Annotated in this window: 98 protein-coding genes, 3 tRNA genes and 1 riboswitch (1 of these 102 only partly in view); of the genes, 28 read left to right on the forward strand and 73 right to left on the reverse strand. The window is 37.8% G+C overall.

The genetic code is table 11. The features are described 5' to 3' along the window. Positions 1-25: 25 nt before the first annotated feature. The 3 genes from AC6IWN_RS15565 to AC6IWN_RS15575 all read right to left on the reverse strand — a co-directional run bounded on the left by AC6IWN_RS15565 (position 26) and on the right by AC6IWN_RS15575 (position 2,535). A complete protein-coding gene (locus AC6IWN_RS15565) occupies positions 26-352 on the reverse strand; it encodes a P-II family nitrogen regulator (RefSeq protein WP_497988528.1) in 327 nt (108 codons plus the stop codon). Between the two features lie 38 nt (positions 353-390). Further along, on the reverse strand, positions 391-1,212 hold the full coding sequence (nifH, locus tag AC6IWN_RS15570; RefSeq protein WP_497988530.1) for a nitrogenase iron protein: 822 nt from the start codon (positions 1,210-1,212) through the stop codon (positions 391-393). 261 nt (positions 1,213-1,473) lie between these two features. After that, a complete protein-coding gene (locus AC6IWN_RS15575; RefSeq protein WP_497988532.1) occupies positions 1,474-2,535 on the reverse strand; it encodes a sulfate/molybdate ABC transporter ATP-binding protein in 1,062 nt (353 codons plus the stop codon). 377 nt (positions 2,536-2,912) lie between these two features. Between AC6IWN_RS15575 and AC6IWN_RS15580 the strand changes: the two genes are divergently transcribed. Then, the gene (locus AC6IWN_RS15580; RefSeq protein ID WP_497988533.1) at positions 2,913-3,383 is read left to right on the forward strand and encodes a hypothetical protein; all 471 of its coding nucleotides are present in this window, start codon (positions 2,913-2,915) and stop codon (positions 3,381-3,383) included. A 43-nt stretch (positions 3,384-3,426) separates the two neighbouring features. Here the strand turns inward: AC6IWN_RS15580 and AC6IWN_RS15585 are convergent, their stop codons facing one another. Then, the gene (locus tag AC6IWN_RS15585; protein ID WP_497988535.1) at positions 3,427-3,903 is read right to left on the reverse strand and encodes a DUF1648 domain-containing protein; all 477 of its coding nucleotides are present in this window, start codon (positions 3,901-3,903) and stop codon (positions 3,427-3,429) included. A 169-nt stretch (positions 3,904-4,072) separates the two neighbouring features. After that, positions 4,073-4,237, reverse strand: coding sequence for a hypothetical protein (locus tag AC6IWN_RS15590; protein ID WP_497988537.1), 165 nt, complete (start codon positions 4,235-4,237; stop codon positions 4,073-4,075). A gap of 79 nt (positions 4,238-4,316) precedes the next feature. On the opposite strand from AC6IWN_RS15590, the gene AC6IWN_RS15595 reads away from it, so the two are divergent. The 5 genes from AC6IWN_RS15595 to AC6IWN_RS15615 all read left to right on the forward strand — a co-directional run bounded on the left by AC6IWN_RS15595 (position 4,317) and on the right by AC6IWN_RS15615 (position 8,059). Next, positions 4,317-4,550 carry a hypothetical protein gene (locus AC6IWN_RS15595; protein WP_497988539.1) on the forward strand — a complete coding sequence of 78 codons (234 nt, stop codon included), beginning with the start codon at positions 4,317-4,319 and terminating at the stop codon, positions 4,548-4,550. Positions 4,551-4,833: 283 nt separating this feature from the next. After that, the gene (locus AC6IWN_RS15600) at positions 4,834-5,442 is read left to right on the forward strand and encodes a TetR/AcrR family transcriptional regulator (RefSeq protein WP_497988540.1); all 609 of its coding nucleotides are present in this window, start codon (positions 4,834-4,836) and stop codon (positions 5,440-5,442) included. A 28-nt stretch (positions 5,443-5,470) separates the two neighbouring features. Further along, on the forward strand, positions 5,471-6,352 hold the full coding sequence (locus AC6IWN_RS15605) for an ABC transporter ATP-binding protein (RefSeq protein WP_497988542.1): 882 nt from the start codon (positions 5,471-5,473) through the stop codon (positions 6,350-6,352). 5 nt (positions 6,353-6,357) lie between these two features. Further along, a complete protein-coding gene (locus AC6IWN_RS15610; RefSeq protein WP_497988544.1) occupies positions 6,358-7,158 on the forward strand; it encodes an ABC transporter permease subunit in 801 nt (266 codons plus the stop codon). 109 nt (positions 7,159-7,267) lie between these two features. Next, positions 7,268-8,059, forward strand: coding sequence for an ABC transporter permease subunit (locus AC6IWN_RS15615; RefSeq protein WP_497988546.1), 792 nt, complete (start codon positions 7,268-7,270; stop codon positions 8,057-8,059). Between the two features lie 174 nt (positions 8,060-8,233). Here the strand turns inward: AC6IWN_RS15615 and AC6IWN_RS15620 are convergent, their stop codons facing one another. The 12 genes from AC6IWN_RS15620 to AC6IWN_RS15675 all read right to left on the reverse strand — a co-directional run bounded on the left by AC6IWN_RS15620 (position 8,234) and on the right by AC6IWN_RS15675 (position 22,994). After that, positions 8,234-9,340, reverse strand: a complete 1,107-nt coding sequence (locus AC6IWN_RS15620; RefSeq protein WP_497988548.1) for a response regulator — start codon at positions 9,338-9,340, stop codon at positions 8,234-8,236. 3 nt (positions 9,341-9,343) lie between these two features. Beyond that, positions 9,344-11,035, reverse strand: coding sequence for a histidine kinase N-terminal 7TM domain-containing protein (locus AC6IWN_RS15625; protein WP_497988550.1), 1,692 nt, complete (start codon positions 11,033-11,035; stop codon positions 9,344-9,346). A gap of 260 nt (positions 11,036-11,295) precedes the next feature. Next, positions 11,296-13,209: an FtsX-like permease family protein gene (locus AC6IWN_RS15630; RefSeq protein WP_497988552.1), complete on the reverse strand. Its 1,914-nt coding sequence runs from the start codon at positions 13,207-13,209 to the stop codon at positions 11,296-11,298. Further along, a complete protein-coding gene (locus AC6IWN_RS15635; protein WP_497988554.1) occupies positions 13,199-13,963 on the reverse strand; it encodes an ABC transporter ATP-binding protein in 765 nt (254 codons plus the stop codon). Before AC6IWN_RS15635 ends, AC6IWN_RS15630 begins: the two co-directional genes overlap by 11 nt. Positions 13,964-14,092: 129 nt before the next feature. Continuing rightward, entirely contained in the window at positions 14,093-15,112 is a 1,020-nt protein-coding gene (locus AC6IWN_RS15640) for a sensor histidine kinase (RefSeq protein WP_497988556.1), read from the reverse strand. A 4-nt stretch (positions 15,113-15,116) separates the two neighbouring features. Continuing rightward, entirely contained in the window at positions 15,117-15,815 is a 699-nt protein-coding gene (locus AC6IWN_RS15645) for a response regulator transcription factor (protein WP_497988558.1), read from the reverse strand. Positions 15,816-15,907: 92 nt separating this feature from the next. Then, positions 15,908-18,262 carry an ABC transporter permease gene (locus tag AC6IWN_RS15650; protein ID WP_497988560.1) on the reverse strand — a complete coding sequence of 785 codons (2,355 nt, stop codon included), beginning with the start codon at positions 18,260-18,262 and terminating at the stop codon, positions 15,908-15,910. 61 nt (positions 18,263-18,323) lie between these two features. After that, a complete protein-coding gene (locus AC6IWN_RS15655) occupies positions 18,324-19,079 on the reverse strand; it encodes an ABC transporter ATP-binding protein (RefSeq protein WP_497988562.1) in 756 nt (251 codons plus the stop codon). Positions 19,080-19,207: 128 nt separating this feature from the next. Then, the gene (locus tag AC6IWN_RS15660) at positions 19,208-20,428 is read right to left on the reverse strand and encodes a HAMP domain-containing sensor histidine kinase (RefSeq protein ID WP_497988564.1); all 1,221 of its coding nucleotides are present in this window, start codon (positions 20,426-20,428) and stop codon (positions 19,208-19,210) included. An 8-nt stretch (positions 20,429-20,436) separates the two neighbouring features. Further along, on the reverse strand, positions 20,437-21,111 hold the full coding sequence (locus AC6IWN_RS15665) for a response regulator transcription factor (RefSeq protein WP_497988565.1): 675 nt from the start codon (positions 21,109-21,111) through the stop codon (positions 20,437-20,439). Between the two features lie 441 nt (positions 21,112-21,552). Further along, positions 21,553-22,164, reverse strand: a complete 612-nt coding sequence (locus AC6IWN_RS15670) for a LysE/ArgO family amino acid transporter (protein WP_497988566.1) — start codon at positions 22,162-22,164, stop codon at positions 21,553-21,555. Positions 22,165-22,178: 14 nt separating this feature from the next. After that, on the reverse strand, positions 22,179-22,994 hold the full coding sequence (locus tag AC6IWN_RS15675; protein ID WP_497988568.1) for a Cof-type HAD-IIB family hydrolase: 816 nt from the start codon (positions 22,992-22,994) through the stop codon (positions 22,179-22,181). Between the two features lie 260 nt (positions 22,995-23,254). Here AC6IWN_RS15675 and AC6IWN_RS15680 point away from each other — a divergent pair, with 260 nt between their 5' ends. Further along, positions 23,255-25,750, forward strand: a complete 2,496-nt coding sequence (locus tag AC6IWN_RS15680; RefSeq protein ID WP_497988570.1) for an FtsX-like permease family protein — start codon at positions 23,255-23,257, stop codon at positions 25,748-25,750. 36 nt (positions 25,751-25,786) lie between these two features. Further along, entirely contained in the window at positions 25,787-26,461 is a 675-nt protein-coding gene (locus AC6IWN_RS15685; protein ID WP_497988572.1) for an ABC transporter ATP-binding protein, read from the forward strand. Positions 26,462-26,884: 423 nt separating this feature from the next. Here the strand turns inward: AC6IWN_RS15685 and AC6IWN_RS15690 are convergent, their stop codons facing one another. Then, positions 26,885-27,076 (reverse strand): type II toxin-antitoxin system antitoxin, encoded by a 192-nt coding sequence (locus AC6IWN_RS15690; RefSeq protein ID WP_497992216.1) that lies wholly within the window; start codon positions 27,074-27,076, stop codon positions 26,885-26,887. Between the two features lie 87 nt (positions 27,077-27,163). Further along, the gene (locus AC6IWN_RS15695; RefSeq protein ID WP_497988574.1) at positions 27,164-28,177 is read right to left on the reverse strand and encodes an SPFH domain-containing protein; all 1,014 of its coding nucleotides are present in this window, start codon (positions 28,175-28,177) and stop codon (positions 27,164-27,166) included. Positions 28,178-28,489: 312 nt separating this feature from the next. On the opposite strand from AC6IWN_RS15695, the gene AC6IWN_RS15700 reads away from it, so the two are divergent. From AC6IWN_RS15700 to ade, 3 genes are all read left to right on the forward strand, one after another. Next, on the forward strand, positions 28,490-29,155 hold the full coding sequence (locus tag AC6IWN_RS15700; RefSeq protein ID WP_497988576.1) for a hypothetical protein: 666 nt from the start codon (positions 28,490-28,492) through the stop codon (positions 29,153-29,155). A gap of 19 nt (positions 29,156-29,174) precedes the next feature. Next, positions 29,175-29,609, forward strand: a complete 435-nt coding sequence (locus tag AC6IWN_RS15705) for a 2-thiouracil desulfurase family protein (RefSeq protein ID WP_497988578.1) — start codon at positions 29,175-29,177, stop codon at positions 29,607-29,609. A 73-nt stretch (positions 29,610-29,682) separates the two neighbouring features. After that, on the forward strand, positions 29,683-31,419 hold the full coding sequence (gene ade / locus AC6IWN_RS15710) for an adenine deaminase (RefSeq protein WP_497988580.1): 1,737 nt from the start codon (positions 29,683-29,685) through the stop codon (positions 31,417-31,419). Between the two features lie 346 nt (positions 31,420-31,765). On the opposite strand, the gene AC6IWN_RS15715 is transcribed toward ade, so the two are convergent. The 10 genes from AC6IWN_RS15715 to AC6IWN_RS15760 all read right to left on the reverse strand — a co-directional run bounded on the left by AC6IWN_RS15715 (position 31,766) and on the right by AC6IWN_RS15760 (position 44,592). Continuing rightward, positions 31,766-31,930 (reverse strand): hypothetical protein, encoded by a 165-nt coding sequence (locus AC6IWN_RS15715; RefSeq protein ID WP_497988582.1) that lies wholly within the window; start codon positions 31,928-31,930, stop codon positions 31,766-31,768. Positions 31,931-32,004: 74 nt separating this feature from the next. Next, positions 32,005-32,469, reverse strand: a complete 465-nt coding sequence (locus tag AC6IWN_RS15720) for a GNAT family N-acetyltransferase (RefSeq protein WP_497988584.1) — start codon at positions 32,467-32,469, stop codon at positions 32,005-32,007. A 451-nt stretch (positions 32,470-32,920) separates the two neighbouring features. Next, positions 32,921-35,008, reverse strand: coding sequence for a methyl-accepting chemotaxis protein (locus AC6IWN_RS15725; RefSeq protein ID WP_497988586.1), 2,088 nt, complete (start codon positions 35,006-35,008; stop codon positions 32,921-32,923). Between the two features lie 31 nt (positions 35,009-35,039). Further along, positions 35,040-37,034, reverse strand: coding sequence for a glycoside hydrolase family 31 protein (locus AC6IWN_RS15730; RefSeq protein ID WP_497988587.1), 1,995 nt, complete (start codon positions 37,032-37,034; stop codon positions 35,040-35,042). 7 nt (positions 37,035-37,041) lie between these two features. Next, positions 37,042-37,887 carry a carbohydrate ABC transporter permease gene (locus AC6IWN_RS15735; RefSeq protein WP_497988589.1) on the reverse strand — a complete coding sequence of 282 codons (846 nt, stop codon included), beginning with the start codon at positions 37,885-37,887 and terminating at the stop codon, positions 37,042-37,044. Beyond that, positions 37,887-38,789, reverse strand: coding sequence for a carbohydrate ABC transporter permease (locus AC6IWN_RS15740; RefSeq protein WP_497988591.1), 903 nt, complete (start codon positions 38,787-38,789; stop codon positions 37,887-37,889). Before AC6IWN_RS15740 ends, AC6IWN_RS15735 begins: the two co-directional genes overlap by 1 nt. A gap of 148 nt (positions 38,790-38,937) precedes the next feature. Beyond that, entirely contained in the window at positions 38,938-40,188 is a 1,251-nt protein-coding gene (locus AC6IWN_RS15745) for an ABC transporter substrate-binding protein (RefSeq protein WP_497988593.1), read from the reverse strand. A gap of 128 nt (positions 40,189-40,316) precedes the next feature. Beyond that, positions 40,317-41,858: a response regulator gene (locus AC6IWN_RS15750; RefSeq protein ID WP_497988594.1), complete on the reverse strand. Its 1,542-nt coding sequence runs from the start codon at positions 41,856-41,858 to the stop codon at positions 40,317-40,319. 21 nt (positions 41,859-41,879) lie between these two features. Continuing rightward, positions 41,880-43,685 (reverse strand): sensor histidine kinase, encoded by a 1,806-nt coding sequence (locus AC6IWN_RS15755; protein WP_497988596.1) that lies wholly within the window; start codon positions 43,683-43,685, stop codon positions 41,880-41,882. A 34-nt stretch (positions 43,686-43,719) separates the two neighbouring features. Next, positions 43,720-44,592: a helix-turn-helix domain-containing protein gene (locus AC6IWN_RS15760; protein ID WP_497988597.1), complete on the reverse strand. Its 873-nt coding sequence runs from the start codon at positions 44,590-44,592 to the stop codon at positions 43,720-43,722. A gap of 132 nt (positions 44,593-44,724) precedes the next feature. On the opposite strand from AC6IWN_RS15760, the gene AC6IWN_RS15765 reads away from it, so the two are divergent. Further along, positions 44,725-46,680, forward strand: a complete 1,956-nt coding sequence (locus AC6IWN_RS15765) for a glycoside hydrolase family 127 protein (RefSeq protein WP_497988599.1) — start codon at positions 44,725-44,727, stop codon at positions 46,678-46,680. 176 nt (positions 46,681-46,856) lie between these two features. On the opposite strand, the gene AC6IWN_RS15770 is transcribed toward AC6IWN_RS15765, so the two are convergent. The 4 genes from AC6IWN_RS15770 to AC6IWN_RS15785 form a co-directional block, all read right to left on the reverse strand. After that, positions 46,857-48,263 carry a hypothetical protein gene (locus tag AC6IWN_RS15770; protein ID WP_497988601.1) on the reverse strand — a complete coding sequence of 469 codons (1,407 nt, stop codon included), beginning with the start codon at positions 48,261-48,263 and terminating at the stop codon, positions 46,857-46,859. A 72-nt stretch (positions 48,264-48,335) separates the two neighbouring features. Further along, on the reverse strand, positions 48,336-49,784 hold the full coding sequence (locus tag AC6IWN_RS15775) for a hypothetical protein (protein WP_497988603.1): 1,449 nt from the start codon (positions 49,782-49,784) through the stop codon (positions 48,336-48,338). Beyond that, positions 49,781-50,308, reverse strand: coding sequence for an RNA polymerase sigma factor (locus AC6IWN_RS15780; protein WP_497988605.1), 528 nt, complete (start codon positions 50,306-50,308; stop codon positions 49,781-49,783). Before AC6IWN_RS15780 ends, AC6IWN_RS15775 begins: the two co-directional genes overlap by 4 nt. A 231-nt stretch (positions 50,309-50,539) precedes the next feature. After that, positions 50,540-50,980, reverse strand: coding sequence for an immunoglobulin-like domain-containing protein (locus tag AC6IWN_RS15785; protein WP_497988606.1), 441 nt, complete (start codon positions 50,978-50,980; stop codon positions 50,540-50,542). A gap of 196 nt (positions 50,981-51,176) precedes the next feature. Here AC6IWN_RS15785 and AC6IWN_RS15790 point away from each other — a divergent pair, with 196 nt between their 5' ends. Further along, entirely contained in the window at positions 51,177-52,487 is a 1,311-nt protein-coding gene (locus tag AC6IWN_RS15790; RefSeq protein WP_497988608.1) for a hypothetical protein, read from the forward strand. Positions 52,488-52,667: 180 nt separating this feature from the next. Here the strand turns inward: AC6IWN_RS15790 and AC6IWN_RS15795 are convergent. Next, positions 52,668-52,751: transfer RNA gene (locus tag AC6IWN_RS15795), tRNA-Leu, on the reverse strand. A 95-nt stretch (positions 52,752-52,846) separates the two neighbouring features. Beyond that, positions 52,847-54,403, reverse strand: coding sequence for an FAD-dependent oxidoreductase (locus tag AC6IWN_RS15800; protein ID WP_497988610.1), 1,557 nt, complete (start codon positions 54,401-54,403; stop codon positions 52,847-52,849). A gap of 171 nt (positions 54,404-54,574) precedes the next feature. On the opposite strand from AC6IWN_RS15800, the gene AC6IWN_RS15805 reads away from it, so the two are divergent. Beyond that, entirely contained in the window at positions 54,575-54,922 is a 348-nt protein-coding gene (locus AC6IWN_RS15805; protein ID WP_497988612.1) for a hypothetical protein, read from the forward strand. 24 nt (positions 54,923-54,946) lie between these two features. Here AC6IWN_RS15805 and AC6IWN_RS15810 read toward each other — a convergent pair. Then, a tRNA-Asn gene (locus tag AC6IWN_RS15810) sits at positions 54,947-55,018 on the reverse strand. 190 nt (positions 55,019-55,208) lie between these two features. Between AC6IWN_RS15810 and AC6IWN_RS15815 the strand changes: the two genes are divergently transcribed. From AC6IWN_RS15815 to AC6IWN_RS15825, 3 genes are all read left to right on the forward strand, one after another. Next, positions 55,209-55,292: transfer RNA gene (locus AC6IWN_RS15815), tRNA-Leu, on the forward strand. Between the two features lie 177 nt (positions 55,293-55,469). Next, positions 55,470-56,213 carry a class I SAM-dependent methyltransferase gene (locus AC6IWN_RS15820; RefSeq protein ID WP_497988614.1) on the forward strand — a complete coding sequence of 248 codons (744 nt, stop codon included), beginning with the start codon at positions 55,470-55,472 and terminating at the stop codon, positions 56,211-56,213. A gap of 194 nt (positions 56,214-56,407) precedes the next feature. Next, the gene (locus AC6IWN_RS15825; protein WP_497988616.1) at positions 56,408-57,556 is read left to right on the forward strand and encodes an MFS transporter; all 1,149 of its coding nucleotides are present in this window, start codon (positions 56,408-56,410) and stop codon (positions 57,554-57,556) included. Between the two features lie 152 nt (positions 57,557-57,708). Here AC6IWN_RS15825 and AC6IWN_RS15830 read toward each other — a convergent pair whose 3' ends face one another. The 6 genes from AC6IWN_RS15830 to AC6IWN_RS15855 form a co-directional block, all read right to left on the reverse strand. Beyond that, a complete protein-coding gene (locus AC6IWN_RS15830) occupies positions 57,709-58,590 on the reverse strand; it encodes an Eco47II family restriction endonuclease (RefSeq protein WP_497988618.1) in 882 nt (293 codons plus the stop codon). Continuing rightward, on the reverse strand, positions 58,587-59,600 hold the full coding sequence (locus tag AC6IWN_RS15835) for a DNA cytosine methyltransferase (protein ID WP_497988620.1): 1,014 nt from the start codon (positions 59,598-59,600) through the stop codon (positions 58,587-58,589). The genes AC6IWN_RS15830 and AC6IWN_RS15835 overlap by 4 nt, the downstream gene beginning before the upstream one ends. Before the next feature lie 59 nt (positions 59,601-59,659). Next, positions 59,660-59,866: a helix-turn-helix domain-containing protein gene (locus AC6IWN_RS15840; protein ID WP_497988622.1), complete on the reverse strand. Its 207-nt coding sequence runs from the start codon at positions 59,864-59,866 to the stop codon at positions 59,660-59,662. A gap of 355 nt (positions 59,867-60,221) precedes the next feature. After that, positions 60,222-61,394 (reverse strand): Rho termination factor N-terminal domain-containing protein, encoded by a 1,173-nt coding sequence (locus tag AC6IWN_RS15845; RefSeq protein ID WP_497988624.1) that lies wholly within the window; start codon positions 61,392-61,394, stop codon positions 60,222-60,224. A gap of 46 nt (positions 61,395-61,440) precedes the next feature. After that, positions 61,441-62,469 carry a PfkB family carbohydrate kinase gene (locus AC6IWN_RS15850; protein WP_497988626.1) on the reverse strand — a complete coding sequence of 343 codons (1,029 nt, stop codon included), beginning with the start codon at positions 62,467-62,469 and terminating at the stop codon, positions 61,441-61,443. A 10-nt stretch (positions 62,470-62,479) separates the two neighbouring features. Further along, positions 62,480-63,115 carry a bifunctional 4-hydroxy-2-oxoglutarate aldolase/2-dehydro-3-deoxy-phosphogluconate aldolase gene (locus AC6IWN_RS15855; protein WP_497988627.1) on the reverse strand — a complete coding sequence of 212 codons (636 nt, stop codon included), beginning with the start codon at positions 63,113-63,115 and terminating at the stop codon, positions 62,480-62,482. 252 nt (positions 63,116-63,367) lie between these two features. On the opposite strand from AC6IWN_RS15855, the gene AC6IWN_RS15860 reads away from it, so the two are divergent. Both AC6IWN_RS15860 and AC6IWN_RS15865 read left to right on the forward strand, forming a co-directional pair. Beyond that, positions 63,368-63,973, forward strand: coding sequence for an FMN-dependent NADH-azoreductase (locus tag AC6IWN_RS15860; protein ID WP_497988629.1), 606 nt, complete (start codon positions 63,368-63,370; stop codon positions 63,971-63,973). Positions 63,974-64,161: 188 nt separating this feature from the next. Next, positions 64,162-66,678: an HD domain-containing phosphohydrolase gene (locus tag AC6IWN_RS15865; protein ID WP_497988631.1), complete on the forward strand. Its 2,517-nt coding sequence runs from the start codon at positions 64,162-64,164 to the stop codon at positions 66,676-66,678. Between the two features lie 138 nt (positions 66,679-66,816). On the opposite strand, the gene AC6IWN_RS15870 is transcribed toward AC6IWN_RS15865, so the two are convergent. Together AC6IWN_RS15870 and AC6IWN_RS15875 are read right to left on the reverse strand one after the other, a co-directional pair. Beyond that, a complete protein-coding gene (locus AC6IWN_RS15870) occupies positions 66,817-68,730 on the reverse strand; it encodes a substrate-binding and GGDEF domain-containing protein (RefSeq protein WP_497988633.1) in 1,914 nt (637 codons plus the stop codon). A gap of 172 nt (positions 68,731-68,902) precedes the next feature. Beyond that, positions 68,903-69,592 carry a Crp/Fnr family transcriptional regulator gene (locus AC6IWN_RS15875; RefSeq protein ID WP_497988635.1) on the reverse strand — a complete coding sequence of 230 codons (690 nt, stop codon included), beginning with the start codon at positions 69,590-69,592 and terminating at the stop codon, positions 68,903-68,905. A gap of 246 nt (positions 69,593-69,838) precedes the next feature. Here AC6IWN_RS15875 and hcp point away from each other — a divergent pair, with 246 nt between their 5' ends. Beyond that, entirely contained in the window at positions 69,839-71,476 is a 1,638-nt protein-coding gene (gene hcp, locus AC6IWN_RS15880; protein ID WP_497988637.1) for a hydroxylamine reductase, read from the forward strand. A 250-nt stretch (positions 71,477-71,726) separates the two neighbouring features. On the opposite strand, the gene AC6IWN_RS15885 is transcribed toward hcp, so the two are convergent. From AC6IWN_RS15885 to AC6IWN_RS15905, 5 genes are all read right to left on the reverse strand, one after another. Continuing rightward, a complete protein-coding gene (locus tag AC6IWN_RS15885) occupies positions 71,727-72,326 on the reverse strand; it encodes a nitroreductase family protein (protein ID WP_497988639.1) in 600 nt (199 codons plus the stop codon). A gap of 94 nt (positions 72,327-72,420) precedes the next feature. Beyond that, positions 72,421-73,119, reverse strand: a complete 699-nt coding sequence (locus AC6IWN_RS15890) for a pirin family protein (RefSeq protein ID WP_497988641.1) — start codon at positions 73,117-73,119, stop codon at positions 72,421-72,423. 255 nt (positions 73,120-73,374) lie between these two features. Then, positions 73,375-73,686: a winged helix-turn-helix transcriptional regulator gene (locus AC6IWN_RS15895; RefSeq protein WP_497988643.1), complete on the reverse strand. Its 312-nt coding sequence runs from the start codon at positions 73,684-73,686 to the stop codon at positions 73,375-73,377. 111 nt (positions 73,687-73,797) lie between these two features. Next, the gene (locus AC6IWN_RS15900) at positions 73,798-74,637 is read right to left on the reverse strand and encodes an alpha/beta fold hydrolase (protein ID WP_497988645.1); all 840 of its coding nucleotides are present in this window, start codon (positions 74,635-74,637) and stop codon (positions 73,798-73,800) included. Between the two features lie 22 nt (positions 74,638-74,659). Next, positions 74,660-75,613: a PadR family transcriptional regulator gene (locus tag AC6IWN_RS15905; protein WP_497988647.1), complete on the reverse strand. Its 954-nt coding sequence runs from the start codon at positions 75,611-75,613 to the stop codon at positions 74,660-74,662. Positions 75,614-76,223: 610 nt separating this feature from the next. Here AC6IWN_RS15905 and AC6IWN_RS15910 point away from each other — a divergent pair. Beyond that, positions 76,224-76,979, forward strand: a complete 756-nt coding sequence (locus AC6IWN_RS15910) for a DNA-methyltransferase (RefSeq protein WP_497988648.1) — start codon at positions 76,224-76,226, stop codon at positions 76,977-76,979. Here AC6IWN_RS15910 and AC6IWN_RS15915 read toward each other — a convergent pair. The 3 genes from AC6IWN_RS15915 to AC6IWN_RS15925 form a co-directional block, all read right to left on the reverse strand. Continuing rightward, positions 76,928-77,212: a hypothetical protein gene (locus tag AC6IWN_RS15915; RefSeq protein WP_497988650.1), complete on the reverse strand. Its 285-nt coding sequence runs from the start codon at positions 77,210-77,212 to the stop codon at positions 76,928-76,930. The two genes, AC6IWN_RS15910 and AC6IWN_RS15915, sit on opposite strands and share 52 nt — an antisense overlap. Before the next feature lie 105 nt (positions 77,213-77,317). Continuing rightward, complete coding sequence (locus AC6IWN_RS15920; RefSeq protein ID WP_497988652.1) at positions 77,318-78,583, reverse strand: DNA polymerase Y family protein; 1,266 nt, start codon at positions 78,581-78,583, stop codon at positions 77,318-77,320. Between the two features lie 90 nt (positions 78,584-78,673). Then, entirely contained in the window at positions 78,674-79,228 is a 555-nt protein-coding gene (locus AC6IWN_RS15925) for a TetR/AcrR family transcriptional regulator (protein ID WP_497988654.1), read from the reverse strand. Between the two features lie 157 nt (positions 79,229-79,385). On the opposite strand from AC6IWN_RS15925, the gene AC6IWN_RS15930 reads away from it, so the two are divergent. Next, the gene (locus AC6IWN_RS15930; RefSeq protein ID WP_497988655.1) at positions 79,386-80,318 is read left to right on the forward strand and encodes a ketopantoate reductase family protein; all 933 of its coding nucleotides are present in this window, start codon (positions 79,386-79,388) and stop codon (positions 80,316-80,318) included. Between the two features lie 172 nt (positions 80,319-80,490). On the opposite strand, the gene AC6IWN_RS15935 is transcribed toward AC6IWN_RS15930, so the two are convergent. The 13 genes from AC6IWN_RS15935 to AC6IWN_RS15995 form a co-directional block, all read right to left on the reverse strand. Then, positions 80,491-83,016: a cation-translocating P-type ATPase gene (locus AC6IWN_RS15935; protein ID WP_497988657.1), complete on the reverse strand. Its 2,526-nt coding sequence runs from the start codon at positions 83,014-83,016 to the stop codon at positions 80,491-80,493. A gap of 109 nt (positions 83,017-83,125) precedes the next feature. After that, positions 83,126-83,227, reverse strand: a riboswitch (NiCo riboswitch). A 354-nt stretch (positions 83,228-83,581) separates the two neighbouring features. Continuing rightward, the gene (locus tag AC6IWN_RS15940; RefSeq protein WP_497988659.1) at positions 83,582-84,802 is read right to left on the reverse strand and encodes an RCC1 domain-containing protein; all 1,221 of its coding nucleotides are present in this window, start codon (positions 84,800-84,802) and stop codon (positions 83,582-83,584) included. A 16-nt stretch (positions 84,803-84,818) separates the two neighbouring features. Next, positions 84,819-86,342: a hypothetical protein gene (locus AC6IWN_RS15945; protein ID WP_497988661.1), complete on the reverse strand. Its 1,524-nt coding sequence runs from the start codon at positions 86,340-86,342 to the stop codon at positions 84,819-84,821. Positions 86,343-86,579: 237 nt separating this feature from the next. After that, entirely contained in the window at positions 86,580-88,577 is a 1,998-nt protein-coding gene (locus AC6IWN_RS15950) for a M56 family metallopeptidase (RefSeq protein WP_497988663.1), read from the reverse strand. Positions 88,578-88,581: 4 nt separating this feature from the next. Further along, positions 88,582-88,959, reverse strand: a complete 378-nt coding sequence (locus tag AC6IWN_RS15955) for a BlaI/MecI/CopY family transcriptional regulator (protein WP_497988665.1) — start codon at positions 88,957-88,959, stop codon at positions 88,582-88,584. Between the two features lie 180 nt (positions 88,960-89,139). Continuing rightward, positions 89,140-90,438, reverse strand: a complete 1,299-nt coding sequence (locus AC6IWN_RS15960; RefSeq protein ID WP_497988667.1) for an ABC transporter substrate-binding protein — start codon at positions 90,436-90,438, stop codon at positions 89,140-89,142. A 39-nt stretch (positions 90,439-90,477) separates the two neighbouring features. Then, positions 90,478-91,773, reverse strand: coding sequence for an ABC transporter substrate-binding protein (locus AC6IWN_RS15965; protein WP_497988669.1), 1,296 nt, complete (start codon positions 91,771-91,773; stop codon positions 90,478-90,480). A gap of 39 nt (positions 91,774-91,812) precedes the next feature. Next, positions 91,813-93,111, reverse strand: coding sequence for an ABC transporter substrate-binding protein (locus AC6IWN_RS15970; RefSeq protein ID WP_497988671.1), 1,299 nt, complete (start codon positions 93,109-93,111; stop codon positions 91,813-91,815). A gap of 5 nt (positions 93,112-93,116) precedes the next feature. Then, positions 93,117-94,139 (reverse strand): efflux RND transporter periplasmic adaptor subunit, encoded by a 1,023-nt coding sequence (locus AC6IWN_RS15975; protein ID WP_497988673.1) that lies wholly within the window; start codon positions 94,137-94,139, stop codon positions 93,117-93,119. Next, positions 94,126-94,959, reverse strand: coding sequence for a carbohydrate ABC transporter permease (locus AC6IWN_RS15980; protein ID WP_497988674.1), 834 nt, complete (start codon positions 94,957-94,959; stop codon positions 94,126-94,128). The genes AC6IWN_RS15975 and AC6IWN_RS15980 overlap by 14 nt, the downstream gene beginning before the upstream one ends. 5 nt (positions 94,960-94,964) lie before the next feature. Then, entirely contained in the window at positions 94,965-95,804 is an 840-nt protein-coding gene (locus tag AC6IWN_RS15985) for a carbohydrate ABC transporter permease (protein ID WP_497988676.1), read from the reverse strand. A gap of 64 nt (positions 95,805-95,868) precedes the next feature. Next, positions 95,869-97,146 carry a M56 family metallopeptidase gene (locus AC6IWN_RS15990; RefSeq protein ID WP_497988678.1) on the reverse strand — a complete coding sequence of 426 codons (1,278 nt, stop codon included), beginning with the start codon at positions 97,144-97,146 and terminating at the stop codon, positions 95,869-95,871. Between the two features lie 4 nt (positions 97,147-97,150). Continuing rightward, a complete protein-coding gene (locus tag AC6IWN_RS15995) occupies positions 97,151-97,528 on the reverse strand; it encodes a BlaI/MecI/CopY family transcriptional regulator (protein WP_497988680.1) in 378 nt (125 codons plus the stop codon). Positions 97,529-97,874: 346 nt separating this feature from the next. Between AC6IWN_RS15995 and AC6IWN_RS16000 the strand changes: the two genes are divergently transcribed. Both AC6IWN_RS16000 and AC6IWN_RS16005 read left to right on the forward strand, forming a co-directional pair. Beyond that, entirely contained in the window at positions 97,875-98,441 is a 567-nt protein-coding gene (locus AC6IWN_RS16000; RefSeq protein ID WP_497988681.1) for a hypothetical protein, read from the forward strand. 330 nt (positions 98,442-98,771) lie between these two features. After that, positions 98,772-99,755 carry a hypothetical protein gene (locus AC6IWN_RS16005; protein ID WP_497988683.1) on the forward strand — a complete coding sequence of 328 codons (984 nt, stop codon included), beginning with the start codon at positions 98,772-98,774 and terminating at the stop codon, positions 99,753-99,755. Positions 99,756-99,801: 46 nt separating this feature from the next. Here AC6IWN_RS16005 and AC6IWN_RS16010 read toward each other — a convergent pair whose 3' ends face one another. The 7 genes from AC6IWN_RS16010 to spoVG form a co-directional block, all read right to left on the reverse strand. Then, positions 99,802-100,629: a transglutaminase domain-containing protein gene (locus AC6IWN_RS16010; protein WP_497988685.1), complete on the reverse strand. Its 828-nt coding sequence runs from the start codon at positions 100,627-100,629 to the stop codon at positions 99,802-99,804. 318 nt (positions 100,630-100,947) lie between these two features. Beyond that, entirely contained in the window at positions 100,948-101,514 is a 567-nt protein-coding gene (locus AC6IWN_RS16015) for an SOS response-associated peptidase (RefSeq protein ID WP_497988687.1), read from the reverse strand. Positions 101,515-101,542: 28 nt separating this feature from the next. Beyond that, positions 101,543-102,949, reverse strand: a complete 1,407-nt coding sequence (locus tag AC6IWN_RS16020; RefSeq protein WP_497988688.1) for a peptidylprolyl isomerase — start codon at positions 102,947-102,949, stop codon at positions 101,543-101,545. Positions 102,950-102,971: 22 nt separating this feature from the next. Beyond that, positions 102,972-106,511, reverse strand: a complete 3,540-nt coding sequence (gene mfd, locus AC6IWN_RS16025) for a transcription-repair coupling factor (RefSeq protein ID WP_497988690.1) — start codon at positions 106,509-106,511, stop codon at positions 102,972-102,974. A 38-nt stretch (positions 106,512-106,549) separates the two neighbouring features. Continuing rightward, on the reverse strand, positions 106,550-107,116 hold the full coding sequence (pth, locus tag AC6IWN_RS16030) for an aminoacyl-tRNA hydrolase (RefSeq protein WP_497988692.1): 567 nt from the start codon (positions 107,114-107,116) through the stop codon (positions 106,550-106,552). A 13-nt stretch (positions 107,117-107,129) separates the two neighbouring features. Further along, positions 107,130-107,435: an MJ0042-type zinc finger domain-containing protein gene (locus AC6IWN_RS16035; RefSeq protein ID WP_497988694.1), complete on the reverse strand. Its 306-nt coding sequence runs from the start codon at positions 107,433-107,435 to the stop codon at positions 107,130-107,132. Between the two features lie 224 nt (positions 107,436-107,659). Beyond that, complete coding sequence (gene spoVG, locus AC6IWN_RS16040) at positions 107,660-107,938, reverse strand: septation regulator SpoVG (protein ID WP_497988696.1); 279 nt, start codon at positions 107,936-107,938, stop codon at positions 107,660-107,662. 492 nt (positions 107,939-108,430) lie between these two features. On the opposite strand from spoVG, the gene murC reads away from it, so the two are divergent. From murC to AC6IWN_RS16060, 4 genes are all read left to right on the forward strand, one after another. Beyond that, complete coding sequence (murC, locus tag AC6IWN_RS16045) at positions 108,431-109,834, forward strand: UDP-N-acetylmuramate--L-alanine ligase (protein ID WP_497988698.1); 1,404 nt, start codon at positions 108,431-108,433, stop codon at positions 109,832-109,834. Between the two features lie 311 nt (positions 109,835-110,145). Next, on the forward strand, positions 110,146-111,225 hold the full coding sequence (locus tag AC6IWN_RS16050; protein ID WP_497988700.1) for a DnaD domain protein: 1,080 nt from the start codon (positions 110,146-110,148) through the stop codon (positions 111,223-111,225). A gap of 68 nt (positions 111,226-111,293) precedes the next feature. Then, entirely contained in the window at positions 111,294-112,301 is a 1,008-nt protein-coding gene (locus AC6IWN_RS16055; protein WP_497988702.1) for an ATP-binding protein, read from the forward strand. A gap of 103 nt (positions 112,302-112,404) precedes the next feature. Next, entirely contained in the window at positions 112,405-113,598 is a 1,194-nt protein-coding gene (locus AC6IWN_RS16060) for a ribose-phosphate pyrophosphokinase (RefSeq protein ID WP_497988704.1), read from the forward strand. A gap of 240 nt (positions 113,599-113,838) precedes the next feature. On the opposite strand, the gene AC6IWN_RS16065 is transcribed toward AC6IWN_RS16060, so the two are convergent. Continuing rightward, positions 113,839-115,343 carry the 3' portion of a transglycosylase domain-containing protein gene (locus tag AC6IWN_RS16065; protein WP_497988706.1) on the reverse strand. Its footprint extends 745 nt past the window's final position, so the window shows 1,505 of its 2,250 coding nt (coding positions 746-2,250); its start codon lies off the right edge, out of view — the gene reads right to left on this strand; it ends in the stop codon at positions 113,839-113,841.

The raw sequence follows: 115,343 nt of genomic DNA on the forward strand, positions 1-115,343 counted from the left end.
TCTCGAATTTGCTTTGGAATTATTATTATAATCCCTTCTTCTTGGTACTGATGGTGTATGCTTCTTCTACAGGACTGACAAATATTCTACCATCACCAAAGTTACCGTTTTCCCCGGTTCTTGAATATTTCATGATGATCTTTACAACATCATCTTTTTCGCTTTCTTCTACTACGATAAGAAGCATCTCTTTCGGTATCTCATCGTAAAATACTTCACCAACCTTAACACCCTTTTGTTTACCACGTCCAAATACGTCCATTTTTGTTACAGCAGGAAAACCTGCAGATAATAATTCTGATAATACGATACCAACCTTCTCAGGACGGATAATTGCTCTTACTAATAACATATGTGCACCTCCACACTCAATATTTTGATTGACGATCCTTAAATATCCAAAATACCATGTTCCATAAGTAATTCTTCAAGTCTCTCCTGCTTCATTGGCTTTGGAATAACAAACATATCATTTCCATCGATCTTTTGCGCCAACTGACGATACTCTTCTGCCTGACCTACGCTTGAATCAAAGTCAATTACTGTCTTCTTATTAATTTCAGCTCTTTGTACCATGTTATCTCTAGGTACAAAGTGTATCATCTGAGAACCTAACTCCTTCGCAAATGCGGAAACCAATTCAGCCTCACCATCAACCTTTCTGGAGTTACAAATGATACCACCAAGTCTAACACCACCAGTATTTGCGTATTTTTGAATACCTTTTGAGATATTATTCGCAGCATAGAGTGCCATCATCTCACCGGATGCTACGATATAGATTTCCTGTGCCTTACCTTCACGGATTGGCATTGCAAATCCACCACATACAACATCACCAAGTACATCGTAAAATACATAATCAAGATCATCTGTGTAAGCACCTAACTGCTCCAGCAAGTTAATGGAAGTGATGATACCACGACCTGCACATCCAACACCTGGCTCAGGACCGCCGGACTCAACGCAACGGATATCTGCAAAACCTTGTTTCAATATGAAATCAAGATCGATATCTTCCCCTTCCTCTCGAAGTGTATCAAGAACGGTTTTTTGTGCAAGACCACCTAATATCAATCGAGTTGAATCCGCTTTCGGATCACAACCAACGATCATGATCTTCTTACCCATCTCTCCTAAACCTGCAGTCAAATTCTGAGTTGTGGTGGATTTACCGATACCACCTTTACCATAAATTGCAACCTGTCTCATAATAACTACCTCCTTAATTATCTGATTGATCGAAAAAGAGCGCCACTACAATGTAATATTGTAACGACGCCTGTGTCCTTAGACTTTGTCTGCTACCGCTAGCAACCCTCAGCCTATCTTTTTACCGGTATGAAATTGATTGTTGCTGTGACAATTTCTATGATGCAATTCTATCATCAGATAATTAAAGCTTCAATGCATCAATTTGTTAAATATCAACTGTGATTTACAAATGTTTTTGCACAATTTACACTAGTAAATTTATTTCTGCAGGCTATCCTTTAATAAAAGAAGATGCTCCTTCGGAAGGGATAAACGCTCCGGAAGCCTTTCATTTAGGCTGTTTTTCCATTCCTGCTTCGATATAATCCACCAAATTTTTAAATCTCCTTCTTCGGCGGGGTTATTTAGGATTATATTATTTTCAAACGGACCTTCCGAAAATCCGGTCATTTTTACCGGGATTGAATTTACCTCTTTTTTAATACAAGGTTTAAGATTATGCGCCCGTATTCCAACATAACTTATATCATCTTCTACATATCGATTTGTCTCTAGATTTACATTCCAATCCAAAGCCCTTACCTCATAATCAGATATTTTTTGTGCCCGTGATATATTCTTGCATCCGGTAAGCTTTGCCGTTGCAATATCACAAGGTGCACTAAATACTTTTTCCTTTTTTCCTTTTTCTATTGTATGACCTTGACTGATAACAACAATATCATTACAGAAGCGGTACAATTCCTCTCTGCTGTGAGAAACCATCAATGTTTCTCCACAAAACCCCTTCAACACCTCTAAAATTTCCTGTTGAAGTTGATCCTTCAGGAATAAGTCTAACGCTGAGAACGGTTCATCAAACATCATCAGCTCCGGTTCATATGCCATCATTCTGGCAAGTGCCACTCTTTGCTGTTCTCCCCCTGAGATTTGATTGGGGTAACTCTTCTGCAGATGGTCAATACGTAACATAGATAACATATTATCTGCAACAACATGCTTATTCTTCTTATCTTTCACTGCTATCTCAATATTTTCTCTTACTGTCATATTCGGAAATAAAGCATAACTTTGAAATAAAAGTCCGATATTTCTATCCTGTGGTTTCAAGTTGATTTTCTTTTCCGAATCAAAGAGAACCCTGTCATTTAATACAATTCTTCCGCTGTCAGGAGTTTCTATTCCTGCAATACATTTTAAAGTCAGACTTTTACCGCATCCCGAAGCACCTAGAATACCGGTTGATTTTCCCTCTGTATCAAGGTTTATATTCAATACTAGACTTTTCAGTTGTTTTTGAATGCTAACTATCAAACTCATATCTGCCCTCCGAATATTGCAGTGTTAGTGTGTGAAATGTTTATATTATCCGGAACATAAGCTTACCTGCTTTCGATCAATGAATAAGGAACGTGCCTTGGCATGTTTTTATGGAATAAAAAAAGACCTCTTAATAGAACTAAGACGTCTTTGTCAATATTCAGACATTTGATAAAACATTACCCAATTGGATAAATACTATGCCTAACCTTTAATTAGTGGATATTATACCCATATACTAGCTTATTTGTCAATACAAATTCTGCTACATATTATACAAATTTTTGTTCCTATAAAAGACTACTCCTGATTTCAGTAACATAAGTGCTCTGTTTTGCATATATAATTAGTGAAGAATTTGTAAAGAAGTATTATACATGGAGAGTGTTACAGCCATAATAACACCAATCCTATTAACCGGGATTGTCAATACAACCAGCTTCCTGGTAGTATTTATTGCGCTGGTTGTAGTATTCTTTCTGATTGGATTGGTCTTAGGTTTATCTGTGAATATCAGAAACCATATAGCAAATGAAAGAAAAGTACCATCCACCATACAAACAGATGATGTATCTCCTACTTTCGTTAATACGAATCCGGGTCAAACTGCTAATCCCATGAATCGTATAGACACTGAAAAGGTAGTTGCTCCTAATAATATTGTTAAAAACACCACCCCTGTTAATACCAATATTAATAATAATCTTAATTTGAATCAATTACAGCAAACACCAAGCGTTGGTCAACCAAAAAAAAGAAGTAGTCGAAGATATAACACATATACCAATTACAACCAATGGCCCTATTCTGCGACGAATTTTACAAAGCATAATTATAGAAGAAAATAATATTAGTAGCCGGAGAATACAATCCCATGGGTTCTCCGGTTTTCTATGCCTTTATTTTGGATACCTGATACATTCTAACTATAAAGTATGTAATTGTCACAGTAATTCCACCAAGGGAGATAAAGGTAAAATAAGGCGACAATTGATTTGCTTTTATACTTTCATAGGATATATATAAAAAGGTTAGAACCATCTCTAGCTTTAATACACAGATCATATCTCTCATACAATGATATACCTTAATGCGATTTTGCTCAGTGATTGACATCGGTACATTCCATAACGACGGGAAAAATCCGATTACCGTTACTAATACATATAACACTGCTGACATAATCGGTACAAATAAGAGCTCCGATTTTTTCCCCCATCGATCCACTTGACCGGCCGCATTATAATGACCGGGTATCTTATCTGCGACGGTTTCCCAGGATAATTTAAGATTTACGAACATCCCAATCACTAATAATATTGTGACTATCTCCAATACTATTTGAACTTTTGTATACTTTATATTCATAACCTGCTCTCCTCGTGTATCATAGACTTATCCAATTAACTTATTCTATTATCCCACAATGCTTCTATGATAGTCAATTCATTTTACCATTATATGTATATATATCTGCAACTTTGTTAAAATAGATGAAATTCCTATACCAAAGGGGATGTGGCTACATCCCCTTTTGCTAACTATCCGTCTTACTTGAAGAAGCACCAAACTCGTGATTTATTTTATTTTTATTCTGCTCTCCTGCTTCTCCGGCACTGTTTAATGTGCTGTTTACTCCCGCTTTTTTTGAATTTACCTTTTCAACTTCTTTTCGGTATCTCTGATTCGATTGTTTGCTCATAATTACACATCCTTTCTCATGGTAACTATATTATCTCTATTCACTTCCATCTCTATTCAAGCACATAGTTAAGTTATAAATGATAGATACTATTGTTTGGAGATTAGAGCTTGCGAAAGGACAATTTATGGAACAAACAAGTGAAAAAAATTATAAAAATAGGATGTTGATTTTATTCAATATCGTCCTTATGACCTTTATGGCTACACTCGATAGCAGCATTATTAATGTTGCTCTGCCAAAAATATGGGAGACATTATCCGTTTCCAATCAATCCATCGCATGGGTGGTATCTTCTTATATAACCGTATGAGTAGTAAGATTGGCTATGAGGTATCCGCCTTTATCAAAGGACGCGAAGTTGTTTTTATCTATGGTATGAGATGGGTTTATTTATTTTCCTTTGCCATCTGCATCCTAGGCTCAATTTTAACCGCCTTCCGCTTAATAAACCGTAGACGTACGCAAAACAACTTAGAAAAATAGATGATTTATGGCGATAAATAACATATAAATATTATTGACCGAATCGGTTTATGGTGGTAAACTAACTTCATAAACCGATTCGGTCAATTTACTTATAAGGAGGTGGTTCAATGGATAAGTTCAATAATCTGACGGAAGAGAAAAAGGACGTCATCATAGATGCTGCTTTGGTTTCCTTCGGCACTAACGGCTATAAAAAAACTTCCATAAGTGACATTGCTACTGCTGCCGGTATATCGAAAGCTATGGTCTTCCATTATTTCGGAACCAAAAAAGCTCTATATTTATTTTTAATTGAGTACTGCGGTGATTTGATTATGAATGAAATAGATGAGAATTTCGATAATAATATTACAGATTTTTTTGAACGTATTATTCAAGCCAGTACAATTAAGATATCTGCTATTAAAAGACACCCAGCAAGCATGGCATTTTTAAATAGTATGTATTTTGAACAGGACAAAGAGGTAAGAGATAATATCAATGCACTACTAGTACAAAGCGAGTCATTTCGAAAAAAAGTTGCTCTAGACGGAATGGATACCTCAAAGTTTCGTGATGGTATTGATCCCAATTTGGTACTTAAGATGCTTGTTTGGATGGCAGAAGGCTTTGTGAGTAACTTTAAGTTATTATCGAATGATAACCTAGATGACTTTTGCAAGGAATACTACGAATGTATGGATTTACTTAAGAAGAATTTTTATAAAGAGGACTGATTACAAATAATGTGGAGGGTAAAATGCTATGAATGTAATTGAAATGACCAATTTAACAAAATACTACAACAAATCAAGAGGTATTATTGATGTAAATCTTAATGTGGAACAGGGTGAGGTCTTTGGTTTCATCGGTCCAAACGGTGCAGGAAAGTCCACTGCAATCCGTACTTTATTAGGATTAATTCATCCAACAAAGGGTTCTGCCACAATATTCGGCAAGAGCTGTATTGAAGCACCCGAGGTAAGAGCCGAGATTGGATATCTACCATCAGAAGTATTTTACTACGATAACATGAGAGTAATTGATCTATTGAAGTATTCTGCAAGTTTTTATAAGAAGGATTGTACCAAACGTATGATGGAATTATCTGAAATCATGGATTTGGATTTAAAGAAAAAAATAGATGACCTCTCTTTTGGTAATAAGAAAAAGGTGGGAATCGTACAGGGTCTTTTGCATGAACCCAAATTAATCATCCTTGATGAGCCTACTAGTGGTCTTGATCCACTGATGCAGCAAAAGTTCTTCGACTTAATTATTGAAGAGAACCAAAAAGGCGCAACTGTATTCTTCTCTTCTCATATTCTCGGCGAAGTACAAAAGCTATGTAGTAAAGTTGCATTTATTAAAGAAGGTAAGATTATTAAGCAAGAAAAAATAAGCACACTGCAGGAAAACAGCTACAAGAAATTCTCTCTTGAAGGAAAAAACCCAATTCCGAAAGAATTGATACAGATGGAAGGGGTAAATAATATCGAGTTAAAAGGAAATACTGCCAACTTTATCTATAAGGGTAATATCAACCGTATATTATCCAAAGTAAGCTCGGTAGAACTACGCAATATTTCAATTGAAGAACCTGATCTGGAAGAAATCTTTATGCATTATTATGCCAAGGAGGACTAAGGGGTATGAATATCTATCAACAGGAAATTAAAACCTTAAGAAAATCAGCCATTATATGGGCATGTTCGATGGCTGCACTGGCCGTATTATTTTTATCCCTATATCCGGCAGTGGCAAGCGATGCTATAGACTATAAGCAAATTTTATCAAACTACCCTGCCACCATTCGTGAGATGTTGGGCATTAACCTCGAATTTATTACTTCACTAATCGGCTTATATACCATGTCATTCAGTTTTATACTGTTATGTGCAGCAATTCAAGCCATGATTTTGGGCGTGTCTATATTAAGCAGAGAATCTAGAGAAAGAACCGCGGATTTTCTCCTGGTTAAACCGGTCAAACGTACCACCATTGTAAATGCAAAGTTAGGAGCTGCATTTACAATACTAATACTCACTGACATAATCTATTTCCTAATTTCATACGCGGCCGCCAACCTGTTTAAGACAGAGGATTTTAACCATAAAACCTTTCTTTTGATTAATCTGACGATGCTATTTTTGCAAATCATCTTTCTTGCGATAGGAATGTTTGTGTCTGTATTTTTTCAAAAGATTAAGAATGTTCTTCCGATTTCACTTGGTTTTGTTTTAGGATTTTATATTATTGGTGCTATCCTCACAACCGGTACGGATAAGGAATCAAAGCGTTTTCTTTCTCCGTTCCACTACTTTGATCTTACTTATATCATTAAGCATAATGCTTATGAAATCCCCTATCTGATACTTAGTGTAGCTATTGTCTTAATTTGTATCGTGACCGGATATATTGTATATAACAAGCGTGATATCCATGCTGTATAAGTGCGATCAATATTTAATAAGTACTATAAGCATAATTGTAAGTATCCGTTAGCATGGAAGACATTCGTTTCATATTAATAATTAGGCTGCCTAGCAGCATGGAGGTCTTATGAATATATTTTTCAGAGAATTAAAAGCCAATCGGAAAGCACTTATTATATGGTGTGCCTGTATGGCTCTACTGGTTTTAAGTGGTATGAGTAAATACACTGCTTATTCTTCCGGCGGTGTTAATAGTGATATATTTGATAAACTGCCCTTAACCCTAAAAGCACTCATGGGCATGGGTTCCTTCAAGGTGACAGAAATGGCTGGTTTCTTCGCATTCCTCTTCTCCTATATTGAAATTACAGCAGCTATTCACGCTGCATTACTTGGAAACGGGATCATCGCAAAAGAAGAAAGAGATAAGACGACTGAATTCATAATCGTAAAACCAGTATCCAGGGCAAACATCTTAACTCAAAAATATTTTGCAGCAGTATTAAATGTCCTTATACTCAATGTTGTGACTTTTCTCTCATCTATCATGTCAGTATCCGCATTTAACAAAGGAAAACCTATTACCTCAGAACTTATTCAATTTTATATAAGCATGCTTTTTGTACAGCTTATCTTCCTTTTTCTTGGTGCAGTTCTTGCCACCTTCTCGAAGAGATCTAAGAGTTCGGGCTCTGTAACCATTGGAATACTTCTAGCAAGCTTTATGATAGCCAAATTCACAAGCATGACCGATAAAGTAAACTTCTTAAACATTCTATCTCCTTTCAAATATTTCAGCTATGAGAAGATCGTTAACGAAGATGGACTAAATGTTTTAATCATTATATTATCTCTAATTCTTGCAGGAGTATTTGCATTTTTCTCCTACGTATTTTATCTCAAAAAAGACCTAGTATAAATAAATGAAAAGTAAAAGCCGGCAGAATGGAGCACTCATTCTACCGGCTTTTACTAACAACATTTCCCCATTAAGCAATTCTTTGGTTAACAACGTTACTATACCATGTAACGCTGACAGGATTCTTACAAATTCCGTCCTTTATTGTCTGATACTAGTATTATTTTAACCTTTCTAGCTCTTTTTACCATAATCGAATAATTTTTTTATCCTTTGAGAGGGTTCTATGTCGTATTGTTCTTTTAAGGTCTTAACCAACCATTTATAATATTGACGTGCAACTGATTCATATCCTATATTGATATATATTTGCAGGAGCTGATAATTTATGGAATCTTCATATGGAAGCAATTCTGCCAAACATCGCAGATACTTTAACCTACCCTTCCCTAGCTGTGAGGTCTTAGGCTCAATCAGAGTCTTCAATATGAGTACTAGTTGCTGCTTAATCTCTTCATCCTTTTCAAAGCTCCATAGATAACCATGCTCTGATAAAAACCCCTTTCTGCAAAGCTCTATTGCATTATCCAATTTTTTTAGATCCTTTTCATCGGTATATTTAAAGGATTGAAGGGTTTCTTGTATCTCAAACAAATCGCACTTTGCTTCCGTTATCGATAAGCAATACGCGCTCTGATGATAACAAATAACTACTTGTGTTTCAAGTTCAGAAAATATATTTCGTATTCTGCTAACTGCTGTTTGCAATATTTGTAACGCCTTCTGTGTTTCATATTCCGACCAAAGGTATTCAATAATAACTTCTTTGCTAACATATTTGTTATGATGCATTAATAAGAATGCAAAAAGTTCCTCCGACTTTGCTCTTTCCCATTTAATCGGCACATGGTCAATCTGTACCTGTAGATTACCAAAACATAATATTCTTAAATTTCTTACCATCTTCGATCTTTTACTGAATATTTCATACTTCACTCTATCTATCATTTTTTTAAATCGTACTTGATTAATTGGTTTTAAGATATAGTCTAACGCATTTACATCAAATGCATCAACTGCATATTGATTCCAGGCAGTAACAAAAACAACTACAATCTCTGGATTAATCAAATAGAGCTTCTTCGCAAAGTTGATACCATTAATCACCGGCATTTCAATATCCACAAAAGCCACTTCTGGTTTATTAATCTCTGCCTCCTTTAAAGCTATCACAGGATTAAGATATTTTCTTGGTTCACTAAAAGCACCTGTAGCTATGAGCAGATCCGATATCTCCTCTAAATTATACCATTCGTCATCAACAACAATTGCTCGTATCATTGATTATACCTCCTGATAGGATTCTTCATAATCATCAAGCGGTATCCGAAAAGATACCGAAGTCCCATTCTCCGTCCTCCGTATTGTTAACCCCTCATGATAATACTTTATTAGACGCCTATGTATATTCGTCAATCCGATCCCTTTTTTATCGTAAGTAATTGAATCCAAGTTATGAATATACTCATCTGTAATTCCGACCCCATTGTCCCTTATATCAAAAAACACCTTGTCCTTCCATCGCTGAATAACCAAATAAACCTTGCCGCCTTCTGCCTTCTTTAAAATCCCATGGCGTATTGCATTCTCCACCAACGGTTGAAGGATAAGTCTTGGAACCTTTAACTCAGGAATATCATCCGTTATCAATTCATATTTTGCCCTTTTCCCAAAACGTGCCTGCTCTATATTTACATAGGTCTGGACTGTATCAAGCTCCTCCATCAGTGTGGACATCGGTGATTCACTGTCAAAATAGCAGCAATTTGATAAATACTCTCCTAACTCCGTAATTAATCTTTTTGCATCATCAGGCGCCCTGGATATCATAGAAGCAATTACACTAAGTGTATTATTAATAAAATGTGGGTTGATCTGAGCCTGAAGAAATGAGATTTCAATCAACTCCGCCCTATCTATTGCGACAAGTGCAACCTGCTGAAGAAGTTTTTTTTGTTCCATAATTTCTGTAATATCAACTATCTTAACACTCTTCCCAATTTTTCTCCCATCCACTGTGATGTCCTTTACGTCACCTCTAAAATAAAAGCATCCTGCTTCACCCTCATATTGAAATTCAAACCTGATCTGCTGATTGAATGCTTTTATATACTCGGGATGGGTTTTGATGAAGCTTTTAAACGGAATCCCTCTTTTTATCTTTTTACATTCGGGATAAAGCTGCATCATTACGTTATTTGCATCGATAATATAATTGTTCATATCGATAATCATAATCCCTGCACTGGATTGTCGGTAAACCATCTCTGTTGCGATTGGCATGGTCTCAAAAAAACCATATCGAAAAACAACAAAGACTAAAAGAATACATGATGCAAACGTAAATATCGGAAAATAATCAATCCCAAGTGTGTTATAAGAACTTACCGTATAGAATGCTGATATCCATGGAAGCAAAGAAGTCACCAACATAAGTACATACCCCTTACTCTGCGGTTTCGGAGACATAAGCATCCCCCATATATATACAACGGTTGTTGTAAAAGTAACATTGGAACCTAACAGAAGCATTGGGTAATAATAAGTTCTCTTTTCCATAAATAATGCATTTAATCCATTACCTGTATAATTTTCATATACCATATACATATGAAAATAATCGTGTGCAAAGAAAACCATATAAAAAACAATAGGTAACAATATAATCAGTAACTTGCTTATCATCATGTATTTTCTCTTAAGATGCACATACTCCAAACATATGATTAACCAGAGATATGCCTGTATGCAACTACCGATATGCTCTATTCTATACCAAATAACTGAAAGTGAGATAGAACTCGTGTTTAATTCCATGATATAGGCGGTGTTATAAATAATCATAGTAATAAGTAGTAATATATATTGATTGGCGCCGGGCATTCGGCGTCTCTGATACGCATAAATTATCAGAATCGTTGCAAACCCCACTGATGTTACCAGTATTAAGGATAATAAAAATAATAATGGATTCATATTCGTTCTCCATTCTAATGATATCTACGATTTTGTGCAATAGCACAAACGAAGTGGTAATCTCCTGGGATTTTATGTATTTTTATGTATTTATAGTGTAGATTTATTTGTTACATTATATCATACTATGTAAATATTTCCATAATATTTTACTATAATCGCACTATCTTTTTTATAAATTTTGTACTTTGAAATCATATCTAAACAAAATAAATCCGGGAGTATTATCGACTCCCGAATTTACTTTGTTTATCACTCTTTTAAGCTTTAACAATCTCAGCGATATATTTATTTCTTGTAATCAGATAAAAGATTCCCTGAGAAGCAAAGTAGATTCCGATTACAATGAATGCATTTCGGATAAACTCCTTGATGATAGCTTCCCCACCCACGATATAGGTCATGAGATAGATTAGCGAAGTACCAAAAAAGGTTCCAAAGAGTAACGGAAGGAAGAATACTATAAATAATTCCTTACCGATTACACTCTTCATCTCCTTATCCGTAATACCTATTTTAAAAAGCTTATTGAAAGCGACTTTTGCCTCCGGAAGCTCAGTAAACTGCTTAAAATAAAGAACACTTCCACCTGCGACAAAGAACATGATGCCCATCACTGTTGATGCAAACAAGAATACAGAATAGCCGCTTCGTAAATCTTTATATTTATCTAGGATGGAGATTACTTTTAACTCATTCTTACCTAACGCTGCCTTAAGCTCCTTAGTCAACTCTGCACTCTTCTTCCAGTTCTTAAAGTTAATCAGGTGATAGTACCCAATATTATTCTTTGACACCTTTGATGATAACAATTGATAATCTCCGTCATTCAATACAATTACAGAATTACTTGTAAAACTCTCCCGCGATGCAATCCAAATCCCTCTTCTAGAATCTTGAATGCGGTATTGGTAGGAGTTATTACCCTCATATAAACTAAAATTCTTTCCAGGTATTACACCGTGATGCCCCGGTATCCAATCCATCACAATATTAACTGCTTCTCCTCTGTTAACCACTACATTAGAAGTTGTCAATCGATTATACTCGGTGGCTGAGATTACCGGCTTACTGTCAGTGAGCTGATTGGAACCTTTCTTTGTATTCAGATAGATAAACTTAACTTCCTTATCATTGGCAATATTCTTGTCTGATAAGACCCGGTTCAACTTTCCCTCCTCGATATGGTTCACCGTCCCTGTCTCCACATATTCCAAATGATGAATTGCCATCTCCGCAATTGATTCACTTAAGGAGAATAAGGAGAACGGTGATGCCACAAGAAAGATTGTCATGGTGCTTAATACACTCAGTATAAAGATGATTTTCTTATTCTGATTAAATTTATGATGCAACTGGGTCGCTGATAGCAGATTCTTATAATAATACCTGCTCCTTCTGAATAGCTGCATAACCATATTCCCGCCGCAGGATAATGTCAGGTATATTCCTAAAAAGGACACACCCATGTAACTCATCAGTACGATTGGATTAGAATTTAGTTTGTCATGATTTGCAATTACTACTAGCATTACAGCAGAACTAACCATAATCAATAATCCCAAACCGCCAAAGATCGGATCAGTTTTGCGAAACTCCCTGCCTTCACTTTTTCTAGCCTCCTGTAATAAGCTGTTGATATCAAGCTTTCTCATACGAAGCATCATTCTGATCATAACCGAACCGAAGATGAGAAAGAACACAAGGAATGTCACGAAAAACGGGCGATAATCCATCGAGAATTTAATGTCTTTAATCTCCAGTAAACTAAGTATTACCATTTGAAATAATCTTGAAAATAACGCTCCAACTAGAACACCTGTCACAAAGGACGCAATGTTAATTAACAGACTCTCTAGGTTAATTAGAGTTCTAAGCTCTTTCTCATTCAAACCAAGTGTTACATAGATTCCAAATTCCTTATTCCTTCCCTTTACAAAAGCTGAATGCGCATAGTTAATAAAGAAAACAGAGAATACTGCAATCGCAACCATCGTAACCGGAAATACATAGGATAATACATCAGCATCCTCTCTTCCTTTAAGATTTTTGTTAAAGATTAACGTTGCATACATAAAGAAGAGCATAATGGAAAAGCTACTGGATAAAAAATAGGCATAATATTTTTTGATATTTCCTAGAAAATTTTTTAACACCACATCTTTAAAGGTCATTTATCTCACCTCCAACGATTGCCTGACAGTCTAAAATCTGCTCAAAGAATTCCTTTCTGGTTCCCTTTTTCACGATATCCATAAAGATCTTGCCGTCCTTGATGAAGATTACCTTCTTGCAGAAACTGGCTGCGAACACATCATGGGTAACCATCAGAATGGTTACATCACGATTATTGTTAATCTGTTCAAAGCAGTTCATTACCACGTTCGCTGACTTGGAATCCAGATTTCCAGTGGGTTCATCTGCAAATAAAATCATCGGATCGTTAACCAAAGCTCTACTGACAGCGGCTCTCTGCTGTTGTCCACCTGATATCTGATATGGACGTTTATCTGCTATCTCATCAATTCCAAAGAGCGTCATAATATCAGTTGCTTTCTCTTCCATGTACTTCGATTCCTTCTTATCAAGAACCATCGGGAGCATAACATTCTCCTTCAATGTCAGGTTATCCAGAAGGTTGAATTCCTGGAATACAAATCCCAGCTTTCTACGTCTGAATAATGCCATTTCAAACGGATTCATCTTATCAATTCTGGTTCCTCCGATTTCAACACTGCCACCACTCGGAGTCATAATTCCACTCAAAATAGATATCAGTGTTGATTTACCACTACCGGATGGTCCCATAATCGCGATAAAATCCCCTTCCTCCACTGAAAGATCAACCCCATCCAGTGCCTTCGTTGTATAATTCCCTTTCTTCTCACCATAAATCTTTGTTAAATAGTTTGCTGTTAATACCGACATCGTAAATCCTCCTATTCATTCGCCCCAGTGCAGCTTTTTATCTATCGCCTGCTTCAGGTGCTCACTTATTCTATAGGTCTATCATAATCGGTTTCTCCTAGTGCTTCCATTGATTACGCTAATGTAACCTTACAGTTTTGAAAGGTAAGTAATTTTTACTGTAGTGCCTTCCCCTACTTTCGAGGTGATTGCAAGAGCATGACCTAATTGCTTGCATACTTCCTTACAAAAGTACAGCCCGATTCCACTGGAATGATAACCTTTTCTCCCATTATCTCCTGTAAAGAACGCCTCATAAACTTTGCTTAGATCATGTTCCGGAATGCCGATTCCCTCATCCCTGATTGCAAGTACATAGTTATGTCCTTCCCGTTCAATCGTGAAGTAGATATTTTGCGCTACCTCCTGATCTTTTTTCGAATATTTTACTGCATTAGAGATTATTTGAGCGATAAGCAACTCATTCCATTTGCGATCGGATAAAATCATTGGGTCATTAACTTCTGACTCTATCTTAGGGTATACATGATTATATATAAATTGATTTTTATTCTTATTAATAATCCCTTTTATCTCTTCCATTAGATTGATTGGTTCGGGGATATAGTCCTTTGCAAAATCTTCCAGACGAATCATGTTCAGTATTGTATCCAGATTATATAAGAGCTTTTTATTCTCCTCCTTCAATCCCTGTACCGCGATGTCAGTATCAATATCTCCCTGTTCCATTCTCTGAAGCAGCACATCTGTAACGGTGACAGGTGTCTTCATGTTATGCACCCATAACGATAGAAATCTTCTCTCCTTATTCGCCGCATTTTGTGTGATTGCAAGCTTGTCCTGATAATCATGATGAAGGTTATTCATGGCTATGATTATTCTCTTGCTTATCCTACGGTGATAGCCGGTCTCATCCTCCGTATTACTCTCAATTTCCTCCATAGCAAGATAGAGCTTGCGGTAGTGTACGAAGCTGATACCCATCCAGACTAGGTACACAAACAGCACGATAAAAAAAGGGTAGAGAATTTCCAGCCTTCTTTCAGAAATAACAGAATAGAAAGTGCATATTAAAAGATTTGCACTAAAAAATGCAATCGTCCCTGCTATATGATCTATGAAAAAACTTTTCATAAGATTTCGCTTCATAAAATCATGCCTCCAACGAAGTTGTATCAAACAGATATCCGGCTCCACGCTTTGTTTTGATCACATCGTCCAGTTCTAGGTTCGATAATTTATTCTTTACCCTGGTGACGTTTACTGTTAATGTGTTATCATCCACAAAGCTACTCTCATCCCATAATTCCTCCAATAATACCTCTCTGGAGATCACCTTATTGGGTAATTGTACAAACTTTTTTATCAGCTTAAATTCATTCTTACTAAGTTCTTCTGTTTTATTTTTATAAGTTATTTTAAAACTGGCGCTATCCAGTACGATTCCATATAGTGAAATTTCCTCCGACCCCATTTGATGTGAATAATCTCCGTATAAACGTCTGACCAAAGCATTCACCTTAGCCAGAAGCACCTGAATATGAAAGGGCTTAACGATATATTCATCCGCTCCCAGCTCCATACTTAGTATTTGATCCGTGTCACTGTTTCGTGCCGATGTTACGATGATCGGTATCTTGGAACGCTTACGAAACATTCTGCAGTAATAGTTTCCATCATAATACGGTAGGTTAATATCAAGTAGAACCAAATCGGGCGCATAAACATCAAACTGCTTTTCAACATCTAGAAACGATTCCACGGAAAACACATCATAGCGATCCCGTAACAGCAGCTCCTTCACTTGATTTCTCAGCTGTATGTCATCTTCAATAATCATGATTTTTGGCATGTTAACCCCCACTCCGCCCTAAGGCCAATCAATTATGGTTTCATTATAATATCCCGTTCCATAATCTGCAAGCTATACACATAACATGAATTCTATACAAATAATTCCCTGGGCGTAATCTTACGTATACTTGTAGAAACCAGCGAAGTTATTAGCACCGAGAATAATGAAATTGATAAAAATGTTGCAAGCGTATACCATGGATTTACAACAAAGTGGCAATTTTGAATTCCGGATACACTTAGCATAAATGCAAAAGCCGGATTAATCAGGTAAGTAGCCAGTATTGTGCCGATCAAAGCGCCGATGATACAGATCGGACAAAAACTGATAATCATCTGAATAATCAATTGACCGGTGGTATAACCCAATGCCTTTGCTACACCAAGCCTTATTCTCTCCTTCATAATCTTAATCTTTATTAACAGATATAAAATTAATGTGATAATACTTAAAGTAATGATAATACATGCAATACACAGAATTACGATCACGCTGTTAAACGATCCTACCATGGTTGAAAAGGAATCCTCTCGATTCGTCAATTCAATAGGGAGATTTGAAAACTTCTTCGTAATATGATCGGTGACTGTGGGAATATTTTCTTTCTTGTCCAGATAGATGAACAATCCGGTAGGAGTAAACTGAGGATTAATTCTCCGCATTCCCTCTTCCGTCATATTTGCACCCTTGCCTAGATTACTGATATGCTGAGTTAAACCGACGATAATATACTCTTTCTCATATCCCTCAGGACCAACACGAACTACATCACCCAGCTTCACACCCAGACTCTTTAGTACCAAACCTGTCATGGCTATCTCATTGTCGTGCTTTGGATATCTTCCTTTAATAATAGTATTAATTTCTACATTCTTATAATCATTGCTTATAGAGACATTCGGACTTACTTCTCTATTGTTAAATCGTATCGGCATATTGATAAATGTTCTATTGATACTCTTCTTTACATGTTCATACTTTGCAACTTCGTCAAATATCTTTTGAGCATCTTTTCCATAATAATTTAGTACAAGATGGCACTTTTCAATTCCGACCAATCTTAAGAATGCTGTATTCTCAACATTAAAATTATAATTTGTAGTAAATGTAAATACACATACAAAGGACATAAGTGATACGATAATCAACATTATTACATTCTGTGTCATATTATGAACGAGTGTTTTTAACCCGATTGTAACATTCAGATGAAATGGACTTTTATGCATAGGGAAATGGTTTTTCCTAAAATTATGTGTGTGAAGTCCATCCCTTAAAGCAATTAGCGGTGTGACTTTTTTTAGCTTCCTCGCAGCAAGATATGCAATTGCAACAACCATAAAGAGGATTACACCTAGGTTTATCAGAAATGCCCATCCGTTTACACCCATCTCCCAAGTAAGCCCGACGGAGGTAGATACAAAATTAGTCATAATTCCAAGTCCGAATATAGAGAAGATGAAGCCTAATATTATACCTATGAGAGAGATTAGAATAAACTGCAGAATCGTACCCAGTATCAACTCATTCGAAGTATAGCCAAGAGCTTCCATTGCTCCGATATTCTTCATATTCCCTTCGATATAAGTAACAATAGCAAACCTTATCACGGTCAATGCAATCATCAAGATAATAAACGAGAATACAATCACGACTGCCATGATCAGATTTAAGAAGATGCTATCGCCTTTTTTCATAAGATTATAATCACTTGCGATGGTATTACTCATAACTTCTTGCATCTCGGTATTTGCCTTCTTAACGAACTGATCACAATACAGCGTATTGTCCGTTCCAGGGGTTAATTTTGCTTTTATAAATGACGCTCTATTTGCTTTATATTGATTATATAACTCATTAAACTCATCGGAATATACATAACATTTATAAAAGGATATATTACTCGGAGTAGCGAACATAATATCTTCTGCAAAGCCATAGATAATATAGGTTCGCGCATGAACTCCATTCTTTATCGTTATCTCATCACCCGTGCGATAACCTTTTGCAACCTTCAGATAGCACGGAAGAATGATCGAGTTTGCCCGTTTTTCCTTCCCTTGATTAATGATTTTTAGCTTTGATATCTTCTCGTTTGCATCTGCATTCAGCATAAAACAACCGATCGATTGACTTTTACTGTTTTGTGTTGTATTTTGAAACGTTGATGAAAACTGCAGCGCTTTCACATCTTCATATTGTTCGCATCTTCCTAGGTCATTAACAATGTTCTGAACCTTATTCTCATAACCATAAGGTGACATTACGATAAAATCAGCTCCATTCAGTTCTTCGTTCTTCTTATCCAAGAATGCATTGATCCCCATAAGTACACTGGTACTGATATACAGCAGGATTGTTGTAAATAGAATTAAAGAGATTAACGTAAATGTTATACTTCTATTTTTCTTAATATTGCTTTTTGCAATCATAAATAATTTCATTACTATCCTCCAAACTAGGCACCGAACCGAGCTACTCAAACTTAATTCATACAGTTGATATCTACCATCCCATACGCTCCAAAAACTCTTTTAATCGATTATGACGTTCCTGATCCCCTTTACAATAAAACCCGAGATTTAGTTCATCGATTATCACTCCATCCTTAAGATATAAGATGCGATTCGCTCTTCGAGCTGTTTTCATATCATGAGTTACCATCACTATACTTTGGCCTTCGTCATTCACCTCTGACAAAACATCCAGTACACTATTTGCATTCTGAGAATTTAAAGCACCGGTGGGTTCATCCGCAAACACGATTTCCGGAGAATTTATCAACGCTCTGATAATTGCTACTCTCTGGGCTTCCCCTCCGGATAACTGGTTCGGAAACTTTGAATAACATTCCTTGTTCAAACCAACGGCTAGTAATAATTCTTCCGTCTTTACCTTTAACGCCTTCTTATTCTTACTACCCAATAGACCACTGATTAGAATATTATCCATAACACTCATCGTATCGTTCAGATACATCTGCTGAAAGATAAAACCACAGTGCTTTCTTCTGAAAATGGCCAGTTGGTCGTTGTTATATCCACTAATCTGTGTCCCCCGAAAACTGATTTCACCGATTGTGGGCTTATCCATACCCGATAGGGCATACAACAGTGTCGATTTCCCTGATCCTGAATTGCCCATTATTACAGTAAAATCACCCTCATATATCTTTATATTTAAATTACGAAGTACATGCTGAATCACACTCCCGTTTGAATATGACTTGCATAGATTTTTTGCTTCTAAGATTTGTTTCATATCAATACCCAACCCTTCTTCGTTTATGAGAAAAGACCAACCGATGTCATTCGGATGGTCTAATTATAATCTATCATTGCTTAAGAAGTCTTTTTCTAAAGATTATGAAATCCTTATCAAATTCTTAATTATACTTTTTTTATTGTTAACTTCACTACAAATCCGCGATCAAGAATACATTCTATCTCGCCATCCATCCCTTCCATAAACTGCTTCGCTAGATATAAGCCTAAGCCGGCACCGGATTGATGCGACGCATTTTCCCCCCGATAATATTTCTCAAAGACTAAGGGGAGCTCCTTTGATGGAAAATCCATGCCAAAATCTCTGATCTCTAATTCGATTGAATAATCCCCATCGTGATAAGTAACCTCAATGTCTGTGTTAGCGTATTTATAGGAGTTATTAATAATATTATCAATCACCTGATTAAGACGCAATCGGTCACAATAGATTAAACATCCGGGAAGCTCATTCTTTATATAAATCTTACCATAGTGGTTCAGATCACTAAACATATCATCAAGAACGGTACTAAGCTCCTCCTTAGGCTCTATTTTAAGAGCCATTAACTCCTCTAAGGTAGCGTGGAACATATTACTGATCAGCTTATCAATCACATCTGCCTTCTGATTAATTGTTCGTATCTTCAAAACAATATCTTCTTCTATTACCTTAACTTCCAGCAGCTCACATAGTGCCTTAATTGTTGACACCGGAGTTTTAATATCATGGGATAATTGAGCCACTAATTCTTTCTTACTGATGTTCGCCTGATATTCCCCTTGTCTGGCGCGCTTTAATTCCTCTCTCATCATATCAAAGCTTTCCGTGAAAGCTCCAAAATAGTTCGCTCGATCCATTAATAGCGGCATCTCCAATTCACCCATCGATATATTATCCGCAAATCGTTCCAAGCGCCTGAACGGTAATAATATTCTCCGGTATAGGTAATATGCAATTACATAGATGGTGAAAAGAAGTACAAGAAGCGATCCCACTAAGGCCATTTTTATGTTCTGTTTCATTATTACTAAAGAGTTCAAGTTGTCAGTAAAGATTATTTTACCGATTAATTTTTCACCCTCCATATAATCGAAGATAACATCCGATCTTTGGATGGCTTGATAAAGCTGATTGGTATAATCCTGCTGACTTCTTATTATTATTCTGCAACGGTATTTCTTCTCAAGCTCAGGTATACTTAAGCTCTTACTGTCTTCTAATATATTTTTATATTGATCATTTATTTCAATAATATCACAGGCATTATACTGGAGTTTATCTATATAATTTATGATAAATAAAAATGACAAACCCAGCAGTATTGTAGAGATGATAAGCAGCATCCTCAGCTTCATAATTCAAACATATACCCGATTCCCCAAATAGTTTTAATATATTTTGGCTCATTCGGATTCCTCTCTATCTTTTCTCTGATTTTTCGGATATGTACGTTTAAGGTTCCATCACTGAAGAACTCATCACCCCATACGTTCGTAAATAATTCTTCCTTCGCTACCACCTTATCACGATTTTGATATAAATATGTAAACAGATTATACTCCTTATTCTTTAATATAATTTCCTTCCCCTCGACATAGATCTTCCTTGTATTTTGATCGACCATTATTGCTTCACTTGAGGAAGAATTGGAGGTAACACCTTCGAACCTTTTTAAAACCACCTTAACTTTAGCTAATAATACACTCAGCGAATATGGCTTTTTAATATAATCATCCCCACCAATATTTAGCCCGATTAAGATATCATCGTCGCTCTGTCTGGCACTGATAAAAAGAATAGGAATTGTTAGCTGTTCTCTAAGTTTTTGACAAAGTGTGAATCCACTTTCATTCTGGAGATTAATATCCAACAACAAAATTTTTACTGAATGCTCCTGTAAAAATGTCATACATTCAGCGGAATCCTTAACATAGGTGGAATTTACACCAAACATATTAAAATATTCACAGGTTGCTGCAGCCAACTCTATCTCATCATCTACAATCAGGCAGTCATAATTCATCATGAGCTTCCTCCACTCTAGGATATATTTATTATAAATTGGAATTTTCTACAAAAATGATAACAGAGATAATAGAGGAAAGCAAGAAAGGCTTCGCATGTGTTTCACTCTCATAAAGCAATAATATATTCCCTTAGGTAGCAGCATCTCCTACAATCCATTATTTTCTACGGTTTTCTTTCACCATTTTTCTATTCAAAGAATATAATATTATGTAACAATTCATCAAGTATTAGAAGAAACAAGTGGCTTTTTGTCGGTAATCGGTCCATTTATCCAATAGTATCCCTATTAAAAACGTATGAGTTTATTCATTGTCAGTCACTAATTTTAAACCCTGCTCTAATCCTATGAATTGTGCAACCTAACAGAATGCAATATCCCCTGCTTCAAGGCCAATCCCTCCTTGAAGCAGGGGATAATTCTTTTTTATTTGATTATTCTCTATCTTATCAACATGAAAAAGGAATAAGCGAGCTTTAATCCATAAAAAATAAGTATTAATCCACATATAACGTTTATAAAATTAATCGCCTTAACAAATTTGGTGCGGAATACCAACACCAGGGTTGCCAGTACATTGAACCATAAAAACGATGCAATACATACTCCAACAATAAAGTAGTGAGACATACTATAATCAAGCGATGCACGAAAACTTCCTAGCAGAAGTGAACCATCGATAATCGCCTGTGGATTTAACCAGGTAACTGCAAAGCAGGCTGCTACTGTTTTTATTAGGGACGTTTCTGTCTTTTCACTCTCAGTTGGATTGGAACTTTTGCGAATAAGCCCGATACCAATATAAGTCACGATAATACTTCCGAGCAGAATTATAATTACCTTTAACAGCATAAAACGCTCTATTAATAATCCCACTCCGAGAAAGCAAGATAGCGCCAGTGTAATATCAAAAAACACTGTTATTAGTGCAACTTGATAGGTATGCAACTTACTTCTGGATGTAGCAGCATTGATAACATATAAATTTTGAGTGCCAATCGGGGCCACATATGCAAGTCCGAACAATAAACCCTGCAACAAATAATTTATCATTTGTTTCCTCCGTTTTACACAGCGATATCAAAATATTTACTTATGGTATGAGCAATTCCGTCTTCATTATTGGAGAGTGTAATCTCATCTGCAATCTCCTTTAACGGTTCACAGGCATTTCCCATCGCAACTCCTAATCCGGCAAATTCTAGCATCGAGATATCATTTTGTGCATCACCAAACGCCATCACTTCCTCCGGTCTGATGGATAGAAGATCGCAGATAGTCTGCAACGAACTTGCCTTATTGATTCCCTTTACCGTTGCTTCCAAGAAGTAAGGAGAAGACTGGATAAAGGATAGCTCCTCATCAAATGGTTCTATGATTTTCTCCGATGCAGGTACCAATGTTTCATTTGGTGCAGCAATTAATACCTTAACCGGTGAAAAGTCAATCATATCAACTACGTTAGTCACAATCTTTACGCCCATATTATTGAGCTTGCTTTCCTCTTCAATCATAAATTCTTTTTCATGTCTGGCAAAATAGTGTTTTCCGTTATCTACAATCGGCGTTACCGGGAAATCCTCCAGATGCTTTAATAATCTAATTGCTATGTCCTGAGACATACTTTTCTCATATAACACTTCCTTAGTGGAAGCATGTACCACCTTGCCCCCATTGTAGGATAATAATAAGCCCTTATATTTCTCCAGCTCCAACTCGTCACTCTCTCTTTTTAACCCTGGGGTCGGTCTGCCGGAAGCAAGAACTACGACTACGCCCATCTTCTGAGCTTCTATTAATGCTGCTCTCGTCTTTGGCGTAATCTTCTTCTCATCATTGTTAAGAGTTCCGTCCAGATCAAGTGCTATCATCTTGTATTTCATTGTTGTTCCTCCCTAAGCCATAGACTATATGGCCATGCGCGTATGTTATTCCTCTTTAAAGTATACAAAAATCTGACCCCTTTTGCTATAGGCAGAATCTTCAATTTTATAGCTGTATTTTTAGGTGTGCTATGTGGAAATAGATAAATCACTCAATATTTAGTAAAATATGTTAAACTATGCGTTGACGAATAATATTATATAGTGTATAGTATAACACAACAAATAATATTATATATCTATTAGAAAGAGAGAACGTGATGAGTACTATATTCAAAATTACATTCCAAAACATCGGACGGAAAAAATTTAGAACAATACTGATTACTTTATCCATCGTATTGTCTGTTGCACTGCTATATACCGTTATGTCCATGTCAGGAACCATAACGAAGATTATGGAGCAAAAGATAAAAAAAGAAACGGGAAATTCAGAACTAATTATCTCGCCGGACGAAAAATCGTCCTCCCCTTATGTTGATGAATTAGATTTTAGCAATATAAAAGGGCTATCCTATCATATTCCCAAGATTTCCGCCTTTGGATTCACTAAACTCAATAAGGACCGAATCTCTGTAATATTAAATGGAATGGATTACTCAGACTTCAAGAAGATTTATCCTGTAGAAATAACTCAGGGTAATGTATCAGCCTTCAATGATAATGAAGTTATGATTGGTCTCCAATCAGCGAAGGAATATGATCTGTCCATAGGGGATAATGTCAAAGTTACTTTAGTTGGCAAGGACTATTCCTTTAAAATCAGAGCGATCCTAGAAGATCAAAACAATAATATGGGTTATAATCTAGGCTCACTATCCCTGCTTCTCCCTAAGCAAGCGTTAAGTGATATCCTACAGTTAAATCATCAGACAAGTAACTATTTTATAAAAACAGACCCATCCTTTGACATTAAAAATGTTCAGGATAAGCTTGAAAAGGCATATCCTACGCTAAAAGTTCAAAATTTGAATGAGATACTAGATTACAAACAGATGATAAACTCCATCACCGGCTGCCTCTTTCTCATGGTCTTGGCAGTGATCATGATAAGTACATTTATCATATATTCTTCCTTTAAGATAATCGTGATTGAGCGCATGCCATTGATTGGAACGCTAAGAAGTATTGGCGCAACAAAGCGTAAAACTATTGCTATTTTACTTATGGAGGCAGTTTTTTATGGTTTAATCGGTGGAATTTTAGGAAGCTTATTGGGAATCCTTCTGTTAACTGGAACAATTACCATCTTCTTAAAGAATTTTGGAGTAACACTGGAAGATGTATCCTATGTGAATGGTCAATATCTTCTTATCTCCTTCCTAATTGGATTACTGCTTATGCTGTTCAGTGCGATAATACCAATTATAAAGACCAGTAAGAAATCTATAAGAAGCATCATATTTGCAGAAATTCATAACGAAAAGCACCTATCCCTAATTAAGACTGTGATCGGCTTACTTATGATTGCTACTGCATTTATTATTTTCCATACCGCTCCGGTTGACCTGCGCGTTCCACTAGACGGAATTGGAATTTTACTAGTGTCCATCGGCTCAGCGCTAATGATTCCGATGGTATCCATCCTCTTAACCTATATACTTAGCCTTTTATTTCGACCGATCTTTAAGGATTCACTAGGCGTGACTACCGCTAATATTAAGAACGATCGAACGATTATGAATAATATCTCCCTATTAGCAATGGGTCTCGGTGTTATCCTTATGATCAATAATTTCAGTTCAGCAGTAAGTGTTACCGTTAGTGATGTTTATGCAAAAGGCAAATGCGATATGTTATCCTTTTATCCGGTGGAGAAGGACTTTGTTGACAAAGTAAAGCAAGTAGATGGTGTGGAACATGTTTACTCAACAAAGGTTTTAGATAAAATTTCCGCCAATGATGGTGATATCACCCTGCCCTATCTGGTAGGTATTGACGGAAAGAACTACAGCAAATATGCCTGGGATGAATTCGGATCCTACTTCACTGATAAGATTAATAAAGAATTTGCTAACTCAAGAAGCATCCTCTTAACAAAGTTTTTAGCAAGAAAGTACGATCTCAAGAAGGGTGATACCTTAAAGCTTGATTTAAACGGCAAAGAAAAAAGTTATAAAGTCATCGCCATTGTCCCATCAATCATGAATAACGGCGCTATGTCATTTATAAACGAAAAATACTTGACTGAGGATGGAGAGGTACAAAACTATACAGAGCTTTATGTTAATGTAAAAGATAATGCTGATATGGAAAAGGTTAAGGATCGGATTACCGGGCTTATGCCAAATGCCATCCTTCCCCTCCAAACACTCAAGGATATGCAGGAGCAGAATGTAAAATCCAATGATTCAATCTTCTTTTTGATGAAGGCTATATCGTTGATGGCGATGTTTATCGGTATCATAGGAATACTAAACAACTTTACCATCAGTTTTTTAAGTCGTAAGAAAGTAATCGCCACGCTGCGTTCATTAGGACTAAGCAAAAGTAAAACAATTCGAAACCTGCTCTTTGAAGCATTCCTGTGTGGATGTCTGGGAACACTCTCCGGATTGGCCTTCGGTACTGTACTGCTACAAGCTATGTCTTACATGATAGAAGCCATCGGTATTCCATCGGATGTGCTGTTCTTAAGTATAAAAGACTTTATGTTCGTACTTTTTTCAGGTATCCTGCTATCCATCATATCAGCAGTATTACCATCCATTAGTATCACCAAGGAAAATATCGTTGACGGACTTCGTTATGAATAAAGTAAGTAAATAGATAGAATGAAAGGAATGAAAGTTATGGAGAAAATCATTGAATTATCTAACCTGAACAAAACCTATCGAAACGAGGATGTTTTGGTTGATGTAATAAAAGATGTAAATTTAGATATTTACAAAGGAGAATTTGTCTCAATCATGGGTCCCAGCGGCTCAGGCAAAAGTACATTATTGTACTTAATAGGTGGACTTGAAAAACCCACCTCCGGTAATATCAACATCGATCAAAAGTGCCTACAGAAATTAAATGATGCACAAGAAAGTGCATTAAGACTCAATACACTCGGCTTTGTCTTTCAATTTTATAACCTGGTACCTCACCTAAGCGTGGAGGATAACATCCTCCTTCCGGTTCTCTTAAACGGTGGAAAGAAAAAGGACTATAAGGATCGTTTAAAACATCTTCTTGAGGTAGTAAGCCTTACCGACAAGAGAAAATCTTATCCTACAAAGCTATCCGGTGGTCAACAGCAACGTGTTGCCATTGCGAGAGCCTTAATCAACGATCCAAACATCCTTCTAGCCGATGAACCAATCGGTAACCTGGATTCAAAAACCGGTACCGAGATCATGGAATTATTCCGCAAAATCAACCAGGAGGAAGGCACAACAATCATTCAGGTTACCCACTCCAAGGATTCCGCAGAATACGGCAACCGCATCATCTACGTAAAGGATGGGGAGCTTGCGGTGTAGATGAGCGCTGTAGGTTTTCATTCTAGGGACGGGGATGGAGAAGGGCGTTATCTATTTTACTTTCCGGTTATAACTTTCCGGTAATTCTATGCGATTTGATTACTGCTTGTATCATTCTGTCGGAGCAAAGCGACCTCCATGTCGCTCGCTCCTGAATCGTTCCTCCTTGAACGATTCCCAGAATTGATCGCAGTAATCAAATCGCATGAATTACCAGGAAAGTTATAAAGTCAGTTAAATAGATAACGCCCTTCCCCATCCCCTGTTCTTCTAGAATAGATAGTATAACGAATAGGTTCTCATCTACTTACAAGCTCCCTTTTACGAATCAAACAGAAAGTGTTTATAAACCAAATCAAGGTACTACCCACTATACATAGAAGGGATTCTTTTAACCCCCTCAACAACTCATTCTATAACATCTTACTTAGCCTTCCGCTTACGGACACAATCCGCAAGCAGATATTCAATTTGCCCGTTGATGGAGCGAAAATCATCCTCCGCCCAAACTGCAAGCTCATTCCAAAGGCTTGGCGAAAGCCTCAGAAGAATCTGTTTTTTTGCTTTATCCTTATCCTTTAATGCAGACTCACGGTTTAAAACTTCCTGCTCCAACGCTTTAATATGTTCCAGTCTAGCCCTCAGCTTTTCTTCCTTCGCATCCAATTTATCTTCCATATCACACAACCTTTGTTTTGTACATTAATAAATAGTTCCCGTGTTAACGATTGGTTGAGCATCCTTATTACCGCACAGAACCACCATCAAATTGCTTACCATCGTTGCTTTTCTCTCATCATCAAGGACTACTACATTCTCTTCGCTTAATTGATCGATAGCCATCTTCACCATACTAACTGCACCTTCTACGATCTTTTGGCGGGCTGCAATAATTGCTGTTGCCTGCTGTCTCTGAAGCATCGCAGCCGCTATCTCTTCCGCGTAGGATAAATGAGTGATACGAACCTCTTTAATCTCAAGACCTGCATCGTCTACTCTCTGTTGAAGTTCTTGTCTCATGCTATCTGCAATTTCCTGACTGCTTCCACGAAGTGTTTTCTCGTCTGCATCATCCTCCATCGTATCATAAGGATATAATCTTGATATATTTCTGATTGTAGAGTCACATTGTGTAGTTAAAAATGATTTATAATTTTCTACATTAAATACTGCTTTTGTCGGGTCAGCTACTCGCCAGATAACAATTGCACCGATAATAATCGGATTGCCTAAAACATCATTTACCTTTTGTTTTTCATTATTTAAAGTTAATGTCTTGGTAGATATCTTCTTACCGGAAGTTGCCGGTATACTTGCCTGAGCCGAAGTTCCCGTTACACCAACGCTGATATTCGTAGTATTAGAAGTGGTTGCATTATTAAATCCACCTGCAAATGGATTGGTATAATAGAATCCTTCCTTCTTAATGGTTCCATAATATTTACCGAACAGAGTCATTACCAAAGCTTCGTTCGGGTTGATGATATGCAAACCACCTAAGAGGATGGAAAATACGATAATCATTATTATTCCAACGGTTAATAATACTGCACCCAATGCGTATTTTTCCTGATCTAGATTGATAGCACCGAATACTATGCCAAGTACTGATACTACCATACCAACCAGTATAAGTAATAAAGCTACTCCTCCGCTAAATGGTACTATTTCTTTTTCATCAATTAAATTTATTCCGATGCTCTTCTCTTCATTCATTCCATTATCCTCCACTTATTTTCAATTATTTAAGTATGAGCAGTAATCCCTCTCATCTTACTGTGTAACTACTTTTTATATTGTATTGATATCATTATGATATCATAATACATTCAGTAAAGTAATCTGTCAACTACTACTGGTAATTTTTATATGAATCTTATCAATAAAAACCCTCGAAAGCTGTTTTAGTAATAATCGGAAAAGAATCGTAGAAATAAAGCGCAAAATAAGTTATAATAAACACACCAACCATACAAGATACATACTACACGGGTCTATTACAACATTATAAGGGGGAGGGGAACTGGTTTGAAAAAAATATTTATGTCAATCATAATAATATCAATATTCACTTCACTGGCAGGGTGTGCGCTTGTACAAAAAGATGCAGCAAGTAACAAGGATCTGCCCATTCAGGCTGCCTCTTTTCATATGGTCATTCGACCATCCAGAGAAGGAGTAGATGAATTTCTAAAAGTATTAGGAGAGTATAAATCCACATATAATAATGATACCTGCTATAATATTACACCGTATTTTTTATCGGAAAGTACCGATTTTCAAATATTCAAGTTTGATCAATCCTGTGCTTCATATTTATTGTACAAGAAAAATGTATATCAACTAGGCGCTTCTGTCGGCGGTTTTGGTGTAACCAGTATGGCTATCGCAGATATGAATGAGGACGGCCATTATGAATTGTATTTCACCAGCTCCTTCGGTTCCGGCGTTCACAAAGCACAGGTAGGTTATTTTGATCCGACTCAAAAAAGGGTTAGTATATTTGATCACTCGTACAAAAAATCTGATTGTATCCTAACCATTGATAATAACGGTAATCTCTGTGTTAGCCGCGCTAAGATTCATTTTGAAAGCAATGTGAATTTTAAATCAACCGCAAGAAATTCAATTGGCATAATTGCTTATTTAAATAATAGTATTCGATATATTGATTATACGGAATTGAATGATTAACCCGTAAGGAGGATAACAGATGAATATCCTGGTAAGTGCATGTCTGATGGGTTTGGAATGTCGCTACGACGGGTCCGGCCGTCTTTTTGATGAGATTCGACAACTGAACAAGTTACATCAGCTAATACCTGTGTGCCCCGAAGTGTACGGTGGTTTACCAACTCCTCGCGATCCGGCAGAGATACGAATGAACAGAGTCATAACAAAGAACGGCAAGGATGTTACACCAGAATACGAAAAGGGCGCAAATGAAATCGGAAAATTAGCTGATCTTTATGGCTGCTCCTGCGCAATTTTGAAGGAACGCAGCCCTTCCTGCGGGTATGGCAAAATATATGATGGAACATTTTCAGGGACACTGATTCAAGGTAATGGTATCACCGCTGAACTTCTTGCCCAAAAAGGAATTCGTATACTGGGAGAAAGTGAAATTCATCAATTATTAAATGAATAATATAAAACACTTTTCATCGCTTCTCTATCGTGCCGCAGCTTAAGAACTCATATTTAAAACGAAAGGAGTTAGTATGGAAAAAAGTCTATTAAAAAAACTAATCGATGCAGCGGCCGGACGAATTCCGGCTGATCTTGTAATTAAAAACTCAACCATTGTAGATGTCTACAACTCAACCCTTATTTATAATAAAGATATTGCAATCTGTGAGGGTTATATCGTAGGAATCGGTTCTTATCAGGGATTGGACACACTTGACGCACAGGGGTTATATGCCGCTCCTGGTTTTATTGATGCCCATATTCATATTGAATCCTCCTATGTAACTCCGGAGGAAATCGGAAGGCTTCTCGTTCCACATGGAGGAACAACCATCATTGCGGATCCTCATGAAATCGTCAATGTGTGTGGATTAACCGGCTTAAATTACATGCTGGAGTCATCGAAATCCACTAAACTGGATATTAAATACATGCTCCCTTCCTGCGTACCTGCTACTCCTTTTGAACACTCCGGTGCAATTGTCACAGCCGCTGATATGAGCACGCCCCTTCAGAATGACCAAATCCTGGGGTTGGGAGAATTTATGAATTATCCCGGTGTTGTTCAAGGTGATGATGAGGTGGTGGATAAATTAGTGGCAGCGATTAATCAAGGAAAATTAATCGATGGTCATAGTCCAGAACTTAAGGATAATCCACTCAACGCCTATACCGTAGCAAGAATTCGCACCGATCATGAATGTGCAACAGTAGAAGAAGCACTTGAGCGCGTATCACGTGGTATCTATGTTCTGTTGAGAGAAGGTTCTGCCTGCCATGACTTAAGGAATATTCTTAAGGCTGTTACTCCTCAAAATAGTCGACGATTTTTATTATGCTCGGATGACCGTCAGCCCAAAACAATCCGTCAGGATGGTCACTTAGATCATCACCTTCGAATCTGTGTTGAGGAAGGAATTGACCCAATCATCGCTCTCCAGATGGCAACCCTCAACGCAGCTGAATGCTATGGTCTCTCCGATCGTGGGGCAATAGCACCTGGGCTTCGTGCCGATATCGTATTATTTGATAATCTACAGGACTTTCATATAAAAAATGTTCTAATTCAGGGGGAGGAGGTAGCAAGGAATGGAGTATATCTTCCTGCTGTCTATCGTTATGACATCTCCTCGGTCAGAAGTGAGTTCCATGTAAAGAATTTCTCTAAAGACCGATTGAAGCTTGTTCTATCCAAACCTAAAGTAAATCTCATCAACATACTGCCTGGTGGTGTAGTAACCTCTAAGAAAACCGACACTGTGAAGTTGGATGAATGTGGTCAATTCCTCTATCAACCAGACAAGGATATCGCAAAAATAGCGGTTATCGAACGTCATCAAAATACCGGCAATGTTGCAGTTGCCCTGTTACAAGGGTATGGTATCAAACAAGGTGCGATTGCCCTCTCTATAGCACACGATTCCCATAATATTATTACCGTTGGTACAAACGATGAGGATATCGCCTTTGCCGTAGAACAGTTAATGGCTCAGGGTGGCGGAATTATTCTTGCCCACAACCAAAAGGTACTACAATCCATGCCGATGCTCGTAGGAGGAATCATGTCCGACCAGAGCGGTGCATGGGTAGAAGAACGACTAGAACAGATTCATAAGGACGCTCACGAAAAGCTTGGTATCAGTTATGAGGTGGAGCCTGTCATGACCTTATGCTTTATGTCTCTGCCGGTGATACCGGAACTAAAAATTACTGATATGGGATTATTTAACGTAACGGATTTTACTTTCATCCCGGTAGAAGCAGAATAGAGCAATCAGTTTATTTCATTACAAATAAGGGTATTCCAAATCAAAGATAAACCTTCTAGCCAACCCCGTAATAAGAATTTATATTATGTATTAGGCATAGGTTGTGTACTTTTGATTCGGGATACCCTAATATTATTGATAAATTTTTATGTTACTTTTACATAAGTCCTTTTTTATTTAATTGAGACTTCTTGTTTTATATGGCTTCAGCTTTTTTCAATTTATATTTTTCTTATTTTTTCGCTCTGCTTATTTTTTATCCTCGCTTACTTTTAGCTTTGTTTGTTTTGTTTATTTTCACTTTGCTTGTTTTATATAAATTAACTTCTACCAATCTTGCTTATATCTATAACTCATCCTTCATCGAATCGGCTTTACTTTCATCAATCGGAATAAAATTAAGGACATAGTCGTACAGATAAGGGGTTAATTCTTTGATAAACTTATTTTTCTCCTCTTCAGTACATTTGATGTGAATTATCTTATTATAATCATCTATTTCCTGCTGCATGGCCATTTCTCCTATTTATAGTGTTTTTTATCTTCTATCATAATAATATTTTATCAGTTATTGTTTTATTTACATCACTGTTTTGTTTTCATCATCAAATATTCTGTAATACCTTCCCGGTAAAGATTTGGGAGAGTTCCCACTTGAAGATATCCGATTCTTTCATATAGTTTTTTTGCCTTAGGATTAAAATCAGCCACCACCAGAAATACCTTAGACGAGTCCTTAAAACAAGTCTCCTCGAAGAAACTCATCAACTTGGCTCCTATTCCTTCCCCCCGATATTCCTTCTTTACCGCAATAATATGAAGGTATGGGAAAGAATGAAACACACCGTTAGGGATATACCACAGAAAACCCACACACTGCTGATTATCTCCCAGAGCTACAAAGATTTGATCTTTCTCAAAACCTTCTTCTAGCGCTCGCCATCCGCTTCCTTCTGCTGAAAAGTACCTGCATCCCAATTCAGACTGCAGCAATGCTTCTTCACTGTCGATTATATGGTTTTTACTTCCCTTAACAATGGTTATGTCCATATCATTTCCCTTCTTTTATAAGTATATTATATTTTGTAATATAAACTATTCTTTCAACATTAAGCCATTTAATTATTTTTATTGTACAGTATTATAGGGACAATAACCACAGTATTTTAGCACCTTAATCTTTTAGTTTTTTAATTTTAAGTTTTTCTATCTTTTAGTTTTCAATCTTTTAGTTTTTCGATTTATTAGTTTTTCGATTTTTTAGTTTTTCAGTTTTTAGTTTTTCAGTTTTAGTTTTTCAGTTTTTCAGTTTTTCAGTTTTTTAGTTTATCAATCTTTGAGCTTCTCCATCTTTGAGCTTCTCCATCTTTAAGGTATTCACCGAATACATAGAGAACACGTATCCTTATCCTGCATATAAAAACAAGAACTCAAAGACTGTTACAACTTTGAGTTCTTATTTTTAGTGCTCATATTAGAGTGGTAATAGTTTAATGGGAGATTAATCAATTTTAAAGCGATGTATTGCCTGTGTTAATTCATCCGTTCTTACATCAAGCTCAGTAGAAGCTTCTTTTAACTTTATCGCCAACTCATTTTGATCAAATATTGTACTTCCTACGGAGGAGGAACATGCCGAAGTCTCCTCAATTACTGCTGAGATATTCTCAATCGCGCTAAGTGTATTCTGTCTCTCTTCATCCATATTATCGACATTATTACCTATTTCATTAAGATGAACCATCAACTCATCCACTTCTCGGTTCATGCTCACGAATGCTTCGATTGTCTGAAGGACCTTTTCCTCCTGAGCAATTACGATATGTTCCGCTTGTGCTACTGAGTTAACTGTCTCCGAGGTATTCCATTTTACCTCTTTGATCACGGACTGTATCTTATCGGAGGCCATTAATGTCTTTTCCGCCAGATTACGGATCTCTGCTGCAACTACAGAGAAACCTCTACCGGCGTCTCCCGCCCTTGCTGCCTCAATTGAAGCATTCAAGGATAATAAATTGGTTTGCCCTGCTATGTCATTGATGAGATCCGTAAAGTTCTCGATCGCTTTATTCTTATCTTCCAATACCTTAACATTCTCCACAACCTCCTTCGTTATCTGTGAGGTCGAGTTCGAATGATCCTTCAGCTCTTCCATCGTACCTATTCCCCGATGAATTTTATCCTTCGTAGAAGCTGCCAATGTTCTGATTTTTGTTGTGTTCTCACCCAGATTCTCTATCTTACCGGACAACCGATCCATTATAATCAAGCAACTCTGTGAATCATTCACTTGTTGTGTAATTCCGTGATCAATCTCCTGCATCGACTGATAGATATTACCGGACATTTCACCCATTTTTTCAGAGGTCGCGGAGATATCTTTAGCAGAGCCTGATACTAATTCGGTTACCTGTTTCACCTTATTTATCAAGTCCCGGGTTTTAGATATCGTTTCCTTAACATCCGCTGCCAGCGATCCCATCTCATTTTTACTATTAATATCAATGTTAACTGATAAATCACCTTGAGAAACTCGTGACAACTTCTTTGAGATTTTGCTGATATTTCTTATAATGCCTACTGCAATGACTGTTCCGATTCCAATTGCAATGATGCATGCTAAGAATACTAATAATATTGTAAGAAATTTTATCTCATTTGCCTTTTTCATCACAAGGCTTTGTGGAACCAACGCGCAGATTGTAGCACCGGTGCTGCTACTTTTGCTATACATGAACAGGTAGTTCTTTCCCTGATAATTAATATACTTCGATCCGCTTGGTTCCTTACTGCCTCCGATTTTTTGATAGAATGACTGATTTTGGAAGGAGAACTTACTATCAACACTCTTAATTTCCCTTCCATCCTCTGTAATAAAAGCAAGTTTGCTTTCCTTCCCAAGATACAGATTTGTCATTACCTTTTTTATTACCTTTGAATTGATATCAATTACAACGGCGGCCTGTTTTGAGGAATATGGATACACAAGAGAGCATGCATAATCCTTTTTCTTCAAATCGATCTGCTCATCAATAAAGGTATGGCTTCCAATCCAATATTTATCCGCCTTATCCGCTAAATGTTTGCCCTCTTTTGACTTCTCAAACTCTTCATAAAAGCCATTACGGATCACATTAGAGGTCGTGATTAAACTAAGACTATCCAGCGTAATAATATGGATTCCTTGAATAAATTCATTGGAAACCGCTTTGGCATACACAACCGTTTTAGTTGCCTCCATATCCGCTTTTTTCTTAATTGGATCGTTTTTATCATTTTCACTCGTATAGTTGATGGCATTATCCGACAGCACCAACTGTAAGGCATCTGCCTGGGTAGCTCGAAAGCCGAAATCAAAATATTGTACCGCCATATTAAGTGCTTTCATCGTTGATACTTCATAATTCTTTTGAAGTCCGGCTGATGCTTTGTCATATGATATGTAACCAATCAAGATCACGAACACGATCGGAATCATAAATCCTATGATTAACTGTGTTCTTATACTAATCTTAATCTTACTAGAAACAGTAACCTTTGTATTGGTAATTTTCTTTCGTATTTTAATCAAAGTATCTGGTATCTTCATATAATCTCCGTTCTGTACACAGACTACAAATCTAGATAACCTCTTCATTTACCTTTTCAAAAACCGGAATTATATTGATCGGAGCATCGTATTCTATGAATTTACCGCCTTCATAAATCTCTTCTCCTTCGAATGCTTTCCAGTTGCAACCGCTGGGAAGATATACTCTTCTTCCCGTTATGCCAGCATATAAGATCGGCGCTACTAACAAGGAATCACCAAAGATATATTCATCCTCGACCTCCCAGCATTGCTTATCCTCCGGAAATTGATAAAATAGAGGTTTCATAACAGGAGTTCCCTTGGTATGTGCCTGCTCCATCGCTGCTCTCACATAATCACGAAGCTCTTCACGGATGCTCATATATTTTTTACAGATCTCATAAGCCTCCTCACCATAGCTCCATACTTCATTCGGTGCGCCGGATAAACACTTTGCTCCACCGGTAGTTCCAACCTGTGGCTGATGAGGTTCTCTATCTCCATGAAGACGCATAACCGGGCAAAAGGTGCCCCACTGGAACCAGCGAATGAATAATTCTCTGAATTCCTCCTTCGTCGGGTCACCGCCATGGAAGCCACCGATATCGGTCGTCCACCATGGAATTCCCGCAATACCCATATTTAATCCTGCTGCCAACTGGTTACGCATACTCTCAAAGCTGGAAGCGATATCTCCCGACCATACCAGGGCACCGTACTTTTGACTTCCAGCCCAGGCACAGCGCAACAAGTTAACGATATCCTTCTGTCCGTTTGAAGTCATTCCATCAAAGAAGGTTTTCGCATACATCAGCGGGAACAGATTACCGGTCGATACATTAGGTCCCTCATGATAACGATAATTATCAAAATCATATACCGTAAATTCCGGTTCTGCTTCATCCAACCAGAAGGCCTTAATCCCCTTACTATAATAATTTGCGTTAATTTTATTCCATACAAACTCTCTCGTATCCGGATTGGTCGGGTCCATGAACAGGGTCGGTGCAAGGAAGTCCATGCTGACATTGATACCGCGATCCGTGTTGACGAGCAAACCCTCAGCCAGCATCTCATCATAGTTCTCACTGTTTCGTTCCACAGTAGGCCAAACGGATACCATCAGCTCAATCCCCATTGATTTTAGTTCTTCTATCATCTCTTCCGGATTTGGCCAATAGGTGGGATCAAACTTCCAATCACCTTGATTTGGCCAGTGGAAAAAGTCTACGATGATTACATCCAACGGAAGATTCCTTCTCTTATACTCTCGCGCTACCTCTAATAGTTCTTCCTGTGTCTGATAACGGAGCTTGCACTGCCAAAAGCCTAGGCCATATTCCGGCATCATCGGAACCTTACCGGTCACAGACGCATACGCCTCTTCTATCTCAGCGGGTGTATCCCCTGCTGTAATCCAATAATCTATTTTTTTTGTAGATTTTGCATGCCACTCGGTAACATTCTTTCCAAAATGAACTTTTCCAATCGCCGGATTATTCCACAAGAAGCCATACCCCAGATCCGATATCAAAAACGGAACACTCGCCTGAGAATTACGGTGTGCCAGTTCCAAGCTACAACCTTTAATATTCAAATAAGGCTGCTGATACTGTCCCATACCGTAGAGCTTCTCTTCCGGAACTGATTCAAAACGAACACTTACGGAGTAATCACCTCCGAGAATCGCTTGAAACTCTCTTCCCTCAACTTCAATTGCTGAGCAGTACTTCGAGAGTACATCTTTTCGATTCCTTGTGTATTCTTCCAGAATCACCTCTCCCTTCTGATTGTAGAAGGTTAATTTTCCGGCGGTGTTAATTACCGCTCGTATCTTCCCATTTGTTACAGAGGCGTAATCCTCTTCGATCTGAATCTGAGCCACATGCTCTACTTCCTCGGTCAACGCCCAATCCTTCTCATCATAAGCATTGCCCATCTTAACGGAGCGAACACGCAAGCTATTCTCACCCCATGGTTCGATATATAATGTTTCATACTGAAACTTACTGATTAAACAATTATTATTCTGCTTAAACCCCATAATCATCTTATCCTTTCACTGCACCGCTTGTTAACCCGCTAATAATGTATTTTTGCATAAAGATAAATATAATCGCTACCGGAATAATGGTTACAACCGCAAACGCTGTTAAGAAACTCCATTTTGTACCGTACTGCCCCATGAAGTTAAAGATACCAGCGGTAATCGGTCTGTGTACTTGATCCTGAATAAATGTCATACCATAAGCTAAGTCTCCCCAGGCATATAGGAAGGAGAAAATACCACATACAATTACCCCAGGGAATGTAATCGGAATTAATATTTTTATAAAGGAGGTGAAACGGTTACATCCGTCAATATAAGAAGCCTCCTCCAGTTCCTTTGGTATGGAACCGAAATAATTCTTTAAAATCAAGATGGAAAACGGTATACCGATAGTCGCATCCGCCAATATCGCCGAGAGAGAATTATTGATTAAATGCATATTACGAAACATAATAAACATCGGTGTTAAAATAACGGATACCGGCAACATCTGAGTAATTAAAAAGCTCAGTACAACCATTTTTTTACCTACAAAACGATATCTGGCAAGTCCATAGGATGCCGGAACCGCTAGTATGATCGCGATAAACATGCAGCTTAACGAGATAACCATACTATTAGCGAAGGAGCGAAACATATTAAAATCTCCTACATTTAGCTGAGCAGCGTACGAAGCCAGGTTCAATTTTCTTGGAAATAGAGTTGGAGGATTTAAGAAAATCTCCTTCTCCATCTTGAGAGAAGTAACTACAATCCAGTAGATCGGAAAGAGCAAAGCGATCAGAATAACCACTGCAAAGAAACTCATTATAATATTCTTTCTACCACGTAATACCTTGTCATTCATTATGCTTCTCCCTCCTCGCTGTATGTAAATTTCAGATAAAGCAAGCTAACACAAAACAGTATGACGAATAGAATATTCGCTACCGTTGCACCTTTACTATATTCAAACAATGTAAATGATAATTTATATGAGTATGTAGATAGTAAATGCGTCGAATTTACCGGTCCACCGTTTGTCATAACATATACCAAGTCAAACACCTTAAAAGTATAAATAAATCCAAGAATTAATACGGATTGAATCGTAGGTTTTAATAAAGGTAGTGTTATCTTAATCATTGTCTGTAATTTGTTCGCACCGTCAATGGATGCACTTTCATAGATATCATGTGGAATAAGGGTAAGTCCTGAGGACAGTAAAATCATATTAAACGGAATACCAATCCATATATTTGTAAAAATCAGAGCAAACATTGCCGTATGCGGTTGAATGAGCCAATCGATCGGTGCATTAATCACATGCAAGGCCTGTAACGCTTGATTAATAATTCCAACATTTGAACTAAACATAAACTTAAACATAAGTGCCGTAATGGTTACCGGAATCATCCACGGTATCATTAACAAACCTCTGACCGGTTTTGAAAATGAAAACTTTTTATAGAAAAACAATGCCAACAGAAAACCAAATATAAATTGAAAAATCAAGGATAACACTGTAAATAATAAGGTATTAAAAATTGATTTCTGAAGAATCGGATCTTGAAACATTTTTATGTAATTCCCGAATCCAATAAAATGCTTGGTGGGAAGGTTCAGGGTTTTAATTGACACATCCTGAAAGCTCAAAATAAAATTACTTATGATGGGATATCCAACAAATATAATCATGTAGATCAATGCAGGAAGAATATATAATAATCCTACATTATCATATCGAAAAAACTTTTTTATACGCTTCATATATCGAACCTCCTAGAATACAAGGGTAGTTGAGTTTATACATCAAAGGCTATATCGAATACAGAGGCTCTTTGATATCATCCGGTTAATAGATAGGAGTGCACGAATACCGTGTACTCCCATCATTAACCAGATCATTAATAAACTACTATTTTAAAATACCGTCTATTGTATCCTGTGCTTTCTTCGCTGCTGCTTCAGGTGTACTAGTGCCGGTCAGAACTTCATTGAATGACAAAGAAATCGCATCAGAAATGGAAGGCCAGCTTGGATGAGGTCCTCTTGCTCCTGCAAATTGTAACTCCTTAATGAATACCTGCATCTGATCATCACCCTTATACTGGGTATCTGCTACATCTTTTCTAGAGGAGATATAACCAAAACCATCGATATAAGTTTTAATCTTCTCAGGAGTAGTCATATATTTTACGAATTCAACTGCTGCATCTACGTTCTTGCCATTCACAACTGCGATATTCTCACCGCCTAAGCCGGAAGCATCCTTTGCATCCTTAGGAAGCATTGCTACATTCCATTTTAAATCTTTCGCCTGCTCACGCATGGTAGGAATCTGCCAGGTACCGTTGATCATCATAGCAAGATTGCCTGAGATGAACTGGTTCATCGTATCACCCTGTGTCCAGTTGATTGCTTCTTTTGCCCAAGAGCCGTCTTTTGCCATCTTGCCTGCAAAATCAAGCGCCTTAATACCCTCAGGTGTATTAATCTTATAGGAGGTTGTTCCGGCTGACCAAACAAAGGTTAAGAAGTTAAAGGTTCCTTCTTCATTCTGTAAGGAACTGCAAGCAAATCCACTCACTTTACCCGAGGTCGTCTTCTTCGCTACCTCTCTAAGCTCATCCCATGTAGTAGGAACTTTACAACCAGCCTTATTCAACATATCTTCATTATAAAAAAGTGCTAAATCGTTGCTGCCAAAAGGAATACCATATAATTTTCCATCCAACATACAAGAATTTAAAGGTCCTTCAAAGTATTGACTCGTATCTACTTTACCGGTGATGTCAGCAAAGATACCCATAGATGCATATGCTGCAGTATCCGGATTATCAATAAATACGATATCAGGTAATTCCTGTGCTGCTGTACCAATGGATAACTGTTTCTTAAAGTCCGCAAATGGTACATATTTTGCAGTAACCTTAATATTGCTCTGTGAACTGTTAAAGTCTTGTACAAGTCCGTTTAATAACTTCTGGTGACTCTCTGTTTCCCAGTAGTACCAGATTACAACTTCTTTCTTTGCTGCTGAGGTTGCTGTTTTTGTACCGGTACCTGGTGCTGAAGTATCTTTGTCACCTTTTTTCTGGCACCCCGCTGCCATCATACTGAATACTAATACTAGTACTAATAAAACTGCCAACAATCTTTTTTTCATAATTTCCTCCCTTTTCTTACACAGTGCTCATACCTGTGCAGCTATTATCTTTTAAGATAATTTCATTATATAGTCCTTGTATTCGATAGAAAACTCTAGAAAACTTAAAAAGGATGGTAAAACTAAGGTCAGTGATGCATGACCCGATACTCTGTTGGCAGCTGTCCGGTACATTCCTTAAATACCTGACTGAAGTACTTGGAATCGTTATAACCTACTTTCTCAGCAATCTCATATAATCTCAGCTGTGTGCTTATTAACAGTTCCTTCGCTTTATTTATGCGGTAATTCTTCATATAAGCGCTAAAATTGATTCCCAACTCCTTATGAAACTGGGTTCCCAGATACTCTGGGGTTATCTTTAATTTCATAGCAATCTCATCCAGGGTAATTCCCTGGTTATAAAACTCGTGTACCAGTCTTTTCGCCCTTTGGACGGTAAGACTGAGCTGATTATCTTCATCTCTTTCCTCCGAAAGCAAGGATATAAAATCTTGTAGTGTGTGGTTTAACTGGCTATAAGTCATGGCTGACATTATTCTTTTTAACATCTCCTGTTGCTCCATATCCTTATGTAAGTTAAACCCTATTTCCTTGGCAACATTTATCATAGACCATAAAAATCGTACATAAGATTCCTTTACTTCCTGAGGAGAGTATAGATTCCCATCCAGGAAGGCTTGATAGAAGCGATGAACTACTTTCTTCAACTTCTTTGGATCCATTGCACACAGCGCAACTCTCATCTGATTTTCTACATCAATCGGATAAGTCAATACCTTTGTCTGTACCTGTGTAACCTGAGGATAGGATATCATCACATCATCTCCCAGTGTAATACACCAGTCCATATGTTTTAGTAGCACCTGTAGCCTACTCTTCATTAACGTAATTCCCTGAAAGCTTCCCCATCCAAAGCACGCATGACAATTCTCCTGTTTCAGTTGTTTGATGACTTGATGTTGAAACCACTGTTTTATCATATGCTCTTCCGAATAATGAAAGATAACTAGCAAAAGCATCTTATTATGCGGCATATCTAATAACCGATATTCCCCTATGTACTTATCTTTTAGATGTTTTTTCAGCTCTTTCGTCATGCGTTCTCGCTCTTGCTCATATTGCTCCCCTAAAAACACTGGCATGATAATGTAATCACTATCGCTTTTTAATTGATAGTTTTTCTCAATGAATTGACTAACTTCCTCATCCACGGCCGATCCACTTAACAAAATATTATAGAATATGTTTTCCAGCTTCTGAAGGGATGCATAACGCTCCCCTCTCACTTTCATTTGCTGCTCCAGTTGAATGGTTATATTCTCAAGCGAGGTGGTTAAATCCCCCACTGAAATCGGCTTTAACAGATACTCGCTGACCCCTAGCTTGATTGCCTGTTGAGCATAAGAAAATTCTGAATAAGCACTAAGCACAATCGCCTTAAATGGAATATCCCTATCCTTTAAATGTTGAAGCATCTCCAACCCGTCCATCTCAACCATCTTAATATCCGTAATAATCAGATCCGGTCTTGTCTTTATAATTAACTCCAAGCCCTCAACACCATTCTCTGCTTCGCCCACAATTACAAATTGATCGCTAATCTTATGAATCAAATTAATAATACCCTCCCGTATTCTTATCTCATCTTCAACAATAACAATCTTCATGTCACACACCCCTGCTCCATTCTATAATTTCGGAATTTCTAAATTGATACTGGTACCTTCTCCTAATACACTGTCAATTTGAACCTTGGCCTGGCTGCCATAATACATCTTTAACCTGTTAATTGCATTTGCAATACCGATATGACTCTTCTCCTCATTCTCATCCGGTAAACCATTATGAATCTCTTTTAGCTTGTCCTCTGATATTCCTTTTCCATTATCCGCTATCCTTATGTTAATGCAGTGTTCCTCCATACTCATACAAATCTCAAGAATATGAGTTCTCTTCACCCCTTCGAACCCATGAATGATTGCATTCTCCACAAAGGGCTGAAGTAAAAGCTTATGGATGTGATAGTTCATAACCTCAGGATCAATATTAAGAACACATTCAAAGGTATTCTTAAGTCTTGTTTGCTGCAGGAAGAGATATTTCTTTAACCAGTCAATTTCCTGCCTGATTTCCACCATACTATTGCTTTTATCCACGCCATATCTTAATATCTTTGCTAAGGAATTAATAGCATTACTAATCTCATATTCATCCTTATCAATCGCCATCCAGTTAATCGTATCCAATGTATTGTATAGAAAATGTGGATTGATCTGTGCTTCCAGTGCTGATATCTCTGCATTTTTCTGCTTTAGCGTTGCTTTCTTTTCTTTATCGATGGAATCATTCAGCTCCACTAACATAGAATTGAATTGATGTGCAATCGTCTCAATCTCAACCGGCATATGCTCATCTGCCTGTACACGCACCGATAGCTCCCCCTGCTCCGCTTTCTTCATCGCCTTAACAATCTTATTGATTGATCCGCTCAATTGTCCCGTTATAAAATAAATGATAACAATCAGCATAATAACGGATGCTAAAAAGATGATAATTGTAAGCTGTTGTTGATTTCTCATCTCATTGACGACCATACTTTGATCCGATACATTAATAAATCGCCACCCAAGCTTATTATCATAAGCACTATATACCTTCAAGTTTTTAATCTTAAGAAATCCGGAATCATTGATGAATTTGATATAATCCTGATCCTGCTTCTTGCGGGAGGACGTGATATTTACGATTTTTTTCCCGATCTTTGAAGGATCTTCAAAGGAGATAATTTTCCCTTCTTGATTCACAATGATATGTAGGTTATCCTGTTCATTCCCCTCTCTTCCTAGATTCTGTCGATAAATCCCATTCAACATCCTCTCATCAATACTCAGGATTACAACCGCATTTTTCTTATTAACATTCTTGTAATCAATGGTGCGGTGAGCGATGTGAAACAAATAGTATTCCTGGGAGTTAAATTTATCAACGTATTTGGTAGGCAGAATATTCGTATCATTCGTGGCGGATAGTTGATTATAAAGCTGGTTTGGGGTAATTCCGTACTTGTCAATCCAAACCATACTTTTAATCGCGCTTGATAGCTTGTCATAAAAAAGTACATTATCCCTCTTAGTAATCACGGTAACACTTTGTACGTAAGGCTTTACATTCGCCACCGCCGCCAGCTTTCGTCTCAACTGATTTTTGCTGACCGCTACGTCCTGTCCCGCGTCAATCTTGTCTACCAATGACACCACATCATCGTCCGTATATAACTGATATAGTAAGTCCTCATAGGAGGATATCACCGTTGACACATTACGCTTTGTCTGTTCAAGGCTGAAGGCTTTCATCTCATCCACATTCTTTTGAACCTTAATTGCAATATTATAATAAGACACGATATTCACGATCGCTAATGGAATAATGGATATCAAACAAAATGAGATGAGCAATTGTTGTTTGAAGCTTCGTTTTTTACCGGATATCTTCATTATGACCTCCTTTTTATCCTGTTAACAAAGGATATTAATTTATCATCTTTTTCGTAAATGCCTTTTTATATTGTGACGGAGTCATGTTCTCATATTTCTTAAAAATCTTCATAAAATATTTTTCATCACTAAATCCACAGGAATACGCGGCTTCTTTAATGGTTATGTCATAATTGACGATCAGTACTTTCGCGATATCTATTCTGGTTTTATTGATAAAATGAACCAGCGTAAAACCCGTGAACTTTTTAAACAAGGCGGATAAGTAATCCGAATTATAACCAAATTCAACCGCAATCTCATTTACCGATAGTGCTTTATAATAATTCGCCTTAATCCATTCCATAATTCTTGCAACATTCGGAGGGATATTCTGCTGCAATCTGTTTCTCATCTCAAAGTACTCCTGTGATATCTCCATAATCAAAAGACTTAGCGCATAATCCAGCATTTGATTGGTATAGACCGGCTCCTGTTTTGATAGATCGAGTAGCTGGTTGAATAGAAGAGGTGCTCGTTGTGTAAGGGAAATCTCCCCGTATTCCGGCATAATGTAAGTACCGCTCCTCTCCTTTTGCAAATCAATTATTTGTCCTTTCTCAAGCTCCTCTTCACGAACAATCGATGTCAAACCCTGCATCGAAAAATGAGTCCATAGATAGGATAGCTTACCGCACGAAGGTCGATGACCAAAATGTTCTTCCCCAGCGATAAGAAATATATACTGATTGGGTCCCACTTCGAATTCTACCCCTGATTGTGTGACAAACAAAGTACCTTCTTTTACAAGAATCAATACATAAGTATCAATGATTCTTCTCGGATGAACAAATTCATCTTTACTCATCAGATTGCCACAAAGGGAGTAGATGATAGGTGTATCCGCTTCTGAAACAATATATCTCATCTAAGTTTTCACCACCTTTTCTATATTTACGTCAGTTGCGATAATGTGTTGTATTATCATATATTAATTATATTATAAGACATACAAATTCATCTGTCTATCAAAATTGACCACTTTAAAAGGAGGCTTATTATGAACGTAAATCAATATACTAAGGGGGTATCCATGAAACATGTTACAATAAAGGATACCTTCTGGAACAACTACAGAGAACTTGCCCGCACAAAGATGATTCCCTACCAGTGGGAGGCACTAAATGACCGGATTCCGGATGCAGAACCAAGCCATTGTATCAATAACTTCAAGATTGCAGCCGGACTTATGGAAGGAACATTTCAAGGCTTCGTGTTCCAGGACAGCGACATAGCAAAATGGATTGAGGCAGCCGCATTCTCCCTCGTCTGGTCTCCAGATCTGAAGTTGGAACAGACCATCGATGAAGCGATTGACTTGATCGTCAACGCACAACAAGAGGACGGTTACCTAGATACTTATTATATTATTAACGGTTTGGAGAAGCGTTGGACTGATGTCATGAACAATCACGAGATGTACTGTGCCGGACATATGCTTGAAGCCGCCGTTGCTTACTATCATGCAACCGGAAAGAGAAAACTCCTGCATGCTATGATTCGCTTTGTTGATTATATAGACAGCGTATTCGGACCGGAAGAGCATAAGAAAAAGGGGTATCCAGGACATGAAGTGCTAGAGATGGCATTAATGAAATTATATGATGTCACACAGGATGACAAACATCTTAAGCTTGCCAAATATTTTATCGACGAACGTGGTCAAAAACCACTTTATCTTGAGATGGAGTACCAAGAATATAAGAATGAATTCCCTTGGAAGGATAGCTACTTCCGTTATCAGTATTATCAAGCCGGTTTACCGGTAAGAGAACAGGAAAAGGCAGAAGGGCACGCCGTAAGAGCGGTCTATCTGTACTCCGGCATGGCAGATGTTGCTCGTGTGACAAACGATGATACCTTATATGAGGCATGTCAAAGACTATGGGATAACATGGTGAATAAGCAGATGTACATAACCGGAGCCATCGGTTCCTCCTCCTACGGCGAATCCTTCACCTATGACTATGATCTCCCAAATGATACCGTATACGGAGAAACCTGCGCCTCCATCGGGCTAGTCTTCTTTGCCCATCGTATGCTGCAGATCAGCCCAAAGGGCGAGTATGGTGATGTTATGGAGAAAGCTCTTTATAACGGCGTCATCAGCGGAACCACACTGGATGGCACCAGATTCTTCTATGTAAATCCCCTTGAAGTATTACCGGAGGCTTGTGAAAAGGATCAGCTGAGACGGCATGTAAAACCGGAACGTCAAAAGTGGTTCGGTTGTGCCTGCTGCCCTCCAAACCTTGCTCGAACCGTAACCTCCCTATCCGGTTATATCTATACGCAAAATGAAGATGCATTATTTGTCCATCTCTATATCGGTAACGAGAGCGAATTTATCCTCGAGGATGTTACTACAAGAATTAAGATGACAACTAATTATCCATGGAATGGTGAGATTAAAATTGAAGTAGCCCCAGAAAAAGCGGTGGAGGGTACGATTGCACTACGTATCCCCGGGTGGTGCAGAAAATATAGCGTTCAGATCAATGACAAAGATATTGAAGTAGATGATATTAATTTTAAAAACGAATATTTATATCTTCAACATAATTGGAGTGGCACCGATACCATTATCATTAACTTTGATATGCCGGTAGAGATGATCACCTCAAGTCCGCTCGCAAGAGAAAACCTTGATAAAGTTGCTATTATGAGAGGTCCAATCGTATATTGCCTGGAGGAAGAGGATAACGGTTCATTCCTACACCATATCAAACTACCGGAAAAGCCTCAGTTCTCCATTCACAACGAGCCAAACAAATTGGGTGGCATCATATCCATTCATTCGAATGGATTAAAACTTAACACAGAGGATTGCACTAACGAGCCCTTATACAGTTTCTATTCCAACGCTACCTATACTGACAAAGACCTCATTTGGATTCCCTATTATGCTTGGGCAAACCGCTCCTGCGGTGAGATGCTTGTGTGGGTAAAGCACTAATATATAATAAACGCATATCTCTCCTCATTGTATATACGGCCACCACCCCCGTGGTGGCCGTATTTTTACTTTGATGTAGAAAAAAGTGCAAACAATTTTGTTTTATGCTTGCACTTTCCTTAAATATAATTAGGTGATTTATTATATTGATATTTGTAACTCTTCGCTATTCGATACTAATTATAATTTGCTTTAAATTGCCTCAGTCTACCCGTAACATCATATCCATCCTTTAACAGCTTCTCTTCCGTTTTAACATAGGGGATATTAATAGGGTGAGGGTTATGTACATAACATAACATTGTAAATATGGCATATGGATCCTTCGGTACTTTATAGTGATATAACACATACCCACGTTGATGCTTCGATCCGTAGGGATAATTCAATGCACCATATATCTGTAAATGGTTATAACTCCCAATAAAGCTTTGGGTCAGCGCATTCCCACAATAAATTCTTGGGAATGGTGCATGATAGGTTTTTCCCTTTTTGTCATAAACAAGACCGCTGCTAATCAAATTCATTTCCTTTGCATTACTGTCCGGTAAGATTTCAATCCCATCCTGCCAATAAGCTTTGCCCTTTGTCCATTCAAAATAACTCATTACATATAGATCATTGCTTTTCGTAAGAATAAAAACATCCATCACTTTCAATTTCTTATTCGAAAAATAAGCGAAATCCAAAGAATCATCGTTCTTAAAATCAATCATTTCTTGAAAGGTTTTAATATTTTCTACGTCCGAGAACCGTTTCACATCCTCATCCCCCAGATACTGCAACTCCTCTTTGGGAAAACCTTTCTGAATCAGCAATTCCCTGGCTTGATTCATCTTCGGGTTTTTATATTCATTTCCTTTTATAATCAAATGATTGGAGAAGACACAGGTTATACCGATAAAGGTAACGATGAATGCGGTAAACAGTAGAATTGCCAAAGTCGAATACCCATCCCCTACTTTTACCGGCGAATTCTTAAGCCGATATCCGGTATCATCTAGATCACTACCTATCTGAAACAGCGAACGGAAAATAATTATATAGCATAGGATTACAGGAACAACCAGCAGAATATTTTCTACCTTTGTTAATCCAATCACAAATATTACAACTAGCCAAATTGAAGCCCAAAGTAATGGATCTCTTCTTAGTTTTCGATTTGCTTTATGGTATACCTCCCGAATTGCCCTCCGTAAGGTTAAAAAGAACACAATACGAAATATTAGTAAGGGTACTAAGATGTGAACATGTTTCGTATCACTTAATGGTGATATATCAAATAGCAACAATACCGGATATACAAGTACATATGAAATCGAATAGATCCAACATAATTTAAACCATATATTTTCATCTCTAAGGGTTCGAAAACCCAAATAAATTAATACCACCCCGATCGTCGGTAATATATATTGAAGATAGAAAAAATTTAAGGTAAACAAGCTTAAAACAAATCCCCATATAATATTGTTTAACGGCTTTCTCCAGGGATTAATCACCGTAACCTCTTCCGAGGGTATTCCCTCACTTAGTTGTTCTATTATACTGTCATCAAATCTATCATTATCCTTATCATTCATTCAAGGTCACCTCCTTCAAATTGCAATGTACGATAATTATGATGCAAATTCTTACGGATTAGCACCTCTTCACTATTCCTCCTCATCAAACAGATAATTTGAATAATTCTGTTGAATGTTATCATTAAACAGAATACCACCCTGCATCCTATGTAAGACATCAGAATATGGTATTTGAATAGGATATGAATTATGAAGGTAATAGAAGTTGGATGTGATTCCCGAAAAATCAGGATTAATAAAACAATGATACAGGATGTAACCCCTCTGCTTTTTAGTTCCAAACGGATAGTTAAGGGCTCCATATATCATAATCCCTTGATTATCACCAAAGACGGTATGATACCCTACCTCCTTACATTCAAGTCTGGGAAAATTTGCTTTATAAGTAATATCCTTTTTATCATAGAATAAACCACTATTAATTAAATCTATATTCTCTATATTATCCAATTTCTTTCCTACATCAATCTGTATTCCATCCTTCCAATAAGCCTTCCCATCCCACTCAAAATACTGTATAATATACATTTCTCTATGATTGAGTTCCACATATACGGTAGTGGACTCAATATTCTCATCTCCAGGAACATCGATCGTATAGCTATTGTCTCCATAATATGTATTCACTTCTTTTGTATTAAAGGAAAGCGTGTCTTTTATTACAGTTATTTTCATTGCCTTTGTAAAGGGTTGAACATCATGATCTGAGAGACATTCTAAGACATCCTTCGGAAACCCTTTCTGTACCAAGCTCTCTCTTGTTTGACTTATATTTGGTTGGCTGTAAACCTTGCCCTCCAGTTTCATATGATTTGATAATACACCACTAACTCCAACTGCAGTAAAAGCCAGCAACATGTATAGCACCAATACTAAAATATTTGATATCTTAAACTTGGAATATGTCAACTCATAACGAATCTTATCCATCTCTTTTCCGATTTGTAACAAAGAGTATAGAATAAGGATATATAATAAAAACATTACTAAAGTTACCGGCCAGAAGTAGGACAGTGGAGTAATGGCAATTATAAATAATAAGGCCATCCATAACGAAGCCCAAAGCAAAGGATCCCTCACCGGTTTACATCCAGCTTTCATAAAAACTGTACGAATTGCACTTCGAAAGAGTAGCATTATACATATATTATAAGCGCTAAATAAAACTCCAAGAATTTTATTATCAAAGGTACCAATCAGCGGAGTTGCCTGGTAGATTAATGAGAGCAAGTGTAACACCAGATTTACATATGATAGGACCCATGCGGTTTTAAAATACTTATTCTCGGATCTGAAACTTCGAAACCCTAAGAAAAACAACACTGCTCCAATGGTTGGAAGAAGGTATTGAAAATAGTAAAAATTCAATTGTATTGTTGTAAGAATCGATCCCCATATGATAAATCCAATAGGCTTGCTCCAGGTACTTCTACGAACAATTTCATGGTCAGTCGGTATGATTTCTCTCATTTGATTAATTATATTTTGATCAAAGTCATTATCCTTATATTTTCTCAAGCAAAGTCACCCCCCAGTAGCCTTTGTAACTTCTTTCGGAGGCGGTATAACTTCCCTTCTACCGAACGCTCTGTCTTTCCTGTCTCTGCTGCAATCTGTGCTGATGACTGCAAAAAGTAGTATTTTCGGTAGAATAAATGTTGTTCACTTTTTGAAAGTGTTCCAATTACGGTTGCAAGATGAGTACGGCGCTCTTTTTGTAATAAATCCATCTCCGGTGTAGAATTTGCCGGTATCTCTTCCGACAATTCCTCACAGGAATGATTTTTTCTTTTCTTATAATTAATTGCGGTGTTACGCGCTATGGTTGTGAGCCAGGTGGAGAAACTCCCCTTCGACCATTTATAAAGATCAATTTTATTCCACACTGTCATACAGACATCACTAATACATTCCTCTGTATCACGTGAATCAATCAATATGTTACCAACTATGTACTGCAGCATCCCACCATAATGCTGGGTCAGTAACTTCATACCATCATCATTACGCCCCTTAATCATTTGGATTATTTGATCATCCACATATTCTCCCCCCTCTTATCCTTCTATCTTATAATACAACAAAATTTGTTAAAACCCACGTTTTTTGTAAAATTTACTAAATTGCCAGAGTAACTTCCATCTCACAAAAGGTAAGTGCGAACATCAATTTGCTCGCACTTACCTTTTGATATAATTCACTACAATTTTATTAATGAAAATTATTATCTTTAATAAACTTCTTGATAAAGTCCGTTCTCTTTAGTGTTTTAATCAAGATCTCCTTTCTCCTATTATAAATGGAGCATTCAAGTAGATTCTTTTGCCTCCCGGATATATCGTTAAGTGAAACTCCTTTACAAAGCGATAAGTACCTGGAGGTAATGGACCATAAAAATCGCTCCAATCTGCTATAAGCTCTATTTCATAACCTGGATTTAGATGTATTAATTCTAATGTCCAGCCAGTATATTTTTCAATATCGAACCATTTATTATCAAATAATATTTGAAGAAAATATTTCTGTCCAAAGTATACAACATCTACTCCTGCATTTTTTAGTAAAAACGTAGCTCCCGTTGGAGTTAATGTCGAATTCTTTAGCTCAAGTGTAACTCCGGCGTCAGTATTAAATACAAGTTTACTTTCCGAACCGATATTCCACGGATAAGGGGTAACGCTTTGATTTGTTAAATAATATCTCTGTTTTGGCATAAGGCACGACACCATATATCATATTTTACCATTATTGTATTCAGCCGTGCGCAATTGTGTCAATCATTTATTGATGTTCTGTGCCCCTACCGCAATTGTCAAAAATGCACATGGTAAAACTTGTAATTCTTATCGGTATATGCCATACTTATATTTATTAATTAATCCCGATAAAATCCGTAGGAGGGTATAGTCTATGAAAAAGTACATCCTTATCTTTATTTTATTATCTTTGGCATTATGTAGTTGCAGCAAAAATCAGACTAATATCAAAGAAGCTAATGTTAAGGAATTAAATAATTCAGAAACCAACAAAACAGACACTAACAAAACAGACATTAACAAAACAGAAGACACAAACAAAAGCACAAATAATATAGACAAAAACAATATTGGGGATGACAAATCCGTCACAGACAAACCACAACCTGCTATCCCTTTTAAAAAAGCAAAGCGACCATCATTATCTGAAAAAGTATATAATTTTAAAATGACAGATTCTATTGCCACTAAAGACATAAGCAAAATGTCTCTCATAGGTTTTGATTCCGAATATTATTATTTCCGTGAAGCAGATAAAAATAATTATAACTATTACATATCAAGTAAAAAAGATCGTTCATTAAAAGATTTATATAAGGTTTCATTAAAAAACGATATATTCTTTGATGAAATATATGATGGAAAACTTTTTATCTGTTTCGGTTATTGGGAGAATAGAACATGTCATTTTCAAATATTATCCGTTAATAGCAAAGGAGAAAATCGCCTTATATATAAAGGCGATTCAGAAGGCTATCCAGCCATATCTATTGCAAGTAATCACCTTATTATAGATAATGTTCCCCATATAAAAAACAATCAATCTAGCAGTGTAATAGCTACAATAAATATTGATGATAATAGTTATAAAGAAATTGCATCAACACCATTCATTTTTAAAGATCCTAATTACAACGGAACAATTTTAATATATTCCGGTGGTTGGGGTGACGGATTCTGCTACGAACAAGTTGAAATGGCGAATGAATCGATCAATGAAGATAGGTCCGGGATTTGCACCATTCGTTATTATTCTTTTAAAAAAGGTACAACAGAAAAATTAATGGATTTTCCCTATAAGCTTAGTTACCTTCGAGGTGATAATGAATGTTTTGTAACTTCTGACCGTCTTTTATATTCATATGAGAATTCAGGAAGTATTAACATAAAAGAGAATGGTACTTATAATAGTTATGATATTCCGGGTGTTGTAGCCGGAGAAGATATTATAGCTAGTTATAAACTGACTGATAAGGATATCTTAGTGTTTAACCTCGAGAACTTCTGGATATATAATATTGAAAACAAAACATATTATAAAGAAAAATATAAATACCTAAATGAAGATCCTGAACATTTAGTTACTCTGGATATTAAGGCATATGATAAGCAGTATGCATATATAGAACCAAGTAAAAACAAATTAATTGTACATACATTCACGTTGAACACCGATGCAAACTAGCGTAAAGAATCAAAATTATTTGGAAGTATCCTTAAGTCACGCAACATGCGAACTGAGGTAAAGAAAATGATTTAGTATGAAGGTTTAACGACTTGAACTTCGCTCAAACAAATCGTAACTTGAGTTCCGCTTTAGCAAAAAAAGAACTGATGACTTACGTCAACAGTTCTCAATTTTTTATGCAGTCGAGGGGACTTGAACCCCTACCCAGAAACCCGGACTAGATCCTTAGTCTAGCGCGTATGCCAATTCCGCCACGACTGCTAACTTTGTCCGCCATGTGTAGCGAACAATAGTGATTATATCAGACGTAAATCATAAATGCAACACTTTTTTCAATGTTTTTTGTATAACAATTTTTACAACTTTTCCTTTCGCTTTCTGGAGCAGGAATCAAACGTATCTCTCATCGCAGGATTACTGATTAGGTTTCCAAGATAATCAAATCTGGAACCGTGGCAGGGGCAGTCCCACGTGCGTTCATTCTGGTTCCACTCTAGGCTGCAACCGAGATGAGGGCATTTAGTGGTGACAAAATGATACTTCTCCGATTCTTCCCGGTATACGCCAATTCTTTGACCATCACGGATTACAACACCCGCCTGACCTACTTCTATCTCCTTTAATTTATCGTGGGGAATTTTAAGATGCTCTTTCAAAAGACTGATTGTAATAATCGCCGCATCCTTAAGGAATGCTCTGCTCCCGGATAACATCAGCCTTCTGGGATTGAACACTTTATAAATTTCATTTTCCCTACCTGTAATCATATCACTGATGATCATTGCTGATACCATAGAATTCGTCATGCCCCATTTGTTAAAGCCGGTGGCTACATAGATATTCGGTGTACGAAGAGAATATCTGCCGATATAGGGAATTGAATCCGGCGTCATACAGTCTTGATTGGACCAGGAATATTTAACTGAGGCGTTCGGATACCACATCTTCGATGCCTCAGCTAACTTATCATACGCATCCAACGGTTTGTACTCTCCCGAACGATGTGTCCCTCCACCGATCAACATATAATCCTTATAATTGCGAAAGGAGTATCCATCCGGGTCTGCATCCAGATACATGCCGTCGAGTCTGGCATTCTTGTTTACATCATCTCCCTCAATCGCTATTACATATTGGCGTTCCTGGTGCATCTTAAAAAAGTAAAAACCCGGTACATTGATAAATGGATAATGGGTTGCAATTACAATCGTTTTTGCTTTTACGCTTCCCTGATCGGTGATAATCATTCCATCGGATTGAACCTTCGTCACGCGTGTATGCTCATAGATTAATAGATTATTTGCTACAGCATCAAGAAATTTCAGCGGATGAAACTGCGCCTGGCCATCAAACCGAATTGCTGCATTAATTGGAAATGGCAATGTCGTCTCCCTTGTAAATGTTGCAGGAAGCCCCAGCTTTTTCGCCGCCTCGACCTCCTGTTTTATACGGAGCTCATTATCAAGAGTGTAGATATAATTTGGTAATATTTCAAAGTCACAATTAATCTCCAGCTGATTAATAATCTCTTGAAATCTTTCGATCGCAAGTTGATTTGCACTTGCATATTCTAATGCCCTGTCTTCGCCCTTATACATCAAAAGTTTATGATATATCAGCCCATGTTGGGACGAAACCTTGGCTGTAGTATTCTTCGTAATTCCACTCCCAACCTCCTGACATTCCAGTAGCACTACCTTCTTTCCCTTTTCCTGAAGCATGCATGCGGTTAATACCCCCGCAAGTCCTCCACCAATCACAGCGACCTCTGCGGTGATATCATCCTGAAGCTTAGGTCTACTCATTTTCCCATCATCACTTTCATAACGATATTGATTTTGTATCCATAAGGACTCTGCCCGTTCTTTCCCCTTGCCATCAAATGTTCCGTTTTCTTTCCAAATCGTCTGCATAACTACCTCCATTATCGCTTGGTTAAACCAGGTATGATAAGGGTATATTTTCCGTTTCATACAGAATTTATGCAGCACCTGAGTGCATGGGCGTTGTATTGACACATATTATTGCGGATGTTACAATTGGGTTAAATGTGTATACTAATACAAACAGAAAAGAGGTTAGATATGAACTGGAAAAAGTTAGAAGGACAAAAAGACGTATTTATTGTATCTGCTGCGCTGGTTGCTGTATTTTTATTAACTGAATTATTAAGCATTGCAGTATTCGGCAATTCAAATGACATTAAATATGTGCTAAGAATTATTGCTAGAGGTTCTCTAGGTGTTCTTGGTTTTTATCATGGTTTCCTGATGTTATTTACAAAGAAAATTTATTATTTAACCAAATCAAATACGAAAGGCCAGAACAGATTCGCTGGAATTGTTCTAATACTATTGGGAATTGGTATGATCGCAACTGCTCTTGCCGGATATGGCATGAATGGTGATCCTAGATTTATTTGGTGGAAATAGAAGTTAAATAGAGGCAAAAAAAAACTCCCCGAGTAGGACTCGAACCTACAACCCCACGGTTAACAGCCGTGTGCTCTACCATTGAGCTATCGAGGAATACAGTAATAATTTTAGTACGTTGACTTCCTTATGTCAAGCGTTTTAATGGTAGAATAAGCCAATTTTTGCTTGCACTATTTTATTATTTCAGAGAGACAACTCGATATCTCATATGCACCAAATTTATATTGAAATAAAAAATGCAGTATGTTATAATCAAATTCGTTCCTGTTAAGGAACGAATTAAGCAGTTGTGGCGGAATTGGCATACGCGCTAGATTCAGGTTCTAGTTCACGCAAGTGAGTGAGGGTTCAAGTCCCTTCAACTGCATTGAAAGCCTTGTAAACTCTATGTTTGCAAGGCTTTTTCGTGTAATAAAACTTATAAAGCGCATTATATTGTTGCAATAACAATTAATCTAAAACATTTAAATATCCATAACTTTATGTTAAAATATTTAGTAGCATACTAATCGAAATACAATTTTATTATTTTCGAGGAGATTATATGAAAACAGAGAAAAATTACTTGGATAAAGAGGCTTTGATGTATGAGAATAGAAATAGTTCCTTTTTAGAAAATATAAAAAGATTAAATACAAATGTTATGGAAAAATATTTAGTTGAGAAAAAGAATGGATTTTGCTTAGAATTAGGATGTGGCGAAGGTGATAGTACAAAGTTTTTAACAAACTATTTTGAACAAATAGAGATATGTGAAGGTAGTAGCCGTTTCATAGAAAAGGCAAAAAATAATTTATGTGAATATAATAATATCATTTTTACCCAATCTTTCTTTGAGGACATTTCAGAAACAGAAAAATATGATATGATAGTTGCTAATTATATTTTTGAACATATAGAAAACGTACAAAGGGTATTAGAAATCTGTTACAATGCTTTGAAAGAAACCGGTTTACTCTTTATTACTGTTCCAAATGCAATGGCATTAAGTCGATTGATGGCTATTGATATGGGATTATTAGAAAATGAGTATGCCCTAACTGAAAATGATATTAAACATGGTCACCGAAGAGTATTTGATATGGAATTATTACTTCAAGAAATAAAAAAAACCAACTTTAAACTTGTTGAAAAGGGTGGTTTATATGTAAAACAATTCGCCGATTTTCAGCTAAAAAAGATGCTGGAAATGGATATCATCGGAAACGAGCACTTTGATGGCATGCAATCCCTTGCAAAGAGATTTCCAGAAATATCAGGTTCAATTTATGTGTGTGTACGAAAATAACATTGATATAAATATTCATATCTTTCTAAATAGTAGCTATCACAAGCCTATGCAATTGAGTGATGGTAGAAAGCGTAATCACCTTGAATTTACAGTGGATAAAATGTTTACAACCAATATACGTTTAATTAAAGGAGTGCATTAAAATTTTAAACAAAATCAAATGCAAGTTTAAAAACGACAGAAGCTTTACAATGTTTATTATGGTAGGAATCTTTGCTGGAATTGCCGGAGGAATTTATAATACGGTATTTAATAATTTCCTTAGTGCTACATATCATCTTACAGAATCTCAACGTGGTTTTTTGGAACTTCCAAGAGAATTTCCTGGAGTGTGCATCGCTATCGTTCTAGGACTATTGGCTTTTTTAGGTGATACTCGTTTGTCTGCAATAGGAATGTTTTTAGCAAGCATTGGTCTTGTGGGAATGGGTTATTTATCGCCTACATATGTGACTCTAATACTTTTTCTTATGGTTTATAGTCTTGGAACACATATGTATATGCCGTTATCTTCAAGTATCGGAATGAGTCTTTCAGACTCCAAATCTTTAGGAAGACGCCTGGGACTTTACAGTGCATATGGATTGTTTGCTACACTTTTCGGATATGCTTTTGTTTGGGTGGGTTTTAAATTTTGCCATTTAAGCTATAAAGGGGCTTTTGTTTCCGCAGCTTTCTTTTATTTAATCGCTTCCTTTTTTGCTCATCAAATAAAATCCAACAACAAAAAACCTAGTGGTACGCGCTTTGTATTTAAGAAGAAATATTCACTTTATTATGTGCTTTGCCTTTTATATGGTGCTAGGAAGCAAGTCTTTTTAACCTTTGCCCCTTGGGTTTTAATTTCTATTTTCCATTTGGATGCACCTACATTTGCTATTCTTGGGGTAATTGTTTCGGTATTAAGTATTGGAACTAGAACTATTGTAGGAAACGCCATAGACAAACTAGGCGAGAGATTTGTTCTCTGCTCTGAAGCAATTTTATTAATTATTATTTGTTGCGGTTACGCATTTTCACAAAAAATGTTCTCCACATCCGTGGCTGTGGTTATTATGTGCGCTTGTTATATCATTGATAATTCTCTGAGCGTAGTAGAAATGGCACGCTCTACTTATGTTAAAAAAATATGCGATACTCCTGATGATGTTACCCCAACCCTTTCAACCGGAACAAGTCTTGATCATATTTTCGCTATGACAATTCCTACTCTTGGTGGACTTTTATGGAAAGTTACAGGTACATATCAATCCGTATTTATAGCCGCAGCAATAATCGCAATGATTAATTTAGGGTTGTCGCTAAATATTAGATTACCTAAACATAAGGTACAGATATAGAGGCACTGAACAAAAATAGAGGTTCATAACGTAAGTTATGAGCCTCTATTTTTTAATAAATCGGGATCTTTATCCCCAAAATTTCATTCATATTTGCGATCAGTTTATCTATCTTTTTTATACTATGAAAGACTTTTTATTTACTTATCAATTCAACTATCAGACGTTGATTTCTTCCCGTATTCATATAACCGCTTTAATCTTAGATCATCCGACTCGCTCTCATTGCCTGATCTTCTGAATCCAAGATACGATCCAAACCCTAGCATATATACCGCTGCTGCCATAGACAAATCCGGGGTTTCACCCTCGAATAGATCGGATATCCTGCCGAGCTCTTGAATCACTGTATCATTCGGTACGGACACGAATTCGGAGGTGTCCACTACCTTCTGTATCACCTCGGGCAGTACCATGCACATCTGATAGAACGCATTCTCCTCCCCTGTGACCATCGCATAGAATTGATCCATACTGACACGTCGAATTAGCCTATGCTGAACCTTTTTACCATCCACCGTAGCGGCCCATTTGATGTTCTGGGAACGTTTCGCGATTGCTTCAACCAATAAGCAGGCACAGTCATCGTCATCAAGAATTTGACTCTGCATCTTGATGTAGGTCTTGCCGGAAGAAGCAGAGTTCATCGTATTATGCTTGTTCTTCATCTCTACATAAAGCGTGTGAACCACATCTCCGTCCGGGGTAGTGATTCCGTTCGGGTTACGATAGATTACATCCCATCCGGTGTCTGGCACTTCGCATCCTTCTATGAAGTTGAATATCTTCTGATGGAAATAACCGATATCATTATTATTGGATTTATCCCTCTGACGAAAGATTTCATTTTTCACAATCTCATCCCAAGAGGATTTATATACCGTTTTATCAAAGATCAGCTTAATCGGATCGATGAGATTACCGTTAAAGCGCTTAATATCATAGGATTCCAGCTTCTCACCGTATTTTAAGATGGTGGCCTGAACGTGGCTGATGAATTCTTCTTCTGTAATAAAGTTCAAATTCCAACTCATTGCTTCGCCCCCTGTTCTAATGCGTTACGAATCTCTGCTCCGATTTCATAAGCTAAGTTGACCGGAACTGCATTTCCCACCTGCTTATATTGGGATGAGACATTCCCACAGAATTCCCAATCATCAGGAAAGCTCTGACAGCGCGCATTCTCTCTTACCGTGAATGGACGTGCTTCCAATGGATGGCAGCGCTCTGTCTGCTTCTGCGAGGGAGAGGTAAGTACTGCCAGTGATGGCTCGTCCATACTCATACGTCGTAGTATTCCGGTTCTTCCACCTTCCATATCCCAACAGCTCTTCATAAATTCCTTTGCAATCTCGGGATCAATATCCCTCCAGTATCCACCCGGTGGCACCAGTTCAAATATCTTTTTCTTTGATTCGCCGTACTTCACCGCGGCGCTCTCCGGAACATCGAGTAATACATCTCGAAGCACAGGCTTATAATCATGTACCTTCGGAAAATGAAATTCTATATCACTAAGTAGATCATTACGAATTCCTATCGTGATCAGTCGCTCTCTCTTTTGCGCCACACCATAATCCCAGGCATTCAATACCTGTTTGTGTATGGTATATCCGGCATTTGCAAAGATTGTTAACATAGTCTTATAGGTCTTGCCATGATCATGGGTCAACAGTCCCTTTACGTTCTCAAACAAAAACATCTTTGGTTGAAGCTTCTCCAAGAAAATCGCATAATGGTAAAACAGCGTTCCCCTTGCATCCTCCAAACCAAGTCTTTTTCCCGCATAGGAGAAGGCCTGACAGGGCGCTCCGCCGGAGAGCAGATCCAGTTCCCCCTTCTTGATTGAGAAATACTCCTCCAAATCTAGCCCTGATATATTCGCAATATCATCATGGATTACATTCCATGACGGTCTATTCTTCTTCAATGAATCGGAAGCATCTTTATCAAATTCTATTAATCCAAGCGTACGAAAGCCCGCCTTCTCAATTCCCAGTGCCAATCCACCTGCGCCTGCAAACAGTTCAATCGTTGTTAACATCTTCTACCTCTTTATCTTTATTCTGTTCGTACTACAAAGTATGATACACCCTCCTACGGTCAGGGCTTGTCCACAATCTCCATAATATCTTCCACTTTGCAGTTCAGCGCTTGGCATATCTTGCACAATACCTCCGTGGACACATTCTCATTCCTGCCCATCTTAGCAACTGCATTCGTTGTGATCTTTGCTGCTTCTCTTAAATCCTTCTTCTGCATGCTTCGATCAATTAACATCTTCCATAATTTATTATAGTTTACTTTCATTTTTCAACCTCTATACCACTATTGTTTCTATTGGTAACACTCTTCTAATTATACCACATTTTATACCTTAATTCAAATTTATTTTGATAATTTCAAAATGAATTTGAGATTATAAATTTTCAATTGAGTCAATCGAGTTTGTTTATCAAACCAGACATTTCATCACTTACAACATCCTTAGTGTTCCTCTATATCTTTGACTACTTAGCGGATTCGAGACTAACATTTGTAAGAAAGCGATCTTCGGGTACACATAAAAAAGGTTAATCCCTACTGATTGTTTTTCCAACCGTGGCATTAACCTTTTTATATTGATATTTAATTTTATGTACCCATAGAGATTTTCAAATAGGATCTAGTTCTTACCACAGCATTTTTTATATTTCTTTCCGCTTCCACAAGGGCAGGGATCATTCGGGTAAATCTTCGGATTTACTTGACGATTTACCGGGAAGGGAATTACGTTTGAATTCTCATCCATACCCGCTCCCATTACTCCCATATTTCTTAATACCTTTAGCGTCTCTTCCGAGATACTCTCATTTTGCGGAAACAGCTTTCTCATCTCATTCGGAGTATATCCTCGATTTTCCGGAATTCTGGTGTTATTATTCATCTCCATTAAATATGACATGAACTCACTAAATTGATTGTCATTTATAAATTCCAAGCCCATCCTTGCACAATCATTCACGATTTCTCCGGGTTTATTCCCATTTCGAATTAAAAGCTGAATTTCAGCTGCATAATCATATGCGTCATCCTCATCACGACGCATTTTTCGGATGATAAAGTTAAGCATGTTTTTGAAGGACTTATTTTCATCAACATAGATGTCATCCTCATAACTTAATAGCTCATCCTTATCCGGAACATAATACGGTTTTCCCTTTTGTGAACTTAACAGGGAACGATAATCCTCCGTTATGTCGAGTACATTATCTCCATATGAGTCACACATCAGATAACCCTTTTGAAAAAAATACATCTCACACCCTCTGTTTTGATAACGTAGGGTACACCAGTTGATAACTTCTTCTTTCTCCACACCCAACTCTGTCTGCGCATTCACAATCTCCACGAACTTATCTAGTTCGATAATCGAATATAAATTAACACATGCAAGAGCATATCGATTAATCCATTCTGTACGTTCTCTTGCCTTTTTAAGCTTTTTTGACATAAGAATCACTTTGAAGGTATTCTCAATCTCAACAGGGGTGTGAACTCTGCCTTCCACTGTTACAAATACGACGCAAAGCCTCGCCCAGTACTGGTATAAGAATGATTCCGAGTTGATAAAAACTTCTTCCTTTGTCACTTTTATCAAGTTCTGTATATCCTCTTCGGATGCTGTAAGGCATGCACTCTCTAACCTATCATAATCTGCAATTTCCTCCGACAACAGATCAACCAATTCTGCCTTTTTCAGCTTACTGTAGCCCTTTATCCTCAAAGTCTTTGCCATCTCTTTTAAATCTTCAACGACATGGGCATTCAATATTGTATCTAAATTTATCTTTATCATAATTTAAAACTCCATTAATTTTCTGTACTATATCCGATCTATCAGCTTATCTTACGACACGTCCCTGACCGCCTCCATTAACAAGTGCCTCCACTTCCCCGATACTTGTAAAGTTTAAATCTCCAGGGATGGTATGTTTAATCGCCGCGGAAGCAATACCAAATTCCAGTGCATCACCCATTGATTTTCCAACCAGATGACCGTGTAGGAATCCTGCTGCAAATGCATCTCCTCCACCAACCCGGTCTACAATGTCCAGATGATATTCTTTTCCCTTATAGAGTGAATTACCATCTGAAACAGCAGCGGACCATTCATTATAGGAAGCACTGATATTCTTTCTCAATGTAGTAATGAGATAGATCAATCCATATTTCTTTACGACCTTGGCCATGTTTTCATCCTTCACACACACGCTGTAATCACTAGTTTGATAATCCGTCTCACCGTCACTGTAACCCAGACATTTTGCCGCATCCAATGCATTTCCAAAACAGATGTCCACATATTCCATCATCGTACTCATAAGCTCTTGCTTTCTAGTTATATGATCCGTCCAGAGCTTCGCCCTATAGTTTAAGTCAAATGACACACACACGCCGTGTCTTTTCGCAGCCTTCATCGCCTCGAGGGTTACCAATGCCGCCTTCTCACTAATCACAGCTGTTATTCCTGAGACATGGAATAAATCCACCTGCTCAAAGATTTCATCAAAATCGAACTCCTCCACCTCTACCTCTGTAATAGAAGAATCCTCTCTGTCATACACGACACTGGAGGGACGAATGGAAGCGCCGTTCTCTAGATAATAGATTCCTAACCGCTTGCCACCGCGTACAATATGACTACAGTCCACTCCTAACTTCTGCAGGGTTTGAACCGCGCTATCCCCAATTGGGTTTGCCGGTATTTTACTCAGATAAGTTACTTGATGCCCGAATTGCGCCAGTGAGAAAGCCACATTGGCCTCCGCACCTCCATAATTGATATCAAAGTTTACTGCTTGCCCGAAACGTTGATGCCCCGGTGGGGACAACCGAAGCATGATTTCACCTAATGTCACTACTCTCGCCATGACTCTCTCCTTATCGAAATTGTTTTACAATTGACACCGCTTCCTCTGTCAAACGTTTTATCGTATCAAAATCCTGCTTTTCAACCAAATCCTCTTTTACCATCCAACTTCCTCCGCATGCAAGGATTTTTGAAAATGCGAGATATTCTTTTACATTATCTACATTGATGCCGCCTGTCGGCATAAACAACATGTTTGTGTAGGGTGCCGACATCGCTTTGATCATCGCAAGTCCACCTGCTGCCTCAGCCGGAAAGAACTTTATCGCCTTAAGTCCATGCTCTATTGCCTGCTCCACTTCACTCGGAGTAATGCAACCTGGAAGTATGGGTATCTCATTTTTAATACAATACTCCACCACCTTAGGATTAAATCCGGGGCTTACAATAAATTTTGCTCCTGCAGCAACCGCCTCATCCACTTGTTTGATATTTAGAACCGTTCCTGCACCCACCAGCATATCCGGGTATTCCTGTGTCATAAGAGCAATTGATTTCGCGGCTGCCTTAGTACGAAACGTAACTTCCGCACAGGGGAGCCCTCCTTCAATCAGAGCCTTCGCCAGTGGTAAAGAGTTTTTTACATCTTCCAATACAACCACCGGAATAATACCCATTTGCTTTATCCTATTTAGCATCGGATTCATTTATATCCCTCCAATTCTTCCATTCACTTATACAGAGTCACCATAATTTTAACATCATTGTAACATAAAGATTCCGTTTTTTCTTATATTTATTTAAAAAATTACTTAGGAGTTAAAAAACCTCCGGAATCACTTAAATTAAATTTTGGCATTCGTGCCAAACTTACATATTTGATTTGTGAATAAATTACCTTCCATGATAACCATACTATTAACAACACTGTACACTAGCAAGAAAAGGAGAAAATCTTTATGAGTAAGGTATTATATGTAAAAGCAGATGCAAAACCAGCGGAAGAATCAAGAACGTTTAAGATTTCTGATCGCTTCATTGAAGAATACAAAAAGCTTCACCAATCTGATGAGATAATAACGTTGGACTTATATAAGGAAAGAATCGAACCTTTACCATACGGCAAAGTCAACGAACTTCATACACCCGAGAACGGAACAGGACATGATCATCCCATCCTAAAATATGCTTATCAATTCCTTGAAGCCGACAAATTCGTCATCGCTGCACCCTTCTGGAACCTTAGCATCCCTGCTATTTTAAAAGCATACATCGACTATATTGCCGTAACTGGAATTACTTTTAAATATACCGCAAACGGCCCAGTCGGACTATGTACCGGTAAGAAAGTCGTTCATATCACTTCAAGAGGTGGTGTTTATTCCACTGAACCGATGTCTTCCTATGAGATGGGTGATCGATATTTAAGAACCATATTAGGTTTTTTAGGCCTCACTGATTTTACCACTATCGCTGCAGATGGACTAGATGTGGTCGGTAATGACGTCAATTCTATTATCAATGATACTATTTCCTCTGCGAAAGAGATTGTAAAAGGTTTTTAGCATTACACACACTTGTTGGGATTTCCAAAACATAGATTTTTAGGATTATTTTATTCTATAAAATCTATGTTTTTTAAACTATTCATTATATTTAGTACAGAATATAACAATATTATATACTAACTTCACGATATCTGATATAATTAGCAACAACTTAATTTTTAGCTTTTCCGATAGGAGCGTTTTACATGAGTATCTATTCAACTCACAAAAAGCATATAGTGATATTAATATTTACCATAATCGCATGCATTGCTTTTTATCAACTAAATAATGGTTATAGTCCCCTTTTCTTTATTCCAACTATACTGGCGAGTGTATGGTTTAGGAAGCAAGGCTATTATTTAGCTGGTTTTCTAGGCTTGATACATATCTGTCTTGAATATTATAAAAATGAGCATTTCATATTCAATTCCTTTCTTACCGCTACTTTATTGATCATCTCCTCCCTGTTGACTTCATTTCTGATTCAACAAAAAGAGCGTCAATTACACAACGTATGCCATGAATGTATAGATAGCATTCGTAAAGAAGGAGCCGCGCTTGAGGCGTTGGAGAGTAAACTTTCACACACCGAAACCCTCCTAACCCAGATGCAGAAGCTCACTCATACCGGTCTATGGGAGATTGATCTTCATACAGGTTATATATGGGCTTCCGATAATGCATATTCCATATATGGACTGCCTTCTGATCGAAACTATACCTGGGCACAGGTCAATGAAATTCTCGTAAAGGAAGACAAGTATCTTAACGTCGCCAGAATGCATGCGTTAATGGAACGAAATGAACCATATGATATAATCTTTCGCATTAACCGTAAAGAGGATGGCAAATTGCGCTATATTCACGCAGTGGCTTCTGTGCTACGTGATGATATGGGACATGCATATAAAATTCTGGGAGAAATTCAGGATATCACCGATAAGCAGATTCTTGAAGAGGAATATTCTACTATCGTACAAAATACAATGGCAGGCTTCTGGCTTTGTGACATGCAAGGTAATATTCTTAAGATAAATGATGCTTTCTGTGATATGTTAGGTTATTCCACAAAAGAGCTGATTAATTTACCGCTATCTGCTCTTCTCTTACATCGTACCCAAGATGATGTGTTAGAGAGATTTAGCCAGATTGAGAAGGAAGGTTCTCTTAGCTTCCAAACACGTCACAAACATAAGAATGGTTCTGTCTTAGATATTGAAATTAGCGCTACCTATATGCCGATGAGCGGTCTTATATGTGCCTTTACCCGTGATGTCACAGAGAAATACAAAGCAGAGAAAGCACTAAAGAGCAGTGAAGAGCAATTTCGATTATTGGTATCTCAGATGCAGCTTGGACTGGCTGTTCATGAGATAATCTGTGATAAGGATGGTAATCCCATTGATTTCCGTTACTTAAGTGTGAATAAAAGCTACGAGGAGTTGACCGGGCTAAAAGCGAGCGATATTGTCGGAAAGAGAGCCCTAGAGGTTCTGCCGAATACGGAAAGCTACTGGATCAACATATACGGACAGGTAGCATTAACCGGTGAACCCCAGCAATATGAAAGCTATTCCGAAGAGGTGGATAAATATTTCTCCATATCTGCATATTCTCCAAAAAAAGATCAATTTGCAGTAATTATGAATGATATATCCGAGAAGAGGAAAGCGGATGAGAAAATTCTTTCCCTTAGCTATCATGATCAGCTAACCGGCCTGTATAATCGAAGATATTACGAGGAAGAGATCCAAAACCTTAATAAAGATAATGATTGTCTGCCTCTATCCATCATTATGGCTGATGTAAATGGACTTAAGCTAACCAATGATGTATTCGGTCATGAGGCGGGTGATGTACTGTTAACTACCGTTTCCTCAATCTTAAAAAGAGAATGTCGGGACAGCGATATCATCGCTAGAATCGGTGGTGATGAATTTGTTATCTTATTACCCCGTTCCAGTTCAGCAGATACTAAAAAGGTTGTAGAACGTATCTCGAATGCAGTGTCAAATGAAGGTGTTAAAAATGTTGTATTGTCCATCTCTATTGGACATGCCACAAAATATAACTCCTTTACGAACATCAGTGAAATCTTTAAAGACGCGGAAGATATCATGTACCGTAATAAATTGATTGAAAGCGCTCAGATGAAGCGAAGTACCATTCAGCACATTATGAATACACTCTACCAGAAGAACAAAAGAGAAATGCACCATTTTCAGGTAGTAAGTAATATATGTGGAGTATTTGCTGAAGTAATCAATCTCGATCCAGAGAGAACCAAAAAACTTAAAACCGCTGGGCTAATGCATGATATCGGAAAAATCGCACTGAATATGGATACGTTAGAATCTTTAGGGAAACTGGAGTTTCAGAACTGGGTAGAGGTGAAGCGGCATGCCGAAACCGGATACCGAATACTAAGCTCCAATGATGAGTATTCAGACATCGCAAGATATGTATTGGAGCATCACGAACGCTGGGACGGAAAGGGATATCCCAAGGGACTTAAGGGAGAAGAAATCACCTTACAGGCTAGAATCATAACCATTGCCGATGCCTTCGACGCCATGACCTCCTCTAGAACCTATGCCAAAACCATCTCCGTGGAGGAAGCCATTCAGGAAATCAAAGACAATGCAGGTACGCAGTTTGACCCCAATTTATCCCGTATTTTTATTGAACAGGTGCTACCATTAATATCAAAGAATAAATAAAATGCTGTTACAGAATAAATAATTTATAGGAATAATGTTATATTGCCATAATGCACTGTTTGGAAGTCCTTCCAACCTGTGTGTGAGGTAAATAAAATTGTTCCTATATAAAATTATTAATTTTGTAACAGCATTTTTTTAAACTCGGGTTTCATTATTGCGGTTTTTTCTTTGCTTATTGTGAGCTTTATTGGAATACATAACACGGTCTGCCGTATCCATAACCTCTTTTATATCCTCATCAGATCGTATATGCGCACTATACGCTCCCATACTAAGCTGAATTTGATAGTTTTTACCTGAGTTTCGATTATAATTATCGATATATCGATTCACTCCATTCATAATTTTAGAGGATTGCTGATTATGATCATCATTGATTCCGACCACAATGAATTCATCACCACCGACACGGGCACAGATATCATGACCCCTACATGCACTTTGGATCGCCACCGCCACCACCATAATGACATTATCCCCCTCCTGATGTCCGTAATGATCATTGATCCATTTCATATTATCCAAATCCGCCATAATAACAAGCAGTTTTTTATCTTGATTTCTAATAATACGAATTAATTCAGACAAATTCTGATTCAATCCCCTTCGATTATAGATACCGGTTAATACATCACGAAATGAAGTCCTATAAAGTTGTCGATGTACGCGGTTAAACTCTAGCACATTCATTAAATTCCTACTCCAGTTACGGTATGTTATATCGAACACTCTGACTTTATCACCATAGGATAGCACTTCATACCCGAAGGTATTCTCATTAAAATGTAGGGGAGTAAAATAATATGCTTTCGGCTTACTCCTCTCCTTCCACAAATCCGGTATCATTGTCTTCGCATCAAAGGAATGGTTTGATCTGCTATACTCATTATTCTGTTTGCTCATAACCATTCTCATCTTCTTGGTGTATCCGGTTACAATCTTTGTGTCAATTTCATCGCTGTAATGATCATTACTTCCATCCCAATTCTCACAAAGACACAGATAATAGTCACTGTAATCTTTAATCAGATATAGATAATAACATAGCTTCTTGATACATTCATCAAAATCTGTGATTGCTGTCATTGACTCCATCATGTAGCTGTCAAGAAAGAGTCGATTATCATCAATTTTTCTTTTTACTCGCAGTATGCTGCTTCGCTTCATAAATTCAAGATCATGGCACCCACAGCTATGACCGATATCCAGCCTCCCAACATTCGCATTCTTACTATGAAGATGCTGCCCGGTCATCAATTCGGTTAAAGCACATACCGCATCCGCTCCTGTGTGATTGATGGGTGTAGAATATGTGGTTATCACCGTGCTTCCAATGGCTGCCTCATCCGTAGCATCAAATCCTGTTACTGCAATATCTTCCGGAACAGATATGCCATTTTTAGTTAGTTCATTGACCAATCCAATCGCCATATAATCGCTGACACATACTACAGCCTCCGGTTTGATTATCTCTCCCTTTAAAATCTTACGTGCAAACCTTTTACCACCGGAATATTGAACGTCTCCCTCATAGCAAATCATACCTTCATCAAATAGGAGATTATGTTTTTGTATGGAGTTACGAAATCCCTCCACCCGTCTAATCGTAGCCGGTAGCGCGGGATCTCCTGCAAGACAGATGATATTCTGATATCCATGTACTTCTATCAAATGATCTGTCAACTGCTCCATACCTTTTCGCTCTTCCACATAAATGGATGGATAGCGGTTTGACTCTTTATCAATATAGATAACCGGACATTTGCATCTTGAAACAAGCATCTCCTCAATTTCTTCAGATAGATGCTCCAATTCGAATGTTCTTCCTGCAATAATGATACCATCAAAATAATCGAAATTTATTAAATTATAAATGTTCTTCTCACCCATTTTATATTCCGGCATCCCGGTGTTACTAATAAAGGTTGAAAAAACAGCAACGTCATAATCCAACGAATAGCACTCCGCTATAATCCCTTTCAGAAGCTTATGCTGATATAGCTCTTCTGATTCGGATATTAAGATTCCAATCAGTTTTCTTTGTTTCAAAATGGTCTATCACCTCTTTGTAACATTTCTCCATGTTTTCTAAATATATACAGTTCTTATTATACTACAGCAAACTAGTATTTTATAGTACTGATTCTTTATATTTCATCATTATTTGTCGTACAAATCCGCACAACGTAGCATTTTTCCGACCTTTATTTTGGAATTCTAATCACTCCAGACATTCTTCCATACGACGTTTGTCCATTATCTTAAAGCTATTCCCATAGAAGTCCAGCAACCCTTCCTCCTTCATTCTGGCCAACTCCCTGCACATGGAGGTACGGGATACATTTAGATAATCAGCCAAATCCGTTCTGTTCAGGTTAATTTGAAACATCACGCTGTTTCGCTCCGCTGACACGCTGAGCAAATAGCTCACTAGTTTTTCCCTCATTCCCTTTAATGTCAACAGCTCCAGTTTGCGATTCAAAATAACGTTCTTCTCTCCAAGTATAACCATCATATTCTGAATCAAACTGAGATGGAAATTACAGGTGTTTCCGCAGGATTTTATCATTCTCTCATAGGGAATGAACATCACATCCGCTTCTTCTTTAACTCTTACAGTGACCGGGGAGATTCTCTTTGCAGTACACACAATTCCTTCTCCAAACATATCCGCAGGTCCGACAATAGCTAAGATATGTTTGTTCCCCGCCAAATTCTCCTTCATGATCTCGAGTGCTCCCGTGAACACGATACCGATGTGATTAACCTGATCACCGGATAAGAAGATATATTCCTCCTCATTGTAATGCTTCACCTGTGCGCCCAGACAATTCATAAGACTTCCAAACTCTACGTCTCCAATATTACGAAACAGCGGACATTTATTTAACACTGGATAATATCTCTCCATACAAACTCCTTTCTTATAAGCCGATTACAGATAATTGTGAAATGTCCAACCTACTTCAATTTATGCACACAAAGACAGTTCACGAAGGCTTAAACAGTTCCCAGAAATAATTATTCATAAATCAATAACAGTTTTTTATATTTGTAGCCACAGCTACACTTTTCTTTTTCTACCTGTATTATACTCATCTTGTAATCACGAAGTCAAACAATTAAGTAAATATAAAAATTTAAAGGAGATTTAATAATGGAGAACAAAATGTTTTGTTATCAATGTCAAGAGACAGCGGGCTGCACAGGCTGTACACAATTTGGTGTTTGTGGTAAATCACCTGCTTTAGCAAAAATGCAAGACTTATTAGTATATACAACCAAGGGCTTAAGCGAGGTAACCACTGCTCTTCGTGCTCAGGGTGAGGTTATTGATGCAGAAGTAAATCACTATATCACTATCAATTTATTTACTACAATTACAAATGCCAATTTCGATGATGAAATATTCTTCCAGAGAGTATTTGAAACATTAAACATTAAGAAGGATTTGTTGAACAAGGTAGCAGATTTAAATAAATTATCCGATGCTGCTTTATGGTCTGCAACTACCCGTGAAGAATTAGAAGCAAAGGCTGGCGTAGTCGGTGTTCTTGCTACTGAGAATGAAGATGTCAGAAGCCTTAGAGAATTGATTATATACGGATTAAAGGGCTTAGCTGCTTACTTAAAGCATGCAAACGAATTAAAATTTGACAGCGAAGAAGTAAGTGCATTTATGCAGAGAGCTCTTGCTGCAACTTTAGATGATACCTTAAACGCAGATGCATTAGTAGCTCTTACACTTGAAACCGGTAAATTCGGTGTAGACGGTATGGCTCTTCTTGATGCTGCAAATACCGGAACCTACGGCAATCCTGAAATTACTAAAGTTAATATCGGTGTTAGATCCAATCCTGGTATCTTAATCTCCGGTCATGACTTAAAGGATTTAGAGCAGCTTCTTGAGCAGACACAGGGCACAGGCGTTGATGTATATACACACTCCGAGATGCTTCCGGCTCACTACTATCCTGCATTTAAGAAATACTCCAACTTCGTTGGCAACTATGGTAATGCATGGTGGAAACAGAAGGAAGAATTCGAGAGCTTCAACGGTCCTATCTTAATGACAACAAACTGTGTTGTTCCTCCAGCTCCTTCTTATAAAGATAGATTATTCACAACAGGCGCTACCGGTGTAGCTGGCTGTGCACATATAGAAAAAGATGAGAATGGTCGCAAGGACTTCTCTCAAATTATTGAATTAGCAAAGACCTGTGCTGCTCCGATTCAGATCGAAGAGGGTGAAATCATTGGTGGTTTCGCACACAATCAGGTACTTGCACTTGCTGATAAGGTTGTTGACGCAGTTAAGACCGGCGCAATCAAGAAATTCTTCGTAATGGCTGGTTGTGACGGACGTCAAAAATCCAGAAACTACTACACTGATTTTGCAAAAGCTCTTCCTCAGGATACAGTAATTCTGACTGCAGGCTGTGCAAAATATAAATACAACAAACTTGAGCTTGGAGATATCGGTGGTATTCCGAGAGTATTGGATGCAGGTCAGTGTAACGACTCCTATTCCCTAGCAGTAATCGCACTCAAATTAAAGGAAGTTTTCGCCCTCGAAGACATCAACGAACTTCCTATCGCCTTCAACATCGCATGGTATGAGCAAAAGGCCGTGATCGTTCTTCTTGCCCTCCTTCACTTAGGAGTAAAGAACATTCACTTAGGACCTACTTTGCCGGCATTCCTTTCCCCGAATGTTGCAAAGGTTCTTGTTGAAACCTTCGGTATTGCAGGTATCGGCTCCGTAGAAGATGACATCAAATTATTTTTAGAATAATTAAAACATATTCCCCTTAAATTGTTCCCCAAAACAAGAAGAACGAACCGGAAAGACCACTAGTGGTTTTCCGGTTCGTTCTTTGTATATATTCTGAAGCAACTGTATGAAGTCGTTGGTGCTTAGGTCATGTGTTTTATGACCTTATGCACCACTACGTACTTCATACAAGCGGGAGCGTGTTGCTTAGGAATTTTGATTCGCATTTCTTATCAATACCTTTATTATGCATACTGACATGCACATAGAATTATTTGAATACTTTCACACGACCTTCGAGAGGCAAGAACTCCTTCTCTGCCGGTTCAGCAACTGGCTTGCCAAACGGCATCTGTGCTACAAACTTCCAATTACTTGGTATGTTCCATTCTGCTTTTACATCTCCATCAATCAACTCACCATAGTGTTGCAAGGAAGCTCCGAACCCTTCTGCTTCCAGTGCTGTCCATATTACATACTGGTGCATCGCATTGGAGTGCTGTGACCACACAGGGAAGTTATCTTTGTATAGAGCGAACTGCTGTTGAAGACCCTCAACCACTGAATTATCCTCAAAATATAATACAGTTCCATAGCCGCTCTTAAAGGAGTTGATTTTGTTTTCAGTATCTGCAAAGTATTCAGCAGGTACAATCTTTCTTAATGCATCCATTGCAATATCCCATAACTTATCATGATGATCTCCCAATAATAGGACAACTCTTGTACTTTGAGAGTTAAAAGCGGATGGGGTATATTTTACCGCATGATCAATAATTTCTTTAATACGTTCGTCAGAAACAACGCTTTCTTTACTAATTCCATAATAGGATCGTCTGTCTGCAACTGCAGAAAATAAGTTCTTACTCATATATATTCCTCCTTAAAATTGATAAAATGTTAATTGGTAGTTATCTTTAATACTAATAATATTAAATACTATTAATTTCATTTATGAAATAAAATTATAATTTATTCATCTCTAAAATCAAAATATGTGACGTTTTAACCGCTTTAATCAAAATGTCCTCCGATACAATTTCCATCGCATCTTGATCCTTCAACTCTATATTATTGATTATTGAACTTCCTTCTATTTGTACCAAATACCCCTGTCTACCTACCTTGATGGGAAATGCAATCTCCTTCCCTTCCTCCAGCTCGAGTGAGTATATATTGATATCCTGATTGATTTTGATTGGTGCATCACCGGATTTATTTGATACCATAGCCAGCCATTGGTTGTGTCGATCTTCCCAGGCAAATCGGTAATCTCCATAATTGGGATTGTAATCACGCTGATCCGGATAAATCCATATTTGCAATAATCTTAATATCTCACTTCCCAAGTTATGCTCACTATGGAATACTCCAGTTCCTGCACTCATGTATTGAACATGACCACGGGTGATTGTATTTTTATTGCCCATGCTATCTGCATGAGTAAGCTCTCCATTAATTACGTAGGTTATAATCTCCATATCTTTGTGTGGGTGAGTATCAAATCCGGTACCGGGTTCTATTAAATCATCATTGATAACTCTCAGTACACCAAAGTTTAAATTAGCCGGGTTATAATAATCAGCGAAAGAAAAGTGAAACTTACTTTTTAACCAACCTAGATTACTATTACCCATGTTTTGATTATCTATTTTCTTAATCAATATATTTTTCTCCTTTCCTATATCTTGATGTCACTTGATTAAAATTATTATCGAATTATAACTTATATAAAGTTATCTGAAATATATTAATAACTTAATTACTAAAAGTAACTTTGTAACTATATTAAAACACAACTATTTTAATAAGTCAATAGGTGTGTGAAAATTTTTATCAGAGTATTTATTGAACTCATTCCTTCACCTATATCGGGGCTGAACCACAACCTAGATTAGGGCTGAAAAATGGAACAGCTATTAGCTGTTCCACTTTTCAGCCCACTTTTGAACTTCATCCATAACGGATTGTAACGCCAATCCTTTTTCCGTTAGCTCATATTCTATACGTACTGGGGTTTCCGGGTACACTTTTCTGATTATAATACCTTCGTTCTCCAACTCCTTAAATCTCTCCGTAAGCATACGAGCACTCATATTAGGAATTACTTCTACAATATCCGAGAAGCGCTTTTTACCACTCATTAAAGTTCTTATAATTAGTCCGGTCCATCTTTTTCCTAGAAGCTCAAAGGCTGCCTCGAATTTAGGACATAATTGAAAATTCTCCATTGTCATCACCTCTGCTGTTATTATATCATATCTACTTAATAAAAGTAAGTGGGTAATTTAAATATAGTAAAAATAGTTAAATGTAGGAGGCAGCGACTAACTGCCTCCTACTCACGATTTTATAAAAGCTAATATATCATCCGTAAGTCCGATTAATGTATGTCCTGCATCTTTCAATAAATTTACCTGTACACTTGGTGCAAGTTTTTTAAATCGCTCTACTGTCTCAAGTGAGTGTAGCATTACATCCTTCCCTCCAACGAATACTGCTGTAGGTATTTGCAGCTGCTTTAATTCCTCATCCGTAAAGAGCGGAATAACTTCCTTTCTATAATTAAAATTCTTTCCTAAGAGATTTTGATACTCCATCATCTCCTGGGGTATCGGTTTCCCTCCGTTAACTTTACAATATAAACGTTCTATCCCCTTTTTCCCGAATAGTGCATGAAATAAAGCTCGAAATGCAAAGGATGTTCTTTGTGTTCCAACTCCAGCCGGGCAAAGTAGAATCAGCTTATTTACTTTGTCCGGATTTGCGATTGCAAATTTCAAAGCGAGCCATGCACCCAATGAAATTCCTACAATATCAGCTTTCTTAATCTCCAGTCCTGTAAATACATCACATAGCCAATGGTCGAAATCATGTCCATGAAAAGAAAGCTGCTTCTCATCACTCTTTCCCGGTTCACCCTGCAAATCCACTGCATAAACTCTATAAGATTCACTATATTGCTCCATATCCCTAACCCACATCACCGAATTCATTGCACTTCCGTGTAGCAGCACCAAGGGCGGTGCATCCTTTTTTCCTGCTGCAATAACAAAAGCCTTCCCAAAGCGTGTATCTACATAGTTTTCTTCGTACGGTATTCTCATTTTAGAAAGAAAGGTGTCATATGCACGAAATACCATTTCCTTTCCTTCTGCTGTTTTGTATGCCAAAGTATTCATTATCTTATCCTCTCATTCTTATTTATAACCAGCTTATAGCATCCTCCATATTTGTAAATATTCGAAAAGTACTTCCCTTACTGTATTCGGAGGACATTTCCTGAAAGCGTTCCGGGAATTTCTGACCCTCTTTTATCGTAATTGCAGCTTTTATATTGTAGTTCGTTAATTTTTGAATGACCGCTCCGGCAAGTCCTGTTCTTAATCTTATGAAATCCTCCGATAGGATCTCCCCCTCCAATATAACCGCATTTACGTCATTTTCCCAACATAGCGATATGATATCATTCGCATCCTGCTCCTGATTAATCAGAGCGTCACTTCCGGTAAGATATAGATAACGCTTTCCTTTATTTTCTTTTACTTGATATTGCATATTTTCCTTCACCTCTTCACTTTCTTTGTCCGCTATCGTTTCTTTCATCCTCTTTTCTTCCATTGGAAGAGCCGCCACATATTCCTTTAACTTTTGAAGCCACACCAGCTCGGCGCTATAAAAGGATAGGATATTCTCACGAATCAAATCACCAAACAATTGATTCCTGGAATCCTTGCTTCCCGCAAAATAACACTTATCATACTCCCGTTCCGCCACAATAGCCTGCAACTTAATTTCCTCTTCGTAAGAATTTAACATTGCTTGGAGCTCACCATGCTCTAACTGATTCGCTAATGCCAGCTTGATTAAAAACTGTTTCTTAATCGCAGGGGCATCGGTAGCAGATATCAGCCAGTTATGAAACTCACTCAACCCATCACCGGTAATCGTATAGATATTTTTAGAAGGAGCTCCTTCTTGATGCTCTACCTCTTTTGTAACATAACCTTCATTTAGCAACTCCACAAATGCTTTATAAATCTGATTGTTGTTGCCTGACCAATACATGAATGGTGTGTTTTGAATTATTTTTTTCATATCATATCCGGTCATTGATTCCCGCTTTAAAAGTCCTAGTATTACATGATTTAATGACATATTCTATTCCTCCTTCTTATGTTCGAATAAATTCGAACTTCCTTATCAGTAAATTTTATATTCTCTTTGCTATTAAAAGTTTGATATCTTATCGTTACACTAACAATCCAATCTGCTCCTATTATTTGAAAAATTATTAATTATCTAATTTTTCTCAAACACTTTATCACACTAATAATACATGACTACCCTTTTCGTTAGTTTATAGAGGGATTTCACAAGTATAAACTTCAATGTTGGAATTATGTTTTTCAATAATTCACACAACTTACTACATTACTTTTTACACTGATTACTACCATGTTTATTAATGTACTATATTTATTAATGTTCTACATTTATTAATGTACCATATTTATTAATGTACCATATGTTATTAATAACATATGGTACAAAATAAGTCAATAACTATTTATTTATATATTAATCCAAACACCCTATATGAGTTAATAATTTAGCCAATGCTTCGTACCTTTCTGTCGAAACATTGGCTATGGTTTTTTACCTATGTCTTAGTGATCCATGCTATAATAAGTTGGGTCAAATTGTAAATATTATACATATTCAGTTTACTATACCATAAGTATGTTCACCTTAGGGAGGTTCACTTATGATTGATGTTAGCAGTATCGATCAGTATCTACTAATGAAGGGCGATTGCATGGAAAAACTAAAGCTAATACCGGACGGTAGTATTGAATTGATTCTCTGTGATCCACCCTATAATCTTGCGAAATATTCTACCGGTAATATGAAATTTGACTGGCGCAGCGATATTAACAATGATGTCGCAGAATGGGATTTGACTGATTTAGAACCCTCTGATTTTTTAGAAGAGTTTAAGCGAGTTCTTTCCCCTACCGGTAATATCTTCATATTTACCAGTTATAACCTACTTGGCAAATGGCATGCCGTCTTCGACAGTGAGTTCGATACCTTTCAATTCATGGTATGGCATAAAACGAATCCAATACCGAATATTCGTAAATCTTCTTTCTTAAACAGCTGTGAACTTATTGTGTGTATGTGGAACAAAAGACATACCTGGAATTTCTCCAAGCAGAATGAAATGCATAACTTTATAGAAGCTCCCATCTGTTGCGGACGGGAACGTTTAAAAACTCCCAAACACCCAACCCAAAAACCTGTGTCGGTGTTAAAGCAGATTATTCAGATAGCGAGCAAGGAAGAGGATCTTGTTCTTGATTTATTCATGGGCGTAGGTTCAACAGGCGTTGCCGCCAGAATGCTAAACCGCCGTTTCATCGGAATTGAGATTGATGAGCATTATTATGAAGCAGCAAAAAGGCGACTTCAAGAAGTCGCCCCGCTGCCTATTTCAACCCCATTGGCCAAAACCCATTGATGTGTTTTGATGTGGTATTTGATATTTATCATTTGTAGGATGTCTCCGGAACGTATATTACAGCAAAAGAGCATTACCGGCACGCCGGCGAATTTCTCCTCCTTGCTGTACACAATGTTCTCAATCTTATAGGTCTGAAGCACATGTCTTTCATCTTCCAGACGAATATAGTTTGGTTTTATGTTGCCTTGCACATTAAAGGTTGCAATAACATCCACAGGCATATGAAACATGGATGACCTCCAATCTACGAATTAAGATACCGCTACAAAAGGATATTTTGTGAACATGAATATCAACAAAGGGAACTTTGTGAAGGGGACTTGTGGAGTGGTATTCTATTCCTTAATCCCAGCGCCGTAATTACTTGGTTTCCGCTTTTCAGGCGGGATACCACCGGTCATGTGATAAATCGGGTTATTAAGAAAGGTGGCCCTCAATATAGCATCGTGACCGTATTTGTCCCTCACCTGATCCACCGCCTGATCCAACTTGGATAAACGCTCATATCGATTCATGTCGAATAAATTCATCTGTCGTTCTGTATTCCCCCGAATAACCTTGCTTGTGTGGATACCAAGATTTCGAATGGGCGAACCATCCCAAAGTTCGTCAAATAGACGGCATGCCGCGAGGTGAATCTCATTCGTGGTATTGGTTGGGCTAAACAATGTCATCTGATGGGAAGCATGACGAAACTCGGAGTCAACAACACTTACTGCCACTACGGTTATCATCGCGGAATCTGCCCGCAGTCTTGCCCCTACTGTTTCAGCCAATGATAGCAATACCATCTTCGCAGGTCCCGATTGATCCACGTCAAAGGCTATGGTAGTGGAATTGCCATAGCCCTTATTCAGCGGAGCTTCGTCTGACACCACGGATACATCCATTCCGTTAGCAAAGGCATAGATTACTTCTCCGTATTTTTTAAAATGCGCGCGTAGTACATTCAGATCCGTCTTAGCAAGTTCGCCGATCGTATGAATTCCTAGTGCATGTAGCTTCCGCTTCGTGGCGTGGCCTACATAGAATAGCTCCTCCACCGGAAGCTTCCACATCTTCGCTTCCATCTCCTCCGGAAATAACGTATGCACAAGATTTGGTTTTTTAAAATCCGATGCCATCTTGGCCAGCAACTTATTAGAAGATATCCCAACGTTCACCGTAAATCCCAATTCATTTGCAATTCGATCCTTTATCAGATTAGCTGCTACTACCGCAGAACCATATAAACCAATCGTTCCTGTCATATCACAGTATGCTTCATCAACAGAGTACTGTTCCACGCAGGGAGAAAACTCCCCTAGTATCTCCATAAATGCCTTGGAGCTGGAATCATAAAGATCATAATGCGGTGATACCAGCACTAGCTCAGGGCAAAGCCGCAACGCATCATTAATGGTATCTCCTGTCCTTATGCCATACTTTTTCGCAGGCGTAGATTTCGCCAAAATAATACCATGCCTCTTCTTTACATCTCCTCCAACCGCTGAAGGTATATCACGTAAATCCGTTTTTTCTCCAAGGATATGCAGTCGATAAACAGCCTCCCAACTAAGGAAAGCCGAGTTCACATCGATATGAAATATGATTTTATCCATACATATGTTCTCCTTTTAAAGAAATTATACCAGAACTTATGTTCGATGTAAAGGCAGAACATTTTGACATTTTATCCAATCAATATTAGGCTAGCGTGATACAAGGTGTTTGGTGTATGGTTCTAGCAAAGACAAAAGTTGGTCAGTAATTTCCTGCACACCGCAGGGCATAGAATTATTGATCCACCATTCCAATACTCCAATAAAGCCAGAAGTCAAAAAATGAGTGGTTACCCCATTTGAAGATGCGTTGTTTTCTGGCTTTATACCGATAACTTCTGTTACCGTTTGTGCAATGATATCATATAAGCGGCTGCGGAAAAATCCGAATCCCTCATTACTAAGAAGCAATTTGTATATTGTAAAATTTTTCTCCAAATATTCAAATACGCTCTGAAATGCGGCTGGGTTTAGATTGGTGTCAGTACTATCGGCACAGTGATTTAGTAGCAGCTCAACATATGTTTCTATGCACTTGTCAAGCAAGTCGAATTTATCCACGTAATGTAGATAAACAGTCCCTCGGTTTATGTTTGCGCGTTCGGCAATCTCACCAATGGTTATTTTCTCAAATCCTTTTTCGGCCAACAGGTCGATGAAAGTATCCATAATCAACTTTCTTGTTTTTTTTATTCTTCTATCCACTGCGTTCTCCTCCAGATATTTAACAAAATAGCGCTATGTGTTGAGTTTTCAACAGTTGGAACAATTGTAACTATTGAAATTCTCTCCATAAACTATATACTCAAGATATCAAACACGTGTTGAAAAGTCAACACGTGATAATTATGGAGGATACCTTATGAAAATACTAATATTTGGCCGCGGTGTGATAGGAACGCAATACGCTTGGGCTTTTGAAAATGCTGGTCACACCGTTGAGTTTTATGTCCGTGAAGGTAGGAAGGAGCAATATGGCTCACATGTAAACTTAGAAATATGGGATACAAGACGAAGCAAAAAGGACCGGATAGTCAAAGAAAAATGGCCTATTGTTATGCACGAAGAGATAAAGAAAAATCACGACTATGACCTTATTTTAATGAGCATCAACCCCGAACAGGTATCAAGTGCGGTAAAGTACCTGGCACCACGCGTTGGAAATGCAACAGTCCTTTTTTTCTGTAACTTCTGGCAGAATCCTCAAATCGCCGTTCAGCCGATTCCTCGCAGTCAAATTGTTTATGGCTTCCCCGGTGCTGGCGGCGGATTTGAAGGAAACACTCTTTATGGCGGGCTTTACAAGATGGTTCAGTTTGGAACATTTGAATCCGAACCTACCAAAAGGGATTTAGAGGTTCGTAAGCTTTTTGCCCAGGCAGGCTTCAAGATAATGATTCAAAAGGACGTAAAAAGTTGGCTTTGGAATCACTTCGCGTTCAATGCTGCAACGGAAGTCGAAGTATTAAAAAGCGGCAGTTTTGCAAAAGTAACTTCTTCACGCGAGGCGCTCGATGGATTAGGCCGTAACTTAAAAGAAATGATCCCCGTTTTGAAAGCAAAAGGCTCAAAACTAGATATTTTGACAAAAGTGTTGAGCGGCCTACCGCCGAGAGTTGTTGGATTTCTTATGAGTCACGTTATTTTTTCACCGAAAAGCATGCCCTATGCGCTTATGGAGCATAACCACTATAAAGTCGGCTATGCTGTGCAGGAAGTTATTACAGATGCCAGAAAGTACGGAATAAAGGCACCACGGCTTTACGATGTAGAAAGCTTAATTACGCAACAATGAACAGATTCAAGAAAAAAGGACAATGACGAAAAGACCTCCTATCGTAGAATGGTAAGGCACGGAAAGCTATGTTTTCCGCGCCTTGTTCTTTGCTACTTTTATTTCAAACTTTATTGACACTAATCATCATATAAACCATTTATTCTTTGTATATTCTACCGAGCAATCCCAACTATTTTAGCCCTCTCCATTTGTTAACCCATTTAACAACCTCATACCAAAGCACCGCAACCCCAGCGATAACAACTGCTGCTAGAAATTGCATAGCAGTTAGTGGTTTAAACTTTAGAAAATGGCATATCGGAGTATATAATATAACAAGGATACCTAGGATGGTGAAAATATTCACTGCCCACATAACCTTATCTTTCAACAGTCGTCCGATTGATTGAAACACAAAATCATGATTTGAACTATTGACCTGAACTAAGAACAGGTTAGATAACATGATAATAACAAGTCCCATGGCTCTGGCAGTTGGTGCATTTTCTGCATTATTATTTAGCAGCATTAAATATGTTCCAAATGATGCTCCAAAGATAACGAGTCCTTGAATGATACTTTTTATAAACAGACTGGGGCACAATAACTTCTCTCTGGAACAACGTGGTTTTCTATTCATAATATCTGCCTCAGCAGGTTGTCGCTCCAATACGATGGAACAGGTGGGATCAATGATCAATTCCAAAAGTACAACATGCAAAGGAAGTAAAAATATTGCGACCGGTGCAATGCCTAACATTGGTGCTAATAGCGATGCAAATGCAATCGGAATATGAATTGTAAAAACATAGCCTACCGCTTTTCGAATATTATCATAAATTCTTCTTCCATCCTTCACTGTTTCAACTATGGTTGTGAAATTATCATCCATCAAGATTAAATCTGCCGCTTCTCTTGCAACCTCACTGCCTCGTTTTCCCATTGCTATACCGATATCAGCGTATTTTAAGGCAGGTGCATCATTTACTCCATCACCGGTCATGGCTACAATCTCACCATTTTCTTTAAACGCTTTAACAATTCGCATTTTATGTTCCGGAATTACCCGTGAAAATATGCTTACGTCTTTCACTCTTTCACGAAGTTCCTCATCACTCATCTCATTTAGCATATCACCGGTTATAATGTGATCGCTATTTGGCATGCCGATTTTCTTTGCAATAGAAGACGCGGTAATACCATTGTCGCCGGTAATCATTACAACACGAATTCCTGCTTTGTTGCATATTGCAATATCCTTCTTCACACTTTCCCTTGGCGGATCTGCGAGTCCAACCAAACCAAGAAGGGTAAGTGTACAGTCCGTGATTTGGGTTGGTATATTCTCTTCACTCTTTGGCTTCATTGTAGCTACCGCTATCACACGAAGTCCTTCCATCGACATATCAGATATCTTCTTCTCCGTAATCTCCCTGTCCTTATTCTCAAGATCACAGATCGATAGGATGCGCTCGGGTGAACCTTTTGCCGCCACCACGATTTCACCATTCCTTCTCCAAACATGCCCCATCATCTTTAATTCATTTGTAAATGCATACTCTGTAATCAGCTCACCCTGAAACAAGTCATCTTTACAGATTCCTTTGTCTTTGCAGTAGCTTAACATCGCTACTTCCATTGGGTCATAGGTATCTGTCTCACAGCCAAGTCCCATCGTTTCTATCAGTGCATGGCTATCCTCCCTTAATGCCCAAATCTCCTGAACAGACATCTGATTCATCGTAATCGTACCCGTTTTATCCACGCAGAGCACGGATACGGCTCCCAGTGTTTCAACGGAGGGAAGCTTTCGAACTAGTGACTTCTTTTTTGCTAATCTCCATGCACCCATAGATAAAAATACGGTTAATATTACAGGGAATTCTTCCGGTATCATCGCCATTGCCAGAGTTATTCCTGATAAAATACTTTCAATAATTCTTGGAGCAAATGCATGATCTGGGATATTAAAATACGTAAATACTCCAACCAAAGAAAATAATACCGCCGCTACTCCGGCACATACTTTTACCAGACTACCGGTTTGTTTTTGAAGGGGTGTATCTTCATCAGGCGCCGACGCAACATCTACACCTATTTTTCCATATTCCGTTGATACACCAATCTTATCCACCAATACCGTTGCTGTTCCCTGTGTTACCAAAGTACCGGCATAACAATAATCTTTTCTCCAGTAATCGTCTGTTGATTCCTCCTCATTCGTGACCTCTTTCCATACCCCTGCTGCCTCACCGGTTAAGGAAGATTCATCAATGCAAAGATCATTGCACTTTACAATAATACCATCGGCAGGAATTTTTACTCCTTCATGAATCATCATGAGATCACCCGGCACCAGATTCACGCTGGCAATCAATATCTCATTCCCATCACGTATTACTGTTACGTGTGGTGCTGATAAATCTTTTAATGCATTCAATGTTTTGTCTGTTTTCCATTCTTGAATCACATCAATGCTGATAATTCCTATCACAAAGATAAGCATAATGGCACCGTCTCTAGGCTCCCCCAGAACAAAATAAATAACTGCTGCAACAATCAAAAGCAAAAACATGGGCTCACTTAGAATATGGAGCACCTTGTTAATAAAGCTTCCCTGTTTTTGTTGCACCAGTTCATTTTTCCCGTACCTGTCCTGTAATTTTTCAGCTTCTGTTGAACTTAATCCCCTTAGGTTCATTTTGTAATCTGTCATAAAAGTTACCTCCTTCTTGCCTTTTTGGCAATTGTCTGATAGCTCTATGGCACTCCATACAACGTTATTTGTTCCTATGGGTATAAAAAAACACACCAATGGAACATACTACTGTCCCACAGATGTGTATAAACTACAATCTGTTGCCATGCTAATGGCCCGGCCCCATGACCTTAATACCAAGGTTCATCGCCTGCTCAGTTTGTACTGTTGATCTCGCATTTCTGATTCGAAATGTAATGCAGTGCAAAGAGATTGTTTTGCAATATCATTATATGCTGACATTGCAACTGAGTTTCATATCAACTCAAATATATTATATTCGATTTATTATTAAAGTTCAACCCTTTTTGCATTCGTCATAATGCCTATGGAACAATAAACTCTATTGTATATTAACATTTTGCGAGCGCAAGAAGGGCTATAAATACTTATCGAATTTTCCAAACTTTAATGTCACTTAACAAAAAAGATCACTCAGTAATTCTTTCGCATTGAGAAATCTTAAGCTAAAAGCTTTACTGGTTGATCTTTTTATAATTATATTTTTTTAAGTAATTTATTCTTAATATTTAACTTTAGGCACATACAGCTGATTAATACCGGATACATCAGGCGTGATGCCATCCTCTGTTTTGCCTGCAACTACAAGCGTACCATCTGATTTTAATCCAATGGTAATCCAATCCCCCGCTGCAATTGCTACAATATCTTTCCAGCCAGATACCTCTAATTGCTTATTTTTATTGTTACCGGTAGCAACTACGGTTCCATCACGCTTAAGTCCTAACAACGTGCTATTGCTTTTTGAAATAGCAATGATATCATTCCAGCCAGATACATCAAAAGTATCATGGGTAACAATGCCTTTCATATTGGATGAAGATACAACAACGGTTCCGTTGTATTTAAGCCCTGCGATAGAACCTACCACATCAGCTGAAACAGAAGCAATATCCGTCCAAGTACCAACTTCATCATACAGATCACCATATTTAGGGTTATCTACTTTATTAAAGTCAGCAATATATACCGTACCATCCTTTTTTAATGCACCAATTCTTAATTGCCCTGTTATGACATCTATAACATCCTTCCATTTCGAACTATGATCTTGAAAAAACTTTTGTCCGTCATTAATCTTTGACGACTGTACATAGATTTTACCCTCTTTCGATAATAGAACATAATTATCATAATCGGTAGCTATTGCAGATAAATCAGTATACGTTTTCAATTTATCCGCAATATATCTAAATTGAGGATCCGTATCCCTTGTTGAGTGGATGACACCATTTTTGTCTAATGCATCCAACCTGTCTTGTGCATAAGAAAGACCCTTTATATTTTTCCAATGGGAAACTTCTCCATACTGGTAATATTTAAAATTATCAGTATCAACTATTATTTTTACTTTTCCGTTTTTATCGATAGCAGCAACGCCAGCATTTAAATTCCCAATGTATGAGCCAGAAATAATATAGCGAAGTTGCTCAAGCAAATCTTCTGCCTGCTTATTATCCTTAATTCCAGATAACACTCCAATTGCTTGGGGATATTTTTTGTCCTTAATAAGGACAATTGCTTCCTTAAGTTTTACTTCATCACTCTTTGCACCGTCCACCAGATCTTTTGCTTCGGTTAATTCAGGTTTTTCTGTGACCGTCATATTACTTAACGAACTAGTTGTCCCCGTATTATTGTCCTGAACCATGGAGTTGCAACCTCCAAGTAAGCAGACTGCGCTAATTATAAGGATATATTTTAATTTATTAAATCTAAACATTGGTTTCATCTCCTTTTTAATAATAAGCCGAATCAATGTATAAGGATTCAGTATTGTAAGAATGTAGTATATTAAACTTTCCAATGGAATCGTAGAATGAAAAGGCTTTATAATTATCTTTACCCGTATAATTTGTTGAGAAACCTGGAAATTTCACATTTTTCCATTTAGAATTTGGGGTTGATGTTCCAGATAAAGCACCTTTATTGTAACATTGAGAAGTAACCCCAGTAGGCCTAGGAACTACAGCATCCCATTGATCAAAACCCGAGGATACACTAATCAAACAGGCAAGTAAGAAAGCTTGCTGATATGCTCTATTTGAAGTACTCATGGCCCCTTTCGCATTACTACCGCTTAATGAAGAGAACGCACCACTTTTAGTAAGTACAGAATATAAGGATGGTGCTGTTGTACTGGAAAAAAACAAACCTTTCCCTTTATCATACCTATAATTATCCTCAAGTAACCTATTCGTTATTTCCCAAGCGATACCTTGTCTATTATATTTTAGAGCATTATCCATATCTGAGCCTGAAGTAGAAGTATAATTATTTTCTGCATAGATAATTCGAGCTGCTAATTTATACTGCATTGATGAACCACTAAATTTCGTATACCATGTAGTCCCTGTATATGATCCTGTATTTTCATCTAACGTATCATTATATTTTTGAGTAGCATTATAGATAAGTTGTTGTTGAAATGATGTAGGTATGCTTAATGCCACAACTGTGTTTGATTGGCTTTGCTGTTTACTTAATGTTTGAAATTGATCGCCAAAAAGCCCTTCCATATCAACATGGCAATTACTACCAACCACTTCATTTGTCTTGGTATCATAATAGCTTCCTGTATCTAAACTGAACATGCTCGTTTCAATATCATAACATTTACTATCATATCGAAGAGAATTCACACAACCAACAAAAACATCTCCAGAATTATCATAATGTTCTATTTTCTTTTTTCCTCTAATCTCATATATATGTTTTGTTATTCCATTATTATCATATAAATATTCGCATACAATCTGATTATCTTTATCAAGCAACCCTGTAATTATTCCATCATCGTTAATAATATAATAATATATATTATTTTGATAGTATATACTTTCAGCAACATTATTATTATTTACAATTTTATACGAATATTCAATATGATTTTTATTCGGTAATATTTCTGTTCTCAAGTTAGAAAACTCATCATATTTATAGTTAGTAATTCCTTTATCTGTAATTTTTTTCACTCTCTGTCTCGATTTATTATATTCAAAATTAATTTTTGATTCTTTGTCCGTTTTCATAGTTTTAATTGGATCGGATTCAATTGTATAATCAAGAACGCGATTCATAAAATCTTGAGCATCATATCCCTTACCATTAATTGTAATAATAGTATCATCTTGTCCCTGATTAAAGGAATTTAATGCTGTTAAACTAATACTATCATCTGCATTTGCATATACAGAAATCGTTGCATTAAATAAAATACTAAATATAACTAAAATTATTACTGATAACTTTTTTAACTTCATAATATCTCCTTTGTATGTAATTTCAATGATACACCTATATAGAGTATAATAACTCAAATGGATAATTGTGTCAATAATCATGCTTGTCTCAATAGCCTCTGCTTTAAGTTAAAATATATTGAGATAATATGTGTTTAATAACATCCATAAAATAAATTGAGATAAAAGCATATAATACCATGTTTTATCTCAATTTTGACTAGCTTGATATATCTATTTTAAAACATTGCAAATCATCTACATCTGCTTTTTACTCGGTATCCTATTGTTCCAACTTTTCCCTCCATCCTTAGTATACAGATAGAATACAATACTATTATAATCAGTGTAGTCCGTACTACACATAGGAATGACACCGTATTTTCCAATAAATCTTGGTGAGGCAGGGGTTAGTCCTACTTTATCAAATTTGCTTGGGTATTTTATCAATATCTCCCTCCAGGTTTTCCCCCCATCCGATGTAGAATAAATTGGTCCATGTGCAGACATATCATATCGAAAACATAGGAACCCTGTATCTGGTTTTGTATAATAAGCTCCTGTGAGAACACGAGCATAGACGTTACTGGAATTACGAACCTCATTCCAGGTTTTTCCACCATCCCTTGTTTGGAATATAAAATTGTTTTGACTACCCATCCCTACATCTCCGCCAAAAGCAATCCAACCGTTTGAATTAGTGCTAAAACCGATAAATGCACTATAAAAAAAGGTTGGTGAATTATAATTCGTTGCTGTAATAAATGGGTCTTTTTCTTTGGAATGCAATGTGGTCTTTGACCATGTTTTACACATATCCTTACTTACATAGATATCCGCTGTGGTACCTTTTGCGATAACAACAGCAGTAATATCTTTACTAACAAATACATTATCCTGATTAAATTCGGTGCTAATATTTTGAGGTATCTCTATCTTCGTGTTGATATAGGATATCCCATCATATGAGAGGAAGAGTTTATTCTCTTTTATTTTATAATAATAGTTCCCTTTTAGCTGAGTATAAATTTTTTGAGTTGAGCTATTCTCGTTATTATCTTCTACTTTTTTATCACCCTTTGGAGCAGGAGTGATCGTGGGTGATGGAATTGTCTTAGTTGGTATTCCCTTTGATGTTGGAACGACTGATGTTTTAGATAAAGGATTCACTGATGTTGATGCCCCGTTAGGTGTTGCTCCTTTGCCACTCGCCTCTAGCTTGGCTCCTGTGAACGCACATCCGGCCCCTGATATTACGACCGCAATAACTAATACAGACATCGGTATCAGCTTCTTTTTAGGTTTTTTAGCGACATATAATATTCTCTCTTTTATGCTTCTTTTTCCGGAACCCATGGTCATCGCCAGACTTAGCAAATCTTTTGGTTTACTTTGCATCGTTATCATATCAATTAATGATCTTGCATATTCCAGGCGATGTTCTTCACCTAACTTACGAATCGTACCTTCGTCACAAGCTAACTCTGCATCCCTTTTCGATAATGCAGCCGCAAACCAGACAAGCGGATTATACCAATGAATTATGAGGCATACCATCCGACAGAAAGACCAAATATGATCGATATGGGCATAATGTGTCCGCTCATGGGTTAATGCAAACTCAAGCATCGTATTATCCGCCACAACGTTAGGTGTAAGATAAATTGCTGGCCGTACGACACCAATTAAGCATGGCGATGCAAGTGTTTCAATTATATAGATCGGAGGTTTACCCTGTTGTATTTCATAGATTTTTCTTGCTTTTTTAAGACGAATATAAAATACAAGGTTGCTAACAATCATGCATCCTCCAACTATAATCATCCCCATAATCCAAATCCATGTAAGCACGAGTGAGACAGACCACGGTTTCCGCTCTGCATTTGCAATCATGTCTGAGTTCTTGTTCATGACATTACTACCCGTTTGATTAGTCACCGTTGTTTTTCTATCTTGACTTACTCTTGCATTATCCGTATTCTGATTGGATTGATTGCCTTTGACTTCAACATTTGATTCAAATTCATTCTTATTTTCCCCGCCATTCATATAACTTTCGACCAACATCCGGGATTTGTCTACAATATTGATTACACTGTAGGAGGTATATGAGAAAGTAATCGGAACCAATAGGCGGACAAGTACCAACAGCCATAAAGCATATTGAAGACGTAGACTTATTTTACCTTTAAGTATTACACGAAGAAGAATAATTAAAAGAATTAAAAATGATGATGAAATAATGATTTCTCTCATAAACCTATTCCTCCGCTTTCTTTATAATATCATACAACTCCCTGATATCATCTTCACTTAACTTTGAGCGTTCTATCATTGTGCTCATCATCATCCCCACACTACCTCGATAAACCTTATTTAAGAAATTAGTTGTTTCATCGATTACCGCTGCCTCACGATTTACATTAGGGAAGTATAACCTCGCTTTTATACCATTTTCATAATAGATCAGCCCTTTGGCTTCCATTCTACTTACCGTAGTTGTTGTTGTGCTTTTCGCCCACCCAACTCGCTCCTTTTGTAGGTTTACTAATTGCATTACGGTCTTTGGAGCCTCGTCCCAGAGACATTCCATGATACTCCATTCGGAATCAGTTAAACTAACATTATGTACTTGCATATACGCCTCCCGCTTAATCGTATTACATTGTAGTACGATTATATCAGACATATTATGGAAATGTCAACCAATATATGCATTTACTTTCATGTATTTTTCTCTATATAAAATAAAAACCTCTCATCCGGTTGTTATAATCATTCTACCAAGGGAGAGCTTTATCGTAAGCGCGATATCAAATTATTGTTCTTTAAAGTAAAGTTTAACACGATCTGCCATATTTTTTGCTGCAGCTTCTGCAGTGATTTCATTTGTGAAAAAACGTTTGGATTCTTTTAATATAATACTTTCAATTTCAGTTTTATTTGCATTATCTGAGCCTTCATCGATCGAGTCTAGAATTGCTTTACTTTCTTTGATTATCCTATTCACATCAAACTTTAATTTGTAGTAACTTTTGATATCATCTAGATACTTCTTTACATGCTTATCGGCAGCATTTCGGTTAACGGGAGTAAAAAAGCCTGTGCCTTGAATATCTTCTCTTAACAAGAATTTAACAAACTTCCAGGCAGTTCCCTTATATGGGCTGGCCGCGTTGATACAGATAATGTCTGACGGCAACACCTTGTTTGATTTATCATTTTCCCCAGAATCTGATGGTATGTCATAAAAATAATTCTGATTTTTCATATTGGGGTTATTAAACCGGAAGTTTACAAGCCTATCCATATCGCTACCCCCACCATCTATGAAGATAGCTTTGTTTGCAAGTTCTGCAAAATTTTCTGCTTCACATGGGATGCAGAGACCCTCTTTACTCCATTCCTTGCATTGCTCCAACAGCTTTACCATATCCGACGAATCAAGATTTTGCATCTTGTTTTTTTCGTCGATATATTGATTGTATTTTTCTAAGAAGCGCCGGTCAAAAAGCATCTGATCGGTAATTGCATATAAAACACCGTTTCTTTTTATTCCTTTACTGAATTCCATGAACTCTTCCCAGTCAAAGCTTTTCCCCTCAAGCCCAGGTACTTCGATGGTTGAATTCAAAGCAACAAAATCCATGAAAAGCGGAATAGAGTACACATCGCCCTCATTAAATCCGGATTTCAATATATTCATATAGTATATATCGTTTGAAATACTTGGTTCATCGTCAATCCAGTTCGCTAGATTGCACAGATGCTTGTTTTTTCCGATACCTACATAGTCGAGATTAGCATTCGCATAAAGATCAGCACCCTTACCCGCCATCAATTCCGCCTGAATTCTTTCAGTGATTGCATATAAATCTTCCCTAGATTGTCCTTTATAGTCATTAATAACGTTTACCTTTACACCAGTTTCTTCTTCAAACTTTTTGGCTGCATTTATATAAAAATTTGTATTATAATCTTGCACTTCTATTGTTATTTCCTTCACATGATCCTCTTTGGGTAAACCCTTGTCATTAGCGTGATTACTTCCTGAAGAACAGCCACTCATTACGAAAATACATACCATAAGTATGGATAAGAGCTTAACTCGTTTCATATTATTTATTCCTCCAATGACATAATATGCCTCCCACCTCTATTGTTCTTTTAAATATAACCTAGCTCGATCCGCCATGTTTTTGACCGCAGCTTCTGCAGTGATTTCATTTTCAAAAAACCGTTTAGCCTCTTCTATAACTATTTTTTCAATATCCGATGGGTAAATATTCATTGAATTCTGATTGACATCATTCAGAATTGCTTCGCTTTCTTTGATTATCTTATTTCCATCAACCTTTAATTTATAGTAACTTATTGTTTTATCCAAACTCTTTTTTACATGTTTGGTGGCAGCTTTCCGGTTGACCGGAGTACAAAGCCCTGTTGCCTGAACATCTTCTCTAAGTAGGAACTTGACAAACTTCCATGCGGTTCCCTTATATGGACTGGCGGCGTTGATACATATAAGATCCATTGGACAGATCATGTTCGATTTATCATGTTTACCGGAATCAGACGGCATGTCATAAAAATATGGTTCATTATCTAAATTTGGGTCATTAAAACGGAAGTTTACTAGCCTATCCATATCTCTCCCGAAATTATCTTTGAAGAAAGATTTGTCGTAAAGTTCTGTAAAATTTTCTGCATCACCAGGGACACAGAGACCCTCTCTGCTCCATTCTTTGCATTGCTCCAACAACTTTATCATATCCGGTGAATCAAGATTTTGTGTCTTGTTTTTTACATTGATAAAATGTTTATATGTATCGTTGAATCGTCGTATAAATAGTAACTGATCTGATATGCCATACAATATACCGTTTCTCTTTATTCCTTGGGTGAGCGCAATGAAATCTTCCCAGCTTAAGCTTTTCCCTTTAAGCTCTGGTACTTCAATGGTTGAGCACAAAGATGTAAAATTCATAAAAAGAGGGACTGAATACATATCACCCTCAGCAAATCCTGACTTTAATATATTCATATAATATGCATTGTCCGAAAAACCGGGTTCCTCCGCTATCCAATTCGCGAGATTGCACAGATGCTTGTTTTTCCCGATTTTTACATAGTCTAGACTTGTGTTCGCATAAAGATCCACACCCTTGCCCGCCATCAATTCGGCTTGGATTCTTTCAATGGTTGCCGGCTCAATATTATAAGATTGTTCTTTATAGTCATTAATAACGTTTACCTTTACACCAGTTTCTTCTTCAAATTTATTGGCCGCATTCATATAAAAACTTGTAGCATCACGAACCTCTATGGTGATTTCCTTCGCATGATCCTCTTTGGGTAATTCCTTGTCATGATCTTGCCCGCTGCCCGAGGAACAACTACTCAGCAATAGGCTGCATGCGATGAGTATGGATAAGAGCTTACATCGTTTCATACCATTTATACCTCCCTCAACTTAACAAGACCTCGATCTTTATTGTTCTTTAAAGTATAACCCTACCCGGTTCTCCATATTTTTTGCCGCTGTATCTGCAGTGATTTCACTTTTAAAAAATCGCTTGGCTTCTTCGAAAACAATTTTTTCAGTATCAGTCTTATAGATATTATCTGACACCTGATCGACTCCGTCTAAAATTGCTTCACCTTCTTTGATGATCTTATTCGCATCAACCTTCAATCCAAAGTAACTTATGGTTTCATTTAAACGCTTGTGAATAAGCTTATCGGCGGCTTTTCGGTTGATCGGCGTAAGCATGCCGGTGGCCTGTATGTCCTCTCTAAGTAAAAACTTAATGAACTTCCAAGCAGTTGCCTTATATGGAGTGGCTCCATTAATACATATGATGTCATTTGGTGATACTTTATTTGCTTTATTGTTCTTTCCGGAATCGGATGGTATGTCATAAAAATATGGTTCATCATTCAAATAGGGGTTATCAAACCGAAAGTATGTAAGCAAATCCATATCCCCAGCCCCATATTCTTTAAAGAACGCTTTCTCCCAAAGCTCTGTAAAATTTTCTGCATCATACGAGATACATAGTCCCTCTCTGCTCCATTCCTTACACTGCTCCAGAATCTTTACCATATCCGGAGAATTGAGTTTTTGTGTCTTATTCACCTCATTGACAAAGGAATCCTCTCTTTCTTTAAAGCGTCTTTTGAATATTTCATGATCAGTCATACCATACAAAACATCGCTTCTCTTTATAGCTTTAGTGTAGTTGAAGAAATCTTCCCAATTTAAACTTTTCCCATCTAGTTTCGATACTTCTATCGTTGAACCTAGTGCCGAGCACATCATAAATAGAGGCACCGAATACACATCACCCTTAGCAAACCCGGACTTCAATATATTCATATAGTATGCGTCGTTTGAAAATTCAGGCTCATCCGCTATCCAGTTTGCAAGATTGCACAGATGCTCATTTTTGCCAATACTAACATAATCAAGATATGTGTTCGCGTAAAGATCCGCGCCTTTGCCCGCCATTAATTCTGCTTCGATTCGTTCCACATTTGCATGCAATTCTTCACTCGATTCTCCCTTAAAATCATTGATAACATTTACCTTGATTCCGGTTTCTTTTTCAAACTTTTTAGCAGCATTCACATAAAAATTTGAACCATAGTCACGTACCTCAATCGTGATTTCCTTCGCATGATCCTCTTTCGGTAATTCCTTGTCATTTGTGTGACTACTTCCCGTGGAGCAGCCGCTCCACAACAAACTACATGCGATAAGTATGGATAAGAGCTTACATCGTTTCATACCATTTATTCCTCTCTCAACTTAACACGTCCACCGTAGAGTTCTTTGTCGCTCCCCGTTACAATTCGGTCACTGGGATCTATCTCTCCTTCCAAAGCAGCGTTCGTATCATCCTGATCCAACACCCTGACATAGATTTTGTAAAGTCGGTATTCATCACCAAGGGCACCCTGGACTGTTTCAATCTTGAATATGTAATTCCGATCTCCGTCACTGTGCAATGCGCTTAACGGAACAAGAGAGAGGTAATCACCCGACATCTTTGTAAAGCTAACTTCCGCCAGTTGACCTGCATGGACTGCTCCCGAAGAGTCACTGATATCGGCTAACACCACCATGTTGCCGTCACCGGCAGACTTAATCCGGCTGACAGAACCATCATAGGTTTGATTTAGTATTGGAATGAATATATTTAATTTATCGTCCTTTGAAAACCAGGTAGCCTGCTTCTGATTTACCGTTAGAGCCACCTGTAATCCGTTCTTCACTGAGCCTAATGTCATAAGTGGCTCCGCCGGATTGGCTGTCATTCCGACTTTTGCAGATAGTGATGTCACATAAGAATCTGCCGGGGCGGTGATGACCGAACCATCTATTTCAGCCTGCTTTGCTTTAATTCTATGTTCCACGGAAGATAGGGCAAGGTGATAAGCTTTAGAAGTAAGCCCTTGCTTTGCATCCTTGGTTTGTTGTTTCTCTAACTCTATCTGTAACAGCTCATTCTCTAGTATGCCTGTATCCAGACGGAGAAGCACTTGTCCCTTCTTAACAGAGTCGCCTTCCCGTACCTGTACCTTCATTACCTTTTGAGAGGAGGGTGCATATAGATCATATTCTGTTTTAGCTGCTGCTAATGACTCACAGTTAAATACCCTCTTAAGTGCACCCGGTTTTGGTTGTGTGTAACTGACCGACGGAAGGTTTAGGTTATATAGTGTTTTGGAAAAGAAGGTCAGTAGCAGTACGAGTATGACGAATATAATTGTGATTATATGAATTTTTTTCATCGGCTTCCTATTTGATTCCACTTGTTTTAATCCCCTCCATTAATTTTTTTTCCCCGTTCATGAATATCAGCAACATCGGCAGCATAAATACAACTGCGGCGGCAAAAGCCATCTCTATGAACTGGTTAAAGTTTGAGAAATATAATGAAAGTGGCCATTTATTCGTATCGGATAAGAAGATCATTGGCTGCTCCACCATATTCCAGTTATCAATGAAGCAAAGGATTGCCAGTGCCACCACCGAGGTCTTACTAAGCGGAAGCATGATATGTAAGAAGACCCGCATATGCCCTGCGCCATCCATCTGTGCCGCTTCAATATAACTCTTTGGAACTTGTTCCATGTGCTGCCGAACCAAGAAGACACCGAATGTCGAGAATATGCCGGGTAGAATGATTGATAAATGAGTATTAATGATGCCTAATGCATCTGCGGTTAGATAAGCCGGAACCAATGTGACCTGGAACGGCAGTAACATCACTACGATATAGAGGAAGAACAACCCTTCCTTCCATCTGTTCTTCATAACCGTGAACGCATATGCAGCCAGCACGCTTATGATAACCTGACCGATTACTATCGACACCGTTAATAATACAGAATTCCAAAAGTAATCCCAGTATGTACTATCTTGAATCAATGCGTGTTTATATTGCTCCAGTGTAACCTCGCTAGGAATTAGTTTGATTGATTTATTCGAAGTATTTTCTGCGGTATACTGCGCCGCCTCCCAACCGGGAAGAAAGGAATCTAACACCGTTACCACCATAGGGAATATCATAAAGAAAGCCAGCACGGTGAGTACAACAATAAGTAACGTTCTCTTGCGTTTACTTCTCAAGTTAATCACCTCCCGATCCGTATCTGCGCCTTGCGGTTTAGTCGGAACATAATAATCAGAAATATCACAATAATTGCGGTGATGAGAAAGGCCCCTGAAGTCAGTCGCCCATAATCCGTTTTGTGAAACATATTATTCATATAGTACTGAAGCATGTAGACACTTTCATCCGGATAATTACCCGTGATAAGATAGGTATCACGAAATATCTTGAAGCAGTTGACAACGGATAACACTAACACGAAGAATATCGTTGGCCAGAGACATGGTATCGTAATACTTCGAAACTTTCGAACTCCGCCGGCCCCGTCCATCGACGCAGCTTCATAATAGCTTGTGGGAACTTCACTAAGCCCTGCAAGATAAAGCACCATCATATAACCAAGATTTTTCCAGAGATAAATAAGCGCAACGATAAGTACTGCCCATCCGCTATGTAGAAAATCCGTCTTAGGAATTCCAAATAAGCCTAAGATACGGCCTATCGTTCCTCCAGGGGCAAACAGAATGGACCAAAAGATAGCCACCGATGCCACCGGTACCACAAGCGGAGAGATAAAGGCTAGACGGAATAACCGACTTTGTTCTCCGATGCTTTTTACGGCGACCGCTATTAGTAAAGGCAGTAACAGATTGAGCGGAACACATATCAGCAAGAACAACAGTGTGTTCTTAAGTGCCAGTTGAAACGCTTGATTCTGAAGCGTATAGGTAAAATTATACACACTGAATCTTCCTTCATCATTAAAAGCATAAAAAAGGCTGCTCACAAATGGAATCAGAAAGAATATTAAAAACCCGATTAAGCTGGGGATAAGAAATATGTATATCGATTTTTTTCTCATATCGACTTACCTCGCGAACTATGAATTGATTAATTTGACAGTGTGTTCTAACTTTTGTGTGATTTTATTCGTGCTTACTCTTCGATTTACTTACTTTTGTAAATACATTCCCTATGGTATGCTTCTGACCTGTTTCATCAACGTAGGATAGATTGGTTTTTTTTTCTTCAGCATCTATGTCTGAGAAATCTGCAGTATAAACGTCCGGTTCTGTAGTATACTGATCCGAATTAGTATAATTTTCACCTGCGGACAAAGTCTTACTGGCGATTAAATCCCCGTCTGGAATATAATTAATGTCATTGGCATTTGCTATATAATAATCCTTCTGCATCTTAGGATCAGTATGATTATAAGCCAATTCATTGACCTGATTATTATCTATTCTGTTGTTTTTCACTACAGGATGAAAGAATGTCGTAAAGCTCCCTGCAATAAGCACTACTGCCACAATGGCTGCTCCAATTACCGCACCTGGTTTACTTGGACTTCTTTGAAACACCCTTCGTACCCTGTTCTCAACCGCTTTTTCATTATTCCCAAACACTAATCCTAACACGAATCCTATCATTCTTTCCCTCGATGACAACTGTACCAGGGAGAGGGCATAGTGTTTTCTTAACTGATTATCCAGATTCCTTACCACCATGCTATCGCAGGCGGATTCCATATCATGACTGATATGCCGACCCATAACCCACACGAGTGGATTAAACCAGTACACTATTTCCAAAATATGAAGCAACATGACCATCCGATGATCAAAGCGTTTGTAGTGCATCAGCTCATGCTTTATGACAAGCTCTAGTTGCTGCTCATTCAGATATTCCTGAACGTCTGACGGTAGAATAAGCTTAGGTTTTCGTTCAATTGTTAGCGCAGGTGTTTTAATATTGGGAAACACAACCAGCCTCATCTTCTTCTTGATTCCCAACTCTTTACTACACTTATCTAAGATCTCTTCCATATCGGAAGAGGGCGACGTTCCATATCTATTAATTTCCTGCTTCATCTTTATCATATTGATAAGCATTCGTATTGACAAAAGTAAAATTCCACTTAACCACACGATTAAGATATAGTCCATCCAGCTTAATAAGGAACTCTTCTGCAACTGTTCATATGTTTGGAGATCTCCTATCCTCTCTTTCTGGATTACGATCGGACGAATGCTGCTTTCTATCGTAAACGGAATACATAACCTCGCAATCGGTATAAACCAAAGCACATAGTGCAACGTCGGTGACATCTTGTCCCGTAATACATGCTTGATCAAAAGTATAATCGCAAACAACAAAACACTATAAACGGATATCTCCAATAAGTAATTTATAATCTCCATACTTTTATTCCTTTTCTGCTAATTCATCAATTAGTGCCTTCAACTTCTCCTGCGCATCGGATGACAACTGTGTGTCTCGTATCATACACAGTAGAAACTTCTCTACCGATTCATTACTCATCTTCTGACGCATACTCTTGCTTTCCGCCTCAATGCATTCATCCCGTTCCACCAATGGATAGTAGAACTTTGTCCTGCCTCTTCTTTTAAAATCTACAAAACCCTTATCGCATAGTACATTCAAATACGATGCATACGTCTGATAGCTCCATTCCACTTGATCTCCAATTGCATCGATTATTTCTGCTAAAACCTGTGGCTCTTTTCCCCAGAGTTTATCCATTACAATCCACTCCGATGCAGTCAATGTTTTTTGTCCCATCTGATCACCCTCATCTATAATTATTTGTTTAAATTTATTATTGTAATTATAATAATATTATTATAATTTCCTGTCAATACATTTATTACCATTTTAATAATTTATTTTGTAATACGCCGTTTTTTGTGTACCTTATTAACAATAAATATGTACAAGCCTGTTGATATATGTACGTATTTATGCTAACATTTTATTATTATCACGTTTCTAATTTAATTATTGAATATGTTTTTGCAATTCACATCAAACTTAATTTTTGCATTTAAATGGATTACTAAAATATATATCCAACGAGGAGGATGACCTTATCAGAAGAATTGTTATTTTACTATTAGTAACTATAATTATGTTTTCCGGATGTGGCAAAAAGAGTTTAAGCAACGATATAGATAGCAGTGGCGATGAAATTGTTAATAAACCCATTGAAGTTACTACAGTTACTCCAGCTCCGTATTCTGATGCTTTTGACAACGGATTAACGGTAAGTGTGAATGATCCTTCTAGTTTTTTAGTTAAAAATCAATTGGTAAAAGTAAAAGAGGCAACAACTACAATCACCTCCATTGTTAGCTTGAAATGGATTGATAAGCTACGTGTGGCTGTTACTGCCAACATCACCCCAGACATGGATTTTTTTACGATTTATAATACAAAGGATAAGAATTTTGAATATTCCGTATACGGAACAAATTTTGTTTGGGAGAATAATAATATACGATCTTTGGTTTATATTGAATGCCCTCCGTTATACGTAGATGATGAAGATGCCACTTATAAAATTCATGATTTTTTTGGAGGCACGTTATATGAATCCCAAACCCGAATCCTGGATTTAAAGTATAAAAGCGGAACTATTTACTTTAAAATACTCAGTAATGATGGAAGCTCTACCGCTAAATCCATCTCTCAGTAATATTAATATTTCATAAGACTTGTGTTCTCTATGAAGGAGTACATCGAATCAAATGCACAATACATTTTTCCTTTCCCGCAGTATTTTAAGGGCTACACATCAGTGGTTAACTAACCACCGGTATGTAGCTCTTTTTGTTCTTGTTTATACTTTTCACTTGAAACAGTCAAAACTTGTCCTATTTTTATAATGAATGACATATATATATTAGTAGTTAACGCAAAAATAAAATGCAATTTTCCCATCTCTTAATTTGTACCTGCGAAATGCTCGGCACAAATCAACACAAAGGGTAAAATTCATAGAACCCAATGAAAGGCAAGTGATATAATGAAAATACTGTTATTTAGTCGTAAGCATATCCTGGCAATCACCTTTACGGTTTTGACCTGTATCGCAGTTGTGTTGATGATTCAGCTATACCCCCATGCCCCTTCCGAGAAGATGGTGATGGGTGGTACTTTATATACACTTCCAATTGACAAGGATAAGACTCCGATTAACACGAAGGAAGACACCAAGTCCAATTTTCGTCCTTCCACCTTGCCCTCACTTAATAATCGCTTTACCTATCGATTCTTTGATTCATATATTGAAAAAGACCCTTCCCAAATAAAGCTTTCAAAAGAATTATTCAAATCTCCTCAAGATACCATCATAAATTACTTTAGCGTGCTGCGTGAGGCTGCTAATCCTGCTTCTGACAAGTTCAGCGGTTGTGGAACAATTGGTCAAGCCACCATACCCTATCCTGTGGCTTATCAGTTTTTGTCCGAAGATTATCAAAAACGACTACCCTATGATAAATACTTAAAGTCATTCCTGAATATCCTACATACCACCTTAATAAAATATAAGTTTGTTCCGGTATACGATAGCCCTGATGATCAGCTCCGCTATTTTGCGGAAATCGAGACGATTCAGGGTAGTGAAAGCGGGATATCTGACTTCGCATATTATTATGCCTTTATTGATTTAATAAAAGTAGATGGAAATTATAAAATCAACAATATTGATTTTACCGGGGAAGATTTTCTATGTGCTCCTTATCACGGATGGTCCCATGATGCCGAATTATCCATTAAGGCTCGATATGGCGAATGGTGTAATCTAATTGAGAAAATGTATCCCAACAAGCAAAAGGATTACATCAAACAGATCTCCTTCCACGGCAAAGACGGGAATGATTATCTCTTCCTCTTCTATCGCTTGACCAATAACACCGATGTTGAGATTGCACAATATATAAAAAATAAAGGGGGCGATTGGCAATTGACCAAGCTCGACCCCGAGAAATGTATCGAAAAGAAATAAACGAAACCCCCGTTCACATATATCAACATGTGAACGGGGGCTTCGTTTATTTCCAACTCTTTTCTGCAATTGGATAGTTCTTCTTAAATGTTGCTGTATTATATTCTGAATCTCTGGTATGATTTTTAAAGTCCTTACTATTCTTTAAAAAGTAATCATAACTTAATACGGATTTACCACTGCTTGTAATCGGATCATCCCAAGTCAGATCAATGTTATACCATTTGCCGCTTATCTTTACAATATTCCAGGAGTGAGGTCCCCCACCCGCAGTTCCGGTAATAATTCTATTTTGAATGCCTGCATTCTGAAACAAACGATATGCTGCGAGGGAATATCCTTCACATACGGCAGACTTATTTACGAGTACATTATATGCTGAATGTTTTTTTAATGTTTTATCATAGCTGGTGTGGTTAATGATATAGTTATGAATCGCTTTTACTTTTTGGTAGTCTGTTTTCCCCTTTAGATTAAGAGACTTTAATATGCTTGCAACTTTCTCATCTACTTCTTTTTCCTGTGCCGCGGTTGTGGCATATTTCACTGACATCTTAAGGGAAGCCTTCCCCGTTGTGTTACTCCATTTCCAACTTTCTCTCCAGCTATCCACATTAAACTTTATGTAATCAAAGTCCTTGGACGTGGTTTTATCATCTAGCGCAAAGACTTTATACATAAAGTCACTTCCTTTACGAAGCTGATTCATTGTCTTTACGGTCATATTAATTGTAAATTCACTTTTATGTGCTATCAAATTCTTTTTCACATTACTATATATCTGATCTTTTGTCAGATAAGTTTGTGCGTTGGCATTTACGGGTATCCCCAGTAGTACCAATACCATAACTAGCGCCATTATTCTTTTTACCATATGTCCTCCCCTTTATGTGAATGACAAATTGTCTGTTGTCAACTATGTGCTACTCTATATTCTATTCTACATATTCTGACATGATGTTTCAATAGGATATTTTGTCCTTTATTGAAAATGGAGTTCCAATTCTTATCCATACATCATCTTATGCATAGTTACGACTACAATTTACACGTTTGCAATCCAAAGATAAATAAAAGAAGATGCCTCCATCCCCTAACCGTTTTTCCAATCAAGTGATGTTAGCATCTTCTATTTATTTTATAGTTTGTTTTCTATGTTCTATCTCATTTAGTGGTTGTTTGTTCTTAATTTTTAAACAGCTTCTTTTATCAGTTGAGGGGGAATGCTCCTAAGGAACTCACCTGTAGTACTCTGATCCATGATCCACTCTCTGATATCGTTCTTTGGGATAATTAGTGGCATACGGTTATGAATATCTCGCATGGATTCATTCGCATCCGTAGTGAGTATGACGTACCTAGATTCCCCGCCGTAATTTGAATAAATACCGGCCATGTACAGCGCATTGGTTCCGTCCAAACGAAACAGATACTTTTTCTTATCACTGTCCCACTCATAAAATCCGGTGGAGACAACGACACATCGCCGGTTTACTAGACTGTCACGAAAGGTTCTCTTCTCAAATGCAGTCTCGGCTCTGGCATTAATGATAACGCCCTTTCCGTCAAACTTAGGAAATCCCCATTTGCTTAAGGCAGGGACAACTTCTTGCTTTTCCTCCATTAAAATGGCTGCAGGATTTGTTGGGAAGATTTCCCCTGTTTTTACTTCCTTTCCTTGAAACTTCGCATTCAGCTTCTCTAGAATCTCCATGATTTCTTCGCTTTGTTCCACCGTGAAATTATATCTGCCACACATGCCAATTCCTCACTTTCCTAAAAAAGCTTTACTCTCCTAACGGAATGGATGCCCATGCCTCGTGATTCACCACGAATTCATATCCCTTGGACCATTCCTTATAAAGCTTGATAAACATATCACTACGACGTTTGTCTATGATACTTTCCTTCGCCTGTAGGGTTGCATCCTGATTAAAGTCCGAAACACAATGTAAGATGTGCCAACCGTCTGCGGTAGAAATCAGATCACTAACATTCCCTGTCTTTAGAGCAAATGCAGCCTTCTTTAACTCATCACTGAATTCCTTCGGGGCCGAATTGTTACCAAAGGTATATTCCACCTTTTCCGCCTGGGTGTTTGCTTGTGCCAGTGCACGGAAATCATCCGTTTCCTTTGCCTGCTGCAAAAGTGACTGTGCCTTAGTTAACGCTGCTGCCTTGTCCTCCTGAGATAATGCCACCTTATGTCCACTGGAATCCAGGTTATAGTTCTTGATATAGATATCCTGAACCGTAATCTGCTTTGCTTCCTCGTTAGATACATCCGTATTGACATCAATGGTCTTCGCCTCAAATATCTTATCTGCTAACAGATTGTCCGCATACATCTGTTGCAAAAGCTCTTCCGTTATCATGTAAGTGTTCTTTTCCTGATCGGGCAACTTTGCAAAATGTTCTCTTGCATAATCACTTGCCTCCGCCTGTTCTTCTTCTGATAATGTTATCTTTAAATCATGCGCCTTTTTATGAATGATTTTCAACGCGCATATCTGGTTGATTACCTCATCCTTTATCATATTGCCAAATATCTTACCATTACCGGAGACATCTGCATTCCATATGCTTTTTCCGTATTCCCCTTCATACTTGTCAGTTGCAGCCAGTAGATACATCATGGCTTCGCTATAGTAAACCTTGATATCACCTACCATTAGCATGAGTTCGCCGTTGGTTGCATTAGCATTCTCATCCTTATTCTTCTTACTGTTCGCATCCACCTTATAATAAGAAATGCTGGTCACCTTTTTATTATCGACATCAAAGGACACATAAAGCTCCTTATCATCCTTCTGATAAAAATAAACAGTGGCATGTTTTGCTTCGTTGATTGATTTAGAGGCTTCCTTACCGAACTCCTCGCTCAGTAATGGATCTGCCTCTTTCTTATCCATTCCGATGGTAATACCGAATACCATGTATTTCCCTGGCTTATTTAATAATGTAATCGAGGTCACCTTCTTATTCGGAGCCATAACCTGTACAATTCCCTCTTTTTCATACACTCCATTGCTTTGCTTTTCTATATCAATTCCCGATTTCCGTTCAAATGCGGATACGGATTTCCCGATAAATTTGGACAACTCATATCTCTTTGCTCCTGAACCACAACCTGCCACTAATAATAAGATTAAAAATATCGGTACTACTATCCTCAGTTTTTTTGTTAATTTCATCGCCTGTTCCCCTTTCCTGCATCTAATGCGGCGGTTTATTTCGCAGTAATTTAAAATCCACCAACAGCTTCCTCATCTGATCAAATACCATAAGAGCATCCGTTTTCCCCTTTGCGTTGCTCTGTAATTGATATATAAAATAAGGATTTGCCTGTGGTATCAATTTTAAATTTTTGTATTTCGCAAGTAGCTCCGGTATCTTCTCTACCGATAGCTGTGCTTTCGGATACATCATCAATTTCACTTCATTTCCCTTATGAACCAGTCCCGTTATATAAACACTATGACATACGGACTTAATCAGTGCAATATTAAGGAGGTTATTCACCGCATTCGGCATATCTCCAAAGCGATCCATCAGCTCCTCCTGCATATCCATCATTTCTTCTTCATTTTCAATTTCTGCAATACGTTTATAGATATCTAACTTCTGAACCTCATTTTTTATATAGGTGGATGGTATAAATGCATCCATATCCATATCAACGGTAGTTTCGAAGGTTTCCTCTTCTAAGTTATCTCCCTTTACTGCTTTTACCGCTTCATTAAGCATCTTACAATAAAGGTCGTACCCGACTGCCTCCATGTGACCGCTTTGTTCCTCCCCTAACAGGTTGCCGGCACCACGAATCTCCAGGTCCCTCATCGCTATCTTAAAACCGGATCCAAGCTCGGTAAATTCCTTAATCGCATGAAGTCTCTTCTCAGCAATCTCCTTCAGCATCTTGTCCCTCTTATACATTAGGAATGCATATGCGGTTCGATTGGAACGTCCAACACGCCCTCTCAGCTGATAGAGCTGGGATAAGCCTAAGCGATCGGCATCATCAATAATCATTGTATTTACATTGGAGATATCAAGACCTGTTTCAATAATTGTAGTGGACACCAGCACATCGATCTCTCCGGAGATGAATTCAAACATAATTTTTTCTAAGGTATGCTCATTCATCTGTCCGTGTGCAAAGGCAACATTGGCATCCGGCACAAGCTTCGCCACGGTATTCGCAACTTCATCAATACCATTTACTCTGTTATATACATAATACACCTGACCGCCTCTTGCCAGCTCCCTAATGATGGCTTCCCGTATGATTTCATCATTATGCTCAAGCACATAGGTTTGGATTGGCTGACGATCAACCGGTGGTTCATCCAGCACACTCATATCCCTGATTCCCACAAGACTCATATGAAGTGTTCTTGGAATAGGCGTTGCAGTTAGTGTAAGCACATCCACATCTTTTTTAAACTTCTTGATTTTCTCTTTGTGCCCAACACCAAAGCGCTGCTCTTCATCTACAATAAGAAGTCCTAGATTCTTAAACTTCACATCAGTGGACAATACCCGGTGTGTCCCAACGATAATATCTAAGCTTCCCTTCTTTAATCGTTCCAGCGTTCTCTTTTGCTCCGCTGCTGTTCGAAAGCGGGATAGCACATCAATACTAACCGGGAAGTCCATCATACGTTGTACCAGTGTATTATAATGCTGCTGCGCCAATATGGTGGTCGGAACCAGAACAACGACCTGCTTCCCATCCGCTACCGCCTTAAAAGCTGCTCGGATTGCAATCTCTGTTTTTCCATAACCAACATCCCCACATACCAATCGATCCATGATTCGATTGCTCTCCATGTCCTTCTTGGCCGCTTCAATCGCATTTAACTGATCATCTGTCTCCTCATAGGGGAATGCTTCTTCGAATTCCTTTTGCCATACTGTATCAGAACTAAATTGAAATCCCACCTTTTGTTGTCGCTGTGCATATAATTCAACCAAGTCCTTTGCTACATCCTTGACAGCACTCCGTACCTTGGCTTTTGTATTCTTCCATTCAATGGAGTTAAGCTTATTCAGCTTCGGCTTTCTGCCCTCGGAACCGGAGTACTTCTGGATGACATCAAGCCCGGTTGCCAGAACGTACAGCACGCCCCCTCCACCGTACTCTATTTTTATATAGTCCTTGGTTATTTTATCCACTTCAATCTTCTCTATACCTTTATAGATACCAAGTCCGTGATTTTCATGTACAATATAGTCCCCAGGGGTGAGCTCTGTAAAGCTTTGAATCTTATTTCCCTCGTAGGAGGTTTTCTTTTTCTTCTTTCTCTTCTCCGTACCAAAGATATCACTCTCAGAGATGACCACTAATTTAATTAATGGATATTCAAATCCTCTTCTGAGATTGCCATAAGCCACCATGATTTCTCCGGGCGAAAGGATTCGGTCCATATCATCACTGTAAAAAGAGTTCAGTCCAAGATCCTGTAAATCCTGACTAAGTCTCATCGCTCTTGTCTTTGAGCCGGAAAGCAAGATAACCCGGTATTTGTTCTTCTTCCATCGTTCCAGATCTTTCACCAGAATATCAAAGTTCTTATGATAAGAAGAAACCGTTTGAATCGTAAAATCATATTTATTCTTAGGCGCGTAAAAATTATTCTTAACCTCCATCGTACTAATCAATACGGTATCCTTATTCGCCAAAAATCCCATCACTTCTTTATAGCTGTAGATGGCATCAATTTGTCCCGGAAGAATATATCCCTTTTCAATACGACCAATCATTCCTTCTCGGAATTCGGTTTCAACCGCTTCTCCCTTTTCCACCAACCGTCCCGGTTCATCCAGAAAGAAGATCGTGTCTTCATTATTAAAATAATGAAAGAAACTAACCGTTTGATCATAAAAATAATTTATATAGCTTTCTAGGGCTACCGACCCCTGAAATGCTTCGAGATTGTCTTTAAACTCTGCAACAATCTGATGAATTCTTGCGGCCTCTTCTGTCTTAAACTGTTCTCTCAACTTCTTATAATGCTGCTTTTCTTCATTCTCTAGCTTCTTAAGTCCGCTGCGAATGCGGTTTTGATCCGGTATAATCTCTGCTGCCGGATAGATTATCATTTGATCCACCTGTTCTATGGACCTTTGGCTGTTTACATCAAAGGTTCGAATGGAATCAATCTCATCACCCCACAGTTCGATTCGGTAAGGCGCTTCTTCCGTCAGAGGAAAGATATCGACAATACCTCCTCGTATCGCATAATCCCCGGGAGCTTCTACCTGAGCTTGCTTCTCATATCCAAGGTGAATCAGGGCAGCAGAAAGCTCCTCCATCTTCAGAATGGAGGTGTTTGTAATTGTTATAATTCTCTCTTTCACCATATCAAGCGGTAGTAGACGATCCATACCTCCATCTAAGGTAACGATAATAGTGGTATCCTTCTGTTCAAGAATTCTGCTAATAATCTTTAATCGATCTCTTACAATGGCATTTCCATGAATGTCCGCACTATAGAAGATAATGTCTTTCGCAGGGTAGAGATATACCTCTTTATCGTATAATCGGTAATCTTCGTAGATTTCCTTTGCCTTCATGTCATTATAAGTTACAATGACTTTAAATTTAAAACCCTCACTCAAGCCGTGAATCAAGTGACACTTCTGTGAATCAATACAGCCTGTAACCTGTACCGGAAGAGTCTTTCGTAAGATGTTATCCCTGATGTCATTAAACTCTTTTAATTCTTTCAGGGGCGCTATAAAGGTTTTCAACAGTATTTCCTCCTATTTGAAAACTTATTACACTCCGTTTATTTCTTGCGATTATACTGATTCATCGCTGCATCAATCCCCGATGTAATAATCATTTTGCAGGCATCAGAAGAATCCTTCAGTGCTTCCCGTATCACGGGCTGCTCCTGAGATGAAAATCTTGACAGAACATAGTCCGCCAGATCCCAATCCTTCGGTTTGTCGCCAACACCTACCTTAATTCTTGGGAATTCATCCGTTCCCAGATGACTGATAATACTCTTAATTCCGTTATGTCCGCCTGCGCTTCCCTTCTTACGAATGCGCAGCTGACCTACCTCCAGACTGATATCATCATAGATGACGATAACCTCCTGTGGTGTTACTTTATAAAAATCCACTAGCTCACGAACACTTTCCCCACTTAAGTTCATATAGGTAATCGGTTGAGCCAGTATTACTTTTTCCCCTTCAATAAAGCCTTTTCCACAGATAGCCTTATGCTTCTTTAAATCTAAGGATATACGGTAATCATCGGACAGCCTCGTGATGGCGTCCCACCCTACATTATGTCTTGTTGCCTGATATTTATCGGTTGGGTTACCCAATCCTACTATTATATACATACTAACTCCAATCTTATTTCTCTTTTACTACTGGGCTACACCAGTTTTTTTTCTTACAATGAGGACAATACAATTCTTTAACCGATCCTCCATTAAATCCCAGGATACTCTGCTCCCAATTAATTGAAAACACGGTACCACATGTATCGCATCTCCAGTCCAACCTTTTTATCTGCCATATTAACAAAGCCACAGATTCCAACATAAGCACAGTAAAACCTGCCCAAAATAGTATCATACTAATAAAAGCACCAAATAATACTATAAAAAATGATAGTACAAATATTATAATTCCAATATTTTTAACCCACTTATTCATACTTTACTCCGATATATTAATTTTCCATTCGTATTCATAATCGTTGTTATTGTTTCTTGAAATTATTACTTATCTATTATAATCCTTCCTCTTGTTGGTGACAACAGTTAAGTTAACAGATTATGGCCGAAACTAACCCTCTGTTTGCTCTCTTCCAGCCGTATTATATAAAAATATGCGCAGAAAAACGGCAGCCCCATAGCTGCCGTTTTAGTGTACGTTAATTATACTGCTTCTTCTTCTGTTTCTAAAGCCGCAATCTCATACTTCTCTAGGATGATCTTTTGAATCTTGTCCCTAGTTTCAGAATTGATCGGATGAGCAATATCTCTATACTCACCATCTCCAGCTTTACGGCTAGGCATAGCAATGAATAAACCTTTGTCCCCTTCAATTACTTTGATATCGTGAACTACGAACTCGTTATCAAGCGTAATTGATACTACAGCTTTCATCTTGCCCTCCTTGCTCACCTTGCGTACTCGTACGTCAGTAATCTGCATGGCCTTTTGCTCCCTTCTGTCAAGTTTATCGTTAGTTGTCGAGAAAAAGATAGTATGTATTCTTCACTTTCCCCTTAGTAAAACACCCAAAACCCCATGGTTTTAGTTCAACGATTCCCAAACTTTGGTATTTGAGAGCATTATAACATATTTATTCCAAAATGTGAATAATATTTACGAAAAAATAACATATTTTACAATCTATTTGTAAAATACTGCTAACTTTTCACTGTTATGGCTTTAATCTTTACCATTTTTTGTCTGTTCCGGTTTTGATACTTGCATTAATTCTTCCTATTTTGAATATAATGAGTACAAAATGCGCTACGAAACCCTTGTGTAATGTGCCAACGGATAGATTTTAATATTGTATTTTAAGAGAAATGGGTTATAATAACAGGTAGTAAACGTCGAATTGATGCTTGCCAGAGAAATTGCGCGCAATTTCGCGTAGTTTTCTTGATACTAAAAATTATGGATAGGAAGTGTACTATGTATAAAATAGATTTTGACAATCCCTGTCGGATTCATTTTATCGGTATAGGCGGAATCAGTATGAGCGGGTTTGCAGAATACCTTCATACGAATGGCTTTCGAGTAAGTGGTTCCGACGCCCACGAAAGCAAAATAACTGATCGCTTATCCGATTTAGGAATAACCTTTTACTTAGGTCAAAAAGCCTCAAATATTACCTCTGATATCGAGCTTGTTGTATTTACTGCCGCTATCTCTGAAGATAACGAAGAATTCTTGGAGGTTAAAAAAAGAGGTATCCCTATGTTAACCAGAGCTGAGATGATCGGCCAGGTGATGCTAAACTTTGAAGATGCCATTGCAATATCCGGTACTCATGGTAAAACAACCACAACCTCAATGCTTTCCCTGATCTTTTTACAGGGTGATATGGATCCCACGATTTCGGTCGGTGGTATTCTGGATGCAATCGGTGGTAATATTCGTATCGGAGAATCAGAGCACTTCATTACGGAAGCATGTGAGTATACCAATACCTTTTTACATTTTAATCCAAAACGTGCAATTATACTGAACGTAGATGCAGATCACCTTGATTTCTTCAAGGATTTGGATGATATTCGTAATTCCTTTCATCTATTTGCTAAAAGAATCCCAAAAGGCGGCCAGTTATTTATAAACGGTGAAATCGAACGCTTCGAGGATATCACTTCAGATTTGGATTGTGAAGTAATCACCTATGGTATTATTGATTCCGCACATCGTAAGACAGATCTTACATATGATATTGCGGCAGATAAGATTGATTTTGATGAGCACAGTGTTGGAAGCTATGATTTATATTATAAGGGTAAGTTTATCGATCGCATGCGTTTGAATGTCATCGGTCTCCATAATATATCAAATTCTCTCCCTGCAATCGGAATTGCACTAGCGGCAGGTATCCCGATTGAGAAAATCAAGAGTGCTCTTCTTTCATTTAAGAACTCAAAACGACGATTTGAGCTAAAAGGCGAAGTCGGTGGTATAACTATAATCGACGATTATGCACACCATCCGACGGAAGTTTCCGCCACTTTAATCGCTGCTCAAAGTTATCCACATAATAACATCTGGTGTGTATTCCAACCTCACACTTACTCCAGAACGAAGCAGCACCTGACCGAATTTGCAGAGGCTCTTGCTATCGCAGATAACGTTGTAATTGCCGATATTTATGCTGCCAGAGAGAAGAATCCGGGCGATATCTCCTCCTTGGATCTAGTAAGAGAGCTTCAGAATATTGGTAAAGATGCGCACCATTTTCCTTCCTTTGATGAGATTGAAAACTTTTTATTGGAAAATTGTATGAACGGTGACCTGTTGATAACTATGGGCGCCGGAGACATAGTATCCGTAGGAGAAAAGCTCCTAGGTTTATAGTTTATCCACATTATCCACAGGATTATCAACAATTTTTTTGATAATTCCTGTGGATATTTTTTTCCGGGTAAACATTTCTACAATTATAGACTTTTCACCCAAAAACATTCGAAATATACGATTGTTCTGTTGTTTTTTACATTATTTTACATCTTTTTACCTTATGTTTATCCACAATATCCACGTTATCCACACTGAAAAATAGTGGTGCAACACCCATAAAATAGGCTATTTTCAGATAGATTTAACTGTGCTATAATGGCACTGGCGTTACTAAAAAGCCACGGATTTATATTGGGGGGAACTGTATTATGAGTAAGATTTCATTACATGCACAGGGTATATCTGACGTTACTATTGTGCCGAATATCTTTATCGATCAATATATGCCGTCTGCGAATGGCGCATATGTCAAAGTTTATCTATATTTGTTGCGTTGCTTTTCCGGAACTTGCCAGGAAGTGACCATCTCCTCCATAGCTGACCGTTTGGAAAACACAGAAAAAGACATCATTCGTGCGCTTTCTTACTGGGAAAAGCTAAATCTATTGGCGTTGACGCGCAACACACAAAAAGAAATTACTGCGATCTATCTATTAGATCTTAAAACTACCGATCAAAGCCCCGCACTTCCCGGTGATACTGACTCAGAGCTGGATGAAGTAGCCGTAAGCATACATACTGAAACCAAGCCCGCTTCCCGCCAGAGTTATTCTGCGGAGAAGATTGAGCAGTTTACGAATAATGATGATATAAAATATGCCATGAACATTGTGGAGATCTATTTGGATCGCCCACTAAAACCCATGGATCTTCAATTAATCCTCTATCTATATGAGGAGCTTCACTTTTCAGCTGAATTAATTATGTACTTATACGAATATTGTGTATCCAAGGGAAAGAAAAGCGCCTCCTACATTGAGGCTGTTGCATTAACCTGGGCGGAGAGTGGGATCGATACCGAGGAAAAAGCGAAAGTTGCGACCTCCACCTACCACGATCATTTTAATACAGTGAATAAAGCCTTTGGACTCAATCGTGCCCCCGGACAGATCGAACGTCAATACATAACAAAGTGGGTAGAGGTGTTCGGCTTTGCGGATGATATTATCGCAGAGGCTTGCAATCGTACCCTTCTACGTACTCAAAAACCTGACTTTAAATACACGGATAAAATTTTAGAAACATGGTTTAAAAAGGATGTAAAAAATCATTCTGATATAACAAGACTGGATGAAGAATTCTCTAAAGGCAATAAACAAAGTGAAGCAAAAAAATCCGCTGCACCTGCTAAGCCCATTTCCAACCGCTTCAACCAATTTCCTCAAAGATCTTATTCTGCGCAGGATTATGCGGAACTGGAGCGTAAGCTCTTGAACAAAAACCTATAAACCTTATATATCAACCGAGAAACTTAACCTATATAGGTTTATAATTTGAAAGAGAAGGAGATCCTGACATGGCATTAAAAAACGACCAATATAATCAGATTTTACGCGAGTATGATAGTCGTATGCTTAAGAATAAGCATGAGTTGGATGATCGTCGTAAGGAAGCATATACACTGATCCCCAGATTAAAGGATTTGGAAGATGAGATGATTTCTTTATCTGCTCAGAGCGGAAGGCTTGCATTATTCGGTGACGATAGCGGCTTGAAGGAATTAAAGAATAAAACGCTTGAACTAAAAGAGACTCAGCTTGAACTCCTCCTTGCTCACGGATTACCGGCAGATTATCTAGATATGCATTATCATTGCAACAAATGTAAGGACACCGGTTTTATCGGTAATGAAAAATGCAATTGTTTAAAGCAGGCGATTGGGGATTTAATGTATTCTAACTCTAATATCAAAACAATATTAGCCAATGAGAATTTCAATAACTTTTCCTTCCATTATTATTCTGATAATTTTGTGGATGAGACTACAGGGTTATCCCCACTTTCCAATATGCAAAAGGTAGTCGCTAACTGCAAACGATTTATTAAACATTTTAAGGACAAGCGGGATAATCTTTTACTTTTAGGTAATACTGGAGTTGGAAAGACTTTTCTTGCCAATTGTATCGCTAAGGAGCTGTTAGATCAAGGATATACTGTAATCTATCTGACCGCTTTCCGTCTATTTGATATTCTTGAAAAATATAAATTCGGCAAAGATGTAGATAATTCCTATCAAGCTTCCAACCAATTTGATTATATCTTAAATTGTGACCTACTAATCATTGATGACCTTGGAACTGAATTTTATAATTCCTTTACGAATTCTCAACTTTACTTAATTATAAATGAACGACTGCTCCGCAAAAAATCTACGGTGATATCAACAAACCTGTCCTTATCCGATATAAATCTTAATTATAGTGAACGTGTTTATTCACGAATTATTAGTAGCTATGCGGTGCAACGTATTATTGGGGAAGACATTCGTCTACATAAGGCGATCAACGAATCGAGCTCACAATAAATTCCACGTATTATGACGAAATGTGTCTTGACTTACCCCTATATATAATGTTATAACTTTAATGGCTTTGTAACCAATACTATTATTCATGGAGGGATAAATAATGTCTAACAACGAGAAAATCGTAGAAACTATTCCAGTGGGACAACTTGGAATTATTGCTCTAGAAAGCAGCAACGCTTTGGGTCAGAATGTAAATGACTACCTAGTAGAGTGGCGTAATGCCAGAGAGAGCGAACACAAGGGGACCATTGCATTTTCTGGTTATCAGCGAGATTCTTATTTATTAAGCGCTTGTTGCCCACGATTCGGTTCCGGAGAAGCGAAGGGTCAAATCAAAGAATCCGTACGTGGCTCCGACTTATACCTTCTGGTTGATGTTACAAACTATAGCTTAACCTATAAGGTTTGTGGAAATGTCAATCATATGTCACCCGATGACCATTACCAGGATTTAAAGAGAATAATAGCAGCAGCTGGTGGTAAAGCTAGAAGAATTACTGTAATTATGCCTTTCTTATATGAAAGCAGACAGCATAGACGCAGCTCCAGAGAATCTCTAGACTGTGCATTAGCCCTTCAGGAATTAACGAGTATGGGTGTGGACAGTATCCTTACTTTTGATGCTCATGATCCACGAGTACAAAATGCAATTCCTTTAAACAGCCTCGAAACCGTAGCTCCAAATTATCAGTTTATCAAAGCATTGCTTCAAAATGTTCCGGACATTAAGATTGATGAAGATCATATGATGGTTGTCAGCCCGGATGAAGGTGGTATGTCCAGAGCTGTATACTATGCTAATGTGCTCGGTCTCGATATGGGTATGTTCTATAAGAGACGTGACTATACCAAGATTGTAAACGGACGTAATCCGATTGTAGCACATGAGTTCCTCGGTACTGATATCAATGGCAAAGATGTTCTTATTGTAGATGATATGATTTCCTCCGGTGAGAGTATCCTTGATGTAGCTTCCGAGTTAAAGAAAAGAAATGCCGGCAGAATCTTTGTAGCTTCTTCCTTCGGTTTGTTCACAAACGGCTTCGCTAAAATTGATGAAGCATATGAAAAAGGTCTTATCTACCGTGTTCTTACGACCAACCTTGTATATCAGGCACCTGAGTTATTAACAAAGCCTTGGTATATCAACGTTGATATGAGTAAGTATGTTGCATTAATCATAGATACACTCAACCACGATAACAGTATTAGTGGATTATTAAACCCTGTAGAACGTATCCAAAAGATTTTAAAAAAGTACAATCAGGGTGGTTCTTCCAGAAGACTACGCTAATTGGCCAACTGGTTTGATTGAATAAATTATGCTTTGTGTATCAAAAACAATAACACTAATTACAACTTATCAATAAGCAAATCTATGCTTTAAGATAGCGAAATAATATATATTTATCATATAAAAGGCTCTTTATCAAGTCACCGAGGAATTATAAATCTTCTTCGTAACCTGATAAAGAGCCTTTCTTGTGAATAACGAAAGTGCCGATAAGCCGACACTTTCGTTCTAAATATTTTATTATGGTTGTGCTATATTATTGTTGTTAACAACTCCATCCTTGTTATTTTGTCCGGTATCACCGGTATTATCACCATTATCAGTTCCATCATCTGTGCCATCACCGGTACCATCATCCGTATTATCAACGATAGGTGTTGGAGTAGGTGCAACCGTTACTGTCGGCGCTATAGTAGGGGTATTCGTAGTTGGAGACACACTTGGGGTAGGCGCCATAGTAGGAGTTATACTCGGCTCCACATCAGGCTTCCACTTATAGTACGTAAATGGCTTTTTCATATCTTTTGTATGAATCTCATTCATGTAATCATGCCAGATTTCAAGCGGATAGGTTTTACCCATTAAACCGGTTACTGTCTTTGGAACATCATAACCTACCCATACACTGGTAGTATAATAAGGTGTAAATCCAACAAACCATCCATCCTTAGTTCCATTGGTAGTACCCGTCTTACCTGCACTGATTGTATATCTTAATCCCTTGCCTCTAGCTGTTCCTCGTTTGATAACTCCGGTTAGTGCCTCAGTCATCGTTCTAGCAGCGTTCGTATCATAAACTTCCTTCTGCTTGATATCGTCTCCTACAATCTCATTTCCCGCAGAGTCCATAATCTTTACAATACAGGTAGGGTCTCTATAATATCCATCATTCTCGATTGTTGCATATCCCGAAGCCATCTCAACTGGGCTGGCGCCATAGGTCAATCCACCGAGTGAGGCTGCAAGGTTATAATCTGTATCAACAATCCTGGAGAAATTCATATTTAATAGATAAGATAAACCTACCTTTGGCGTTAATTCCTTAAATAATTGCCAAGCAACCGAGTTTAATGACTTCTCTAAGGCAGACTGTATCTTGAGATGTCCATAAAATTTACCGCCAGGTCTACCAGGACCTCCCTTGATATATTGATCCACCACAATACTGTCCGGTGTATAATTTCTCTCAAAGGATGGTGTATAGACCACCAATGGCTTAATTGAACTACCCGGCTGACGGAAGCTTTGGAACGCTCTGTTTAATGTATAGCCATTTGAATCCTGTTCACGTCCGCCGACAATTGCAACTACTCTACCTGTTTCATTATCGATAGAAGCTGCCGCTCCCTGTAGCTTATAGGTACCATTCGAATCCTTTTCCTTAAACTTCGCCAATGCGTCGTCAACTGATTTTTGTAGTAATTCCTGTTTGTCTAAATCAAAGGAAGTATAAATTCGATACCCATTGGTGTATAACGCTTTCTGATAAGTACTATAAACATCATCATAATCTTTTTGATATGCTTTTTTATCGTCGCTATCTTTAAATTCATTACGGAACTCAAAACCATTCTTCTTCATCAATGCCCTGATTGCACAATACCTAGTATAAGTCTCTACATAATTTTGCTTATCCGCCTTTGACTGTGTAAGTGTAATCGTTTCATTGAGCGCTGCGTTATATTCCTCCTGAGTGATTGTTTCATTTTCAAACATCTGCTTCAGAACACGATCCCTACGTTTTA

Source organism: Variimorphobacter sp. HTMS_6 (assembly GCF_059717775.1).

Bases quoted from the DNA above. Each gene is read 5' to 3' on its own strand.
- AC6IWN_RS15625 (WP_497988550.1), bottom strand. From the start codon at position 11,035: ATGAATCCATTATTATTTTTATTATCCTTAATACTGGTAACATCAGTG.
- AC6IWN_RS15935 (WP_497988657.1), bottom strand. From the start codon at position 83,016: ATGACAGATTACAAAATGAACCTAAGGGGATTAAGTTCAACAGAAGCT.
- AC6IWN_RS15965 (WP_497988669.1), bottom strand. From the start codon at position 91,773: ATGAAACGATGTAAGCTCTTATCCATACTCATCGCATGCAGCCTATTG.
- AC6IWN_RS15685 (WP_497988572.1), top strand. From the start codon at position 25,787: ATGGAGAAAATCATTGAATTATCTAACCTGAACAAAACCTATCGAAAC.
- AC6IWN_RS15940 (WP_497988659.1), bottom strand. From the start codon at position 84,802: ATGTTTAGATTTAATAAATTAAAATATATCCTTATAATTAGCGCAGTC.
- AC6IWN_RS15665 (WP_497988565.1), bottom strand. From the start codon at position 21,111: ATGATGAATTATGACTGCCTGATTGTAGATGATGAGATAGAGTTGGCT.
- AC6IWN_RS15960 (WP_497988667.1), bottom strand. From the start codon at position 90,438: ATGAAACGAGTTAAGCTCTTATCCATACTTATGGTATGTATTTTCGTA.
- pth (WP_497988692.1), bottom strand. From the start codon at position 107,116: ATGTATATAATAGTAGGATTGGGTAACCCAACCGATAAATATCAGGCA.
- AC6IWN_RS15900 (WP_497988645.1), bottom strand. From the start codon at position 74,637: ATGAATACTTTGGCATACAAAACAGCAGAAGGAAAGGAAATGGTATTT.
- AC6IWN_RS15680 (WP_497988570.1), top strand. From the start codon at position 23,255: ATGAGTACTATATTCAAAATTACATTCCAAAACATCGGACGGAAAAAA.
- AC6IWN_RS15670 (WP_497988566.1), bottom strand. From the start codon at position 22,164: ATGATAAATTATTTGTTGCAGGGTTTATTGTTCGGACTTGCATATGTG.
- AC6IWN_RS15920 (WP_497988652.1), bottom strand. From the start codon at position 78,583: ATGGATAAAATCATATTTCATATCGATGTGAACTCGGCTTTCCTTAGT.
- AC6IWN_RS15720 (WP_497988584.1), bottom strand. From the start codon at position 32,469: ATGGACATAACCATTGTTAAGGGAAGTAAAAACCATATAATCGACAGT.
- AC6IWN_RS15755 (WP_497988596.1), bottom strand. From the start codon at position 43,685: ATGAAGATATCCGGTAAAAAACGAAGCTTCAAACAACAATTGCTCATC.
- AC6IWN_RS15930 (WP_497988655.1), top strand. From the start codon at position 79,386: ATGAAAATACTAATATTTGGCCGCGGTGTGATAGGAACGCAATACGCT.
- AC6IWN_RS16010 (WP_497988685.1), bottom strand. From the start codon at position 100,629: ATGGTAAAAAGAATAATGGCGCTAGTTATGGTATTGGTACTACTGGGG.
- AC6IWN_RS16015 (WP_497988687.1), bottom strand. From the start codon at position 101,514: ATGTGTGGCAGATATAATTTCACGGTGGAACAAAGCGAAGAAATCATG.
- AC6IWN_RS15630 (WP_497988552.1), bottom strand. From the start codon at position 13,209: ATGACCTTTAAAGATGTGGTGTTAAAAAATTTTCTAGGAAATATCAAA.
- AC6IWN_RS15735 (WP_497988589.1), bottom strand. From the start codon at position 37,887: ATGAATGACAAGGTATTACGTGGTAGAAAGAATATTATAATGAGTTTC.
- AC6IWN_RS15995 (WP_497988680.1), bottom strand. From the start codon at position 97,528: ATGGGACAAAAAACATTGACTGCATCGGAGTGGATTGTAATGGATAAA.
- AC6IWN_RS15590 (WP_497988537.1), bottom strand. From the start codon at position 4,237: ATGAGCAAACAATCGAATCAGAGATACCGAAAAGAAGTTGAAAAGGTA.
- AC6IWN_RS15615 (WP_497988546.1), top strand. From the start codon at position 7,268: ATGAATATATTTTTCAGAGAATTAAAAGCCAATCGGAAAGCACTTATT.
- hcp (WP_497988637.1), top strand. From the start codon at position 69,839: ATGGAGAACAAAATGTTTTGTTATCAATGTCAAGAGACAGCGGGCTGC.
- AC6IWN_RS15760 (WP_497988597.1), bottom strand. From the start codon at position 44,592: ATGAGATATATTGTTTCAGAAGCGGATACACCTATCATCTACTCCCTT.
- AC6IWN_RS15725 (WP_497988586.1), bottom strand. From the start codon at position 35,008: ATGAAGATACCAGATACTTTGATTAAAATACGAAAGAAAATTACCAAT.
- AC6IWN_RS15830 (WP_497988618.1), bottom strand. From the start codon at position 58,590: ATGAGTTGGAATTTGAACTTTATTACAGAAGAAGAATTCATCAGCCAC.
- AC6IWN_RS15950 (WP_497988663.1), bottom strand. From the start codon at position 88,577: ATGAGAGAAATCATTATTTCATCATCATTTTTAATTCTTTTAATTATT.
- AC6IWN_RS15575 (WP_497988532.1), bottom strand. From the start codon at position 2,535: ATGAGTTTGATAGTTAGCATTCAAAAACAACTGAAAAGTCTAGTATTG.
- AC6IWN_RS15820 (WP_497988614.1), top strand. From the start codon at position 55,470: ATGAAAACAGAGAAAAATTACTTGGATAAAGAGGCTTTGATGTATGAG.
- AC6IWN_RS15845 (WP_497988624.1), bottom strand. From the start codon at position 61,394: ATGATAAAGATAAATTTAGATACAATATTGAATGCCCATGTCGTTGAA.
- AC6IWN_RS15990 (WP_497988678.1), bottom strand. From the start codon at position 97,146: ATGGAGATTATAAATTACTTATTGGAGATATCCGTTTATAGTGTTTTG.
- AC6IWN_RS15970 (WP_497988671.1), bottom strand. From the start codon at position 93,111: ATGAAACGATGTAAGCTCTTATCCATACTTATCGCATGTAGTTTGTTG.
- murC (WP_497988698.1), top strand. From the start codon at position 108,431: ATGTATAAAATAGATTTTGACAATCCCTGTCGGATTCATTTTATCGGT.
- AC6IWN_RS16020 (WP_497988688.1), bottom strand. From the start codon at position 102,949: ATGAAATTAACAAAAAAACTGAGGATAGTAGTACCGATATTTTTAATC.
- AC6IWN_RS15605 (WP_497988542.1), top strand. From the start codon at position 5,471: ATGAATGTAATTGAAATGACCAATTTAACAAAATACTACAACAAATCA.
- AC6IWN_RS15620 (WP_497988548.1), bottom strand. From the start codon at position 9,340: ATGATACGAGCAATTGTTGTTGATGACGAATGGTATAATTTAGAGGAG.
- AC6IWN_RS16055 (WP_497988702.1), top strand. From the start codon at position 111,294: ATGGCATTAAAAAACGACCAATATAATCAGATTTTACGCGAGTATGAT.
- AC6IWN_RS15790 (WP_497988608.1), top strand. From the start codon at position 51,177: ATGAAAAAGTACATCCTTATCTTTATTTTATTATCTTTGGCATTATGT.
- AC6IWN_RS15955 (WP_497988665.1), bottom strand. From the start codon at position 88,959: ATGCAAGTACATAATGTTAGTTTAACTGATTCCGAATGGAGTATCATG.
- AC6IWN_RS16000 (WP_497988681.1), top strand. From the start codon at position 97,875: ATGTTTTCCGGATGTGGCAAAAAGAGTTTAAGCAACGATATAGATAGC.
- AC6IWN_RS15850 (WP_497988626.1), bottom strand. From the start codon at position 62,469: ATGGCGAGAGTAGTGACATTAGGTGAAATCATGCTTCGGTTGTCCCCA.
- AC6IWN_RS15635 (WP_497988554.1), bottom strand. From the start codon at position 13,963: ATGTCGGTATTAACAGCAAACTATTTAACAAAGATTTATGGTGAGAAG.
- AC6IWN_RS15655 (WP_497988562.1), bottom strand. From the start codon at position 19,079: ATGAAACAAATCTTAGAAGCAAAAAATCTATGCAAGTCATATTCAAAC.
- AC6IWN_RS15745 (WP_497988593.1), bottom strand. From the start codon at position 40,188: ATGAAAAAAAGATTGTTGGCAGTTTTATTAGTACTAGTATTAGTATTC.
- AC6IWN_RS15740 (WP_497988591.1), bottom strand. From the start codon at position 38,789: ATGAAGCGTATAAAAAAGTTTTTTCGATATGATAATGTAGGATTATTA.
- AC6IWN_RS15610 (WP_497988544.1), top strand. From the start codon at position 6,358: ATGAATATCTATCAACAGGAAATTAAAACCTTAAGAAAATCAGCCATT.
- AC6IWN_RS15675 (WP_497988568.1), bottom strand. From the start codon at position 22,994: ATGAAATACAAGATGATAGCACTTGATCTGGACGGAACTCTTAACAAT.
- AC6IWN_RS16035 (WP_497988694.1), bottom strand. From the start codon at position 107,435: ATGAATAAGTGGGTTAAAAATATTGGAATTATAATATTTGTACTATCA.
- AC6IWN_RS15595 (WP_497988539.1), top strand. From the start codon at position 4,317: ATGATAGATACTATTGTTTGGAGATTAGAGCTTGCGAAAGGACAATTT.
- AC6IWN_RS15860 (WP_497988629.1), top strand. From the start codon at position 63,368: ATGAGTAAGGTATTATATGTAAAAGCAGATGCAAAACCAGCGGAAGAA.
- AC6IWN_RS15695 (WP_497988574.1), bottom strand. From the start codon at position 28,177: ATGAATGAAGAGAAGAGCATCGGAATAAATTTAATTGATGAAAAAGAA.
- AC6IWN_RS15645 (WP_497988558.1), bottom strand. From the start codon at position 15,815: ATGCCAAAAATCATGATTATTGAAGATGACATACAGCTGAGAAATCAA.
- nifH (WP_497988530.1), bottom strand. From the start codon at position 1,212: ATGAGACAGGTTGCAATTTATGGTAAAGGTGGTATCGGTAAATCCACC.
- AC6IWN_RS16050 (WP_497988700.1), top strand. From the start codon at position 110,146: ATGAGTAAGATTTCATTACATGCACAGGGTATATCTGACGTTACTATT.
- AC6IWN_RS15805 (WP_497988612.1), top strand. From the start codon at position 54,575: ATGAACTGGAAAAAGTTAGAAGGACAAAAAGACGTATTTATTGTATCT.
- spoVG (WP_497988696.1), bottom strand. From the start codon at position 107,938: ATGCAGATTACTGACGTACGAGTACGCAAGGTGAGCAAGGAGGGCAAG.
- AC6IWN_RS15765 (WP_497988599.1), top strand. From the start codon at position 44,725: ATGAACGTAAATCAATATACTAAGGGGGTATCCATGAAACATGTTACA.
- AC6IWN_RS15750 (WP_497988594.1), bottom strand. From the start codon at position 41,858: ATGAAGATTGTTATTGTTGAAGATGAGATAAGAATACGGGAGGGTATT.
- AC6IWN_RS15825 (WP_497988616.1), top strand. From the start codon at position 56,408: ATGTTTATTATGGTAGGAATCTTTGCTGGAATTGCCGGAGGAATTTAT.
- AC6IWN_RS15800 (WP_497988610.1), bottom strand. From the start codon at position 54,403: ATGCAGACGATTTGGAAAGAAAACGGAACATTTGATGGCAAGGGGAAA.
- AC6IWN_RS15905 (WP_497988647.1), bottom strand. From the start codon at position 75,613: ATGTCATTAAATCATGTAATACTAGGACTTTTAAAGCGGGAATCAATG.
- AC6IWN_RS15640 (WP_497988556.1), bottom strand. From the start codon at position 15,112: ATGAAGCGAAATCTTATGAAAAGTTTTTTCATAGATCATATAGCAGGG.
- AC6IWN_RS15600 (WP_497988540.1), top strand. From the start codon at position 4,834: ATGGATAAGTTCAATAATCTGACGGAAGAGAAAAAGGACGTCATCATA.
- AC6IWN_RS15915 (WP_497988650.1), bottom strand. From the start codon at position 77,212: ATGTTTCATATGCCTGTGGATGTTATTGCAACCTTTAATGTGCAAGGC.
- AC6IWN_RS15770 (WP_497988601.1), bottom strand. From the start codon at position 48,263: ATGAATGATAAGGATAATGATAGATTTGATGACAGTATAATAGAACAA.
- AC6IWN_RS15565 (WP_497988528.1), bottom strand. From the start codon at position 352: ATGTTATTAGTAAGAGCAATTATCCGTCCTGAGAAGGTTGGTATCGTA.
- AC6IWN_RS15945 (WP_497988661.1), bottom strand. From the start codon at position 86,342: ATGAAGTTAAAAAAGTTATCAGTAATAATTTTAGTTATATTTAGTATT.
- AC6IWN_RS15785 (WP_497988606.1), bottom strand. From the start codon at position 50,980: ATGCCAAAACAGAGATATTATTTAACAAATCAAAGCGTTACCCCTTAT.
- AC6IWN_RS15730 (WP_497988587.1), bottom strand. From the start codon at position 37,034: ATGGGGTTTAAGCAGAATAATAATTGTTTAATCAGTAAGTTTCAGTAT.
- AC6IWN_RS15875 (WP_497988635.1), bottom strand. From the start codon at position 69,592: ATGGAGAGATATTATCCAGTGTTAAATAAATGTCCGCTGTTTCGTAAT.
- AC6IWN_RS16005 (WP_497988683.1), top strand. From the start codon at position 98,772: ATGAAAATACTGTTATTTAGTCGTAAGCATATCCTGGCAATCACCTTT.
- AC6IWN_RS16060 (WP_497988704.1), top strand. From the start codon at position 112,405: ATGTCTAACAACGAGAAAATCGTAGAAACTATTCCAGTGGGACAACTT.
- AC6IWN_RS15660 (WP_497988564.1), bottom strand. From the start codon at position 20,428: ATGCTGCTTATCATCTCTACAATACTGCTGGGTTTGTCATTTTTATTT.
- AC6IWN_RS15585 (WP_497988535.1), bottom strand. From the start codon at position 3,903: ATGAATATAAAGTATACAAAAGTTCAAATAGTATTGGAGATAGTCACA.
- AC6IWN_RS15705 (WP_497988578.1), top strand. From the start codon at position 29,175: ATGAATATCCTGGTAAGTGCATGTCTGATGGGTTTGGAATGTCGCTAC.
- AC6IWN_RS15895 (WP_497988643.1), bottom strand. From the start codon at position 73,686: ATGGAGAATTTTCAATTATGTCCTAAATTCGAGGCAGCCTTTGAGCTT.
- AC6IWN_RS15580 (WP_497988533.1), top strand. From the start codon at position 2,913: ATGGAGAGTGTTACAGCCATAATAACACCAATCCTATTAACCGGGATT.
- AC6IWN_RS15855 (WP_497988627.1), bottom strand. From the start codon at position 63,115: ATGAATCCGATGCTAAATAGGATAAAGCAAATGGGTATTATTCCGGTG.
- ade (WP_497988580.1), top strand. From the start codon at position 29,683: ATGGAAAAAAGTCTATTAAAAAAACTAATCGATGCAGCGGCCGGACGA.
- AC6IWN_RS15865 (WP_497988631.1), top strand. From the start codon at position 64,162: ATGAGTATCTATTCAACTCACAAAAAGCATATAGTGATATTAATATTT.
- AC6IWN_RS15715 (WP_497988582.1), bottom strand. From the start codon at position 31,930: ATGCAGCAGGAAATAGATGATTATAATAAGATAATTCACATCAAATGT.
- AC6IWN_RS15835 (WP_497988620.1), bottom strand. From the start codon at position 59,600: ATGTTAACAACGATTGAACTGTTTGCAGGCGCAGGTGGATTGGCACTG.
- AC6IWN_RS15910 (WP_497988648.1), top strand. From the start codon at position 76,224: ATGATTGATGTTAGCAGTATCGATCAGTATCTACTAATGAAGGGCGAT.
- AC6IWN_RS15650 (WP_497988560.1), bottom strand. From the start codon at position 18,262: ATGAAATTATTTATGATTGCAAAAAGCAATATTAAGAAAAATAGAAGT.
- AC6IWN_RS15985 (WP_497988676.1), bottom strand. From the start codon at position 95,804: ATGAGAAAAAAATCGATATACATATTTCTTATCCCCAGCTTAATCGGG.
- AC6IWN_RS15840 (WP_497988622.1), bottom strand. From the start codon at position 59,866: ATGAAAGTAAACTATAATAAATTATGGAAGATGTTAATTGATCGAAGC.
- AC6IWN_RS15885 (WP_497988639.1), bottom strand. From the start codon at position 72,326: ATGAGTAAGAACTTATTTTCTGCAGTTGCAGACAGACGATCCTATTAT.